Below are 115343 nucleotides of genomic sequence, written 5' to 3' on the forward strand. Positions count from 1 at the left end.
CGGGTTGGAGTTTGGCGGCAAGACCGGCGGCTACGTCATCATCCTGACCATCATTCTTCTGTCGGCCTTCGCCTATGACGCGGTGCGGCGCAGCGCTTGGGGGCTGGCCTTGAAGGCGATGCACGACACCGAAATCGCCACCCGCGTGATCGGCGTGCCCAGCACCCATTTGAAGGCGGCGATGCTGGCGCTGTCGGCCTTCGTCACCGGGGTGGTCGGGGCCTTCAACGCCCATTTCATCAGTTTTCTGGAGCCGGATTACGCCTTTTCCAGCACTTGGACGGTTCTGCCCATCGCGGCGGCGATCTTCGGCGGCTATCGCACGGTGTGGGGGCCGGTGGCCGGGGCGTTGGCGATCTATCTGCTCGACCAATTGGTCTTCAAACCGATCCTGCCGCACGGCCACCAGATGGTGTTGGGCGTGCTGCTCTGCGCCATGATCCTGCTCAGCCCCGGCGGCCTGCTGCCGGTCCTGCTGCGCCGCCGCCATTCGGAAGGAGGCCGCCATGCTCACGCTTGAGGGGGTGCATGTGAATTTCGGCGGGGTGCAGGCGTTGAAAAGCGCCAGCTTCGCCGTCGCCGAGGGGGAAAGCATCGGGTTGGTCGGCCCGAACGGGGCGGGCAAGACCACGCTGTTCAACGTGATTTCCGGCGTCGTCCGCCCGTCCGGCGGGCGGCTGGATTTTCGTGGGCACTCGCTGCTGACGCTGCCGGAATGGAAGCGGGCGCGGTTGGGCATCGGGCGCAGCTTCCAGATTCCGCGCCCGCTGGGCCACTGCACGGTGCGGGAAAACCTGATCGTCGCCCAACGTTTCGGCGCGCGGACCAACGACCCGCAGCGGATCGACGAGATCCTCGACATCCTCAATCTGCGCGACAAGGCCGACAGCGACGCCGCCACCGGACTGGCCCTGACGGAGCACAAGGCGCTGGAGGTCGGCAAGGCGCTGGCCACCAACCCGCGCCTGCTGCTGCTGGACGAGGTTCTGGCCGGGCTGGAAACCACCAGCAAGCGCGCCTTCATGGAACGGCTGGGCGCGGTGCGCGACCGTTACAAGCTGGCGATGGTCATCATCGAACACGACATTCCGACCATCGCCGCGCTCTGCCCGCGCGTGTTGGTGCTGAATTTCGGCCAGATCATCGCCGACGGCGCGCCGGACGCCGTGTTCCGCGACCCGGAGGTGATCCGCAGCTACACCGGCGAAACCACGCTTTGAAGGGCTGCTCCGCATGACCAACGCATTGGACGTCGTGTCGTTGCGCGCCGGGTATGGCGCGATCAACGTGCTGTGGGACGTCTCGCTGACCGCCGAAACTGGCAAGACCACGGTGATCGTCGGCCCGAACGGGGCCGGGAAAACCACCCTCTTGCGCGCCATCATGGGCTTGGTTCCCGTCACCGCCGGGGACATCCGCGTCAACGGGCAAAGCCGCAAGGGGGCCAAGACCTGGGACACGGTCGCCGACGGGGTGGTGATGATCCCGGAAGGGCGGATGATCTTCCCCGACATGACGGTGGAGGACAATCTGATGATGGGCGCCTTCCCGCGCGCTTGCCGGGCCGGGTGGAAGCGCAACAAGGCGATGGTGTTCGACTTCTTCCCCCGTCTGGCCGAACGGCGCGACCAGATCGCCGGAACCCTGTCGGGCGGCGAGGCGCAAATGCTGGCCATCGGGCGCGGCCTGATGGAGCAGCCGCGCGTCTGCCTGATCGACGAGCCGTCGCTTGGCCTCGCCCCGGTCGTGGTGGACGAGATTTTCCGCATCCTCGGCCAATTGCGGGCCGATGGGATGACCATCATTCTGGTGGAGCAGAACACCAGCCGCGCCCTGAAGATCGCCGACCATGTGCATCTGATGCGGTCGGGCAAGGTTGTGCTGTCCGAACGCGGCGACGCGGTGGATCTGGACCGGCTGCACGCGCTTTACTTCGCGCATGACGCCGCCTGAGCGACCGACGGAACAGGATTTTTCGATGAGCGACCTTTTGAACGGCGAACCGCCGTCCGGCTATCAGGATCTTCTGGGCTATCGCCTGAGTCGCTGGGAGGAGGGGGCGGCGGAGCTGACGATGCCGGTGGACGCCCGCCACCTGAACCGGGCCGGCGTGGTGCATGGCGGGGTTCTCACGTCGCTTTTGGACACGGTTTCGGGATTCTCTGTAACATTCTGTCCCCACGAAGGGCGGGTGAGACGCGTTGTGACGCTGTCGCTCTCCACAAGCTTTCTTGGCCAGGCGCGGGGCGGTACGTTGATCGCCATCGGACGTTTCCGGGGCGGCGGACTCAAGATCGTCGGCGTCGCGGCGGAGGTCCGGCACGCCGAAACGGGCGCCCTGCTGGCGACGTCCGAAGGCATGTTCAAATACAGACCGGGCAGCGAGAACCGGGAGGGAACCGAGCGATGACGGGGCAAGTGACGGTCGCGCGCCAGGGGCGCGTGCTGATTTTGACGATGGACGACGCGGCGACCAAGAACGCCTTGGGGCCGGAGATGATGGGGGCGGCGCGCGACGCGCTGAACGCGGCGGCGACCGACCCGGAGATCGGGGCGGTGGTGCTGACCGGGGCGAACGGAACCTTCTGCTCCGGCGGCAATCTCGGGCGTCTGCTGGGCAACGCCAAGGTCGACCCGTCGATCACCCGGTCCAATCTGGACTATTTCCATGGTTGGGCGCGCGCCATGCGGCGTTGTCCCAAGCCGGTGATCGCCGCCGTCGAGGGGGCCGCCGCCGGGGCCGGTTTCTCCATCGCGCTGGGCTGCGACCTGATCGTCGCGGCGGACGACGCCACCTTCACCTTGGCTTACGTCAAGGTCGGGTTGAACCCGGACGGCGGGGCCTCCGCCTTTCTCGCCCGCGCCGCCACGCCGCAGCTCGCCGCCGAGATCATGTTTGAAGGCGGGCGGATCGGCGCGTTGCGGCTGGCGCAGTTGGCCATCGTCAACCGCGTCGTCACGCCGGGTTCGACGCTGACCGAGGCCGTCGCCTGGGCCGCCCGGCTGGCCGAGGGGCCGACCGTCGCCATCGGGCGGGCGAAAAAGCTGATCGAGGCCGGGTTCGGCGAACCCGACGACCAGTTGGACCGCGAGGCCGCCTTCTTCGTCGAGGCGCTGCACCACCCGGAAGCCGCCGAGGGCATCACCGCCTTCTTTGAAAAGCGTCCACCCAACTACCCGCGCGGCTGATCCCATGGCGTTCCGCACCCCCCTGACCGACCTGTTCGGCATCCGTTTGCCCATCATCGCCGGGGGCCTGCATTGGCTGGCCAACGCCGATTATGTGGCGGCGGCGGCCAAGGCCGGGATGATCGGCTTCATCACGGCGGCGAGCTTTCCCGATGCCGACGCCCTGCGCGACGAGATCCGGCGCTGCCGCGATCTGGCCGGGGGCAAGCCGTTCGGCGTCAACGTCTCGATGCTGCCCAAGCTGGTCCAGGGGGAGCGCACCGACGCGGTGTTCGACGCGATCATCGCCGAAGGCGTCCCCTTCGTCGAAACCTCCGGCCGCAACCCGGAGGCCTACATCCCCCGCCTGCACGCGGCGGGGATCAAGGTGATGCACAAGGTCCCCGCCCTCCGCTTCGCCCGCAAGGCCGAGGCGGTCGGGGTGGACGCCGTCACCGTGGTTGGGGCCGAATGCGGCGGCCATCCCGGTTTGGATCTGGTCGGCACCATGGTGCAAACCGTGCTGGCGGCGCGCGGCCTGTCGATTCCGCTGGCGGTCGGCGGCGGCATCGGCAGCGGCGAACAACTGGTCGCCGCGCTGGCGATGGGGGCGGACGGCGTCACCATCGGCACCCGCTTTCTGGTCGCCGAAGAGATTTGGGCGCACCAGGGCTTCAAGGAACGGCTGCTGGCGGCGGACGAAACCGACACGGCGCTGATCCTGTCCTCCCTGCGCAACACCATGCGGGTTCTGCGCAACGAGACGAGCGACCGCGTGGCCGCCATCGAAGCGGCGGGGCAGGGCAGCCTGGACACGCTGTTGCCCCATGTGTCGGGCAAGCTGGGCCGGGTGGCCTATGAGACGGGCGACGCCTCGCACGGGGCCTTGTCGGTTGGGCAATCGGTCGCCATGGCCGACCGCGTCGAACCGCTGGCCGCCATCGTCGCCCGGTTGGAGGAGGAGGCCGAACGGGCGCTGGACCGGCTGTCCGTCGTCACGGGGCGTTCCCTGCGAAATCACGCCGCAGCCTCTTGAATACGACCAGCGCGCGACAAACATGGGCGGTTCACTGCAACCACGCCGATAGGCGTGGACGATGGGAACAGGGAGCGCCGTTGTGAAGCTGCTGTTGGTTGAGGATGATCCGCTGGTCGGTCCGGCGGTGAAAACCGTTCTTGAGCAGGCCGGTTACACCATCGTCGGTCCTCTGCGCGACGCCGTCAAAGCCGCGCGGGTCGCCGCGCGCGAAGCCCCCGATCTGGCCCTGGTCGACGTCAATCTGGCCGGTGGCGAGAATGGCGTGGCGCTGGCCCGCCGCCTGTGGGACGAGCATGGGATCCCCACACTGTTGATGACCGGCTTCGACCATCACGCCGAAGAGGCGCGCGCCTTCGCCGTCGGGCTGCTGCGCAAGCCGGTGATGCCCGACACGTTGATCGACGCGGTCGGCACCGTGGGCGAGATTCTGAGCGGCCTGCGCCCCTCCTCCGTCCCGGCGGCGCTGGAGCTGTTTTCCGGCCCCATCGCGGCGATGACCGCGCCGCCCAAACTGCGGGCCTGAACCGCAAGGCTTGCATGCGAAGAAACAGTGACGGCGTGGCGCCGCCCGGCTTTTATGCTGCGCGCCATGCCGAACACGCCGCCCCCCGCCATCACGCCCTCGCCCGCTTCCGCCGCCCCTGACGGTTTGCCGGTTCCCCAACGCTATTGGGCGGTGGCGACGATGACCGTCGCGCTGGTGATGGCGGTGCTCGACGGCATGGTCGCCAACATCGCCTTGCCCACCATCCAGCGCGAATTCGCGGTGGAGGCGGCGCAAGCCATCTGGGTGGTCAACGCCTATCAGATGGCGGTGACTCTCTCTTTGTTTCCGCTGGCCTCGCTGGGGGATATTTTCGGCTATCGCCGGGTCTATTGGGGCGGGTTGGCGCTGTTCACCCTGGCGTCGCTGGCCTGCGCGTTGTCCGACACGTTGCCGCTGCTGACCGTCGCGCGGGTGGTCCAGGGCGTCGGCGGGGCGGGAATCATGAGCGTCAACATGGCGCTGGTCCGCTATATTTACCCCAGCGCCAGCCTGGGGCGCGGCGTCGGCTACAACGCTATGATCGTCGCGGTGACGACGGTGGCGGGGCCTAGCCTCGCGGCGGCGATTTTGTCGGTCGCCTCCTGGCCCTGGCTGTTCGCCGTCAACGTGCCGTTGGGGCTGGCGGCGTTGGTGGTGGCGGCGAAAACGCTGCCGCGCTCGCCCAAATCCGGCCATCGCTTCGACGCGCTGAGCGCTGGATTGAACGCGCTGATGCTGGGGCTGGTGATCTTGAGCGTGCGGGGGTTGGACGGCGCGGATCCGGTCTTGCTGGTCCTTCTGGAATTTCTGGGCGCGCTGCTGGTTGGCGTCGTGCTGGTCCGGCGCGAGTTGTCGCGCGAGGCGCCGCTGTTTCCGGTCGATCTGCTGCGCCGCCCGATCTTCGCGCTCAGCGTGGCGACGTCGCTCTGCTCCTTCGCGGCGCAGAACATCGCCTTCGTCACCATGCCCTTTTACTTTGAAGACGTCTTGGGGCGGTCGCTGACCGAATCCGGCCTGTTGATGACGCCCTGGCCGGTCGCCGTCGCCATCATCGCGCCGATTTCCGGCTGGCTCGCCGACCGTTACGAACCCAGCCTGTTGAGCGGGCTGGGCATGGCCCTGTTCGCCGCCGGGCTGGGCGCGCTGGTGTTGCTGCCGACCGATCCATCCGCTTTTGACATCGCGTGGCGCATGGGGCTGGCCGGGTTTGGGTTCGGCCTGTTCCAGACGCCCAACAACAAGGTTCTGGTCAGCAGCGCGCCCAAGGAGCGCAGCGGCGGGGCCAGCGGCATCCAGGCGACGGCGCGGTTGCTTGGCCAGACTCTCGGCGCGGCGACCGTGGGGGTGATGTTCACCCTGTTCGGCAAAGCGACCGGGGCGACCACGGTCCTGACGCTGGCCGCCGGGCTGTGCGCGTTCGGCAGCGTCACCGGCAGTCTGCGCCGACGGCTCAGGGACACGGGGATCCGGCCTCGATAATTTGCCCCCGATGATCGTGAAACGTCTATGCCGCGTCGGCGTGGCCCGCGCCCTTCACCGACAGCGACAAGCCGAGCGCCTTGATGACCGCCAAAGCGGTTGCAAAGGACGGGTTGCCGTTGTTGCTGAGAGAGCGGTAAAGGCTTTCCCGCGATAGCCCGGCAGCCCGCGCCACATCGCCCATGCCTTTAGCCCTGGCGATGTCGCCAAGGACGGCGGCGATCACGCGCGGGTCGCCATCCTCAAACGCCGCGTCGAGGTAGTCGGCGATCGCCTCCGGCGTGGTCAGTCGTTCCGACGGATCCCACAGCTTGGTTTCCTTTGCCACGGTCAATACTCCTCGGACAGTTTCTGGGCCGTCTTGATGTCACGGGGCTGCGTTCGTTTGTCGCCACCGCACAACACGATCACGTCGCCGCGCTCCACAAAATACACCCGATAGCCAGGGCCATAGTCGATCCGCAGCTCACCGATTCCATCAAAGAACTTGGCGTCACCAGCGTTGCCCAGTGAAAGGCGGTGCAACCGGACGTCAATTCGGTTCTGAGCGCGCGCGTCGCGAAGGTTGGCGAACCAAGCGTCGTATTCAGGGGTGGTGCGGATCGCCTTCATGATGAGATTGTAGCGCATGGGCTACAAATGGGGAAGTAAGGCTATTCCCGCTCATGCCGCAAAAACGACCGCCATCCAATCCCTGCGCTTGGCGTCAGCCGCGTTTCAGCAGAAACACGCCCTGTTCGCCCATCAGATTGGCGAAACCCGAATGGGTGCGGCTGGTCACGGATCCGGCGCGGTTCAGGATGCGCGTCTGTTCAATCTGGATTCCCATTTCTTCGGTCAGCACGACGAAATCGCGCAGCGTGCAGAAATGGATGTTGGGGGTTTCCCACCATTGGTAGCCCAGTTTTTCCGTCACCGGCATCCGCCCGGTCAGCAGCAGTTGCAGGCGAATCCGCCAATAGCCGAAATTCGGCACCGACACGATGGCCCGCCGCCCGATCCGGCACATCAGATCCAGCACCCCGCGCGGGTCGCGCATGGCCTGCAAGGTCTGGCCGAGGATGACGTAATCGAACGCCTCGGCGGGGTAATCCTTCAGATCGGTTTCGGCGTCGCCCTGGATCACCGACAGCCCATGGGCCACGCATTGGCGGACGCCGTCCATGCTCAGCTCGATGCCGCGCCCATCGACGTTTTTGGCGTGGGCGAGGTAATCGAGCAGCGCGCCGTCGCCGCAACCGACGTCCAGAACGCGGCTGTTCGGCTCCACCATTTCGGCGATCAGCTTGAGGTCGTCGCGAATGTCCATGAGGGGGCGCCTTTGTCGGTCAGCGGGCGCGGCGGCGGACGGTCAGGCCGCGATGCTCGGCGCAGCCCTCCAGAAAGCCGTGAATGACCTGGTGAAACTCGGGTTCGTCGAGCAGGAAGGCGTCATGGCCCTTGTCGGTTTCGATTTCCACGAAGCTGACGTTGGCCGCCACCGCGTTCAGGGCATGGACGATGGCGCGCGATTCGGAGGTCGGGAACAGCCAGTCGCTGGAAAAACTCGCCAAACAGAACCGCACCGGAGTCGTCTTGCCGCCAGGCCGGAAGGCGTTGGCCAACGAGCCGCCCGCGTCCGCCGCCAGATCGAAATAATCCATCGCGCGGGTGATGTAGAGGTAGCTGTTGGCGTCAAACCGCTCGACGAACGCCGCCCCCTGGTAGCGCAGATAGCTTTCCACCTGGAAATCGGCGTCAAAGCCGTAGGTCACGGCCTTGCGGTCCTGCAAATTCCGCCCGAATTTGCGGTGCAGGGCGGTTTCCGACAGGTAGGTGATGTGCGCGGCCATGCGCGCCACCGCCAAACCGCGTTCGGGCCGCGTGCCTTCCAGCAGATAGGCGCCGTTGCGCCAATCGGGGTCGGCCATGATGGCCTGACGCCCGACCTCGTGAAAGGCGATGTTCTGCGCCGAATGGCGGGCCGCCGTGGCGATGGGGATGGCGGCGAACACCGATTCGGGGTAGGCGACCGCCCATTGCAGCACCTGCATCCCGCCCATCGAGCCGCCGATGACGCAAAAGAGTTTCTCAATTCCCAGATGTTCGACCAGAAGTTTCTGGGCGCGCACCATGTCGCCGATGGTGATGACGGGGAAGGACAAGCCATAGGGTTGGCCGGTCTCCGGGTTGACGTCCTTCGGCCCGGAACTGCCCAGACAACCGCCGACGACGTTGGAGCAGATGATGAAATAGCGGTCGGTGTCCACCGGACGGCCCGGCCCGACCAGCATCTCCCACCAGCCGGGTTTCCCGGTGATCGGGTGCTTGTCCGCCACGAAATGATCGCCAGTCAGCGCGTGGCAGATGAAAATCGCGTTGGATTTGTCGGCGTTCAACGTCCCATAGGTCTGATAGGCCACCTCGAACGGCCCAAGCTCCGCCCCGCTGTCCAGACGCATCGGGACGTCGGCGCCCAAGGTCACGCGTTTTCCAGGCAGGGAACCCGCGTCGGCGGGCACGACGACGGAGGGCGGGGTCGCGGACATGGGCGGAATGACGTCAAGCCTCGGGACGGAATGCAGACGTTATAGCTACGAAGCCGGGGTTCGGGGTGTCAACGTTTTCTTTGATTTCGCGGCCCATGCGGACTACTACTTACCGGCTCTGAATCCGATGGTTTCCTGATCCCATGCCACCCGCCCGCACCCCGCTTGACGATTTGCGCCGCGAAATCGACCAGATCGACGACGCGATTCATGACTTGTTGATGCGCCGCGCGGCGGTGGTGGAGCGCATCGGCGCCGCCAAAGGCGCGCCCGGCCAGGCCGTCTATCTGCGCCCGGCGCGGGAGGCGACGATCCTGCGCCGCCTGATGGCGCGCCATTCCGGCGGCTTCCCCGCCCAGGTCGTCGTCCGCATGTGGCGGGAAATGATTACGGCCTTGACCCGCATCCAGGGGCCGTTCGCCGTCGCCGTCTACGCGCCGGAGGAAAAACGCGGCTTCTGGGACGTGGCGCGCGATCATTACGGCAGTTTCGTGCCGATGACCGCCGTGAACACCGCCGCCGCCGCGCTCCGCGCCGTGTCGGACGGCACCGCGACCGTCGGCGTGGTTCCCTATCCGGCTGAGGACGACAACGATCCCTGGTGGCGCTTCCTGGTCTCCGCCGACGCGAATCGTCCGCGCGTGGTCGCCCGGCTGCCCTTCGGTGGACGCGGCAACGCGCGCGGCGAAAACCGCGACGCGCTGGCCATCGCCGTCGCCGCGCATGAGCCGACCGGCGACGACCGCACGCTGTTGAGCATCGAAATCGGCGGCGACCTCAGCCGGGGTCGCCTGAAAGACATGCTGGAGGCCTGCGGCCTGCCGCCCGTCGCCTTCTGCACCTGGCACGCCTACGGCGCTTCGTCGGGCATGTCGGGGCCGTCGATCCATCTGGTGGAGATCGCCGATTTCGTCGATCACGCCGACCCCCGCCTGACCGCGCTGGTCGAGCGGTCCGGGGAAATTCCGGTGCGGGTCAACACGGTGGGCGGCTACGCGGTTCCCCTGAACCTTCCCTGATTTTTCCTCATCACCCCATCTACGCAACAAGGTTTGCACGCCATGACACAGCCGAACGGCCCGGCGCCACGCCCTGGGATTCTCGACATTGCTCCTTATGTCGGCGGCGAGCATCAGGGCCACATCCGGCTCGCGTCGAACGAGGGGGCGCTCGGCCCCAGCCCGCGCGCGGTGGAGGCCTATCAGGCGGCGGCGGCCACGCTGCACCGTTACCCGGACGGCGGGTCGGCGGCTCTGCGCGGCGCCATCGCCAAGCGCTTCAACCTGGACGCCGACCGCATCGTCTGCGGGGCTGGATCGGACGAGCTTATCAGCCTGCTGATTCGTTCCTACGCCGGGCCGGGGGACGAGGTGCTCTATTCGCAGCACGGCTTCCTGATGTACCCGATTGGCGCGAAATCGGTCGGCGCCACCCCGGTGGTCGCCCCGGAAGACGGCTTGACCGCCAGCGTCGATTCGCTGCTGGCCCACGTCACGCCGCGCACCCGGCTGGTGTTCCTGGCCAACCCGAACAACCCGACCGGCACCTATCTGCCCGCGTCGGAGGTGGCCCGCCTGCACGCCGGGTTGCCCGCCAACGCCATTCTGGTCATCGACGCGGCTTACGCCGAATACATGAACCACGAGGATTACACCGCCGGTGAAGAGCTGGTGGAGCGATTCCCGAACGTGGTGATGACCCGGACCTTCTCGAAGATTTTCGCGCTTGGCTCGCTGCGCATCGGCTGGGCCTACGCCCCGGCGGGGATCGCCGACGTGCTGAACCGGGTGCGCGGCCCGTTCAACGTCTCGACCGCCGCCCATGTCGCGGGCGTCGCCGCGCTTGAGGACGCCGAGTTCCTGGAGCGCTCGCGCAGCCACAACGCGACCTGGCGCGAGTGGTTCGCCTCAGAGGTTCGGGCGTTGGGTCTGACCATCCACCCCAGCGTGACCAACTTCATCCTGATCGACTTCAAGGGCCAGACGCCCGGCAAGGACGACGCGGAAGCCGCCCGCCAGTTCCTGAAGACCGCCGGCATCCTGGTCCGCCAGATGCCCGCCTACGGCCTGCCGAGCTGCCTGCGCGTCACCATCGGCACGGAAGCGGAAATGCGCGCCGTGGTGGACACGCTGAAAGCCTTCCTGGCCGCTTGATCGACGCGCTGCTCCCCGGCCTGCTGTTGGCGGGCTGGGGAACGCATCCAAGCCTCACCGAAACGGCGGCGCGTAGAGCAAGCCGCCGCGCGACCAGGGCCGGTTGAGGCCGCGTTCCATGCCATAGGGCTGGCCCAGATTGCGGTCGAAGATCTCGCCGTAATTGCCGACCTGGGCCAACACCTGCAAGGCCCAATCCTCCGACAAGCCCAGCGTCCGACTCACCCCGCCGCCATGGCCGAGCATTCGATCAAGCTCCGGATCGTCGGGCAGACGTCCGGCCTGGACGTCGGCGGCGGTCACGTTCTTGGCGTCGGCCAGAATCATCGCGTGCAGCACCCAGCGGGCGATGTCGTACCATTGCCGGTCGCCGCTCGCGACGTAGGGCGTCAACGGCTCGCGCGAAATCACGTCGGGGTAGATGTAAACGCCCATTCCAGCCTTGCGGTATCCCGCCAGCGACGTCACCAAAACCGTTCGATCGGTGGTCAACAACCCGCATTCATGGGCGAGAAAGGCTTGCAACGCCTCATCGAAGGTCTTGAAGATGCGCATGGTCCAGGGTCGGTCGGCTTGCCGGATGTGGTCTTCCAAGTTGCGCACGGTGGTGGTCGGTGATTTCACGCAGACCGTTTGCGGCCCCAGACGGTCCAAGGGCGGCGGCGTTCCGTCGTTGAGAATGGCGAAGCCCTGGCCGTCATAGAGCAGGGGCAACAGAAATTCGACGTCGAAAGACACGTCCCGCGTGAAGGTCCAGGTGGTGGTGGTCAGCGCGACGTCCACCTCACGCTTTTCGACCGGCTCGAACTCCTGCGGTTTGTCGGGCAGCCGGATGACGCGGATCGCCTGCGCGTTGCCCAGCGTCGCCGCCGCGTAGGCCCGGCAGACATCGACCAGAAAACCATCCAGATGGCCCTGCGGATCGGTGAAGGAAATGCCGCTGACGCCGCTGCGCAGACCGCAAACCATCACGCCCCGGCTGCGGATGCGCTCCAAAGTCTCGCCATCGGCGGCGCGCGCCTGCCCGGCGATCCCGCCGCCAATCACAGCCAACGCCACGGCGGCGATCAGCCGCCGCGCCCAAATCCCTACCGCCATCCCGCCTCTGCGCCCAGTCCGCCCACGCCCACGCCCACGCCGCGCCTCCCGTTGGTGGACAGCCGGTCAGGCCGCCTGTTGGGCGCGCAACGTGCTGAGCAGACTATGCAGCGATCCGGCCTCTTCAGCCAGCGTGTTCGCGGTTTGGGTCAGGGTTCCGGCGATGTCGCCCGCGCGCACGGCCTGGGCGCTGACCCCCTCGATGATCGTGGCGACCTCGCCAGAGGTGGAAGCGATCTCGCCCACTCGGTTCAGAATGTCGGAGGAGGATTCATTCTGCCGCGCCACCGCGTCGCCGATCAAATCCTGCACCGTGCTGATCCGCTCCACCGAGCTGGAGATCCGGGCGAAGGTGCCGACGGTGTTCTGAATGCTGCCGTTGATGGCCCCGACCGAGCTGGCGATCTGCACGGTGGCGTTGGCGGTTTCCTCCGCCAGCTTCTTGACCTCCGCCGCCACCACGGCGAAGCCGCGCCCGGCGCTGCCCGCCGCCGCCGCCTCGATGGTGGCGTTCAGGGCCAACAGCTTGGTTTGATGGGCGATGGTGGTGATGACGTCGACGATCCTGCGGATCTGGTCGGTGTTCTCGCCCAACTGCTCCACCACGCCACGGGCGGCGGTCAACTCGTCGATGGTGGCGCCGACCACGTCGGCGGCCTCATGCGCCAGACCCGACACCGTGCCGATGGTGTCCATCAGGGCGACGGCGCTGCCGTTGCAGGTGGCGGCGCTGCGGTTGCTTTCGGCGACGAAGCTGCCGGCGCTGACCGTGCTGTCGATGGTGCTGGCCGATTGCTGACGCAGAGCGTCGGCGACGGTGCGGAGCTGACTGGATTGGCTGGCGACGCCCGACGCCACCTGATGCACGTCCTCGATCAACTGGCGGGCCAGCGCGGCGGAACGGACCTGTTCGGTCACGTCGGTCCAGGACAGGGTTTTGCCGATGACGTTGCCCTGGTCGTCGCACACCGTGTCAACATGGGCTTCGACCGAAGTGTCGCCGACCCGCAGGGACCGGCGCAGGCTGGGCGGGGCCGCCGGGTCGGTGCATTGCCGGGTGAACTCCCCCCCTTGCGCCAGCAAATCGGGCGAGGCCGTATCGATGCCGTGATCGGCGCAAAAGGTCTGCGCAGCCGGGTTGATGAAACCAACGCTGCCGTCAAGCCGCAGCAGCGCCGTCGGCACCGGGCTGGAGTCAACCATGCGCTTCATCAACAGAACCTGTTCGACGCTGCCGCGCAGACGCCGCAGGGCCGCGCCCATCACCGCCAGTTCGTCACGACCGGTGCGGGGAATTTCGATGGACAGGTCGCCCGCCGCGATTTGTTCCATGGCGCGGGCGAATTTGCGCAGATTGGCGAAGACGGCGATCCGCAGCAGCGCCGCCGCCGCGACCGAGACGGCCAAGGCGAACAGCGCCACCATTTTGATCGCTTCGTTGCGCAGATGCTCGGTGTTGGCGAGAAATTCGCCAATGTCGCGGGAAATTTCGGCGGTCGCCCAAGGCAAGCCGCCATCGCCGCCGATGGCGACGCTGGTGGTCGAGATCTCGCCCTCTTCCGCCGCCTTGCCGCCTTTGGATTCAAACATCACCGCGCCGCTGGCGTCCTTGAAGCGAATGTCGGCGTTCAAGACCGCGCCCAGCGTGCTGAGCGCGGGCAGGGGATCCGTCACCACCTCCATGAAGCCCAAAACGCGGAACCCGCCAATCGGCACAATCATGCTGAACAAGGGTTGCCCTTTGTCGTTCCGCCACAACAGGGCGGCGGGGCGGCGCTTGTCAGCCAACTCCCGCGACTTCAAGGCTTCGTACAAGCTGGGAACGCTGGCGACGCTGTCTTGCGGAGTTCCCCCGGTTTCCGCCACCCGCTTCATGTCGGCGTCGAAGACGCCGACTGAAATCAGCTTGACCTCGCGGTCCACCACCACCGGGCGGGCGGAGATGTTCTTCAACGCCAAGGTCGCCTTCGCGTATTCCTTCTGGTTGACGCTGTCCACCAGGAAGCCGTCGCGGCTCCATTCGTTGGCGTGGCCTTGCAGCCATTCGGTGTAGTTCTTCCGGATGCGGTCGTTGACCAGCACGCTGAGGGTCGCGGCGCTGCTGCTGTTGAAGGTGGCCACCGCGAAATCGCTGTAGCGTTGCGACACCCACGCTTGGCTGCCGAACAGCGCGGCGACCAGAACGCCGACCACCGACACCATCGCCCGCCGCAAGGTCCAGAAGCGGAACCGCGCCCCGGATTCATCCACCTTCGCCAACGCCATCATGTCCGACCCCCTTGCCGCCATCAGACGGGCTGTTGGATTGCAACACGAACATCATCGCTTCAGTCTTTGAACAATTTAGGCGTCAAATGTGAATGGAATGTGACTTTTCATCTATAGATCAGGAAATCGTCATCGCTATTAAATGATTAACCAAGATGCAAGCGCGAAATCCAAGAAGAGTCGCCACTCGACGAAGTGCAAAACTGCCGACAACCAAACAACCCATGGTTCAGTTTTGTCTCTGGATTGTGCAATTGCACAAAAATCCGCACAAAAAATATGCCACGGAGGTCAGTGGGGATGAAGCCCCACGACATCCGTGGCAGTCTGCCGAGCGCGAGGCCGCCGCGAGAAACGCTTGCGACGGGGGAGTTGGCCCGGGGTTCAAAACTCAAAAAAATCAAGCGCTCTGCGTCACGTCCCCCGCGAACAGATAGCCCGTGCCATGCACTGTGATGATGAGGCGCGGATCGGCCGGATTCGGTTCGATCAGGCGGCGCAGGCGACGAACCAGGCTGTCAATGGTGCGGTCGGTCGCGTCGGTCTTGCGCCGCGTCGTCGCCGTCAACAGATAGTCGCGGTTCATCACCCGACCGGCGTTGCAGACGAAGGTGGACAGCAACTCGAACTCGGCCCCGGTCAAGCGCACGGGCTGCTCTTGCGGATCGGTCAGGCGCATGCGGTCGAGGTAGAGCGTCCAACCGGAAAAGCAGCGGCGGCGGTCGTCGCGCGGGCTGCCGGGCGCCTTCAGACGCCGCAGCAGGTTCCGCACGCGGGCCAGAATCTCGCGCGGTTCAAAGGGCTTGGAGATGTAATCGTCGGCCCCCATCTCCAGCCCGATGATGCGGTCCAGCTTTTCCCCCCGGCTGGACACCAGGATGATGCCGATCTCCGACACCGCGCGCAGTTCGCGGGTCAGAGTCAGTCCATCCTGGCGCGGCAACCGAATGTCCAGCAGCACCAGATCGATGGTTTCGCTGGCCAGCAGGAGCTTCAACTCCTCCGCGCTTTTGGCGAGACGGACGGTGAACCCCTCGTCCATCAGATAGGATTTCAGGGTTTCACGCGTCACCGCGTCGTCGTCGGTGATGGCAATGGTCGCCGCCATGGCCGCTCGCTCCTCTCGCCTCGCGCGCCCGCCGTCCTCAATGCTCCAGGATCTGGCCGAGGAACTGGCGGGTCCGCTCGCTTTTCGGGTTTTCAAAGAACTGGGCCGGGGATCCGCTTTCGATGATCGTGCCCTCGGCCATGAAGATGATAGAGTCGGCGACCGAACGGGCGAAACCCATTTCGTGCGTGACGCAGACCATGGTCATGCCCTCGTCCGCCAGCTCGATCATGACGTCCAGCACCTCCTTGACCATTTCCGGGTCAAGGGCGGAGGTCGGCTCGTCGAACAGCATGATTTCCGGGCGCATGCACAGCGCGCGGGCGATGGCGACGCGCTGTTGCTGGCCGCCCGACAATTGGCCGGGGAACTTGTGCGCCTGATCGGGGATGCGGACGCGGCGCAGATACATCATGGCGATCTCTTCGATCTCCGACTTCGCCATGCCGCGCACCCAGATCGGGGCCAGCGTCAGATTCTGCAACACGGTCAGATGCGGGAACAGGTTGAAGTTCTGAAACACCATGCCAACCTGCTTGCGGACCTTTTCGACCGACTTCACATCGTCGGTCAGCTCGGTGCCGTTGACGATGATGTGGCCGGTCTGGTGCGCCTCAAGCCGGTTGACGCAGCGGATCATGGTCGATTTTCCCGACCCGGACGGGCCGCAGACGACGACCTTCTCGCCCTTTTTGATGGTCAGGCTGACGTCGCGCAGGGCGTGGTAGCTGTTGTACCACTTGCCGACCTTGCGGAGTTCGATGACGGCGTTCTCGGACATGTGACAAGTCTCCACAAAGACGGCGGGTCAGCGGCGGTTGTAACGGTTGGCCATGCGCTCCAGCCATTGGCTGTAGCGGGACATGCTGAAGCAGAAGATCCAGAACATCAGCCCGGCGAAGACATAGACCTCGGCGAAGAAGGGGCGCCATTCCGGGTCGGTCGTCGCCACCGTCGCGGCGGTCAGCAGGTCGTACAGGCCGACGATGGTGACGAGCGAGGTGTCCTTGAAGCAGGAGATGAACTGATTGACGATGGGCGGGATCACCATGCGCAGGGCCTGCGGCAGGATGATGAGCACGGTCTTTTGCCAATAGCTCAGGCTCAGCGCGTCGGCGGCCTCATACTGGCCCTTGGGGATCGCTTGCAGGCCGCCGCGCACGGCTTCGGCCAGATAGGCGGCGGTGAACAGGGTCAGACCGGCCAGCGCCCGCAGCAGCTTGTCGATGGTGACGCCTTCCGGGAGGAACAGCGGGAACATGACCGAGGCCATGAACAGCACGCTGACCAGCGGCACGCCGCGCATCAACTCGATGAAGCCAACGCACAGCGACCGGATGGCGGGCAGGGAGGATTGACGGCCCAGCGCCAGCAGGATCGACAGCGGGAAGGCCAGGGTGATCGAGAAGACCGACAGCATCAGCGTGATCGGCAACCCGCCCCATTTGTCGTTGGCGACATGGGTCAGCCCCAGAACGCCACCCCACATCAGAACGCCCATGGCCACCAGAACCAGCGCCCAGGCCCCGGCCAACCAGGGCCGCCAGAAGGCGCGGACGCCGCTGACGCCCAGCATCGCCACGAACAGGGCGCAGGCCAGGAAGGGCCGCCATTGCTCCTCATACGGGTAGGTGCCGAAGAAGATCAGACGGTGCTTGACCGCGATGATCGACCAGCAGGCCCCGGCGGCGGCGCGGCATTCGTCGGAGGTGCCCAGCCAAACGGCGTTCAGCAGCACCCAATTGACCACCGGCGGCACGGCGAACCACAGAATGGCGAAACAAACCAGCGTCAGAACGGTGTTGGCGCGGGTGTTGAACAGGTTGTTCTTGGCCCAGCCGAACGGCTTCAGCGCCGTCATGCCGCCGGGAAGCGTGGCGACCGAGGCCTGGGACGGCTCTTCTTCAAAAGAGGCGGCCAGGGCGGCGGCGCTTTGCGGGATGCTGTCCTTGCTCATCGCGTCACCAGTGCCACTTTGCGGTTGTACCAGTTCATGAAGCCGGCGATGCACAGGCTGATGACCAGATAGACGACCATCATCATCGCGACCGCTTCCACCACCTGACCCGTCTGGTTGGCCGAGGTGTTGGTGACGCTGACCAGATCGGGATAACCGATGGCGACGGCCAGCGAGCTGTTCTTGGTCAGGTTCAGATATTGGCTGGTCAGCGGCGGCACGATCACCCGCAACGCCTGCGGCAGGATGACCAGACGCAGGATGTGGGCGGGGCTAAGCCCCAGCGCCAACCCGGCTTCGGTCTGGCCATGCGGCACGGCGAGAATGCCGGAGCGGACGATTTCGGCGATGAATCCGGCGGTGTAGACCGACAGGCCGATCAACAGCGCGGTGAATTCCGGGGAAACCGACGCCCCGCCCTCGAAATTGAACCCGGCCAGCACCGGAACGTCAAAGGCGAAGGGCGCGCCGCTGGCGACGAACACGGCCACCGGCGGCAGAATCACCGACGCCAAGGCGGCGGGCAGGGTGGGGAAGGGCTTGCCCGTGGCCTCCCGGTGCTTGCGGCCATGGCGAACGACCAGGATCGCGCCAATGATCCCAAGAATCAGCGCCAGAAAGGCCCAGCCATGCCCGGCATGCTCGACGAAGGTCGGGTATTTCAGGCCACGGTTGCTCAGGAAAACGTGCGGCACGACCTCCAACGCCTCGCGCGGGCTGGGCAGCCGGTTCATGATGGTGTACCAGACCACCAATTGCAGCAGCAGCGGCACGTTGCGCACCGTCTCGACGAAGACGGCGGCGAAACGCCCGACCATCCAGTTCGACGACAGCCGCGCCACGCCGATGGCGACGCCGAGGATCGAGGCGAAAATCACGGCGACCGCCGACACGGTCAACGTGTTCAGCAGGCCGACGACCATGGCCTTCAGATAGGTGTCGGACGCGGCGTAGGTCAGCAGGCTTTCGCCGATTTCAAACCCGGCCTCGCGGTTCAGAAAGCCAAAGCCGGTGGCCACGCCGCGTTTGGACAGGTTCGTCAGGGTGTTGGAAACCAGATACCAGCCGACCGCCAGCGTTCCAGACACAAACAGCGCCTGATACAGCCAGCCCCGCACGCGCGCGGAGTTCAGCGCTTGAACAAGTTTTGACATCTCACGCTCCGTACGGGGGAGAGGAAACGGCGGGAGCGGTCTGTTCCAGAGCGTCCACGCCGCGACGCCCCCTCCCTAACCCTCCCCCGCTCTGCGGGAGAGGGGATCGACGCCGACCTTGGCGCGTCCTCCCTCTCCCGCAAAGCGGGGGAGGGCCGGGGAGGGGGAACGCGCCCGTTACTTCAACGGCGGGGCGTACATCAGGCCGCCTTCGGTGTGGAGCGCGTTCTGGCCGCGCGGCATCTTCAGCTTGGAACCGGCGCCGACGTTGCGCTCATAGCTCTGGCCGTAATTGCCGACCTGCTTGACGATGGCGTAGGCCCAATTCTCTTCGACGCCCAGCGCCTTGCCGTTGCCAGCCGTCACGCCCAGCAGACGCTTGACGTCGGGATCGGGGGAGGTCATCGACGCGTCGACGTTCTCCGAGGTGATGCCCTTTTCCTCGGCCTGGACCATGGCGTAGAAGGCCCAGGTCACGAGGTTGGTCCATTCCTCGTCGCCCTGGCGCAGGGCCGGGGACAGCGGCTCTTTCGAGATCAGCTCGGGCAGGATCAGGAAATCGTTGGGGTTCTGCGTCTCGGCGGCGCGGATCGCGGCCAACTGCGAGGCGTCGGAGGTCAAGGCGTCGCAACGACCGGAGAAGAAGGCCTTGTGCAGCTCTTCGTTCTTTTCGATGACGACCGGCTTGAAGTTCATCTTGTTGGCGCGGAAGAAGTCGGCGACGTTCTGTTCGGTCGTGGTGCCGGGCAGAACGCAGACGGTGGCGCCGTTCAACTGCTTTGCGCTCTTCAGCCCCAGCTTGGCCGAGACCATGAAGCCCTGGCCGTCGTAATAGTTGGTCGGGGCGAAGTTCAGGCCGTTGGCGGTGTCGCGCGACAGGGTGCGGGTGGTGTTGCGCGCCAACAGGTCGATTTCACCCGATTGCAGGGCGGGCAGGCGCTGCTGCGCCGACAGCGGGGTGTATTTGACCTTTTCAGAGTCGCCGAACATGGCGGCGGCGACGGCGCGGCAGACATCGACGTCCAGGCCGGTCCACTTGCCCTTGTCATCCGGCGCGGAGAAGCCGTACAGGCCAAGGTTGACGCCGCACTGGACGTAGCCCTTCGCCTTCACGCCGTCAAAGGTGGCGCCCGCCTGCGCGGGGCCGGACAGCGCGAGGGGAAGAGTCACAACAGCCGCGAGAGCCGCCGCCTGGAGTTTGCTTGTCACCGGATGTCTCCTTGCCTGAAACCCGCCCCGCCGGACCGGCGTGGGAGCCGATCCGGGGACGACGCGAACGATCCGACCGCCGAACCGTTCGAGGAAGACATTCGGTTGATCCGTTGAACAAATTAGCCCGCGAATGTGAACAGGATGTGGAGCGTTGTGCACGGGTTGCGGTCAACGCCCCTCACACCCTTGCAACGTCGCGCGACCGCCGCTTCAGCCCCAAACCATCACTGGGCGGGTTGCGGAGCGGGGGGTGGCGCCTGGGTTTGCTGCGAGACCGGGGCAGGTTCGGCGGGCGGGCGGATCGACAGCGGCGTGCCGACCTCGCCCGGATACACCGCCAGCAGACGCACGGTTTTGTCGGTCGCGTTCTGGCCGTAATGCCAGTTCCACGCCTCGATGAAGGCTTCCCCCTGCTTGGCGACGCGGACGGTTCCGTTGTCGATGTGCAGGGTCAAATCGCCTTCCAGCATGTAGACGATCAGCGGAATTTGATGGCGATGCTTGGGAATGATGACGCCGGGCGGCACTTCGGTGATGCGCACGGTGACGAGCGGCGTTCCCTTGGGGTAGACGATCGGAACGCCGTCGCCGTGGGTGGAGGATTCCAGCAGCAGGGTCGAGGTGGCCGTCAGCCCGCCTTGCGCCACCTGCGCGCCCTGGTGTCCATCATGATGATCGTCGTCATGCCCGGTTTCGTGCGCCCGCGCCCCGGCGCCGACCATCAGGAAGGCGACGACGGCGATTCCGCCCAGCAGGCGGGCGACGCCGACAGGCTTCATAATGTTACGAGACTGAACGGTTAAAGTTTTCGCAAAAAGCACAACCGCCTCCACAAAAATCCAGGTGACATACAATCGCATAAGTAGTTGCAAAATGCGACAGCGCGATTCCGCACAGCAGCAAAGTGTTGTGAATCATCCGAATGATCTATAGTGCAGACCGCCAACGATTGGATCGCGACGCCCATGTTCGACAGTTTTCTTCTTGCCTTCACCGCCCTGTTTTCGATCGTCAACCCGATCGCCATGGCGTTGATTTTCAGCCAAGTCACCGTGGGGCGCAGCCCGCGTGAACGCGCACGGCTGGCCAGCCTGGTCAGCCTGTATTCGGCGCTAGTCATGCTGACCGCCTTGTGGGCGGGCGCCTATGTGCTGAATTTCTTTGGCATTTCCCTGGCGGCGCTGCGAATCGCCGGCGGCTTCGTCGTCGCCGAACGGGCCTGGGTCTTGCTGTCCGCCCCCGAAGCGCACGAAGCCAAAAAACAGGAACAGGCCGCCCCGGCGGAAACCGCCGAGGAATCGGCCTTCTTCCCATTGACCATTCCGTTCACGACTGGGCCGGGGACCATTTCCGTCGCCATCGCGTTGGGGTCCACCCGCCCGGCGGACAGCGCGGCGCTTGGGTCGTTCTTTCTCGGCGTGTCAGCGGCGGCGCTGGCGATTTCCGCGCTGATCTGGCTGTCCTACCGCTCCGCCGACCGTCTGGTCGCGCTGCTGGGCCACACGCGGGCGCGGGTGCTGACCCGGCTGTTCGCCTTTTTGCTGTTCTGCGTCGGCGTGCAAATCCTGCTGAACGGCGTCACCGACGCGTTGGCGCCGATGCTGGCTGGGCGGAAATAGGGGGGAGCCGCCAAATGACTGCGCAGGAGCGCGCCGCTTGCCCCCTCCCCGACCCTCCCCCGCTTATGCGGGAGAGGGAGCTTGGAGTTTTGTCGGCATACGGCGGCAGTCCCCTCTCCCGCATAGCGGGGGAGGGTTAGGGAGGGGGCAAAACCTTGCCACACCCCTCAACCTCACGCCTTGGGCCGCAAATCCCGCACCCGTTTGGCCTTGCCGATGGAGCGGGCGACGCCGCCCTGTTCGACCAGTTCCACCGCCGTGCTGATGCCGACCCGCGATTTGATCGAGTGTTGCAGCATCTTGGCGTGGCGGTCCCACTCCGACGGGTGGGTGTCGGGGTTGACCTCCACCCGAACGGCGAGGCTGTCGAGATGGCCGTCGCGGCTGACCACCAGCTCGTAATGCGGGGCGAGCGCGGCGTCCTTGCAGATCAACTCCTCGATCTGGGTCGGGAAGACGTTGACGCCGCGAATGATGAGCATGTCGTCCGACCGCCCGGTGATCTTGTCCATCCGCCGCATCCCCCGCGCGGTGGGCGGCAGCAGGCGGGTCAAGTCGCGGGTGCGATAGCGGATGACCGGCATGCCCTGCTTGGTCAGGGTGGTGAAGACCAATTCGCCATAGGCGCCGTCGGGCAGAACCTCCCCGCTGTCGGGGTCGATGATCTCGGGGTAAAAATGATCCTCCCAGATGACCGGCCCGTCCTTGGTCTCCACGCATTCCGACGCCACGCCCGGCCCCATCACTTCGGACAGGCCATAAATGTCCACGGCGTGGATGTTGAAGGTCTTTTCGATCTCCCCGCGCATCGCCCCGGTCCAAGGCTCGGCCCCGAAAATGCCGACGCGCAGGCTGGTTTCGCGCGGGTTGATGCCCTGGCGGACCATCTCCTCGGCGATGTTCAGAATGTAGGACGGCGTGACCATGATGATGGTCGGCTTAAAGTCCATAATCAGTTGGACCTGCTTTTCCGTCTGCCCGCCCGACATCGGGATGACGGTGCAGCCCAGCCGTTCCGCCCCGTAATGGGCGCCCAGGCCGCCGGTGAACAGGCCATAGCCATAGGCGATGTGCACGCGGTCGCCGCGCGTGCCGCCCGCCGCGCGGATGGAGCGGGCGACCACCTCCGCCCACACGTCGATGTCATGCTTGGTGTAGCCGACGACGGTCGGCCGCCCGGTGGTGCCGCTGGAGGCGTGGACGCGGACGATGTCCTCCATCGGCGCGGCGAACATGCCGAACGGGTAGTTCTGGCGCAGATCGTCCTTCACCGTGAAGGGGAACAGCGCCAGATCCTTCAGTTCCTTGAAATCATCGGGATGGACGCCCTTCGCCTCGCATTTGGCGCGGAAGGCGGCGACGTTGTCGTAGCTGTGGCGCAGCGACCAGGCCAGCCGCTCGGTCTGCATCGCCGCGATCGCGTCGCGGCTGGCGGTCTCGTAATGGTCGAGGGCGGCGGCGCTGGCGCCAGGGCTGGCAGTCTTGGTGCTCATGGTGCGTTTCTCCCGTTTTTCCTGGAGTCCGGCGCTTTTTTGGCCGGTTGGGACGGTGGCGTGGGCGGGGATTAGACCCGCTCAAGGATCATGGCGATGCCCTGGCCGACGCCGATGCACATGGTGCAGAGCGCGCGGGCGGCCTTGCGGTCTTCCAACTCCATCACGGCGGTGGCGACCAGACGGGCGCCGCTGGCCCCCAACGGGTGGCCCAGCGCGATGGCGCCGCCGTTCGGGTTCACATGGTCGGCGTCATCAGGCAGCCCCAATTCGCGCAGCACCGCCAACCCTTGCGCCGCGAACGCCTCGTTCAGTTCGATCACGTCCATGTCGGCGATGGTCAGGCCAAGCCGGGCCAACAGCTTTTGCGAGGCCGGGGCCGGGCCGATGCCCATGATGCGCGGCGGCACCCCCGCCACGCCCGTGCCGACGATGCGGGCGCGCGGCGTCAGGCCATAGCGGCGCACCGCGTCCGCCGACGCCACGATCACCGCCGCCGCGCCGTCGTTGACGCCCGAAGCGTTGCCCGCCGTGACGCTGCCGCCCTCCTTGCGGAAGGGCGTGCCGAGCTTGGCCAGCGCCTCCAGCGTCGTGTCGGGGCGCAGATGCTCGTCTTCCGCCACGATCACCGGCTCGCCCTTGCGGCGGGGGATCGACACCGGAACGATCTCGCGGGCGAAGCGCCCGGCGGCTTGCGCGCGGGCGGCGCGCTGCTGGCTGCGCAGCGCGAAGGAATCCTGGTCGGCGCGGCTGATCCGATACTCGGCGGCGACGTTCTCGGCGGTTTCCGGCATGCTGTCGATGCCGAATTGCGCCTTCATCAACGGGTTGACGAAGCGCCAGCCGATGGTGGTGTCGAAAATGTCGGCGGAGCGGGAAAAGGCGCTGTCGGCCTTGCCCATGACGAAGGGCGCGCGGGTCATGCTTTCCACGCCGCCGGCGATCATCAACTCTGCCTCGCCCGCCTTGATGGCGCGGGCGGCCATGCCGATGCTGTCCATCCCCGACCCGCACAGCCGGTTGACGGTGGTTCCCGGCACGACGTCGGGCAGACCGGCCAACAGAACCGCCATGCGGGCGACGTTGCGGTTGTCCTCCCCCGCCTGGTTGGCGCAGCCGAGGATGACGTCGTCCACCGCCGCCCAATCGACGCCGGGGTTGCGCGCCATCAGCGCCTTCAACGGCACGGCGGCCAGATCGTCGGGGCGCACCGGAGCCAGCCCGCCGCCGTAACGGCCAAAGGGGGTGCGGACGGCGTCGCAAAGAAAGGCTTCGGTCATGACACGCGGCTCCTGAAAGTCAAGCTGGGGGGGCGGGCGGCGTCGGTCAGCCGACGTCCACGACCCGCTGCCCCTTCAAACGGGCGGATTGGCCACGGAACAGGCCGACGATCACACCATTCTGATTGGTGACGACGGTGTCGTACACGCCCGACCGGCCGCCCTGATGGACCACCCGGCATTCCGCCGTCAGCACGTCGCCCAGACGGGCGGGGGCGGGGAAGCTGATGGAGCAGCCCGCCGCCACCGTCGCATGGTTGTCGGCGTTGCAGGCGTAGGCGAAGGCGGTGTCGGCCAGCGTGAAGGTCATGCCGCCATGGCCGATGTCGTGGCCGTTCACCATGTCCTTGCGCACGGTCATCGTCATCCGGGAAAAGCCCGGCGCGATGGCGACAAGCTCGATGCCGTGGGATTGGGCGCAGAAATCGCGCTCGTACATGCCGCGCCCGACCGCTTCGGCGATCTCTTGCGGGGGCATGCCGGACGGAGGCAGGGTCTCAGCCATGGAAACGGGTTCCTTCCCAGATTTTGCGGCGCAACAGGGCCGAGGCGCGGTAACGGTCCTCGCCATAGGTCCGGGCCAGCGCGTCGAGCGCGCCCAGAACGCGGCTCAGACCGATCCGTTCGGCCCAGGCCAGCGGCCCCAGCGGGTAATTCACGCCCTTGGTCATCGCGGTGTCGACGTCGGCGGCGCTGGCGACGCCCTGCGCCACCGCGTCCGCCGCCTCGTTCGCCAGCATGGCGACGGTGCGCAAAACCGCCATGCCGGGCAGATCGTCCAGCACGGTCACGGCCTTGCCCAGCGCGGCGAACAGCCCGGCGGCGGCGGCGAGCGCGTCATCGGGAACGCCGTTGGCCCTGGCGACGGCCACGCGGGTCGCCGTCGCGTAATCCAGCGCCAGATCGAACAGGACCAGCGGTTTCAGACCGTCTTCCGCCGCGCGCTGTCCGGCGCTGCGCCCATCGGTCAACGCCACGGTCACGCCATCGACGATCAGCAGCCCGCCGCCCGGCTCCTCCTCCACGCTTACCCCGGCGGCGCGCAGCAGGGCGGGCAGGGCGGCGGCGGGGCCGAGATCGCCCTGGACCACCACCCGCGACGGGCGCGGCCCGGCGGTCCGGCTGGCGATGGCCGGGCGGTCGGCGCCGGGGCTGTAATCGTAGAAACCGCGCCCGCTCTTGCGGCCCAGACGCCCGGCGTCCACCAGTTCTTGCTGAATCAGCGAGGGCTGGAAACGCGGGTCGCCGAAATAAGCGGCGTGGACGGAGCGGGTGACGGCGAAATTCACGTCATGGCCGATCAGATCCATCAACTCGAACGGCCCCATGCGGAAACCGCCGGATTCGCGCAGGATGGCGTCGATGCTGGCGGGATCGCCCGCCTGTTCCTGCAACAGCCGCAGCCCTTCGGCGTAGAAGGGGCGGGCCACCCGGTTGACGATGAAGCCGGGGGTCGAGCGGCAACGCACCGGGCTTTTGCCCCAGGCCCGCGCCGTGTCGAACAGCGTGGCGGCGATGGCCGGATCGGTCGCGAGACCGCTGACGATCTCCACCAAGGCCATCAGCGGCGCGGGGTTGAAGAAATGCAGCCCGGCCAACCGTTCGGGCCGCTTCACCCCCGCCGCGATGGCGGTGACGGAGAGGGAGGAGGTGTTGGTGGTCAAAATGGCGTCGGGACCGACGACGCCCTCCAGTTCGGCGAACAGGCGGCGCTTGACGTCGAGATCCTCGACGATCGCCTCGATCACCAACCCGGCGGGGGCAAGGTCGGACAGGCCGTCCACGGCGGTCAGCCGGGCAAGCGTCGCGTCGCGCTCCGCCGCCGTCCGTTTGCCCTTGTCGACCAGCCCGTTCAGCGTCTTGGCGATGGCGGCGACGGCGGACGCCGCCGCGCCGGGGCGGGAATCGACCAGCAGCACCGGATGACCGGCCTGCGCCGCGACCTGGGCGATGCCCTGACCCATGGCGCCGCTGCCGACGACGCCGACGATGGTGGAGGGGGGAAGGGGCCGCATCGTCACCGTCCCTGGAACTGCGGCGCGCGTTTGCCGACGAAGGCGGCGACGCCCTCGCGGTAATCCTCCGTGCGCCCGGCCTCGCGCTGGAGATCGCGCTCCAGATCAAGCTGCGCGTCCAGATCGTTGGTGGAAGAGGCGTTGAGCGCCTGCTTGATGAAGCCCAACCCCTTGGTCGGCTGCGTCGCCAGATGGCGGGCCAGCGCCAGCGCCTCCCCGGCCAGCTTGTCGTCGTCCACCGCCTTCCAGATCATGCCCCAGGCTTCGGCCTGCTCCGCCGACAGCTTGTCGCCCAGCATCGCCAAACCCATGGCGCGGGCGTGGCCGACCAGACGCGGCAGGGTCCAGGTGCCGCCGGAATCGGGCAGCAGCCCGATTTTGCAGAAGGCCTGAATGAAACTGGCCGAGCGCGCCGCCAGCACGATGTCGCAGGCCAGCGCCAGATTGGCCCCGGCCCCCGCCGCCACGCCGTTGACGGCGCAGATCACCGGCATCGGCAGGGCGCGCAGGCTGCGGACCAGCGGGTTGTAGTTGGTCTCGATGGACACGCCCAGATCCGGCCCCTGCGTTCCCGGCGCCACCGCCCGGTCGGACAGATCTTGCCCAGCGCAGAAACCGCGCCCGGCCCCGGTCAGCAGGACGCAGCGCACCGTCTTGTCGTCCTGCGCCTCGGCCAGCGCCTCGCGCAATTCGGCGTGCATGGCGGCGGTGAAGCTGTTCAGCCGGTCGGGCCGGTTCAGCGTGATCGTGGCCACGCCGTCGGCGATGGTCAGAAGGATGGTTTTTTCGCTGGTCATGGCAACGTCGCTCATTGGGCGGCCTCCGAAACGGCGGGAGCGGGAACGCGGCTCTGCACGACGCGGAAGCGGTTGGCGACGAAGGCCAGATCGCACAGCGCGGCGTTGGCCGCCGGGTTGGCCCCGGTGCCGTGGAAATCGCTGAAGGCCGCCGATTGGTTGACGAAGACGCCGCCGGTCAGATTGACCGACAGGGCGACGCCCGCCTCGACGAACGCGTCGCTGGCCTGTTCGATCACCGCCGGATCGCTGGAATAGAGACCGGCGGTCAAGGCGCCCTTGGTCCGGGTCAGACGGGCGGCGCGCTCCAGGCTGTCGGCGGTGGAGTCGGTTTTCACGATGATGGCGATGGGGCCGAACAGCTCCTCGCCGTATGTGTCCTCCTCGCTGGCGTCCATGGTCAGGATCAACGGGGTGCGGACCTGCGCGTCGGGGAATTTCGGGTGGGCGATGGCGCGCGACGGCAACACCACCGTGCCCAGCGTCGCCGCGTGGTCGATGCGGGCCAGCGTGGCGGGCGATTGGATGGCCCCCAGCACCTCCACCGCGCGTTCGGGATCGGACAGGAACTTGTCCACGCCGCCAGCCAGCGCGGCGGCCACCTGATCGAAGCTCATCCGCTCGGCCCCGGCCTGGATGCCGTCCTTGGGCACGAAAAAGACCTGTGTGGTCGTGCACATCTGGCCGGAATAGAGGCTGAGGGTGAAGGCGAGGTTGCGCACCATCCCCTTGGGGTCATCGGTGCTGTCGATGGTGACGGTGTTGACGCCCGCCTTTTCGGTGTAGACCTGGGCGTGACGGGCGTTCTGTTCCAGCCAATCGCCGAAGCCGGTGGAACCGGTGTAGTCGATCACCGCCACCTCGGGCCGCAGGGCCAGATCCTTGGCGATGGCGTCGCCGACGGCCAGAGTCACGAGGTTCGGGTCAAGCCCGGCCTCGACCAGAACCTCGCGGGCGATTTTCACGGTGATGGCCAGCGGCAGGATCGCCGTCGGCCCCGGCTTGACGATCACCGCGTTGCCGGTGACGAGGCTGGCGAACAGGCCGGGATAGCCGTTCCAGGTCGGGAAGGTGGCGCAGCCGATCACCAGCCCGACGCCGCGCCCGACCACCTCGAACCGCTTGTCCATCACCAGCGGCGGGTTCTTGCCCTGCGGCTTTTCCCAGCGCGCCGTCGGGGCCTGATCGGTCATCGCCTTCCAGCCATAGGCGACGGCCTCCAGCCCGCGATCCTGCGCGTGCGGGCCGCCCGCCTGGAAGGCCATCATGAAGGCCTGCCCGGTGGTGTGCATGACCGCGTTGGCGATTTCAAAGCTGCGCGCGTTCAACCGCTTCAGGATTTCCAGACACACCCCCGCCCGGCCATCGGGACCGGCCTTGCGCCAACCCGGCATCGCCGCCTTGGCCGCCGCCAGCAGCGCGTCGATGTCCGACACCGGGTAGGTGACGCCCAACGCGAAGCCGAAGGGCGACCGCTCGCCCCCCGCCGTTCCGGTCACGCCCGGCTGATCCAGCGGAAAGGGCTGGTCGCGGTAGGCCGCCAACGCCGCCTCGCCATCCGCCGCCGCCGTTTCGCCATAGGCGCGCGGGCTGGGCATTTCCGGGTAGGCCGACCAATAGGCGCGGCTGCGGCAGGCGTCCACCGCCTTGCGCAGCGTGGCTTCGTGGGTGGCGAACAGGCTCTGCGGGGTCGTGGTCATGCGGGCGTTTCCCATTTTGCTTGGTTGTCGTTGGGCGGGCGGTTGGCGGTCTGGCGGTTGGCGCTTGCGTCTCTCAGGGGGCGTCGAAGTCGATCACCACCCGCTCGGTCAGCGGGCGCGATTGGCAGGTCAGGACGTAACCGGCCTCGACCTCCCACGGTTCCAGGGAATAGTTTTCGGCCATCGACACCTTGCCTTCGCGGATTTTGGCCCGGCAGGTGCAGCAAACGCCGGATTTGCAGGAATAGGGCAGGTCGGCGCCGTGGCGGTGGGCGGCGTCCAGGATGGTGTCGCCGTCATAAGCCAGCGTGAATTCGCGCCGCTTGCCGTCCTGAAGAATGGCGATGGTCGCGCCGTTCGCCGGATCATCCGCCACGCCGTCGGGCGCGGCCTTCGCCGGGGCGGGCTGACGGCGATCAGCGGACGTGCCGAACAGTTCCAGATGGATGCGCTCCGCCGGGGTTCCGGCGGCGGCCAGCGCGTCGCGCACCTCCTCCACCATCGCTTGCGGGCCGCAGAGGAACGCGGCGTCCAGGCTGGCGGCGTCGAGTTGCCCGGCGCACAGGTCGCGCACCAGATCGGCGCCGATGCGGCCCGACAGCAAGCCCGCCTCTTCCGGCTCCCGGCTCAACAGATGATGGATCGCCAGCCGCCCCATGTGGCGGTTCTTCAGATCCTCCAGCTCTTCGCGGAAGATGATCGACGAGACGGAGCGGTTCCCGTAAATCAGCAAAAATTGGCTGAGCGGCTCGCGCGCCAGCACGGTTTTGATGATCGACAGGATCGGCGTGATGCCGCTGCCCGCCGCGAAGGCGACGTAGCGCCGCGCCGCCGCCGGATCCAACGGGGTGGTGAAGCGGCCCATCGGCGTCATCACGTCGATGACCATGCCGGGGGCCAGCGCGTCGTTGGCGTAGTTGGAGAACAGGCCGCCCTCCACCCGCTTGACGGCGACGCGCAACTCCCCCTCGTCCACGCCGGAGCAGATGGAGTAGGAGCGCCGCGCCTCTTCCCCGTTGATGACGGTCTTCAAGGTCAGATGCTGGCCCTGGACGAAGCGGTAACGCTCGGCCAATTCCGGCGGCACGTCGAACAGCAGCGACACGGTGTCGGCGGTTTCCCGGCGGCAATCCCGGATGGTCAGGGGATGAAAGCTGGGGGCGTGAAAGCTGGGGGCGCTCATGGGGCGGGATTCCTTGTCGGGCGCGCGTCTTTCCCCCTCCCCAACCCTCCCCCGCGATGCGGGAGAGGGAGCCTGGACCCTTGTCGGCGCAAGGCGGAGTTCCCTCTCCCGCGCTCGCGCGGGGGAGGGTTAGGGAGGGGGCGAAGGGCGCGGCCGCTCAATGGCATTTGAACACGTCAAACGGTTCGAGGCAGGCGTTGCAGCGGTGCAGGGCCTTGCAGGCGGTGGAGCCGAAGCGGCTGATTTGCGCCGTGTCGGTCGATCCGCAGAGCGGGCAGGCGACGGATTCCTCCGGCGCGGTCAGCGACCGTTTGCCCGACGCGGGCGGCGGCGCGATGCCGACCTCGGCCAGCTTGGCGCGGCCCGTTTCGCTGATCCAATCGGTGGTCCAGGGCGGGGCGATGACCACGCGGACCTCGGCGTCCAGACCGGCCCGCGCCAGCGCGGTTTCCACATCCAACACGATGACGCCGGTTGCCGGACAGCCGGAGTAGGTCGGCGTCACCGTCACGACGACCCGCCCGACAGCGTCGCGCGCCACCGACCGGACGACGCCGAGATCGACGACGCTCAACACCGGAATCTCCGGGTCCATCACCTCGGCCAAGGCGTTCCAGGCGGTCAACACCACACTGTCGGCCCCTGGCTCCGGCCCCCAACAGCCCGCGTCCGGCATGACCATGCCCCCTCTCACCACGTCGCGTCGGGATAGGCGCGGGGCAGGAACTGCATTTCGGCCAGCAGAAAGCCCAAATGCTCGCTGTGCTCGCCGCGCAGCCCGCCCTTTTGCATCCAGCCGTCGGTCGGGCGGGACAGGGTGGCCTCGTCCAGAATCTCCGCGATCCGGGCGTTCCAGGCGGCGCGCAGTTCCACCGGATCGGGGGCGATCCCGGCGGCGGCCAGGGTCGCGGACGCCGCGTCGCTCTCGAACATCTCGCCGGTGTAGGGCCACAACCGATCCAGCGCGTCCTGGACCCTGGCGTGGCTGACGGCGGTGCCGTCGCCCAGCCGGATCAACCAATCGGCGCTGTGGCGGACGTGATAGCGCGTCTCCTTCACCGCCTTGGCGGCGATCCCGGCCAGCGTCGCGTCGGTGGAGGCGGTCAGCCGGTCGTACAGCTCCACGGCCCAGGAATCATGCAGGAACTGGCGGACGATGGTGCAGCCAAAATCGCGGTTGGGCTGTTCGACCAGCAGATGGTTGCGGTAATCGAACACGTCGCGCCGGTAGGCCAGACGGTCTTCGTCGCGGCCCTTGCCCTCGACCTCCCCGGCGTAGGCCAGCCACAGGCGGGCGTGGCCGACCAGATCCAGGGCGACGTTGGTCAGCGCGATGTCTTCTTCCAGTTCCGGCGCGTGGCCGCACCATTCCGAAAGGCGATGGCCCAGCACCAGACTGGTGTCGCCCAGCCGCAGCGCGTAACCGAACAGGGCCTGTTGGGTGTCGTTGCTCATCCGATGTCCTTCCGACCCATCGCGGGTTTGCTCTTTTGCCGAGGCCGTCTTGCCCCCTCCCTAACCCTCTCCCGCGCAAGCGGGGGAGGGCTGGGGAGGGGGCCGACGCTTCAGATGTTCTTCACGTCGGCGGGGATCTCGTAAAAGGTCGGATGACGGTAAATCTTGTCGTCCGCCGGATCGAACAGGCTGGCCTTATCCGATGGGTCGGAGGCGGCGATGCTGGCGGCGGGAACCGCCCAGATGCTGACGCCTTCCCCCCGGCGGGTGTAGACGTCGCGGGCGTTGTCCAGCGCCATGCGGCCATCGGCGGCGTGCAGGCTGCCGACATGCTTGTGGCTCAAGCCGTTCTTCGGGCGGATGAAAATCTCAAACAACGGCCACTCTTTGCGCTGGCTGGATTGGTTCTCTGCGGCTTTGCGGTCCATGGCTCTAACCCCTCCCGGCTGTTTCAGCCGACTTTTTTCATCTGGCGCTGGGCGCGTTTGGCGGCGTGGGCGGTGGCGGCCTCGCGCACCCACGCGCCCTCGTCCCAGGCCTTGCGGCGGGCTTCCAGGCGTTCGCGGTTGCAGGGGCCGTTGCCCTTCAGGATCTCGTTGAACTCGGTCCAGTCGATGGCGCCGAAGTCGTAATGGCCGGTCTCGGCGTTCAGGCGCAGATCGGGATCGGGGATGGTCAGGCCCAGAAACTCCGCCTGCGGCACGGTGGCGTCGACAAAGCGCTGGCGCAGCTCGTCGTTGGAGAAACGCTTGATCTTCCAGGCCATGTTCTGCGCCGAATGGGCCGACTGGTCGTCGGACGGGCCGAACATCATCAGCGACGGCCACCACCAGCGGTTCAGCGCGTCCTGCGCCATCCGCTTTTGCTCCGCCGTGCCGTTGGCCAACGCCAGCATCAGCTCATAGCCCTGGCGCTGGTGGAAGCTCTCCTCCCGGCACACCCGCACCATGGCGCGGGCGTAGGGGCCGTAGGAGCAGCGGCAGAGCGGCACCTGATTCATGATCGCCGCGCCGTCCACCAACCAGCCAATGGCCCCGATGTCGGCCCAGGTCAGGGTCGGGTAATTGAAAATGCTGGAATATTTGGCCTTGCCCGCCAAAAGCTGTTCCACCAGCTCGTCGCGCGACACGCCCAGCGTCTCCGCCGCGCTGTAGAGGTAAAGCCCGTGCCCGCCCTCGTCCTGCACCTTGGCCAGCAGGGCCACCTTGCGGCGCAGGCTGGGCGCGCGGGTGATCCAATTGCCTTCCGGCAGCATGCCGACGATTTCGGAATGGGCGTGCTGGGCGATCTGGCGGACCAGGGTGCGGCGGTAGCCGTCGGGCATCCAGTCGCGCGGCTCAATCTTTTCTTCGGCGTCGATGCGTTCCTGAAACCGGATGTCGTCCTGCGTCACCAGACGGGGTGACGGCTGAGCGCCCTGCTCGGTCTTGCTGTCCAAACCCTGCGTGTACATCGGCGTCCCCGCGATTGCTTGCGCGTCCAGCAAACTGTCTGTGAGGGGAAAATATGATACAAAACTCAGACTGTAAAGTGGATTGATGTGTCATTTCGTCGCCCTGCGCCGCAGCGTTGGGATTCCGGCTTTTCCTGGGCTTTTTCCTTGGAAACAATGGGGATTTTGACCGCTAAAACCCCTGATGCGGATGTGGGAATTTTGCCGACACGACACAAAGATTCTCTATTTTCATTGAATGATGCGCCGCAAAAGCGAGGGCGTGACGGGCTGGGCCGCGCCGCGTTCAGGACCGCGCGGCGGCGGACAGGGTGGGAAGCGCTTCGCTCAACAGGGCGGCGATGTCCTTGGCGGCGACCGGCTTGTGCAAAATCCGATAGCCGCTGGCCTTGGCGTCGGTGATGCGCTCTGGCGCGGTGTCGCCGGTCAGCACGACGCACAGGGGAGAACCCGGATTCTTCAGAATGGTCCGCACCGTCCGCTCCACCGCGCCGATGGCGTCCAACCCGCTTTCCCCGGCTTCCAGCCGCAGATCAGCGATCACCAGATCGGGCGACCGTCGGGCTATGGTCAGCGCCCGCACCGCCGTCGCCGCGCCGTCGCAGGCCAAAACCCGCCACCCGCATTGCTCAATCAGCAACGTCAGCCCTTCGCGCACCAGCGGATCGTCGTCGATCACCAGCGCCAGACCGACGGCCCCGTCGGCTCCGGCCAGCCCACCCGATCCCGGCGACGGCAAAACGGCGACCCGATCCAGCGTTTGTCCGTCGATCCGGATGGTGAAGCAGGAGCCTTTCCCCGGCGTCGAGGCGACCTCCACCCGGTATTTCAGCAGGCGGGCCAGTCGATCGACGATGGCCAACCCCAACCCCAGCCCCTTGCCGCGATCCCGCGCCGGGTTGGCGATCTGGTAGAATTCGTGGAAGATTCGCTCCAGATGCTCCGCTGGAATGCCGATTCCGGTGTCGTGAACCTGAATGCGCACCCCGTTGGCGCGGCGGCGACACCCCAGAACGATCCGCCCCCGCTCGGTGTAGCGCAGGGCGTTTTCCACCAGATTGCGGATGATCCGCTCCAGCAGGGCCGGGTCGGCGGACAGGGTGACGCTGGTCGGCGCGGCGCGGAAACGGATGCCCTTTTCCGCCGCGCGCAGCCGGTATTCATCCTCCAACCGCTGAAAAATCGCCCCCAGCGACACCGTTTGCACGCTGGGCGACACCGCGCCCGCGTCCAGCTTCGACATGTCGAGGATGGCGTCGAGCAGGCGGCAGAGCGCGTTGATCGACGCCTCGATCTTGCCGACCAGGGAGGAGGCCGGATGATCGCCCAGCCGCACCGCCAGCGCGGCGGTCAACAGCACCAGCGATTGCACGGGCTGGCGCAAATCATGGCTGGCGGCGGCCAGGAAATGGGTTTTCGCCGTGTTGGCGCGTTCGGCGACCATCAGGGCCATGATCGCTTCCTGGCGCGCGCGTTCGGCCTCCGTCTTGGCGTCTTCCGCCTCGGCCCGCGCCTGTCCGGCCCGTTCGGCGAAGGTGCGCTGGATGGTGATCTCCTCCGCCGCGCGCAGGTCGCGTTCGCGCTGGATGGTGGCGATGTGGTCAAGCATGGCGTTGAAGGTCGTCGCCAGACCGGCCACCTCGTCGTCGCCGCGCACGCGGGCGCGCTGGCCGATGAAACCATGGCTGACGATGGTTCCGGCCAGCCGCTCCAACTCGCGCAGGGAGCGGGTCATGTGGCCGCCCACCGCCCGACTGCCGAAATAAATTCCAATCAGCGAGGCCAACGCGACCAGCCCATAGGCGGGCAAGACCCAGGACAGAAAGGCGGCGGTCGGCGCCGCCGACGCCTCCAACCGCAGGACCAGCCCCAGCGGGGCCAGCCGGTCGGACACCCGCAAGGGCGTCTCCACCGCCATCCGCCCGGCGGGAACCGGCGGCACGGCGGCCCCGGCCTGGATCAGCGTGGCTTCGGGATGGAGAACCAGCGCGCTCAAGGGGGCCTTGAAGAGCAGCGCGCCTGCGGGGGGCGCGCCGCCCTCCGCCGCCGGAAGGTCGGCGGCGAGCAGGAACAGCCGGGCGCCGTCCTTCACCACCGCCACCGCCGATTGTCGGGCGGCGACGGCGCGCTCCAGCCACGCCAGATCGGCGGGCGTCATCCGCAAATCCGCCCGCTGCCCGTTGTCGGCCAGCGGCTTCCCCTCGGCGTTGGTGAAGACCAGGACCACTGGCACGCTGGCGATCTGGCCGACGCTGCGCAGGAAGGGCAAAAGATGGCTGTCCTTGCCGCTGGAATCGGCCAGCGCGCTTGTCAATTCCCGGTTGTTCGCCAGATCCCGCATGGTGTTGACCAACGTGGTCAGCAGCCCTTCGGTCTGCCGGGCCACCAGCGCGGCGTTGGCCTGGACGTTGGCGTAATGCTGCCGGGCCAGATGGCGGCTGGAGACCATATACAGGCTGGTCCCGATCAGAACGGCCAGCACGACCCCCAGCATCAACGACACCAAGGCGAAGCGCCGGGACAGCCGCCCACGGGTGAACAGGCGCTGAACAGCGCGAACGGGTGAGAAAGGGCGGAGGTTCGGGGTCATGCGGCCAGCGGCGAAAATCCGTACCGCCATCCCCGATGGCGGCGCCGGGAACCGGCGACGCACACTATGGAAGGATCAAAAGCCCTTGGTCAATCAGCCCTTTGGCCAGTTCATCCCGCCGAAACGGCGACGTCGCGCACAAAATCAACCATCGCCTGCAAGACCACCTCCGCTTGGTCACGGTGCGGGGTGTGACCGCAGGAGTCGAGCACGAGGAGCGACACCGGCCCGCCGCTTTGCGCCGCGATGGCGTCGTACTGCGCGGCGGTGGCGTATTCATCATCCACCCCCTGGATCACGAGAAACGGCGCGCGGATGCCGGGCAGGCGGTCTTCAATGTTCCAAAACCGGAACTTTTCGGTCAACCAGGCGTCGTTCCACCCCCAGAACGCGCCATCGACATTCTCGCCATGCAACCGCTTCAACCGCTCGCGCAGCCCGTCCTCATAGGCCGCCCGCGCGGCCCGAATGCCGACGATGGTGACGTCTTCGACAAAGACATGCGGCGCTTCGGCGATGGCGCCGCGCACGCGGGAAGCGACCGGGCCGGAGGCGGCGAGCAGAGCGATGGACGCCCCGTCGCTGTGGCCGACCAGCACGACGTCGGTCAACCCCAACTGGTCGAGCAGCCGGGGCAGAACCCTGTCCGCCTCCTCGTGCAGATAGCCGGTGGAGCGGGGCAGAACCACGGGCGAGGAGCGGCCATAGCCGCGCCGGGAATAGATCAGCGCGCCGCAGCCGGTCGTCGCCGCCAGACGGTCGGGAAAATCCTTCCAGATGGCGACGCAGCCCAGCCCTTCATGCAGGAAAACCAGGGTCGGCAAGCCCGCCCGCGCGGCTGGAACGCGGCGGTATTCCAGGGAAACCCCGTCGATGTCGAGAAAGCCGTTCAGCGTTTCCGGCGTCATGCCGCGTGCCCCATCATCCGCGCGCCGTTACAAGCGGCGGCACTCTAAGCCGAATTGCGCCGCTTCGGCAACGCCTTGCCCCTGTCGTTGCCCAACGTTTCAGCGGCAAGCCCAAAGAATCGGCACAAACCATCCTCAGCAAGTCTTTTTGCCGGTCTTTGCCAAAATGGTCCGTATTTTGCGTTGCAACACACGACCGCATCCCATCCAAAGGACCTAGCTCTTTTGATGGGCACCCGACCGCAAAGGATGATCCGCATGAAACACCCCATCCTGCACAGCGATCTGCACGCCGCCGCGCGCTTCGTTCTGGCGGCGAAGTTCCGGACCCTGCGTGATTTGGAGCAGCTTTCTGCGGTCTGCACCGTCGTTTCCGCCACCGCCGCCCTGATCCATGAACTGCAAAAGGAACGTGGCCTCTGGAACATCCATCTGGGAAGCGGCGGACGCCGTTTTTCTGAGCAAATAGCCCCACAGACGGCGCTTTGCCAAAAATACGAGCAGGAATTGCGCGCCCGCTTCGCTGAGTTGGACCGCATGGTCCATGGCGCGGCGCTGTTTGGCGACATCCGCCGCGCGCTCGCCGATCTCGACGCGTTGCCCGATCTGCGGGAACGGGCGGGGCGCCTGGACTTGGCCCCAAAAGACACCTTCGCCTTTTTCTGCGGCTTGATCGGCGCGTTGCTGAGCGCCGTGTCGGCGGCGGCCGACGTGTCGTCCGATCCGGTCGTGTCGCGCGCCCTGATCGCCGCCTTCAACCTCATGCGGGGCAAGGAACAGGCCGGACAGGAACGGGCGACGGGCGCCGCCGGTTTTTCCGCCGGGCGGTTCGACGCAGGGCTGCATCGGCGCTTCGCCGCCCTCATCACCGCGCAAAATCGCTCGTTCGCGGTCGTCGCGGAAAACGTCGCGCCGGAACAGGCCGAAGCCTTGCGCGTCGCCCTATCGGATCAAGCCGATTTCGAGCGGATGCGCCGCGTCGCCCGCGACGGCGGCCTGAGCGGCGCGCTCGAAGACGTCGAAGGCCCCGCTTGGTTCGCCGCCGCGACCCGGCGGATCGACGCGATCAAGCGGGTGGAAGACCGCTTGATCGCCGATTTGGGCGGCGCCTGCGCCACCGCGCTGGCCAAGGCGCGCCAGGATTTCGCGGCGCCGCTCGCCAACGCCACGCCACGGCTGCGCCTGATTGGCTGGTGGACCCGCCGCCGCTTGACCGCGCAGGCTCGGTGGTCCGAACGGGTGGCTCAGGCCATGCGGGCCGCCGCCCTGCCGTCGAACGCCCCAGAATGGGCGCGCGACGCCCAACGCCTGTTCCAGGAAGGTTTGGGCAACACCGCCAGCCTCGCCGCCCAGCAGCAACAGGAGCGTGACCGGAGCGAAGAGCGTCAGCAGATTTTGGAAGACGCCGTGCATGATTTTGGCAGTTCCAGCGACTCCGCTCTGTCCACCATGGCCGACATGGCCGGGCGGATGCGGGACAGCGCCCAACGCATGGCGGAGATGGCCGGGCAGAACAGCCAACGCTCGCTCAGCATGGCGTCGGCGTCGCGCCAATCGCTCGACGGCGTGCGCACCGTGGCCAAGGCGGCGGAGGAGTTGAGCGCGGCCATCCACGACATCAACCGCCAAACCGAAGAAACCCTGCGCATCACCGCCACCGCCGTGTCGGAGGTTGAACGGACCAACGGCACGGTTGGCGGCCTGCACGACGCCGCCAACCAGATTGGCAAGGTGGTCGGCTTGATCCACGAGATCGCCGGACAAACCAACCTGTTGGCGCTGAACGCCACCATCGAGGCCGCCCGCGCCGGAGAGGCGGGGAAGGGATTCGCCGTGGTCGCTGGCGAGGTCAAGACCCTGGCGACCCAGACGGCGCGGGCGACCGACGACATCGCCCGGCAGGTTCAGGCGATCCAAGACGCCGCGCTGGCGACCGTGGACACCATCGCCTCGATCCGCGACACCGTCGCCAGCATGGACGGCGTCATCACCCGCGTCGCCGCCGCCCTGGCCCAGCAAGAGGCCGCGACCGACCGGATCGCCGCGACCATCCAGGACGTCGCCGACGGCGCGCAAACCGTGTCCGGCGCCGTGGAGGGCGTCGCTGGGGCCGCCGACGACACCGGCGCCATGGCCGGGCGCGTGCTGGACGCCGCCCGTGATCTGGACGGTTTGACGCGAACCTTGCGCGGCGATTTGAAGGGTTTCATCGACACGGTTCGGGTGGCCTGACCCTGGCGGCCTATGATTTGCTGAGACAATAGAAGCGGTGGACGGGGAGGCGGCGACGGTGCGGGTTCTGGTGGTCGATGACGACAGCGAACGGGCCGCTTTGGTGGAAAGCAGCCTGCGCGAAACCGGCGCGGTCATTGCCGCCGTGATCGGCGTCGACGCCGATTTGCGCGCCGCCATCCAGGCCCACCGCCCCGACGTCATCATCGTCGATCTGGTCGCGCCCAACCGCGATTACCTGGAAGATCTGATGTCGATCAACCAGGAGACCCCGCGCCCCGTCGCCCTGCTGATCGGCGAGGAGGACCGCCCGCTGATGGCGCGCGCCGTCCGCGCGGGCGTCAGCCTGTACGCCGTGGACGGGTTGAGCGCCAAGCTGGTCCGCTCGATCATCGACACGGTGGCCGGGCATTTCGACCGCTACCGCGCGGTGAACGAGGAATTGGAAAAATCCCGCGCCGCGTTGAGCGACCGCAAACGGATTGAGCGGGCCAAGGGCCTGCTGATGACCCACCGCGACCTGAGCGAAGACGACGCCTATAAGACCTTGCGCCGAATGGCGATGGACCAAAACAAACGGCTGGTGGACGTCGCCGAGGCCGTGCTGAATTTGGCTGATTTGCTGAAGCGGTGATGGCGCGCGCTGGTCAAGACTTTTGGTGGCGCACGATGATTTCGGTTAGAAATCCCATGATTTGCGGCGGCTCCATGCCGTCAGGCGCAAAGCGGTCACAGCCGCAATGACGGCGATACAGATCAACCATGAATGGTTCGTTTCCCATAAAGAACATTGACCAGTTTTCAAGGATAGGATTGTCAATCCCGGCCTTGATGACCGTCCTCACATTGCGGTGTCGGGTGTCGAGAAGAATTTTGCTGTAAAGCGCCTCCACCACTCGATGCGGGCCTTCGAGAATCTCCAAAAAATGGGCCGTGTTGAAACAGAGCATGCTGCTGATGTTCCGCGCCGGATTCTTGGTTTGAGACGCGGATAGGATGGATTTGATGTGCTCCTTCGTGACGTTCGCCGCGATCTCGCTGCAAAACACGATGCGCAGCAAGCCGTTGGCGCGGGAGGTCCCCCTTTCGCGCAGAAGCGATTCAACACGCTGCCGCAACAGGTTCGGGTTGATTGGTTTGGTCAGGAAAGCGGTGGCGCCAACGTCACGCGCGCGTTTGACGATTTCCGGCGCGGTGTGGGCGGTCAGCACCGCGACGGGAATTCCGGTGTCGAGCGGAACCTTCGGCGCAATGCCTTCGGGCAAGCGGCCTGACCGAAGCAGCGTGATGAAGGCCAGTCCGCCCATCGGCTCCATGTCAAGATCGCAAAGGATCAGGCTGACCGGCGAAATGTTCAAAATGTTGAAGGCGTTCCAGGCCGACGACGCTTCATACACCGTGCCGACGCCAATTTTTCGCAGAATGGTGGCGATCAAGCGGCTTGTGAACTCATTGTCCTCAATCACCAGAACAGACGCCGATTTCAACACAGATTCCTGGCTGCACATGCCTTCTCCCCTGAACAGCCATTTTAAAACCCATATGTTTTGTAAGGTGGGCGATGGCGTCCAGCCAATCAGGGAAAACACCAAATTGATGCTTTACGCAATACACTCTCATTAAATATTTTCTCAACAACTCACACGCCACTAGGATTAACAAAGGAAAAACAATAAAATATCACAATCAATCAGTCGATAAAATCGTCCCGACTCAAGCCATACTTCTTGAGCTTGTCGTAAAAAGTCTTGCGCGGAATGGTCAAGGCTTCGATAGCCGCCTTCACGCTTCCCTTGTGACGGGCAAGCTCGCTTTGGATCAGCCCTTTCTCGAACAGATCCACCTGCTCAGACAGCGACAGGGCCGTGGAACGGGCGGGCGGATCCGGCTCCGCCGTCGCTTCGTCCAGACCCAGGACGAAACGGTCGGCGGCGTTGCGCAGTTCGCGGACGTTGCCGGGCCAATCCTGGCTGACCAGCCGTTGCGTCTGGGCGGGCGACAGGGCGCGCGGTTCGCGGTTGTAGCGGTTGGCGGCCTGAAGCACGAAATGCTGGAACAGCAACGGGATGTCGTCGCGCCGCTCGCGCAGCGGGGGGATGGCGACGACGACGACGTTCAGGCGGTAATAGAGATCCTCGCGGAATTTCCCGGCGGCGGCGGCCTGCTTCAAATCAATTTTGGTCGCGGCGACCACGCGCAGATCAACCGGAATCAGTTCGTTCGACCCCAGCGGCTCGACCACCCGTTCCTGAATGACCCGCAGCAGCTTGACCTGAAGCGACAGCGGCATGCTTTCGATTTCGTCGAGGAACAGGGTGCCGCCGCTGGAATGCTCGATCCGCCCGATCCGCCGTTTGCTCGCCCCGGTGAAGGCCCCGGCCTCATGCCCGAACAATTCGCTTTCAAAGATGGCTTCGGGCATCGCCCCGCAATTCAGCGCCACGAAGGGGTGTTTGCGGCGGACGCTGGCGGCGTGGAGCGAACGGGCGACCATTTCTTTTCCCGTGCCGGTTTCGCCCAACACCAGAACGTCGGCGTCGGTGTCGGCCACCGCCGCGATGGCGGCGCGCAGCCGCTCGATCCCCGCCGTGCGCCCGACGATGCTGTGCGTCGCCTCCCCCCCGCCGGACAGGGCGGCGCGCAGGCGGCGGTTTTCCAGAACCAGACGGCGCTTTTCCACCGCCCGCCGCGCGGTTTCCGTCAACCGATCCGACGGGAAGGGCTTTTCCAGGAAATCATAGGCGCCCTTGCGCATCGCCTCCACCGCCATCGGCACGTCGCCATGGCCGGTGATGAGGATGACCGGCAATTCCGGGTCGATGGCCTGTACCCGCGCCATCAGCGTCAAGCCGTCCATCTGCGGCATCCGCAGATCGGTGACGAGGCAGCCCGGCCAATCGCGCCCGATGTGGCGCAGGGCGCGCTCCGCACTGTCGCAGGCGGTGACGGAGAAATCGGCCAGTTCCAGCGCCTGCTGCCCGGCCAACCGAACCGCCCGTTCGTCATCGACAAAGAGAACGCAGCCGCTTCCCGCGTCGGGCATGGTCATGACGGGTTGTCCATTGTTTTGAGGCGCAGGGTGAAAACGGCCCCGCCGTCGGCGTGCTTGCCGGCGGTCAGGCTGCCGCCCAAATCCTCGACGATGCCATGGCTGATCGACAGACCCAGCCCCAGCCCGTCGCCGGCCTCTTTGGTGGTGAAAAAGGGAACGAACAGGCGGGGCAAATCCGCTTCGGCGATGCCGACGCCGCTGTCGGCGACGCTCAACAGCAATCCATCCTCCAGCGCGCGCGCCGTGATCCGCAGATGGCGGCGGGGGGAGTCGCGCATGGCGTCGGCGGCGTTGCCGATCAAATTCACCAGCACCTGTTGCAGGCGGACATCCTCGCCCACCACCCACACCGGCGAGTCTGGAAGATCCAGATCGACCGTCACGTCCTCGCGCCGCAAGCGCGCCTCGAACAGCGCCAGCGCTTGGGCGACGGCGCCCTGGACCGACACCGGCCCCACGGCGCCCGACGCCCGCCGGGCGAAGCCCTTCAACTGGCGGGTGATCGCCGCCATGCGGTCGGTCAGGTCGGCGATCTCAGCCAGATTGGCCCGCACCGAGTCCGTCCGCCCGCGCTCCAGCAACACCACCGCGTTGTCGGCGAAGCTGCGCAGGGCGGCCAGCGGCTGGTTGATCTCGTGCGCGATCCCCGCCGACATCTGGCCCAGCGCCGCCAGCTTGGCCGCTTGGGTCAATTCATTCTCGGTCGCCCGCAATTCGGCGGTCGCTTCGGCGACCCGGCGCTCCAACTCCACCCGCGCCGCCTCCTGAAGCGCCAACCGTTCGGTCAGCGCGGCGCGGCGCAGAGCCAGCGCGTAAACCGCCACCGCCGCCAAAGCCGCCAAAGCGGCGGCCAGCAGCCCGGCGACCTGTCCGCGAACCGTCACCGGATCCAAGCTGGTCAGGCTGTGCAGCGTCCAGTCGCCGCCGGACATCGCGACGGAGGCCAACAGATAGCGGCGCTCGCCGCCCGCCTCGGCCAGGGCGATGCGGTCCGACGCGCCGCCGAAGGCCCAGGGCAGCACGTCCAGCCCCTCGCTGCTGCCGCTGGGCGTGATCGGCAGGCTGATCGGCAATTGGCGGGGCAGGGCGTGGTAGCGCCAATCGGGGACGTTGGTGATGAACACCAGGCCATCGCGGTCCGTCACCAGCAGCTTTTCCTGCCCCGGCGCCCAGGCCCGCTCCAGCCGCTCGAAACCGACCTTCAGCACCACCGCGCCCACTGTGCGGTTTTCCGCCACCACCCGATGGGCGGTGTAATAGCCGGGAATGAAGGAGGTGGTGCCAAGGGCGAAATGGTGGCCCTCGCCCCGTTCCATCGCCAGACGGAAATAGGGCCGATAGGCGAAATTCTGCCCGACGAAGCTGCCGACGCCGTTCCAATTGCTGGCGGTCAACGTCAAGCCGGTCCCGTCCATGATGTACAGCGCCGACGCGCCCAGCGCCTGGGCGATGCCCGCCAGCTTGGCGTTCATCCGCTCCACGCGGGCGGGGGTCGGGTCGGCCAGCAGGGTTGTGACCTCGGCGTCTTGCGCCAAAGCCAGGGGAACGGCGGCGTGACGCTCCAACTCAGCCCGCAAATTGGCGTCGTAGAGGGCCAATTGCGCCTGGACCCGCTCCCGCACATCCGCCTCGGCCAACCCCGCCGACCAGCTTGCCGCCAAGGCGGCGGCCAACGGAACGCCCAGCAGAAGCAACGCCAGCAACAACCGCCGAGGTTGCGCCAACGCGCCCGCGATCAGGCCGCTGACCGAATATGTCCCGATTCGGTCACGCATTGGACCGAACGCCGTCAAAGCGCATGTTGCACCGCAACAATCCATCCCAAGAGCCACGAATGTGCGGATTTTCGCACATCGCGATGGGGCTTGTCGTGCGGATTTTCGCTCAAGCCTTTTCCTCAAATCCTTGATGTTGCTGGATTCAGCAATTGGCCCAGCGCTTGCTTTCATAGGCAACCAAGTCCGGCGCAGCCCGCCAGAGAGCGGACGCCCCACCAAGGAACGCCACGAGGAGATGACCATGAGCGCAGACGCGACCGCCGCCCACGGGCCGGTGAAGAAGCCCTTCTACACCAACCTGACCGTTCAGGTTCTGACCGCGATCACCTTCGGCATCCTGCTGGGCCATTTCTACCCGTCCATCGCGGTGGAGATGAAGCCGCTGGGCGATCTGTTCATCAAGATGGTCAAGATGGTGATCGGCCCCATCGTGTTCCTGACCGTCGTCACCGGCATCTCCTCCATCGGCAATCTGAAGAAGGTCGGCAAGGTCGGCGGCAAGGCCCTGCTGTATTTCGAGGTCGTGACCACCTTCGCGCTGGGCATCGGGTTGCTGGTCGTCAACCTCGTCCGTCCGGGCGGCGGGATGAACATCGTGCCCGGCCAGTTGAAGGCCGATTCCGTGCAGAAATACGCCACGACGGCGAAAGAGCACGGCTTCATGGACTTCATCGTCGGCATCGTTCCCGACAACATCGTCGGCGCCTTCGTCCAGGGCGACATGCTGCAAATCCTGTTCTTCGCCGTGGTCTTCGGCGTGGCGCTGGCCGCCATGGGCCAGAAGGGCAAGCTGGTCGAGGACATCTTCGACAAGGTCGGCCACGCGCTGTTCGGCGTCATCGGCATCCTGATGCGCGTCGCCCCGGTCGGCGCCTTCGGCGCCATGTCCTTCACCATCGGCAAATACGGCGTCTCGTCGCTGACCTCGCTGGGCCAGTTGATGGCGTCGGTTTACATCACCATGGCGATCTTCATCTTCGTCGTGTTGGGAACCATCACCAAGCTCTACGGCTTCAGCATCTGGAGCTTCGTCCGCTACATCCGCCAGGAACTGCTGATCGTTCTGGGCACCTCCTCCTCGGAATCCGTCCTGCCGCGCATGATGGAGAAGATGCAGAAGTTCGGCTGCTCCAAGCATGTCGTCGGTCTGGTCATCCCGACGGGCTATTCCTTCAACCTCGACGGCACGTCCATCTATCTGTCGATGGCCGCCATCTTCATCGCCCAGGCCTTCAACGTCGATCTGACGATCTGGCAGCAGCTCTACATCCTCGTCATCCTGATGCTGACGTCCAAGGGCGCGGCGGCGGTGACGGGCGGCGGCTTCGTGACGCTGGCCGCCACCCTGTCGGCCACCGGCGTGCTGCCGATCGAGGGGCTGGCCCTGCTGCTGGGCGTGGACCGCTTCATGTCGGAGGCCCGCGCCCTGACCAACCTGATCGGCAACGGCGTCGCCACCGTCGTCATCGCCAAGATGGAAGGCGAGTTCGACGAGAGCAAGGCGGTCGCCGAGTATCAGCATCACTTCAAGGAACCGGCGCTGGCCCGGATCTGAAAATTCCAAAGATGACCCGCGCTGACCTCGTCAGGGTCATGTAAAGTGGCAGGGACGGTTCGGCAGGGTTCGAATCGTCCCTTTCTCTTTTGAACGGGACGTTCTCCTGCGCTATAACCGGCGAACAGGATAACGCAGCCTCAAGAAATTAACCTAAATCACGTTAATCGGAGGAAGAGACCCCATGTCCGGCGATTTTGACGCAATGGCGCTTGAGTATCACCGCAACCCCCGCCCCGGAAAGCTGGCGGTGGTCGCGACCAAGCCCATGGCCAACCAGCGCGATCTCGCGCTTGCCTATTCGCCGGGCGTGGCGGTCGCCAGCATGGCCATCGCCAACGATCCGGCCCAGGCCGCCGAACTGACGGCGCGCGCCAATCTGGTCGCCGTCGTCACCAACGGCACCGCCGTTCTGGGGTTGGGCAACATCGGCCCGTTGGCCGCCAAGCCGGTGATGGAGGGCAAGGCCGTCCTCTTCAAGAAATTCGCCGGCATCGACTGCTTCGATCTGGAACTGAACGAGCTGGACGTTGACGGGCTGGTCGAGACCATCGTTCGGCTGGAGCCGACTTTCGGCGCGATCAATCTGGAAGACATCGCCGCCCCGGCCTGCTTCGAGGTCGAGCGCCGCTGCCGCGAGCGGATGAAGATCCCGGTGTTCCACGATGACCAGCACGGCACCGCCATCGTCGTCGGCGCCGCCGTGCTGAACGGTCTGGCGTTGGTCGGCAAGGACATCGGCTCGGTCAAGGTGGTCTCCACCGGCGGCGGCGCGGCGGGCATCGCCTGCCTGGACCTGATGGTCAGCCTGGGCGTCAAACGCGAGAATGTCTGGCTGGTGGACCGCGTCGGTCTGGTCCACAAGGGCCGGAACGAGGAGATGAACGAGTATAAGGACGCCTACGCGCAGGACACCGACGCGCGCGTCCTGTCGGACGTGATCGACGGGGCCGACATCTTCCTCGGCCTGTCCGGCCCGAACGTGCTGAAGCCGGAGTTGCTGGGCCGTATGGCCGACAAGCCGCTGATCCTGGCGCTGGCCAACCCGACCCCGGAAATCATGCCCGATCTGGCGCGCGAGGCCCGCGCCGACGCGATCATCGCCACCGGGCGGTCGGATTTCCCCAACCAGGTCAACAACGTCCTGTGCTTCCCCTTCATCTTCCGGGGTGCGCTCGACGTCGGGGCGACCACCGTCAACGAAGAGATGAAGATCGCCGCGACCCACGCGGTCGCCAGCCTCGCCCGCGCCGAGCCGTCGGACGTGGTGGCGGCGGCCTATGTCGGCGAGACGCTGCGCTTTGGTCCGGAATACATCCTGCCCAAGCCCTTCGACCCGCGCCTGATCGTCGAAGTGTCGTCGGCGGTGGCAAAGGCGGCGATGGAATCCGGCGTCGCCACCCGTCCAATCGCCGATTTCCGCGCCTACCGCGAGCAGTTGAACCAATACGTCATCCGCTCCGGCCTGTTCATGAAGCCGGTCATCACCAAGGCCAAGAGCGCGCCCAAGCGCGTCGTCTACGCCGAAGGCGAGGATCCGCGCGTCATCCGCTGCGCCCAGGTGGTGGTTGACGACGGCATCGCCCAACCGATTCTGATCGGCCGCCGCGAGGTGGTGGAGCGCATCATCGGCGAAATGGGCCTGCGCCTGAAGATCGGTCGCGACGTCGAGGTGATCGAGATCATCCGCGACCTGCGCTATCACAGCTACGCCGAGGCCTACCGCAAGCTGATGGGCCGTCGCGGCGTCGCCCCGTCCCACGCCGCCAACGTCGTGCGCACCCAGCCGACCGTCTTCGGCGCGCTGATGGTCCGCCGGGGCGAGGCCGACGCGATGGTCTGCGGCACGTCGGGCCGCTTCAACGAGCATTTCGGCCACATCGCCGGGTTGATCGGGCTGCGCAAGGGCGTGAAGGTCGCGGCCACGATGAACGCGCTGATTTCGCAGAAGGGCGTTCACTTCATCACCGACACCTACGTCAACGCCGACCCCAGCGCCGAAGAGGTGGCGGAAATCGCCCGTCTGGCGGCGGACGAGGTTCAGCGCTTCGGCATCGAGCCGAAGGTCGCCTTGCTCTCCCACTCCAACTTCGGCAGCGCCGACACCCCATCGGCCCGCAAGATGCGCAAGGCGTTCGAGCTGGCGTCTGAAACCATGCCCGATTTGCAGATCGACGGCGAAATGCACGCCGACGCCGCGCTGGCCGAAGCCATCCGCAAGGAGGTTCTGCCCGACAGCCGTCTGAAGGGCGAAGCCAACCTGCTGGTCATGCCGACGCTGGACGCCGCCAACATCGCCTTCAACATGATGAAAATCCTGGGCGAAGCGCAGAATGTCGGCCCGATCCTGCTGGGCGTCGAACGTCCGGTCCACATCGTCACCCCATCGGTGACGACGCGCGGTCTGGTCAACATGACCGCCGTCGCGGTGGTGGACGCCCAACTCTCCACCCCCGTCAACGCCGCCCCCCGCCCGCCGGTCTTGTCCGACGACGAGTAACCCACTCCCAAAAAGCCCTCTCCCCAACGGGGAGAGGGCTGGGTGAGGGGGCGTGCTGCCTGGAACCACACACAGCGGAACCACCGCAACCACCAAGATCACATCCCCAGCGGTGGTGTAGGATCTGTGGGGAACCGGGATGACCGCTGGTATTTGCCGACTGGTATGGCGGAGGCCCATGCCACCGAAGCTCTTGATCCTGGCAGATCAGGATTAAAAGCCGTCGCCATCAGATCACGCCGAGACGGGCATGGGAGTGTGACGTATCGCCGACCGTCGTCGGCTTGATGCGGAACCATGCCGCATAGAGAGCGGGAAGGAAGAGCAGGATCAGCACCGTGCCGACCGCCGTGCCGCCGATCAGCGTGTAGGCCATCGATCCCCAGAAGACCGAGTGGGTGAGGGGAATGAAGGCCAGCACGGCGGCAAGGGCGGTCAAGATCACCGGTCGCGTCCGCTGCACCGTGGCCTCGATGACGGCGTGATAGTCATCATAGCCTGCCGCCTGGTTCTCCTTGATCTGTTCGGTCAGGATCAGCGTGTTGCGCATCAGGATGCCGGCCAGACCGATCAGGCCAAGGATGGCGTTGAAACCGAAGGGCTGGTTGAAGGCGAGCAGCATGGGCACGACGCCGACGACGCCGAGCGGCGCCGTCAGCAAGACCATGGCCATCGTCGAGAAGGAGCGCACTTGCAGCATGATGAAAACCAGCATGGCCGCGATCATGACGGGGAAGACCTTGCCGAGCGCCGTGTTGGCCTTGGCCGCTTCCTCGATCGATCCGCCCGTTTCGATGCGATAGCCGGGCGGAAGCGAGGCGATCAGCGGCTGAAGGGCGGTCATGATCTGTTTGGAAACCTCCGGCGGCTGGGTCGCCTCGTTGAAGTCCGAGCGGATCGTGATGACCGACGTCCGGTCCCGGCGTTTCATGATCGGTTCTTCCAGCCGTATGTCCGCATGGCCGATCTGGTCAAGCGGGATTGACTGGCCGGTCCGGCTCGTCAGCGAGAAATCGGCCAGACGCGCCGGATCCAGGCGTTCGCCCCCGGCGCTGCGCGCCACGATGGGGACATTGCGGATGTCCTCGCGGACCTGGGTGACGGCGATCCCGGTGAGAAGGAACTGGAGCTGCTGGCCGACTTCAGCCGGTGAGAGACCGATGAGGTTCAGGCGATCCTGGTCGGGCGTGAAGCGGAGCACGGGCGTGCGGTTGCCCCAATCCCGGTTGGCCTGCCGGACGTCCGGCACGCTCCGCATGATGGCCAGCGCCTTTTCGGAAAGGACGTAGAGCTGCGCCGGATCCGGCCCCATCACCCGAAATTCGACCGGGAACGGCGTGTAGGGTCCGAAGACGAGCTGGGTGACGCGCACATAGGCCTCGGGCGCCAAGCCCTGCGCCACACTCTGCCGCATCCGGCGCTTCAGGGTCTCGCGCGCCTCGGCGTCCGGCGTGAGCACGACGATCTTGGCGAAGGCGGGATCAGGCAGTTCCGGCGACAAAGCGATGAAGAAGCGGGGAGCGCCCTGACCGATGTAGCTCGTGACGATCTTCGCCTCCGGTTGATCGGCCAGCCAGCGTTCGATCTTCTCGACCGAGGCCGTCGTGGTCTCGATGCTGGTCCCTTCCGGCAGGCGGACTTCCACCAGCACCTCGGGACGGTCGGAGGTCGGGAAGAACTGCTGCTTGACGCCGCCCATGCCGACGATGGCGCAGGCAAAAGCGATGGCGACGACGACGCAGGTCACGAATTTGTGGCGCACGGCGAAGGCGATGAGCCGCCGCAGGCGCTGGTAGTTCGGGGTGCCGTAGATCGCCGCGTGACCACCGGCGACCGGCTTGATCGTCGGCAGCATCTTGACGCCCAGATAGGGGGTGAAGACCACCGCGACGAGCCAGGAGACGATGAGGGAGAAGCCGACGACCCAGAAGATGTTTCCGGCATATTCGCCAGCGGTCGAGCGCGCGAATCCCACCGGCAGAAAACCGGCGATCGTCACCAGCGTTCCCGACAACATCGGCGCCGCCGTGTGGCTCCAGGCGTAGGCCGCCGCCTTGATGCGGTCGACGCCCTCTTCCATCTTCACCACCATCACCTCGATGGCGATGATGGCGTCGTCCACGAGCAGACCGAGCGACAGGATGAGCGCGCCGAGCGTGATGCGGTCGAAGAAGCGACCGCTTTCCAGCATGATGAGGAAGACGACGGCGAGCGTCAGCGGCACGGCGGCGGCCACGACGATGCCGACGCGCCAGCCGAGGCTGAGCAGGCTGACCAGCAGCACCACGCCCAGCGCCATCGCGAACTTCACCATGAACTCGTCGACCGCCGAAGTGATGTTGACGGCTTGGTCCGTCACCTTGTCGAGCGTCATTCCAAGCGGCAGCGACCGCGCGATGGCCGTCGCCCGCTCCTCCAACGCCTTGCCAAGCGCCAGACCGTCCCAGCCCTCTTGCATGACCGTCGCCAGCATGACCGTGGGTTCGCCCCGATGACGGATGATGTAGGTCGGCGGATCCTCGTAGCCGCGCCGGACCTCCGCGATGTCGGACAGCTTCAACGTCCGACCGGCGGCGGCGAGCGGCGTGTCGGCGATCGCCTGCACTCCGTCATAGGCGCCGTCGATCCGTATGAAGACCTGCGGTCCCTGGGTGTCGATCGAGCCGGACGGCGTGACGGTGTTTTGACGCTGCAAGGCGGCGATGATGTCCTGGGCCGACACGCCGAGCGTCGCCAGCTTGGCGTAGGAGAACGCGACGAAGATCCGTTCCGGGCGCTCGCCCAGGATGTTGACCTTCTTGACGCCGGGCACATGCAGCAGGTCCTGGCGGATTATCTCCGCTTGCCGGGCCAGCTCGCGCATCGGCAGGCCCTTGGCCTTGAGCGCGTAGAGGGCGAAGCTCACGTCGGAATATTCGTCGTTGACGAAGGGGCCGAGCACGCCGGGCGGCAGGTTGCGCGTCTCATCGCCCATCTTCTTGCGGGCCTGGTAGAATTCCTCCTGCACCCTGACCGGCGGCGTGCTGTCCTTCAGCGTCAGGGTCATATAGGCGTAGCCAGGCCGCGTCGTCGTCTCCACCCGGTCGTACCAGGTCAACTCCTGAAGGCGCTTCTCCAACGGTTCGGCGACAAGGTCCTGCATCTCGCGCGCCGTGGCGCCCGGCCATACGCTCGTGACCGTCAGGGTCTTGATGGTGAAGGAGGGGTCTTCCGCCCGACCGAGCATGACGAAGGCGAAGGCGCCCGCCGCCGCCAACAGAAGGATGAAGAACAGGGTGACGGCCCGTTCACGAACGGCGATGGCGGAAAGATTGAGGCTCATCACTGGACCCCGCTCTCGGCGGCGGCGGTCCTGACGCGGCCCCCCTCATGCAGAAGATGGGCGCCAAGCGACACCACCGGATCGCCAAGGTCAAGCCCGGAGATCACGGCGGTTTCGCCGCTCACCCGGACCAGCCGGACCGGCTGGAAGCGCACCGTCGAACTGGCGCGATCCAAGGTCCAGACGCCGGTTCTCCGGCCGTCGTCCAGCACGGCTCCCAGCGGGACCTGCATGTCCGCCTGATCCGTCCGGCCCGCCAGCCGGATCGTCACCGTCGCCCCGAGAGGCGCCGCTGCGGCGTCGCCGTCGAGCACGTAGCGCGCCTCGTAGGTGCGGGTCTGGGCGTCGGCGGCGTCCGACAGTTGGCGCAGACGCGCGGCGTAACGCTGCCCGTCGGTCCCATACAGGCTGGCCTCCGCCACAGAGCCGATCAGCGGTCGGATGGTTTCCGGCAGCGCCACCACCGCCTCGCGCGGACCGGCCTGCGCGATCCGGACGACGGCCTGACCAGCGGCGACCACCTGTCCCGGCTCGCCGAGCGTTTCGACCACCGTTCCATCGCTGTCAGCCACCAGGACGGAGTAGGTCGCCTCGTTTTCGGAAACCCGGGCGTCCGCTTCGGCGCTGGCGAGCTGCGCCTTGGCGGTGTCCAGCGCGGCCTTCGCCTGTTCATGACGCTGGCGGGAGGCCCAACCGTCGTTGACGAGGCTTGCGTAGCGCCGCTCGTCCGCCTGGGTTTGAACCACCACCGCACGCGCGGCGGCGACCGCGTTGCGCTTGGCCGTGAGCGCGAGGCGCAGGTCGGTTTCGTCGATGCGCATCAGCGGCTGACCGGCCTTGACCGGCTGGCCGACCGTCGCCAGCCGCTCCACGATCTTGCCGGGGACGCGGAAACCGAGATTGCTCTGCACCCTCGCACCGACGACGCCGGTGAAGCCGCGTTCGGATCCGGCCACCCGAACCGCTGCGGCAAGCCGGACGATCGGCGCCTCCTGCCGGGGATCGCTCACCGCCGACGCCTCCTGTGCGCGCATGGACAGCGTCACGAATGCGGCTGCGCCCAGCGCCGCCGTCAGAACGCCGCCCACCACGATCATGGGTCTCTTTTTCATGCCCGCCGCCTCAGTCAATTTAGATTGCGTTCAGCATCTATATCGGATATAGAGGTTGAACGCAATCTAAATGCGGGGGTCAGACTGACATTGAAGGCGCGCCCCCAAAACACCGTGGACGCTGGCTTGCGACCGCGCCGAAGAACGGACGCGGCCTTCAAGGCCGAACCCGGCACAAAGAAGAAAGTGAACGCAATGGATAAGACCAATCGTGGCGTTGCTCTGGTGACGGGCGCATCGTCCGGCATCGGATACGCGGCGGCCAAGGCTCTGCGGGCGGCAGGATTTGACGTGTTCGGGACCAGCCGCCACGCGACCGCCGAAGGCCCCGACGGCGTGACCATGCTGACCTGCGACGTCACCGACGACGCGTCCGTGGCGACCCTCGTCAATGAGGTGCTGGACGCCGTCGGGCGCATCGATCTTCTGGTCAACAACGCCGGTGTCGGCCTTTTCGGTGGCGCGGAGGAGTCCTCGCTTGCCCAGGCGAAGGCGCTGTTCGATGTGAACATGTTCGGCGTCATCCGCATGACCAACGCCGTGCTGCCGATCATGCGGCGCCAGAAAAGCGGCAGGATCATCAATCTGAGTTCAGCGCATGGATTCATTCCGGCGCCCTATTTCGCGCTCTACGCGGCGACGAAACACGCCGTAGAAGGCTACTCCCAATCGCTTGACCACGAACTGCGCACGCTCGGCGTTCGGGTCACGCTGGTTGAACCCGCCTATACCCGAACGTCGTTCGACGGGAACCTCATCAAGTCGGATCGGTCGCTCGACGCCTATGCGTCCGCACGCGCCGGGATGACCGTGGCTGTGGAAGAAGCGATCCGAAACGGCGACACGCCTGAGATCGTGGCCGAAACCATCGTGAAGGCGGCGACGGACTCCGAACCGAAGCTGCGCTATCCGGCGGGGAAACTGGCGCGGAAGGTCAGCGTCCTGCGTCGTTTCGTTCCGACCGCCGCCTTCGACAAGAGCCTGCGCAAGATGCTGCGGCTGCCGGTCTGAGCCAAGTCGGGACCACGCATGCCATAGCCCGTCCGGTCCAATGAAGGAAAACCCATGACCGCCCTGTCCCGCCAGGAGGGTCCAGCGGCCCCGGCCCCCGCGTACAAAACGCCGCCCGGCGTTCTTGACGGGCCGGTGACGCCGACGTTGCTCCGCTTGGCGGCGCCGACGACCCTGGTGCTGGTCGTCCAGACGCTGGTCGGGGTGGCCGAGACCTATTTCGTCGGCTTTCTTGGGACCGAGGCGCTCGCCGGGGTCGCCCTGGTCTTCCCCGTGCTCATGCTCATGCAGATGATGGCCAATGGCGGGATCGGCGGCGGGGTCTCCTCGGCCGTCGCGCGGGCCTTGGGGGCGAAATGCCGCGCGGACGCCGAAGCGCTGATCTGGCATGCGGTCGTCCTGGCCGTCGCATTCGGCATCCTTTTCACGGCGGCGGCCTTCCTTGCCGGACCGATCCTCTATCAGGCGATGGGGGGAACGGGACCGACGCTGGCGGCGGCGCTCGCCTATTCCGGGATTGTGTTCGTCGCTTCCATCCCGATCTGGATCACCGCTTTGCTGTCGTCGGCCCTTCGCGGCGCTGGGAACGTGACTGTTCCGGCGCTGGTGATCGTGTCCGGCGCCGTTCTCCTCATCATCCTGTCACCGGCCCTGATCTTCGGCTGGGGACCCTTTCCCCGTCTCGGCGTCGCGGGCGGCGGGGCGGCGGTGGTCATCTACTATGTGTTCGCCGCGCTTGCCCTGATGCTGCATTTGCGGTCTCCGATGAGCCTGCTGAAACTCAGGATCGTTCCTCTGCGCGCGCGCCTGTTCAAGGACATCATGGGGGTCGGTCTCTTGTCAGCGATTGGCACGGTCCAGGTCAATCTCACCGTCACCCTCGTCACCGCCGCCGTCGGTCGGTTCGGCGCCGACGCCATCGCCGGGTACGGCATCGCCTCGCGCCTCGATTACATCCAGATTCCCCTGATCTTCGGGCTGGGCGCCGCCATGGTCACGATGGTCGGCCACAACATCGGAGCCGGGCAGGTGGCGCGGGCGCGTCGCATCGCCTGGATCGGGGCCGCTCTCGCCTTCGGAATGACCGAGGCCATCGGCCTTGCCGCCGCGATCTTCCCGCAAGTCTGGATTGGCCTGTTCAGCGATGATCCTCAAGTTCTGGCGATGGGCGCCCTTTATCTGCGGATCGTGGCGCCGGTTTACGGCGCGGTCGGGCTGGGATTGGCGCTCTATTTCGCCAGCCAGGGAGCCAACCGCGTCCTGTTTCCCGTTCTGGCCGGCGCCGTCCGCATGATCGTCGCAGCCTTCATCGGTTGGTCGGCGGTCATCTGGTTCGGCGCCGGACTTTCCACCCTGTTCCAGATCACCGCCCTGGCGGCGGTCTCATACGGGCTTCTGACGGCGGTCGCCATGATCGGCGGCGCTTGGGGGCGGCGTCACGCTCCCCATCCGCTATCCCGAAAAAATCCTGAGGAATAGATGGAGAATTGTGTCCGTCATCCATATCTCCTATAGATGTCAATCAAAATCTAAGAAGGGGCGCACCATGCGTGTGAGTCGCGTTCAGGCTGAGGAAAACCGGCAAACTGTGATCGACGTGGCGAGCCGTCTTTTTCGGGAGCATGGCTTCGACGGCATCGGCCTCAAGGATTTGATGGCGGCGGCGGGCCTGACCCAGGGGGCCTTCTACAAACAGTTCGCATCGAAGGAGGATCTGACGGTCCAGGCGTCAACACGGGCGCTGGAGAGCGCCTTCTGTCGATGGACGGCGGCGGCGGCGGCAAAGCCCGAAGATCCGCTTGGTCCGGTGATCGGCTTCTATCTCAGCGCCGGGCATCGCGAGGAAAAGACGGACGGTTGCCCGATCGTGGCGCTCGGCTCCGATGCCGCCAGACACGGCGCCGCAGTGAAAGCGTCATTTGAAGCCGGGGTCAGGGCACATCTCGGCGTCCTCGAACGCCTGATTTCGGAAACGCAGGGTGAAGAGTTCAAAAGCAAGGCGATGGCGATTCTGTCACTGATGGTGGGCGCGCTGACGCTCTCGCGTGTCGTCAACGACCCCGGACTTGCTCAGGCCTTTTTGGATACGGCCGCCGCGCAGGTCCGGAATATTGCCGCCGCGTGACTGGGCATGACCACGCTGGGAACAAATCGGTCGGAGGGGGTTTGACAATGCCAGTCGGCACATGCGCCCGGCGGGCCGCAATCCTGACGATTGCCGGTCGGATCTTTCTTCAGCACGGCTACGCCGATGCCTCAATGGATGGCATCGCCGCCGAGGTGGGCGGATCCAAGAGCACGCTCTATCGATATTTCCCGTCCAAAGCGGCGCTGTTCGCAGCCTATGTCGAGGAGGTCGGGACTTTGGCCTGGGCCGCTCTCCCCACTGTGGATGTTGAAGGAAAAGAGCCGGAGGCTGTTCTGGAGGACACCGCGCGCGCCTATCTGGATCTGACGCTGACTTCGTCATCGCTTGCCGTAACCCGCCTTGTCATGGCTGAAGTCGGTCGCTTCCCAGAGATTGGCCGCATCTTCTACGAGCGTGGGATACGGCGCGCCGAACGGCAGATCGCGGCCATCCTACAGTGCTTGGCGGAGCGGAGGGCCACGCCGGGCTGGGATTGTTTGGCGCTGCCCGGCGCCGCCGCTCATTTCCGCGCTCTGTGTGAAGCCGGGCCACATGAGGGATGCGTCTGGGGACTGCGCGAGACGGTTTCCCAGGAGGAGATCGCAAGGGTGGCCCGACTGGCGGTCGCCCGCTTCCTGCGCGGCTGGGCGGGGCAAGCATAAGGCGCTCGCCCGTTCCATGTGGCGCGTCCACCCGCTGGGCCGCGACGGCTTCAGAACGGCGCGCCACACTGTTCGCATGTCCAGGCGCCCGCACAGGTCCGCAATCCGATTCTCGGAAAGGTTCAGGAGAACCCCGTTTGCGGACGTCCAGCGAGCGGCATGGCCTCGCCGGTGTCCTTGCGGAACAGATGCATCTTGTCGGTGTTGATCGGCACGCGGATGGTGTCGTCGGGTTCAATGCGCGCGTGCGCCGGAACCTGGGCGGTGAAAGGCGCGCCGCCCACCGTTCCGATGACCAGCGTGTGCGGCCCCAGCGGTTCGACGTCCTTCACCGTCAAGGCGACGGTCGGCAGGTCGCGGCCCTCGGCGACCGTGTGTTCGGGACGGATGCCGAGCACGACGGCCAGTCCGTCGGCCATCTCCGACCGCAAGGGCGTCGGGATGGCGACGCCGTCGGCGGTTCGGAACAGCGGCCCGTCCGGGCTGGTCGTCACATGACCATCCAGGAAATTCATGCTGGGAGAGCCGATGAAGGCGGCGACGAACAGATTGCGCGGCGCCTCATAGAGGGTGATCGGGTCGGCGGCCTGTTCGATCCGGCCCGCGTTCATCACCACCACGCGGTCGGCCATCGTCATCGCTTCGACCTGATCGTGGGTGACGTAGACCACGGTGGTTTCCAACCGACGGTGCAGCGATTTGATTTCGGTGCGCATCTCGATGCGCAGCTTGGCGTCCAGATTGGACAGCGGTTCGTCAAACAGGAAGACGTCGGGTTTGCGCACGATGGCCCGGCCAATGGCCACGCGCTGGCGCTGACCGCCCGACAATTCACGCGGTTTGCGGTGCAGATAGGGGCCGAGATTCAGGATGCGCCCGGCTTCCGCCACGGCGGCGGCGATCTCCTCCTTGGGAAGACCGCGCACCTTCATGCCATAGCCGATGTTCTCCGCCACGGTCATGTGCGGGTAGAGCGCGTAATTCTGGAACACCATCGAACAGTTGCGCAAGCCGGGGCGCTGGTCGGTCACGTCGCGGTCGCCAATCAGGATGGTTCCCGACGTCGCCGTCTCCAAACCCGCGATCATGCGCAGCGTCGTCGTCTTGCCGCAGCCCGACGGGCCGACCAGAACGACGAACTCGCGATCGGAAATCTCAAGATCGAGCGGCGGGATCACGCTGTGGTCGCCGAATGACTTGGTGATCGACTTCAGACTGACTCGGGACATGACGGGTTTCTTCTCTGTTCGCGGCCTCCGCCCCGACCAGGCCGGTCGGGGCGGAAGCTTGCGGGCCTTGGTTTGCGTGAACGGACATCCCCGCTCTGGTTATTTCGCCGCCAACCCCATGGCGGCGCGGTAGGCGCTGCGCTGCTTGTCACGCCCGAATTCGTCGGTCAGGCGGTTCCATTCCGCCGCCACCGTGTCCAACGCCTGTTTGGGCGTGACCTGTCCGGCGAGCGCCTTCGACAACTCGATCTCCAACACTTCGGTGTAGGAGAAATAGCCGGGAAGCCGCATGTCGAGCGCCACGTTCTTGGCCGCGATCGACGCCGCTTGCGCGCCAAGATACTCCTTGGCCTCCCGGTCGGTGAACAGCTTCGACCACAGCGCCAGATTGCTGGTGTGCGAGGCGCGGTAGGGATTCACGCCGGTGCCGCCGGTGATGGCGGCCAGACCGGACACCGCCGGGCTGGTCACGAACTGAATGTAGTTCCAAGCCGCGTCCTTTTTCGTCGAGGTCGCCGGAACCGCCGTTTGCCAGCCGCCGAAGGCCATGAAGGGCGAATAGACCACCTCGGCGAATTTGTCCCACTGCTTGGTCTTGTAATTGTACAGCTCGTTCGAGCCGGGCAGGATCGCCGAGCCGACCTTGCCCGCGATCTTCGATTGCTTGGGATCGGCGGCGATCACGCCGGTGTCGCCCCAACCGATGGATTCCGCCACCTGCCCGCCAGCCACGGCGGCGTTGACCTCGCCGAAGGAGAAATTCAGCGCGTTGGGCGGGGCCAGCTTCGAGATGCGGATGTATTCCTCCAGGCCGCGCACCCAGGCGGGGTTGTTGACCTGCGCCGCCATCGTGTCGGGATCGAAGAACATCGAGCCGGGGTTGCTCGGATGGTTGGCGTAGGCGGCGACATGGCTGAACAGGAACCAGAATTGTTGCCCGCCCCGGCGGAACGCCTCGGCGGTTCCCCACAGGTTTTTGTCCGGGCGGGTGAAGAATTCCGCGATGTCGGCGTATTCTTTCCAGGTCTTGGGAATGGCCAGCTCATAGCCGTATTTGGCTTTGAAAGCCTCCTTTTCCTTGGGATCCTCGAACAGGTCGATGCGGTAGGTGTAGGTGTGGACGTCGCCGTCCATGCTTTGCGACAGGGTCTTGCCGTTCCAGACCATCAAGCGTTCGCGATACACCGGCGCGACGTCGTCCCAATCGGCCCCCTGGCGCATCGCGGCGGGCATTTCCGACAGGCTGTCGGCGAAATCCGGCGTCCAGGCCGGGGCGAAGGACACCACGTCAAAGGCGTCCTCCCCCGAGGTCAGCGAGGTGACGATCTTGGGATACAGCTCCGACCAGGGGAATTCGACGACGTTGACCTTGCCGCAGGTCTTCTTGGTCCATTCGTCGCCCGCCATCTTCAGGGCCGAGGCGATGTAGGGGCCGGTCTGGGCGGCGACGGTCAGCGTGACTTTGGAGTAATCAGGGCTGCACGCGGCCATGGCCGCGCCGGAACCGGCGATGGACAGCGTGACGGCGGTGGTCGTCGCGAGAAGCCAGGATTTCATTGTTTCACTCCCATGGATGATTTTTTGGAACGGAACGGTCATTTGATCGCGCCAAGCAACAGGCCGGACCGCATCAACCTGCTGAGAAGTGCCGCCATGACCATCATCGGGATGATCGCGATCAGGGCCGCCGCAGAAATCGCCCACCATTCATCCCCGCGCTGGCTGTTCTGACCGGCGATGAGAATGGGCAGCGTCTGCCATTTGGAGGTCGTCAGGAACAAGGCGAACAGGAACTCGTTCCAGACAAAGGCCAGGGTAATCATGAAGGTGGCGATCAAGCCCGGCATCGTCATCGGAACGACGATGTCGGTGAAGATCCGCCAGGAGGGGACATTGTCGACCATGGCCGCCTCCTCGACCTCGATCGGCAAGGCGGCGAAGAAATCGCGCATCAGCCAAACGACGATGGGCAGCGAAAAGGCGACATAGGCCAGCGTCAGCCCAAGATAGGTGTCCACCATCTTGAACCCCATGCGCCCGAACTCGGTGTACATCAGGAACAGGGCGAAGGCGGCGACGATGGGCGGGAACATGCGCTGGCTGACGAACCAGAACACGATGTCGTCGTTGCCCAGCACCGGCCCCGGCAAGGGCAGCCGGTTGGCCAGCACCGACAGAAGCAGGGCCGCCGCGAAGGCGTCGAGCATCGCCGGAGCGCGCGGCAGGCCGAACCAGAGGGTGCCCGCCAGATACCCGCCCAAGGCGACCACGAAAAAGAGGATCGCCGACCCCAGCCGCACCCGGAACGGGAAGCGGACCAGCGCGTAGGCCGCCATCGCGCCGATGGCCGTGGCGATCACCGCCGCCGTCACCCCAATCAGCGAGGAGGCCAGAAAAGTCGAGGAGAATTGACCGCGATTCCCGGAAAACAGATCCCGCCACGCGTTCAGGGTCGGCTCGAAATCGATGAAGGGCAGATAGGTCGGCCCATCGACCACCGACACCGGCGTTTTGAAGGACGTGATGATAATCCAGTAGAGCGGAAACATGGTCAGGACGAACCAGATCAGGCAACCGGCGAAGGCGAGCAGCCGCCCACCGCCCTTGAGACCCCGGGCGCTCATCGGTATTTCTCCAGATAGGGTTTCAAGATGGCCAGATAGACGACGCCGATCACGGTGATGACGATCAGGAACAGGAAGCTCAGGGCCGACGTGTAGCCCAGGTTGAACTTCTTGAAGCCCTCCTGATAGGCGAACAGAGTCAGGGTTTCGGTGGTCACGCCCGGCCCGCCGCCGGTCATGACGAACACGGTGTCGATGATCTTGTAGCTTTCGATGATGCGGACGAAGACCACGGCGACCGACACCGGCAGCATCATGGGAAAGGTGATGCCCCAGAATTGTTGCCATGGCGTGGCGTTTTCGATGTCCGCCGCCTCATACACGTCATGGGGCAGGGTTTGCAGACCGGCCAGCAGCATCAGCAAGACGAACGGCGTCCATTGCCAAACCTCGACGGCGATGATCGCGCCCAACGCCCACGGGGTTTCGGTCAGATAAGGCAGATTGGGAAAGCCCAAATGCGTCATCAGATGGTTGAGCGGCCCCATGGTCGGGTTGAAGATTTGGCGGGCGATCAGCGCGACGGCGACGGGGGCGATCAACATCGGCAGCAGAAAGCCGACCCGGAACAGCTTTTCGCCGGGAACCCGCGCGTTGAGGGCCAGCGCCATGGCGAAACCGATGACATACTGCAAGGCGACCGACAGGAAGGCGATCAAACTGGTCGTGCCAATCGCGTTCCAGAAACGCGGGTTCTGCAAAAGGCTGGCGTAATTGTCGATGCCGACGAAGCGCGACGGCGTCGGCGGCACCAGACGGAAGCTCATGAAGCTTGTCGTCAGCGAGTAGATCAGCGGGAAGATCGACACGCCCAGCACCACCAGCAGGGCGGGCCAGATAAAGAAATATTTGATCGGGTCGTTGCGCATCGCCGCGTCACGCCTTCGCCAACAGGGCGTCAACCTCGGCGCGGGTCGGCATCGCCGGGGCGGTGCCGCGCCGTGTGACCGCGATTCCGGCGACCGCGCCGCCAAAGCGCGCCGCCGCGACCGGATCCTCGCCCCGCGCCAGGGCGGCGGCGAATCCGCCGACGAAGGCGTCGCCCGCCCCGGTCGTGTCGATCACCGTTCCGGCGGACAGCGCGGGCAGATGGATCGACCGATCCCGGTTGTGAAACAGAGCGCCGCGCCCGCCCAGCGTAATCAACGCCGTTCCCACGCCGCGCGCCAGCAGCGCGTCGCCCACCCGTCGCGCGTCGTCGAGCGTATCGACCGGCAAGCCGGCGAGCGCCGCCGCTTCGGTCTCGTTCGGCACGATGTAGTCGCACAGGCCATAGATCGCCTCGGGGACCGGCTCCGCCGGGGCCGGGTTGAAAATGGTGGCGACGCCCGCCCGCCGGGCGATCTCCAACCCACGTTGCGCGGCGGCGACCGGCTGCTCAAGCTGGGTGACGAACACCCGCGCGGCCTCGATCACGGCGGCGGCCTCGTCCACATCGGCGGGCGACAGGGTGGCCGCCGCGCCGGGATAGACGATGACCGCGTTCTCGCCGGTCTGGTCGTTGACATAGATGAAGGCGGCGCCGGTGGGATCGGCGTCCGATTGCGGCGCCCGCGCCGTGACGCCCTCCCGCGCCCAGGCGGCCAAGGCCATGTCGCCGAAGGTGTCGCGTCCGATTTTGGAGATGAACGTCACCGCCCCACCGGCGCGGGCCGCCGCGACCGCCTGGTTCGACCCCTTGCCGCCCGGCCCCATGGCGAAGCCCGACCCGGCGATGGTCTCGCCGATTTTGGGCAGCCGGGGGGCCAGAAAGGCGACGTCGGCGACGAAAATCCCCAAAATGGCGATGCGCGCGCTGTTGTCCGTGCTTGTCATGTCCGTCACTCGGCGGTGGGCGGGATGACGCCCTTGGTGAACAGAAAGCAGCCGTAGAAGCGCGTCTCGCCGGTCGCGATCACGCAATAGGCGCGCTTGGCCTGCTCGTAAAAGGCCATGCGCTCGACCGAGACCAGCGGCCAGGAGCGGCCTTCGGCGTGGTCGATTTCGCGTTGCACCTCCTGCTGGACCGGGGGCAGCTCGTCGGGGCTGCCGACGATTTCCATCCGGGCGGCGGCGTCATCGACGAAGCTGTCGAGCGGCATCACCGACAGGATGGCGCGGGCGGCGCGGGCCGCCGACACGCCGTCGATGCGCAGCAACCGGCCAAGCGCGGTCTGCCGGGCGATGGAGTCCGCCGGGAAATTGGTGTCGCACAACACCAGCCGGTCGCCATGCCCCATCGCCTTCAAGGCGTAGAGCACATCGGCGTTCAGGAGCGGGTCGAGGGTCTTGAGCAAGGCGTGTCCTCCTGTGTCTTGGCGTGGAACGGTTGCGCTTCGGCGGCTCACTCGCCGTAGGGAATCCAGACATTCTTCACCTGAACGGCGTGGGGCAGGAAAATCCGGCCTTCCGCCGCCGCCGGGTCGTGCCAATCGGTCAGCAGCCCGTTGTCAACCAGCGTCCGTTTCAGATTGCCGACCGACAGGCGTTCGGCCATCGCCGAAACCTCCGCGCTGTTGAAGACCCACAGCGCGTCCACGTCGTCATGCTCGGCCAGCGTCTTCGCCAGATCGGCGGACGCGCCGGTGACGATGTTCACCACGCCGGCGGGCAGATCGGAGGTTTCCATCACCTGATAAAAGTCGGTGGCGGCCAGCGGGTGGCGTTCGCTTGGCGTCACCACCACGCGGTTGCCCATGGCGATGGCGGGGGCGACCAAACTGATGAAGGCGAGCAACGGCGCCTCGTCGGGGCAGACGATTCCGACGACGCCAATCGGCTCGTTCAGGGCCAGGGCGACGCCGCGCAGGGGCGGCGTGTGAACGGCCCCCTCATACTTGTCGGCCCACGCGCCATAGCTGAACAGGCGGGCGACCGCCGCCTCCACCTCGGCCAGCGCCTTGGCGGGCGGGGCGTCCGTCATGGCGGCGACGCGGGCGGCGAACTCGTCGGCGCGGGCCGACAGGTTTTCCGCCAGATAATAGAGAATCTGGGCGCGGTTGTGCGCCGTCGCCCGCGACCAGCCCTCCGCCGCGCGCGCCGCCGCCACGGCGTTGCGGATGTCCTTGCGGTTGCCTTCCCCAACCTCGCCCAGCGGCACGCCCTTGGGCGACAGCACGGACCGGGAGTGATTGCCGTCCGGTCGGGCTTGCTTGCCGCCGATGAACAGCTTGGCCGTCCGGTCGAGCGCTGGCATGGCGAAGCGTTGCTCCACGCGCCGCGCCGTTGGCGGCGCGGCGACCACGCGCGCCTTGCGTCCGGTCCAGGCCTTGGGCTTGAGATATTCCAGAACGCCCTCGCGCCCGCCTTCCCGACCAAAGCCGGATTCCCGGCAGCCGCCGAACCCGACGGCGGCGTCAAACAGATTGGTGGCGTTGATCCACACCACGCCGACCTGAAGCTTTGGCGCGACGTCCAGCGCAAGGCCGATGGTCTCGCTCCACACGCTGGCCGCCAGCCCATAGCGGCTGTTGTTGGCCAGCGCGACGGCCTCGTCGGGCGTGCGGAAGGTCATCGACACGACCACCGGGCCAAAGATTTCCTCGCAGGCGACGGTGGCGCTGGGCTGCACCCCGCTCAACAAGGTCGGCGGGTAAAAGCATCCGGTTTGCGGCAACTCCACATCGGCTTGGTGCAAGGCGGCGCCTTCGGCCACCCCGATGGCCACCAGCCGCTGAATCCGCTCCAACTGAACCGGGGCGACGATGGCGCCGAGATCCATGGTTTTGTCGAGCGGATGGCCCACCCGCAGCGTCGCCATCCGCCGCTTCAGCTTGTCGAGGAAGACCGGGGCGACGCTCTCTTGCACCAGCAGCCGCGACCCGGCGCAACAGACTTGCCCCTGGTTGAACCAAATGGCGTCCACCACCCCCTCGACCGCGCCGTCGAGATCGGCGTCGTCGAACACGATGAAGGGCGATTTGCCGCCAAGCTCCAACGTCAGCGACTTGCCCGATCCGGCGGTGGCGGCGCGGATCATCCGCCCGACCTCGGTCGAGCCGGTGAAGGCGATCTTATCGACATCGGGATGGGCGACCAGCGCCGCGCCGGTCGCGCCGTCGCCCGTCACAATGTTCAGAACTCCCGGCGGCAAACCGGCGTCGGCGGCGATTTCCGCGAAGAGAAGCGCCGTCAAAGACGTGAACTCCGCCGGTTTCAGCACCACCGTGTTGCCGAGCGCCAAGGCGGGGGCGATCTTCCAGGCCAGCATCAGCAGCGGAAAATTCCACGGAATGATCTGGCCGATCACGCCGACCGGGCCATGGTCGGGAAACTCGCGCTCCTGAAGCTGCGCCCAACCGGCGTGGTGGTAGAAATGGCGGGCGACCAGCGGCACGTCGATGTCGCGCGTCTCGCGGATTGGTTTGCCATTGTCCAGCGCCTCCACCACGGCCAACAGCCGGGCGTGACGCTGAACCGCGCGGGCCAGCGCGTAGAGATGGCGGGCGCGGCCATGGCCGCCCAGCTTGAACCAGGGCGCTTGCGCCTTGCGCGCGGCGGCGACGGCGGCGGCGACGGTCGCGGCGTCGCCCTGGGCGATCCTCGCCAAAACCTCGCCGGTGGCGGGGGCGACGCTGTCGAAACGGGCGCCGTCGGTCGGCGGAACCAGCGCGCCGCCAATGACGTGATGAAAGCCCTCGGCGTGGCGTTTCAGCCAGGCGCGCGCCTCGCTGTCGGATTCGGGGGCGGGGGCGTAGGACATTTCGTCGAAATACCGTGCGACGTTCATGGTCTCAGCTCATCGGGTGACGGTTGAAGGCCGAATAGCGGCCTGTCACATGGTGTTCGAGTTGCCGTTCAATGTCGGCGAGCAGACTCGACGCGCCGATGCGGAACAGGGTCGGCTCCAACCACGGGCGGCCCAACTCCTCCTTCATCAAAATCTGATAATCGAGGATGTCCTTGGCCGTCGAAATGCCGCCGGCGGGCTTGTAGCCGACGATGGCGCCGGTGCGGCCGTGATAGTCGCGGATGGCCCGGATCATCGCCAGCGTCACCAAGCGGGTGGCGTTGACGCCCTCCTTGCCGGTCGAGGTCTTGATGAAGTCGGCCCCGGCCATCATGCAAACCAGCGAGGCGCGAACGACGTTGCGCAGCGTCTTGAGATCGCCCGTCGCCAGAATCGCTTTGACGTGGGCGTCGCCGCAGGCGGCGCGGAAGTCGCGCATCTCCTGATACAGCGCGGTCCAATTGCCGGTCAGCGCGTGTTCGCGGGTGATGACGATGTCGATTTCGGCGGCGCCGTCGCGCACCGACGCTTCAATCTCCCGCAGCTTGACGTCGTGCGGGGCCAGTCCGGCGGGAAAGCCGGTGGACACGGCGGCGACGGGAACGCCGCTTCCAGCCAGCGCGTCCACCGCCGTGGCGACGAAGCGGTGATAGACGCAAACCGCGCCGGTGGTGACGCCACGCTCAGCCATGCCAAGGGCGGCGAGCAGATCAGGACGAACCGGCGAACGGGCCTTGGCGCAGAGCCGCTTGACCCGCTCCGCCGTGTCGTCGCCGTTCAGCGTCGTCAGATCCATGCAGGTGACGGCCTTCAACAGCCACGCCGCTTGCGCGTCCTTCTTGACGGAGCGGCGTCCGGGCAGGCTGGCCACGCGGCGTTCCGCCGCCGAAAGGTTGATCCGAACATCCTGAACCCAGGACAAATCAAGCGGGATTCCGCCGTTGCGCGCGGGATGGGCGTCACCGGACCGAACGTCCGAAGCGAGCGCAAGATGGGTCATGAGACGCCTCCTGACGTCGAAACGAGAGATGCCGAACATCGGGCGGAAGGCAGGGCGCTCAAGGCCGCGCGGCGCGGACCTCGCTCCAACCGCGCGCTTGGCCCTGGTCGGGTCTTTGGGTGTTTCGTCTGTTCAACGAACAGATCGAAGACTGAAGGACAATGTTAGGATCGTCAAGGAATTTTGCGCTCACGCGCTTTTTTTGTTATTATTATAACATTGCTGGGCAGCGGCGCGTGGCTCCGACAACGCGGCGCGTCTTGGCAAACGGCGCCAAGCCGCGCACCTGCGGATTCCGTCTGGACATGATGGAAAGGCCACAGAGGGCAATCACCGCGTGGCGCGCACGCCCTCTTCGGTGACGATGGCGTGGAAATCGGTGAGTTGAGCAAAAAAGGCGGGACGAAGACGCCCGATTTTGCTGGTGTCCACGACAAGATAGCTGGCCAACGCGCTGGCGATGGCCTTTTGCTTGATCGCCACTTCGTGAAAATTGGAACAGCTCACGCCGCGCGCGACGTCAACGCCGCCCGCCGACAGGAACGCCTTGTTGATGCCGAGGCGACCAAGCGTCTCTTCCGCCTCTCCGCCGGAAAAGGAGGCCGACACCGGGTGATAGAGGCCGCCCAGCAAAATCAGGCGGACGCTGGGCTTGCGGATCAGGCGTTCCGCCGCATTCATCGAATAGCAGATCGCCGTGACGGAAAAATCATCGGGGATCTGGTCGATGAGATGAACCAACGTCGTGCCGCAATCGATGAAAATCGTGTCGTCCGGTTCGATCAAACGCCCGGCGTTGAGGCAGGCGCGAAGCTTGGCCTCGGCATGGCTGCCCGCCTCTTGATCGATTTCATAATTCTGGCTGCCGCCAATGTCGCCAGCCTTGACGATGTGACCACCCAGATACGCAAAACGATCCGGGTCGGACGCGATGTCGCGCCGGACGGTCATTTCCGACACCTTCAGCATCTCCGCCGCCTCGCGAAGATGCAGCACGCCGCGTTTGGCCAGAACTTCGGCCAAAAGAATGGCGCGCTCCGCTCGGCGGTTCGACATGATCGCGACGCGTCTCCCAGCGTTTCCCGCCATGGAATCAACGATCCGCGCTTCGCAGACCATCCATGCGCGCGTTCAGAGTGGCTTTTGGCGCTGGGCGGTGTCAACAAAAACTGTTTATTTTATAACATTCAATGTGAAGAAAACCTGCCAAAAGACAAAGCGCGCCCTTTGACGTCACCGACCACCACAACGCCACCTGCTGCGCGTCCGTATGCCAGGCGTTGAATGTCCCGATGCTGCCCAAGCTCCAGTCTGGAGAGTTGGAGCTGGGAGAGTGCCCCGGAAACAGCCACGCTGACGGCGCCAGCAAAGGCATCTTGTGATTCCATCACCCTTCGCTGGCGAAGACGCTTTTGAGATCGACGGTCGGCTCCGGTCGCGCGTCGAGATCCAACTGGCGCTCCACCGCGTCGAGATGCTCCATCATCAGGGCGGCAGCCGTGTCGTTCTGCGGGTCGGCCAGCGCGTCGATCAGGCGGCGGTGATCCTCCGCCGAACAGGTGTGGGCGTTGCGCCGCTCGAAGGCGGCGATGGCCAAGCCGGAACGGTCGATCAGACTGGCGAGGATGCCGGTCAGCGTGCCGTTCCCGACGAACTCCGCCAGCAGCAAGTGAAACTGGCCGGACAGGCGGATCATCGCCTTGCGGTCGCCCGCCCGTTCCGCCGCCTCTTCCTGGGCGCGGTGCTCGTGCAAACGGGCCAGCGTCGCGGGCGGCAGCGGGCGCGGCAGGGCGGCCAGCTTGTCCATGATCGCCCGTTCGATGACCCGCCGGGCCTCGAACACCTCGCGGGCCTCGCGCTCCGTTGGTTTGGCGACGAAGGCGCCGCGATTGGGAATCAGCGTCACCACTTGCCGCTGGGCCAGCAGCAGCAGAACCTTGCGCACCCGCTCCCGGCTGACGCTGAACACCTGGGCGAGGCTTTCCTCCGCCAGCTTGGTGCCGGGGGGAAGGCGGCGGTCGGCGATGGCCTCGCCGATGCTGCGGACGATTCGGGCCTCCGCCCCGCCGCGTCCACGGGGCGAGCGGCGGGGGGCGGCGGTGGTCAAGGCGATCTTCATGGCCCGTTTTGGGTGGTGGCGTTTCTGTCCGTCGCAATTGTGCACAAAACTGCCGCGCAAGGAAAGCCTGACGCGCGCCGGGGCGCGATTGGCGGCGATTGGTCGCGCAGCGGGCAATTCTGCGTAAAATTCAGGCAACCCGCGCTGAAATCAATCACCACCCGGTTTCCGCGCGCTGACGGAATGGCGGCGTTCCGCCAACCAGCCCGCTGGCACGCAGTGTGCACAATCGTCCTTGTGCTGAATTGGCATCAAGATTGTGCACAAAATAGGATCGGCCGGCATGACCACAGGATCGGGCGCGGGAACGACCGCTGGATCGACTGTCGAACTGGTGAAGCTGACAAAGGCCTATGGCGCCACGGTCGCCGTGGACGCCATCGACCTGCGCGTCGCCGCCGGGGCGTATTGCTGTCTGCTGGGGCCGAGCGGCTGCGGCAAGACCTCCACCTTGCGGATGATCGCCGGGCATGAGGATGTGAGCGACGGCGATTTGCTGATCGGCGACCAGGTGGTGAACGGCGAGCCGCCCGCCCGGCGCGGCACGGCGATGATGTTCCAAAGCTACGCCCTGTTCCCGCATCTGGACTGCACCGACAACGTCGCTTTCAGCCTGAAGATGAAGGGCGTCGCGGTGGAGGAGCGCCGCCGCCGGGCGCGCGAGATGCTGGATCTGGTCGACATGGGCAAATACGCCGCCCGGCTGCCCGCCCAACTGTCCGGCGGGCAGCAACAGCGCGTGGCGCTGGCCCGCGCGCTCATCACCCGCCCCGGCGTGCTGCTGCTGGACGAACCGCTGTCGGCGCTCGATCCCTTCCTGCGCGACAAGATGCGGGAGGAGTTGAAGCGCCTGCACCGCGAGCTGGGCATCACCTTCATCCACGTCACCCACAGCCAGACGGAGGCGATGGCGCTGGCCGATCTGGTGGTGGTGATGAGCCAGGGCCGCATCGAACAGGCCGGGCCGCCGCGCGAGCTGTTCAACCGCCCGCGCACCGCCTTCGTCGCCCGCTTCATCGGCGGCCACAACGTGATCCAAAGCGCCGACGGTCTGTGCGCCGTGCGGGCCGACCGCGTGCAATTGGGCGGCGGCGACCTGCGGACCGACGGGACCGTGCGCGCGCTGGAGTATCACGGCGCCTCGGTCCACCTCAGCCTGGACGTGGCGGGGACCGAGGATTTCGCCGTCATCCTGGACGAAACCCGTTTTTACGACGCGCCGCTGTCCATCGGCGCGTCGGTTCAGATCGGCTGGAACCGGGCCGACGCCCATCCGCTGGCGTCCTGACCCGCCGATCCCGTTTTTCAAGCTCCCCCATCGACCCGACACGACCACACTGGAGGCTCAGCATGTCCGACACGCGTTCCGGTTCCCCCGCCACCACCGGCGTCAGCCGCCGCACACTGCTCAAGGGAACCGCCGCCGCCGCTGGCGTGGCGGTCGGATCCGGGGCGATCACCGGCTTTCCGACCATCTGGGCGCAGAACATCAAGAACATCACCCTGCGCCAGATCGGCACCGGCGTGTCCAACCTGAACGCCGTCGCCGACAAGGTGAAGGCGGATTTGGGCTTCACCCTGCAAATGACGGCGCTGGATTCCGACGCCGTGACCCAGCGCGCGGCGACTCAGCCCAAATCCTACGACATCGCCGACATTGAATATTGGATCGCCAAGAAGATCTTCCCGGCGGGCGTCATCCAGCCGATGGACGTCGGCAAGCTGAAGAATTTTGACAAGATCGTGCCGATCTTCGTCAACGGCAAGCTGACGCCGTCCAGCGCCATCGCGCAGGGCACCGCCCCGCACACGGTCGGTTTCGTCGAAGGCAAGGATTCCACGAAATTCGCCAAGTCGCCCACCCAGTGGATGACGCTGATTCCGACCATCTACAACGCCGACACGCTGGGCATCCGCCCCGATCTGGTCGGCCGCCCGATTTCAAGCTGGAAGGATCTGCTGGATCCCGCCTTCAAGGGCAAGGCGTCGCTGTTGAACATCCCGTCCATCGGCATCATGGACGCCGCCATGGTCTGCGAAGCCATGGGCGCCGTGACCTATGGCGACAAGGGCAACATGACCAAGGAGGAGATCGACAAGACCCTGGCGATCATGACCGAAGCCAAGAAGGCGGGCCAGTTCCGCGCCTTCTGGAAGAGCTTCGACGAGAGCGTCAATCTGATGTCGTCGGGCGAGGTCATCATCCAATCCATGTGGTCGCCCGCCGTCGCCGCCGTGCGCGCCAAGGGCATTCCCTGCGTCTATCAACCGCTGAAGGAAGGCTACCGCGCCTGGGGCGGCGGACTGGGGCTGGCCAAGCATCTGACCGGGCTGGAGTTGGACGCCGCCTATGAATACATCAACTGGTATTTGTCGGGCTGGGTCGGCGCCTATCTGAACCGCCAGGGCTATTACTCCGCCGTGCTCGACACCGCCAAAGAACACATGTCGGCGGACGAATGGGCCTTCTGGATGGAAGGCAAGCCCGCCAAGACCGACATCCTCAACCCCGAAGGCAAGGTGATGGAAAAAGCGGGCGCGGTGCGCGACGGCGGATCCTTTGAAGAGCGGATGGGCCGCGTCGCCTGCTGGAACGCCGTGATGGACGAGGATCGTTACATGGTCCGCAAGTGGAATGAGTTCATCGCCGCCTGATCCGCCGCCAAACCGCGACGAACGCCCGCCCTCGTTCGGGCGGCGCGTTCGTCGCGGCCCACAGGGAGTGTTCCCCATGACCGTGACCGCCGCCCAAGCCACGCCGGGCCACGTCCCATCAGGCCAGACACAGCCGGGCGGCGGCGCGGTTCACGCCCGCCGCTGGCGCCGCGTCGCGCCCTATCTGCAAGCGGCCCCGCTGGCGGTGACGCTGATCCTGTTCCTGCTGATCCCGATCCTGACCATCCTGGTTGTGAGCTTTTGGGATTACGACAGCGTGCGCGTGATCCCCGATTTCGTGCTGACCAATTACGCCGAGCTGCTGACCTCGCCCGTCACCTGGAAAACCTATCTGAACACGGTGAAGTTCGCCGCGCTCACCTGGGCCATCACGTTGGCGATCGGCTTCGCCGTGGCCTATTTCCTGGCCTTCCACATCCGGTCCGCCAGTTGGCAGATGGTGCTGTTCCTGGTCTGCACGATTCCGTTCTGGACCTCCAACATCATCCGCATGATCTCCTGGATACCGTTTCTGGGACGGAATGGTCTTTTGAACTCAACGCTCATCGCCGCCGGGGTGATCGACCAGCCGTTGGAATTCCTGCTGTTTTCCGATTTCTCGGTGGTGCTGGCCTATGTCCATCTGAACGCGCTGTTCATGGTGGTGCCGATCTTCAATTCGATGATGCGGATCGACCGGGCGTTGGTGGAAGCGGCGCGCGACGCCGGGGCGGCGGGTTGGCAAGTGGTGTGGAACGTCATCCTGCCGCTGTCCAAGCCGGGCATCGCCATCGGCTCCATCTTCGTCGTCACGCTGGTGATGGGCGATTTCATCACCGTGCGGCTGATGAGCGGCGGGCAAAGCGCCTCCATCGGTCTGATGATCGCCAACGAAATCTCCCTGCTGCAATACCCGGCGGCGGCGGCCAACGCGGTCATTCTGCTGGCCGTGGTCCTGCTGATGGTCGCGGCGATGCTGCGCGTCGTCGACATCCGAAAGGAGCTGTGAGCCATGTCCGACGCCAAACGGGGCCTGTCCTTTTACCTGCTGGCCGGTTTCTTCGGCCTGTTCGTCCTGTTCCTGTACGGCCCGACCATCACCATCATGGTTCTGTCCTTCCAGGGGCCGGAGGGCGGCTTGACCTTTCCGATGAACGGAGTCTCCACCCACTGGTTCCGCAATCTGTTCGAGCAGCAGGCGGTTGGCGATTTCGGCGGCTCCTTCCGCCGCTCCATCGCCTTGGCGCTGGTGGCGATGGTGGCGACCGTGCTGTTTTCGTTGCTGGCGGGCTTCGCCTTCCGGCGGCGCTTTCGCGGAAGCGACGCGCTGTTCTATCTGGCGGTGGCCAGCCTGATCGTGCCGTCCATCCTGGTCAGCCTGGGCATCGGCCTTCTGTTCAACATCCTGGGTCTGGAGCCGACCTGGTACGGTTCGGCCCTGGGCGCGCATCTGACCTGGACGCTGCCCTTCGGCCTGCTGATCGTCTTCGCCATCTTCAACCGCTTCAACCCGGCCTATGAGGAGGCGGCGCGCGATCTGGGGGCCAGCCCGTGGCAGACGGTGCGCCACGTCGTGTTGCCGATCCTGCTGCCCAGCCTGATCGGTGTGGGGATGTCCGGCTTCACCCTGTCCTACGACGAGTTCGCCCGCACGCTGATGACCGCCGGGTCCTTCAACACGCTGCCGCTGGAGATTTACGGCATGACCACCAACGTCACGACGCCGGTGCTTTACGCGCTGGGATCGCTGACCACCCTGTTCTCCTTCACCATGATCGGGCTGTGCCTGCTGGCGGTGGTCGGGCTGCGCCGCCGCCGCTTGCGCCAAAGCCTGAGGGCCGCGTGATGGAGATCCTGGTCGTCAACCCCAACACCACCGCGTCGATGACCGCGCGCATCGGGGCCGCCGCCCGCGCCGCCGCCGCGCCGACCACCCGAATCCTTGCCGTCAACCCAACGATGGGTCCGGCCAGCATCGAGGGCTATTACGACGAGGCGCTGGCCGTTCCCGGCCTGCTGGAGGAGATCGCCCGGCGCGAGCGCGAGGCCGCGCGCGCCGGAACGCCGCTGGCCGGAACGGTGATCGCCTGTTTCGACGATGTCGGGCTGGACGCCGCCCGCTGCGTGGCGAGCGGGCCGGTGGTCGGCATCTGCGAAGCGGCGATGCAGACGGCCAGCCTGCTCGGCGGCTCCTTCGGCGTGGTGACGACGCTGCGACGCTCGGTTCCGGCGCTGGAGCGGTTGGCCCAGCGCTACGGCATGGCCGGGCGCTGCCGGATCCGCGCCGCCGAGGTGCCGGTTCTGGCGTTGGAAGACCCCGCCTCCGGCGCGTTGGACCGTTTGCGGGCGGAAATCACCCGTTCGCTGGACGAAGACGGGGCGGAGAGCATCGTTCTGGGTTGCGCCGGAATGGCCGATCTGGCCCGCGCGCTGGGGGACGAGTTCGGCGTGCCGGTGGTGGACGGCGTGTCCGCCGCCGTGAAGCTGGTGGAAGGGCTGGCGGCGCTGGGCCTGCGCACCAGCAAGCGCGGCGGCTACGCCCACCCCTTGCCCAAAGCCTACGCCGGGATGCTGGCGGGTTTCGCGCCTGTTTAGAGGGGAACAACCTCAACCACGCCGGGATTCGCGCCCCCCGATCTTGCGGTTTCGGAATCTTGAAACGGTTTGCGGTGATTGCGGCGATGGCGCTGGACACGCTGCGCCTGTCGGGTTTTGCTGTGTCCGATCCTGCCGACGAGACGATCATCGAACGCAGGGCCGTCGCCAACCGACGCCGCCGCCAACCGATCCGAGAGCGAAGGGGACCTCAACCATGGCCACGTTGAACAGACGCCAGCTTTTGGCCGCCGGGGCCGCGTTGGGCGTCGCCGGAACCGGCTTTTCCCTGCCGGTCCTCGCCCAATCGGGCCGCAAGAGCGTCACGTTGGCCCTGCCGCGCGACGTCCAGCCGCCGTTCGACCCGCTCAACCGCCTGAGCTTCCCGGAAGGCAATCTTTTGCGTGTGGCGCTTCAGGGCTTGATCGCTTTCAAACCCGGCAGCTTTGAGTGGGAGCTGTCCGCCGCCAAGCGGATCGAGCAGGTCTCCGACACCGTCATCGCGTTTGAACTGAAGCCCGGCCTGCAATTCCATGGCGGCTTTGGCGCGTTGACCGCCGACGACGTGAAATTCTCCTTCGAGCGGGCGATCAAGCCCGGCCCCGACGGCAAACCCGTGCTGTACAGCGCGGATTTCGCCGCCCTGGAGGAGGTTGAGGTCACGGGGACGCACAGCGGCCGCATCCGGCTGAAAACCCCGGCCCCGGCGCTGTGGCAGGTGGCGTTGGCCGACATTTCCGGCCTCATCATCTCGCGCAAGGCCTATGAGGCGGGGGCGTACCGCGCCGACCAGCCGACCAAGGTGATCGGCACGGGCCCCTATCTGTTGGCGGAATGGCGTCCGAACGAGCGCGTCGTCCTACAGGCCAACCCGGAGTTTCAAGGGCCAAAACCCGGATTCGAGGAAATCATTCTGCGCCCGGTGCGCGACTCCAAGACGGCGGAGCTGGCCTTTCGCGCCGACGAGCTGCAATTCACCGCCATCGAACCGGCCAACGCCGCCGACATCGCCAAAATCCCCGGCGCCAAGATCCTCAAGCAGGATTCGATCAATTTCGTCTGGATCGGGATCAACGTCGAAAAACCGCCCTTCAACGATCCCCGCGTGCGCCGGGCGATCCGCTTGGCCATCGACGTCGATCAGGTGATCGAGGGCGCTTACAACGGCGCGGTCGGGCGGGCGTACGCCCCGGTCGCGCCGGGGCTGCTGGGCAACTGGAAGGACGCGCCGCGCCACAAACGCGATGTCGCCGCCGCGAAAAAACTGCTGGCCGAGGCTGGGGTTCCGGCCCTGCGCGCCAAACTGACGCTGCTGAACAAACCCGCCTATCAGAACGCCGGGATCATCGTTCAGGCGCAGTTGGCCGAGGCTGGGATCACCCTGGATCTCGACGTGCAGGAGGGCGGCAGCTTCTGGTCGGCGGGCAACGGCGAGGCGGGCAAAAATCTGGAATTGTCGTTGCAGCGCTTCGGCGGCAAAGCCGATCCGTCTTTCCAACTGCAATGGTTCACCGCCTCGCAAATCGGAAGCTGGAACTGGCAGCGCTGGAACAGCCCGGAGTATGACGCGCTGTTCGCCAAGGCGGGGGGCGTCACCGACCCCGCCGAACGCGCCCGGCTCTACATCGAGGCGCAAAAGCTGATCGACGAGTCCGCCGCCTTCATCTGGCTGACCCACGAGGTCAACGTCTACGCGCTGAAGGATTGGTTGAGTCCGGGCATCCTGCCCAACGGCGACGACCAGCTTTACAATCGGTTCAGCCCGGCGTGAGGCTTCTTCGTCGGATCGGCGACCGCCTCGCCACCACCGCGCTGGTGTTGGTCGGGGCGGTCGCCCTGGTGTTCGCCCTGACCCTGGTCATCCCCGGCAACCCGGCGCAGACGCTGCTTGGCCCGCGCGCCACGCCGGAGGCGGTCCAGGCCTTTTCCCAAGCGATGGGGCTGGACCGCCCGGTGGCCGAGCGTTTCGCCCTGTTCCTGTGGAACCTGTTGCGCGGCGATCTTGGCAATGACGTCGTGTCCGGTCGCCCCATCGTCGCCATGGTGGCGGAGGTTCTGCCCTACACCGTCAGCCTGACCCTGTCGGCCATCGGCCTCGCCATTCTGTTTGGCGTGCCGCTGGGCTGCTACGCGGCGACCCATCCGGGCGGAGCCATCGACCGGGCGGCGGCGGTGGTCAGCATTGGTTTCATCGCCATCCCGAATTTCGTGGCAGCGATCCTGCTGCTGATGGTCTTTTCGGTCTGGCTCGACTGGTTTCCCGTGTTGGGCGTCAGCCGAAGCGGGACGCTGGGCGATCAGTTGGCCCGGCTGGCGCTGCCCGCCTTGTCGTTGGCTTTGGGGTGGATCGGCTACATCGCCCGGCTGCTGCGCGCCTCCCTGCTCGACGTGTTGGGGGAGGCGCACATCCGCACCCTGCGTGCCTATGGCGTGGCGGAACGGGTGATCGTCTACAAATACGCCCTGAAACCGGCGGCGATTCCGACCGTGGCGGTTCTGGGGCTGGGCGTCGGGCGGCTGCTGGGCGGGGCGATTTTCGCCGAAATCGTGTTCGCCCGGCCCGGAATCGGCACGCTGGTGTTTGACGCCATCGCGTCGCGCAATTACCCGGTGGTGCAGGCCTGCGTGCTGGTGGTGGTCGGCCTGTTCACCCTGACCAATCTTCTGGTCGATCTCAGCTACGCTTGGCTTGATCCGCGCATCGCCAAGGCGGAGGAGCGCTGATGCGCGCGGTGTTGGGGCGGGTGTGGCGTCAGCCCGCCGGGCGATTCGGGCTGTTGCTGGTCGTGGCGGTGCTGCTGCTCGGCCTCATCGGCCCGCCGTTGGCCCCTTATGATCCGAACAAACTCAACATTGTGGCCCGCTTCGGCGCGCCGTCGGCGGCGCATTGGCTGGGCACCGACCATCTCGGGCGCGACCTGTTCAGCCGGATGGCCGATGGCGGACGGGTGGCGCTGCTGGTGGCGCTGTCCACCATCGCCATCGCGCTGGTGGTTGGAACGCTGCTGGGCATCGCGGCGGCCTACGCCTCACCCTGGGGGGAGCGGGCGATTCTGGTCGTCTTCGACATTGTCAGCGCCTTTCCCACGTTGGTTTTCGCTCTGGCGGTGGTGGCGCTGCTGGGGCCGGGGTTGGACAAGGTCATCCTGATCGTCGCCATCACGCTGATCCCACATTTTGGCCGGGTGGCGCGGGCGCAAACGCTGAGCCTGCGCAACAGCCCGTTTCTGGAGGCCGAGCGCGTGTTGGGGGCGCAACCTTGGCGGATTACCCTGCATCATCTGGCGCCGAACATCCTCGGTCCGCTGGTGGTGCTGGCCAGCATGGACATTCCCGTGGTCATCACCATTGAGGCGGGCTTGAGTTTCCTGGGCGTCGGCGTGCCGCCGCCGCGCGCCAGTTGGGGGACGCTGCTGCACGATGGTTACACGACCCTGTCGCAATCGCCCTGGCCGGTGATCGTCGCGGCGGGGATGCTGACGCTGGCGACATTGGGCTTCACCCTGTTCGGCGAAGCGCTGCGCGACGCCATCGACCCCAAGCTGAGGCTGGAGCCATGACCCTGCCGACGCAGGACGCCGACCCGCTGATCGCCATCCGCGACCTGTCGGTGTCCTTCGCGACCAGCGTCGGCCACGCCGAGGCGCTGCGCAACGTCACGCTTGATCTTGGGCGCGGGCGCATCGTTGGGCTGGTCGGGGAATCGGGATCGGGCAAATCGACTCTGGCCTCGGCGATCACGCGCTTGCTGCCCGCCAATCGGTCCCGGCTGGAGGGCGCTGTCCTGTATGAGGGCCGCAATTTGCTGGCCGAGCCGGAGGCCGCCGTCGCCGCGCTGCGCGGCTCCCGCTTCGCCATGATCTTTCAGGATCCGATGGGGGCGCTGAATCCGGTGTTCCGCGTCGGAACCCAACTGGTCGATCTGCAACGGGCCAAAGCGCCCAAAGCGTCGCGGCGCGACCGGATGGCGCGGGCGGCGGCGATGCTGGCGCGGGCAGGCATTCCCGACGCGGCGCGGCGGATCCGCGACTACCCGCACCAGTTCAGCGGCGGCATGCGGCAACGGATCATGATCGCCGCCGCCCTGCTGTGCGAACCCGATCTGCTGATCGCCGACGAACCGACCACCGCGCTCGATCCGACCATCGAGGGGCAAATTGTCGCCCTGATCGACGAACTTCGCCACGGCTTCCAGGGAACCATCCTGTTGATTTCCCACAGTCTGGGGCTGGTGTCGCGCCTGTGCGACGATGTGGCGGTGCTCTACGCTGGTTCCCTGGTGGAGCGCGGCCCCGCCGCCGCCGTGCTGGGCAGCCCGCGCCACCCCTACACCCGGGCGCTGCTGGCCTGCGAGATCGGCGCGAACGTCGCCCGCCGCGCCACCCTGGCGACGATTCCCGGCGACGCGCCGGATCCGACGCGGCTGCCGCCGGGGTGCGTCTTCGCCCCGCGCTGTTCCCAAGCGGTGGAGTCCTGCCGCGCCGCCGTGCCGGAGTTGCGCCCGGTGGACGGGGATGGCGGCCACGCCGCCGCCTGCCTGCTGGTGTGAGGATGCCGCCGTGACCCAACCCTTGCTGTCTGTGGACCGCCTGTCGCTGCGTTATGGCCCCGTTCCGGCGGTGCGGTCGGCGTCCTTCGATCTGGCGCCCGGCGAGACGCTGGGCGTCGTCGGTGAAAGCGGGTCGGGCAAGACCTCGCTGATTCGCGCCGCGTTGGGGCTGATTCCGCCCACGGCGGGAGGCGTGCGCTTCGACGGGGCCGACGTCACGGCTTTGCGCGGACGCGACCTCAAGGCGTTCCGCCGCGCCGCCCAGATGATTTTCCAGGATCCCGCCGCCGCTCTGTCGCCACGCATGAAAATCCGCGATCTCTTGGCCGAGCCGCTGCGCATCCATGGCCTGCCGGTGGCCGAGGCGTGGCCCGGCGTGCTTGACCTGCTGCGGCGAGTCGGCCTGCCGGACGGCGTGCTCGACAAGCATCCGCATCAGGTCAGCGGCGGGCAGGCCCGTCGGGTGGGCATCGCCCGCGCCCTGGTTCTGCGGCCCCGCTTGCTGGTGGCCGACGAGCCGACCGCCGGGCTGGATCTGTCCGTGCAGGGCGACATCGTCAATCTGCTGGTGGATCTCCAGCGCGGCTTTGGCCTGACCTGTCTGGTGGTGTCGCACAATCTGGACGTGGTCCGGGCGATGGCCGACCGCGTGCTGGTGCTCTATCTTGGACGGGTGGTGGAGATCGGAGCCGCCGACCGCGTGCTGGGCGCGCCCGCCCACCCCTACACGCGGGCGCTGTTGGCCGCCGTTCCGCGTTTCGACCCGGTGAACCGCCCGTCGCGCGTCCCGCCTTTGCGCGGCGAGGTTCCCAGCCCGCGCACCCCGCCAAGCGGCTGCGTCTTCCACCCCCGTTGTCCGCTGGCCACCGACCTTTGCGGCGCCGTCGAGCCAGTGGAGCAGATTCTGGCCGACGGACGTCGCGTCGCTTGTCACACGCCGCTTCTCACCCCTTGAGTAGATTTCCCACAAACGCAGGGCCGGGCGTTCAGGCCGGTTGGATCGCCTGCGGGAAATTGAACAGCATGGTGGGATCGGCGGCCTTTTTCACCTGGGACAGCCGATCAAGATTTTCGCCGTAATAAGCCTTGCGCCAGTCGGCCAGCGACGGGTCGGGGAAATTCTGGAACGCGCCAGCCGCCTTGGTCCGCCGGTTGACGTCCTCGTAGAAGCGTTGCTGCCAATCCAGATTGGCCTCGACCAGCGGCAGCGGGTCGGTGGGCCGCCACCAATTGGCTTCCACGCTGAACAGCCAATCGAAGCCGCGATGGACATAGGCGGTCTCGGTCGGTCCCATCCGGTTGATCGCGCCGCCAACCTGGAAGAATTTGAAGGCCGAGGGCATCGACGTTCCGGGCATCTTCGCCGCCCAATCGAACATGGCGGCGATGGCCTCCTCGCTGATGTCCGCCGCCTTCATGTAGCTGGATTTTTCCTGATAGAAATAGGGGTAGGTGGTTTCGGTCAGGAAATCCTGGCCCGCCCAATAGGCGACGTCCTCCTTCACCGTTCGGGTGTCGGCCAGTTCCCAGGTCGATTTGAAAATCTCCTTCAGCGTCGTTTTCGACGGGTGGAGCTGGCCCAGGATCGACAGGGTCGTCCCCACCTTGTCGCAACGCTCCGACAGGCTGGGGATGGTGACGCTGATCTTGCTGCCGAAATCGTCCGGCGCGCTGGCCAGCTCGGTCAACAGCAGGCGCAGCACGCGCGGCAAATCCTTGGTCCAGGTGAGGTTGAACACCGTCACCGTGCTGACCGGCTGGGTTTGCAGGGTGAAGGCGGTGTTGACGCCGAAATTGCCGCCGCCGCCGCCCCGGCAGGCCCAGAACAGGCTGGAATCCTGATCGGCGGCGGCGTTGACCAGACTGCCGTCCGCCATCACCAGATCGGTGGCGCGCAGCAGGTCGGACCCCACGCCCCATTTGCGCATGTTGAAGCCGATGCCGCCGCCCAACAGGAAGCCCGCCGCGCCGACGGAATCGCACCGCCCGTGGGTGATGGTCCGCCCCAACCGTTCAAGCTGCTTGTAAACCAGCGAGTTGATCGTGCCGCCCAGAACTCGGACCAGCCCGTCGGACCCCGGAACCAACGCCGCCCCCGCCATCTTCGACATGTCGATCAACAGGCCGGGGGTGGTGGAATAACCCGCGTAATTGTGTCCGCCCGACCGCACGGCGAAGGGCATGCCCTGTTGCTTGACCCAGGTGAGGCAGGCCTGGACGTCCTGCGCCGTCACGCAGCGCGCGACGCCCGCCGGAAGGGTGGCGACGTAGCGCAGATTGTTGGGGCGGCAGACGTCGCCGAAGAACGGATCGTCAGGGCGCAGCACGCCGCCGCTGACCTTTCGCGCCAAATCGGTCCAGGCCGAGGGCGGCGGGCAGAGGGCTTTGAGCGACTCGTCGGCCAGCGCGACCGAGGGCAAGAAGCGCGCCGCCTCCGCCGCTGCCGCGAAGCGACCAAGACCAACGAGAAATGTGCGGCGTGATGACGGCATGATGGGCGGCATGGCGGGTTCCGCTGTTGGTTGGAGATGTTATTATCCCTGATAATAATTATTTTTAAGTGTATCGGCGGAAACGCCCGCCGGTTGGCGCGCGTCGCCGAAGATCCTGACGCGGGCGCAGCAAAGCCATGGCGAAACTTCAAGCGGTTGGGCATACTCCCGCCGGTTTTCGCAAAGGTCTGCGCCGCCGCCAGGGCTTTCCGCCTTTGCCGCGCGGGCGGACTCATCTGGGAATTGGGGCCTGTCTCGTATGCTGCGTGCGCTCGCGCGTGTCTCCGCCGTCCTTCTCGCGTCGTCCCTTCCCGTTCTTGCCGCCGATCCTCCGGCGGAGCCGGTTCCCTTCGGCGTCGCCGGGGTGGAGGTGGCGGCGGAACGCGACGTTCCCCAAGCCTGTTTCGCCTTCACGGACCGTCTGGAACGATCCCGTGTGGTGAATTTCCGCGATTTTGTGGATGTTCAGCCCGCTGTGGAGGGCGTCGCCGTGGCGCGCGACCGCAGCTTGTGCGTCGAGGGGCTGCAACACGGCCAGAAATACAAGATCACCCTGCGCGAAGGACTGCCCGGCGTGGACGGCAAGCGTTTGCCCGCCCCCGACAGCCGCGAGGTGGAGGTTCCCAACCGCAAGCCGTCCCTGGCCTTTCGAGGCGCGGGCTACATTCTGCCACGAGTCGGCGGCGATGGTCTGCCCTTGCGCTCGATCAATTTGGACCGGGCGAAGCTCCAGGTTCTGCGCATCGCCGACCGCAGTCTGGTTGAGAAAATCTATTTTGGGCGCATCGCCCAGCAAATGACCGATTTCGACATCGGCGAGATCATCGACCGCGCTGGACAAGAGGTTTGGCGCGGCGACATGAGCATCGGCAACGTCCCCAACAAGGCCGTCACCACCGCCTTTCCCATCGAAGGGGTGTTGGGCAAGCTGGAGCCGGGCGTCTATGTGGCCGTCGCGGGCGCGGACGAGATCAAGCCCGGTGGTTGGGAGCAAAAGGCGACCCAATGGTTCGTCGTCTCCGACCTTGGGTTGAACACGATTCTGGGCGAGGATTCGTTGGTCGTCTTCGCCCGTTCGGCGCAGACGGCGGCGCCCGCCGCCGGGGTCGAACTGCGTCTGGTCGCCCGCAACGGCGCCGAACTGGGCAAGGCGCTGACCGGCGACGACGGATTGGGCCGCTTTGACCTCGCCGCCTTGCGGGCGGCCTCGACCGAACCGATTCAGGCCGTGTTCGCGGTGCGTGGTGCTGGTGATTTCGGCGTGCTCGACCTGACCGGCGGCGGCGCGGCGGCGGAGCAGGCTGGGCAACCGGCGCCGACGGCGGCGCGTCAGACTCCGGTCGTGGCCTCGCCCCCGGCCCCAACGTCGACCGGGGTGGACGCTTTTCTTTACACCGAGCGCGGCATCTATCGGCCCGGCGAGTCGGTTCAACTCACCGGGCTGTTGCGCGACGCCGATCTCAATCCATTGCCCGGCGGCAAGCCGCTGGTCTTGCGGATTTTGCGCCCCGATGGGTTTGAGGTGGAGCGTCGAACGCTGACGGACGCCGGGGCGGGAGCCTATTCCACCCGCGTCGATCTGCCGATGAACGCCTATCCGGGCGGTTGGAGCCTGACGGCGCATGTCGACACGGATGGCGCGGCCCTTGGCCCGGTTTTGGGTCGGGCTGAGTTTCTGGTGGAGGATTTCGTGCCTCCCCGTATCGACGTCGCCCTGTCGGCCTCGACCAAGGAGATCGCCGTCGACGGCGCGGCGACCGTGACGGTGGACGGGCATTTCCTCTACGGCTCGCCCGCCGCTGGTTTGCCGGGCGAACTCGCCGTCACCCTGCGGGCCGCCGCAAACCCGTATCCCGACCTGCCGGGCTACCGCTTTGGTTTGGCCCAGGAAGAGGTGAAGCCGAAGCGGATCGACCTGCCGGGCTTCACCACCGACAACGCCGGGACGGCCAAGCTGGCGGTTCGTCTGCCTCAGGCCCCGGAAAGCACGCGCCCCTTGGAAGCGGTGGTGCGGGCCACTCTGATCGACATTGGCGGGCGGCCGGTTGGCCGGGATCTGGTGTTGCCGGTGCGGCATCAGCCCTTCGCCATCGGCGTCAAGCCACGGTTCGAGGGCGAGGGCGTGCCGGAAGGCGCGACCGCCGGTTTCGACGTGGTCGCCGTTGGCCCGGACGGCAAGCCGCTGGAGAGCGCCGATCTCTCTTACGAGCTGTTCGAGGAGGACTACGATTACGCGTGGTTCGAGGCGAACGGGCATTGGGATTACAAGGTCACGGTGCGTGACCAGCGCGTGACCGGCGGGGCGTTGACCGTCACCGCCGCCGCCCCTGGCGCGGTTGAGGCGCCGGTGACGGCGGGACGTTATCGGCTGGAGGTGTTCGACGCGAAAAGCGGGGTGTCCACCAGCGTGCGCTTCGCCGCTGGTTGGTGGATGACCCCGACCGCTGGCGAGCGCCCGGATGAGGTTGACGTCACCGTCATGCAGCCTTCCTACAAGGGCGGCGACACGGCTTGGGTCTATGTCAAGCCGCCCTACCGCAGTCAGGTGCTGGTCGCGGTCGCGGATCGCGCGGTGACGCACGCGGTCAGCCGGGCCATCGGGCCGGAGGGGGCGTTCCTGGAAATTCCGGTCGGCGCAAACTGGACCAACGGCGCCTATGTGCTGGCCACCGCCTTTTCCATTCCCGATCCGCAGACCAAGGGGCCGCCGCGCCGCGCGGTCGGCCTGTCCTGGCTGGCCGTCGATCCGGCGGCCCGGTCCTTGGGCGTTCGTGTCAGCGCGCCGCTGGAAAGCGAACCTCGGCGTTCCTTGACCGCCGAGGTGACGGTCGATGGCGCGCCGGAAGGCCAACCGGCCTTTGTGACCTTGGCGGCGGTTGACGAGTCGGTGTTGCAACTGACCGGGCAGGCGACGCCCGACCCGGTCGATCATTATCTTGGCAAACGGCGGCTTGGCGTCGAGTTGCGCGATTCCTACGGTCGGTTGATCGACCCGGCCGGGTTGGACGCGACGCGTCCACGCGGGGCGACGCCGCCGCGCGTGCGCCAAGTCTCCGGTCTGGTGCCGCCGAAGTCAGAACGGGTGGTTTCGCTCTTCTCCGGCGTGTTGCCGGTTGGGGCGGACGGCAAGCTGTCGGTTCCCTTCGACCTGCCCGACTTCCAGGGGCGTTTGCGGTTGATGGCGGTGGCGTGGAGCGGCGGCAGGCTTGGCCATGCCGACACGCATGTGTTGGTCCGCGATCCGGTGGTGGCGGATCTGGCGCTGCCGCGTTTTCTGACGCCGGGCGACATGGCCCAGGCTCTGCTGACGCTTGACAATTTGAACGGCCCGTCGGGCGAGTATCTGGCGACGTTGAAGACGGAAGGATCGGTGTCCTTTGTCACCCCTGACGCTGGTCCGTTGACCATCGCCAATCTGGGGCGCGGCAAGCGGGCGACCGCTGGCCGGGTGTTGACCGCGTCGGGCGTCGGTTCCGGCGCGGTGACGTTGGACGTCACCGGCCCGAACGGGCTGCGCGTCACCCGTCGCTGGGACGTCACGGTGCGTCCGGCGTCTGGGGTGACGGCGCGGCGAAGCGTCGCCGCGCTGCCGACCGACAAGACGCTGACGGCGCCGAGCGACGTCGGGTTTGGCCTGCGCCCGGAAACGGTGGCGGTGGCGGCGGAGGTCGCGCCTTTGCCGGACATTGACGTTGCGGGCCTGCTGTTTGCGTTGGACCGCGCGGGCGTTGGCGGGGCGGAGCAAACCGCCAGCCGCATCTTGCCGCTGTTGTCGATGAGCGACGTCGCCGCCGGATTGGGCGTGGCGTCGGAAGATCGCCTCAAAGCGCGGCTTCAGCGCGGCGTGGACCGGCTGTTGACCTTCCAACGCCCGGACGGCGCGTTTTCCGCCTGGTCGCCCAAGGGGGACGTCGATCCTTGGTTGACCGCCTACGCGGTGGACGTGCTGGGCCGGGCCAAGGCGGCGGGTTATCGCGTTCCCGAGCAACCTTATCGGAAGGGGTTGGACTGGCTGAAGCAGGCGATTGACAACGCTTGGGTTGAAACCGCCGACCTTCCGGGCCGCGCCTATGCCCTGTATGTGCTGGCGCGGGCCAAGATGACGGACGCGGGCGCGGTGCGCTATTTCCAGGAAACTTACTGGGATCGTTTGCAGACCGATTTCGGACGCGCCCAGATCGCCGCCGCCACCGCCCTGTTGGGCGACGCCCCTCGGGCGACGGAGGCCTTCGCCAAGCTGTCCGGCGCCCGGATGGTGTCGGCGTCGTTGCGCGATCATGGGTCATCCCTGCGCGACGAGGCCGGGGTGGTCGCGCTGATGGCGGAAAGCGGCGTGGTCGAGCGTGAGCGGCTGTTCCAGGCGGGCGAGCGTGTCGCCAAGACCTTCGCCGCCGTGCGCGCCACCAACCCGCAGGAGCAGGCGTGGTTGCTGCAAGCGGCCAAGGCGCTGATGGATCGCGCCGCTCCAATGAAGTTGATGGTCGGCGACCAGACGGTGGAGAACGCCAAGCCGCTCTTTCTGAGACTCGATGGTCCCTCTCCGCCGGTCGTCAAAAACCTGGGGGCGGAGGCGCGGCAGACCGTGACGGTCATCGGCGTTCCCGATCAACCCGCCCCGGCGGAAGAGCAGGGGATGACGCTGTCGCGGCGGGTGTATGACATGGCGGGCCGCCCGGTCGATCTGGCTGGCGCGCGCCACAACGACCTGTTGGTCGTGGTGCTGGAAGGGGAGGCGACCGATCCGTTGGAGCACGCGGTTCTGGTGTCCGACCCGCTGCCCGCTGGCTTTGAGATCGAGAATGTCCGGTTGGGGACCGGTGGCCCGACCAGCGCCCTGTCTTGGCTGGGCGATGTCTCGACCACCCGTCATCTGGAGTTCCGTGACGACCGCTTCGTCGCGGCGGTTGATCTGAGCAAGCAAAATCCCCGATTCCGTTTGGCCTATCTGGTCCGGGCCGTGACCGTTGGCGAGTTTGCGGCGCCCGGCGCCACGGTTGAGGATTTGCAGCGTCCGCATGTCTCCGCGCGCTTGGCGGGCAGCCGTCTGCGCGTTTTGGCGGAATAGGGGCGCCACCCTGTTCCGTTCACCCGACTCCGGGTGTTTTACAGATAGCCGTGGTCCCGCCGACCTTTGGGTCGGCGGGTCACGAACGCCAGAACACCGATGAACACCGCGAAAAACGCGGTCATGGCGACGTAAAACAGCAACGCCGCGCCCACCATCATGGTGCTGATGAGCACGGTGGCGAGAATCCAGACGCCCAACGATACGATCACGCGGGATGACATGGGTTGTCTCCGTTCCCCTGTCGCGACTCTGCCGTTCATGGGCTGCCCGTTTCCCTAAGAATTTGGGTTTTCAATCGGATTTCAGCCCCTGAACGGCGAAGCCTGCCACAGTGGGTGGTTGTGACCGCATGTGGCGTGCTGTCACTGCGCGGGCGCGCCGCACCCGTGTCGCCGCCCATACCTGTTTGGCAAGGGAGTGGTCCGTGTCCTCAACAAGATTGTTGACAGCGCGGGCGAGCGCCCTTACCTTTACGTAAACGTCAACCAAGGGCGTTGGCGGCGGAACGGGGAGAGCGCGGTGCAGGCGGAGATCGGAGCCGGGGCGACGGGACGGGAGGCGGAGGACCGCAACCGATCCATCGGCGAACTGGCCGAAGAGTTTGGCCTGACCCACCGCACCATCCGTCATTACGAGGATGAGGGGCTGCTGTCGCCCAAGCGCGACGGGCAGACCCGCGTCTACAATCATCGCGACCGCGCCCGGCTGGTTCTGATCTGCCGTGGCAAACGGCTTGGCTTCAGCCTCGCCGAGATCAAAGATTTCTTGAATCTCTACGACACGGACGACGCCCAGACCGAGCAGATGCGTTACGCGCAATCGCTCGCCCGCCGCCGAATCCAAGCCCTCGAACGGCAGCTCCAGGACGTCCAGCAGACGTTGCGGGAGTTGCGCCACTTCGACACTCAGATCTCCGAGCATTTGCGCCGAAACGGCGCCACGGAGACGCAGCCCATGGAGGAGAAGCTCTCATGAAGTCGGTCGTCATCGCAGGCTACGCCCGTTCGCCCTTCGCCTTCGCCCACAAGGGCGAACTGACCAAGGTCCGTCCCGACGACCTTCTGGCCCGCGTCATCGCGGCGCTGGTCGAGCGCACCGGCGCGAACCCGCAGGATGTTGAAGACGTCATCGTCGGCTGCTCCTTCCCCGAAGGCGAGCAGGGCATGAACGTCGCCCGCACCATCTCCTTCCTGGCCAAGCTGCCGCTGACCGCCGCCGCCACCACGGTGAACCGCTATTGCGGCTCGTCGATGCAGGCGATTCATCAGGCGGCGGGCGCCATCCAGATGGGCGCTGGCGAGCTGTTCGTCTGCGGCGGCGTCGAATCGATGACCCGCGTGCCGATCATGGGCTTCAACCCGATGCCGAACGCCGCGCTGAAGGACCTCTACCCGGAGGCCTATTGCTCGATGGGCGTCACCGCCGAGAACGTCGCCAAGAAATACGGCATCGCGCGCGCCGACCAAGAGGCGCTCGCCGCCGCCTCGCACGCCAAGGCCGCCGAGGCGCAGGCCGCTGGCCGTCTCAGCGCTGAAATCGTCGGCATCCAGTCCCCCGCCGGTCTGGTGGACCGCGACGGCTGCATCCGTCCCGGCACCACGGTCGAGGGCTTGAGCGGTCTGAAGCCCGCCTTCACCGCCGACGGTTCGGTCACGGCCGGCACCTCCTCGCCGCTGACCGACGGCGCGTCCGCCGTTCTGGTGACGACGGAAGAATACGCCAAGGCGAACGGCCTGCCGATCCTGGCCAAAATCCGCTCGATCGCGGTGGCCGGTTGCGCGCCGGAGCTGATGGGCCTTGGTCCCGTCCCCTCGACGCAAAAGGCGCTGGCCCGCGCCGGTCTGTCGATCAAGGACATCGACGTCATCGAAATCAACGAGGCCTTCTCGTCGCAGGCCATCGCCTGCATGCGCGACCTCGACATCGATCTGGCGAAGGTCAATCTGGACGGCGGCGCGCTGGCGCTCGGCCACCCCCTCGGCGCCACCGGCGCCCGCATCACCGGCAAGGCGGCCTCGCTGCTGAAGCGTGAAGGCAAGCAATTCGCGCTGGCCACCCAGTGCATCGGCGGCGGTCAGGGCATCGCCACCATCCTGGAAGCGGTCTGACGGCGGCACGGGCATCAGGGAGGAAGAATCCATGAAGATCGAACGCGCCGCCGTGATCGGCGCCGGTGTGATGGGGGCGGGCATCGCCGCCCATTTCGCCAACGCGGGCATCCCGGTCGTCCTGCTGGACATTCCGGCGAAGGACGGCGACCGCAGCGCCATCGCCAAGGGCGCCGTGGCCAAAATGCTGAAGACGGACCCCGCGCCCTTCATGCATCGCAACAACGCCAAGCTCGTCACCACCGGCAATCTTGAGGACGACCTCAATTTGCTGGCCGACGTCGATTGGATCGTCGAGGCGATCATCGAAAACCCGGCGATCAAGGCCGACCTCTACAAGCGCATCGACCCGGTGCGCAAGGCCGGGTCGGTGGTGTCGTCCAACACCTCGACCATCCCGTTGAACGTTCTGACCGAGGGGCAAAGCGAGCAGTTCAAGGCCGATTTCCTCGTCACGCACTTCTTCAACCCGCCGCGCTACATGCGGTTGCTGGAGATCGTCGGCGGCCCGACCACCCGGCCTGACGCGATGGCGGCCATCGCCGACGTTTGCGACCGCCGACTGGGCAAGGGCGTGGTCCATTGCAAGGACACGCCGGGCTTCATCGCCAACCGCATCGGCGTCTTCTGGATCCAGGCGGCGGTCAACGCCGCCGTCGATCTGGGGCTGACGGTGGAAGAGGCCGACGCGGTCGGCGGTCGTCCGATGGGCGTCCCCAAGACCGGCGTCTTCGGCCTGATGGATCTGGTCGGCCTCGATCTGATGCCGCACATCGCCAAGAGCCTGCTGGCGACGCTGCCCGCTGGCGACGCCTACCGCGACACGGTGCGCGAACACGCGGTCATCACCAAGATGATCGCCGACGGCTACATCGGTCGCAAGGGCAAGGGCGGCTTCTACCGGATCAACAAGGCCGGTGGCGGCAAGGTCAAGGAATCGATCAACCTGCGCACCGGCGAATTCGCCCCGTCGGAAAAATCCCGGCTGGAGAGCGTGACGGCGGCGGGCCGCGACCTGCGCAAGCTGTGCGAGCACCCGGACAAGGGCGGCAAATTCGCCCGCCGCGTGTTGGCGCAAACCTTGGCCTACGCCGCCAGTCTGGTGCCGGAAATCGCCGACAGCATCGTCGCGGTGGACGAGGGCATGCGGCTTGGCTACGCCTGGAAGCAGGGGCCGTTCGAGCTGATCGACCGTCTCGGCACCGCGTGGTTCGCCGAGCTTTGCAAATCGGAAGGCATTCCGGTTCCGGCCCTGGTCGAGGCGGCGGCGGGCCGTCCCTTCTACCGGGTGGAAGACGGCAAGCTCCAGCATCTGACCACGGCGGGCGTCTATGACACCGTTGTGCGTCCGGACGGCGTGCTGTTGCTGTCCGACGTCAAGCGGGCGGCGGGCAAGCCGGTGTGGAAAAACGCCTCGGCCAGCCTGTGGGATATTGGCGACGGCGTGCTGTGCGTCGAGTTCACCAGCAAGATGAACGCGGTGGACGGCGACATCATGGCCGCCTACGGCAAGGCCATCAGCCTGATCGGCAAGGGGACCGGCGCCTGGAAGGCCCTGGTCATCCACAACGAGGCGGATAATTTCTCGGTCGGCGCCAATCTGGGCCTCGCCCTCTTCGCGCTGAACATCGGCCTGTGGCCGCAGATCGAGGAGATGGTGGAGGGCGGTCAGCGCACTTACCGCGCCCTGCGTTACGCCCCCTTCCCGGTGGTGGCGGCTCCCAGCGGCATGGCTTTGGGCGGCGGCTGCGAAATCCTGCTGCATTCCGACCATGTTCAGGCGCACGCCGAAACCTATGTCGGTCTGGTCGAGGTCGGCGTCGGCCTGATCCCCGCCTGGGGCGGCTGCACCGAGATGTTGGCCCGTCACGCCAAGAACCCCAAGGCCCCGCGCGGCCCGATGCCCGCCGTCGCCAAGGCGTTCGAGATCATCAGCACCGCGACGGTCGCCAAATCGGCGGCGGAAGCCAAGGAGCTGCTGTATTTCCGGGCGACCGACGGAATCACCATGAACCGCGACCGCCTGCTGGCCGACGCCAAGGCCAAGGCGTTGGAACTGGCGGCCAACTACACGCCCCCGGAAAAGGACAGCTTCACGCTGCCCGGCCCGACCGCGCGCGCCGCGCTGGATTTGGCCGTGGAAGGCTTCGCCCTTCAAGGCAAGGTCACGCCGCACGACAAGGTGGTCTGCGCCGCGTTGGCCGAGATCCTGAGCGGCGGCGACGCCGACGCGACCAAGCCGGTTGGCGAGGATCATGTTCTGGGTCTGGAGCACAAGGCGTTCATGGAGCTGGTGCGCACCACCGGAACCATCGACCGGATCGAGCACATGCTGCTCACCGGCAAGCCGCTGCGGAATTAAGGGGGGATTGAACGATGCCGATCTACAAGGCTCCGCTTGAGGACGTGCGTTTCGTCCTCGACGAAATCGTCGGTTTGGACAAGCTGTCGGCCCTGCCGGGCTATGAGGACGCCACCCCGGAACTGGTCGGGCAGGTGTTGGAAGAGGGCGCCAAGCTGTGCGAGGAGGTTCTGTTCCCCCTCAACCAGTCGGGCGACGGCGAGGGCTGCCATTTTGAAAATGGCGTCGTCCGCACCCCGCAGGGCTTCAAAGAGGCCTACGCCACCTACATCGAGGCGGGTTGGCAGGGTTTGGCCTGCGACCCGGCCTATGGCGGGCAGGGGCTGCCGAAGCTGGTCAACATCATGATGGAGGAGTTCATTTGCTCCGCCAACTTGAGCTTCGGCATGTATCCCGGCCTGTCGCTGGGCGCCTACAACGCGCTGGCGACCTACGGCTCGGACGAATTGAAGGCGCGCTTCCTGCCGCGTTTGGTCGATGGGACGTGGTCGGGCACCATGTGCCTGACCGAACCGCACAGCGGCACCGATTTGGGCATCATCCGCACCAAGGCGGTTCCGGCGGAGGACGGCTCTTACAAGATCACCGGCACCAAGATTTTCATCTCGGCGGGCGAGCATGATCTGACGGACAACATCCTGCATCTGGTGCTGGCCCGTCTGCCCGACGCGCCCGCCGGAACGCGCGGCATCAGCCTGTTCCTGGTGCCGAAGTTCCTGCCCAACGAGGATGGGACGCCGGGTCCGCGCAACGGCGTGGCCTGCGGCTCCATCGAGCACAAGATGGGCATCAAGGCGTCCTCGACCTGCGTCATGAATTTCGAGGACGCGACCGGCTGGCTGGTCGGCGAGGCGCACAAGGGCATGCGCGCCATGTTCGTCATGATGAACGCGGCCCGTCTGGCCGTGGGCATCCAGGGGCTGGGTCTGGCCGAGGTCAGCTATCAGAACGCCGTGAACTATGCGCGGGAACGGCTTCAGGGCCGCTCCCTGTCGGGGGTGAAGGCGCCGGACAAGCCCGCCGATCCGATCATCGTCCACCCGGACGTGCGCCGGAATCTGCTGACCGCGCGGGCCTACACCGAAGGCGGTCGCGCGCTGGGCGCCCTGGTGGCCTATCACCTGGACGTCGCCGAAAAGCACCCCGACGCCCGCGCCCGCCGCGACGCCGACGAGTTCGTGCAGTTGATGACGCCGATCGCCAAGGCGCTGTTCACCGACATCGGTTTCGAGGCTAGCAACATCGCCGTGCAGGTGCATGGCGGTCACGGCTTCATCTGGGAAACCGGCGTCGAGCAGTATGTCCGCGACGCCCGCATCTGCCAGATCTACGAAGGCACCAACGGCATCCAGGCGTTGGATCTGGTCGGGCGCAAGCTGCCGCAGGACATGGGCCGTCTGCTGCGCCATTTCTTCCACCCGGTTGGCCGCGACATCGAAGCCGACATGGAAAACGAGGATCTGGCCGAATTCGTCCTGCCGCTGGCCAAGGCCTTCGCCAAGCTCCAGCAGGCCACGGCCCTGATCGCCCAGAAGGGCATGAAGGATCCCGAGGAGGCGGGCGCGGCGGCCACCGACTATCTGCGTCTGTTCGGTCTGGTCGCGCTCGGCTGGATGTGGCTGCGCATGGTCAAGGCGGCGCAAGCCAAGCTGGCCGCTGGCGAGGGCAACGCGGCTTTCTATGAGACCAAGATCAAAACCGCGCGTTTCTACATGGCTAAGTTGTTGCCGCAAATCAACAGCCTGTTCATCACCATCACCGCCGGGGCGAAGACCCTGATGGAGATGGACGAAGCCGCTTTCTAACAACCCGCGTCGTCTTCCTCCGCGACGTTGGGCGCTGAATGGGCTGGGCGCGATGCTGGACAGCGTCGCCTCAGCCCTTTTTCTATCTTTTCACAAGAAGAGGATGACGGATCATTCCTGCATTGCAACAATTGGAATGTCAGGTGAGCGTTGGATCAACGCTTGGCACGTTGTTGCGGCGCGGCGAGCGGCCTGGGTGATAAAAGTTAATTTCTGGTTGTCGAAAATTGCTCACGCGTGCTACATCTTATTTTGCATTACGTTTGGCTGGGGCCTGCTATATCCTTTGGATTTTATGGATATGCGGCCCAAACGAGACCATCGTCTTCTTCGGTCGCGGGCCTGGTTTTGCAGTGCGTCTGGCGGGTGCGGGAGTTTGATCGATGAAGATCCTGATCGGTGACGATCACGTGCTTTTCCGGGAAGGACTGCGCCGCTTGCTGGAGCAGCTCAAGGATGGGGCGACCTTCGGGGAGGCCAACAACTTTGACGAGCTTCTGGCCATGGCGGGGGCCGGGGAACCCTATGACCTCGTTCTAACCGATCTGCGCATGCCGGGCTGGCCGGGCTTCAGCGGCATCGGCGCGTTGCAGGCCAAGCAGCCCAACGCCAAGATCGTCGTGGTGTCCGCGTCGGAGGCGCACGCCGACGTGCGCGACGCGCTGGAAAATGGCGCGGCGGGCTACATTCCCAAATCCTCCAGCGTCAAGATCATGCTGAGCGCGCTGGATCTGATCTTTTCCGGCGGCGTCTATGTTCCGGCGACCGTTTTGCGGGATTCGGGCGACGCTGAGCCACGCGGAGCGGTCCTGCCCGCCGATCCTCAGCTTGAGCAGTTGTTGACCCACCGCCAGCGCGAAGTGCTGGACCGGCTGCGCGAGGGCAAGTCCAACAAACAGATCGCCCATGAGCTTGGTCTGTCCGAAGGGACGGTCAAGATTCACATGACGGCGATCTTCAAATCGCTGGGCGTCCGCAACCGCACCCAGGCGGCGATGGCTTTTCCGCAGTCGCAGAACAACACCTAACCGTTGATGACGCCGTCCGTTAGCTGAGGCTGGACACGAATCCCCGCAAGGATTCGACCTCCAGCTCCGCGTCGTCGATGCGCGCCTTAACCACGTCGCCGATGCTGATGACGCCGACAAGTCGATTCTGATCCAGGATCGGAACATGGCGGATGCGGCGTTCGGTCATCACCGCCATCATCGTCGCCACCGTGTCGGTGGGCGCGCCCGTGACCAGATCGCGGGTCATGACGTCGGCGGCGGAGCGGGTCAACGCGGCGGCCCCGTCTTGCGCGACGGCGCGCACGATGTCCCGTTCGGACAGAATGCCCGCAAGAACGCCGGAATCATCAATGACCAGAGTGGCGCCGATTCGGTGCTCGGCGAGATGCTTGGCGACGTCGCCCAAGCTGTCCGTTGGGGCGACCGAGCGGATTTGATGACCCTTGCGAGTCAATATGGCGGCGACGTGCATGATGTGCGGCCTCCTTCCAAGTTCCTTCACGGAAAATTGGTTGGCGGCGCAAACAATTCAAGCGCTTTGGCCAAAAGGAAAAGCCGACCACCCCATACAGGGTGGTCGGCTCAATCCGTCCGTTCGCAACCGATCCCGTATGGGATGGCTTAGAAGCGGTAGCCGACGCCAACGCCGACCAACCACGGGTCCAGCGTGACCTTCGACGTGACCGGCAGCGCGCCGTTGACCGAGGCGGTGACGTCGGTCTTCAGGAAGATCTTCTTGACGTCGAGGTTCAGCGACCACGCGCCCGTCAGGGCGACGTCAACACCGGCCTGGAGAGCGAAACCGAAACGGTTCTTGTAATCGGTCTTGGTGACGCGCAGACCCGCCGGGTTGACGGTGTTGGCGGCGTCTTCGTTGTAGAACAGGGTGTAGTTCACACCAGCGCCGACGTAGGGGCTGATGCGCTCCTTCGGCAGGAAGTGGTACTGCACCGTCAGGGTCGGCGGCAGCAGCGAGACCTTGCCGATTTCGATGCTGTTGCCCAGGCCGTTCAGGTTGCCCTTGACGGTGTGGCGGCTGGTGCCGGCGATCAGCTCAGCGGCGATGTTGTCGGTGAAGAAGTACGAGAAATCGACTTCCGGGATGAAATCATTGCCAACCTTGGCGGTGCCGATGTTGCCCAGGCTGGTGTTGTTCAGCGTGCCCTTTTCCTGCGGCAGAACGCCGACGCCACGCGCGCGGACGACGATGTCGCCAGCCGACTTCACCTTGAAATCCTGAGCGAGCGACGGGGAGGAAATGGCGACAAGGGCCGAGGTCGCCAGCAGGGCGGCGGCGGCGCGCGACAGGATGCTCATGGGGTCTGCTCCAGGCAAAATGCGTTGTTTCTGATTTGTGGCATCAGCCAGGGCAGGTATTACCAGACTCCCACTAGGGCTACTAGGGGGGTGCAACCGATCGAGGTCATGTTGCAGCAGCTCTGCAACAGTGACGAGTTGTCGCATAGACACGAAAAACAAAGGGTTATTTTGAGGTGCGCGGGCGTATGACCGTTCGTGAGCGTCTGAAACCGGGGTTTTGCGGCGCGGGGGATGGGCGGTAAAACGAAAAAATCACCCGTCCGAACCGCCAGAAAACCCCATGTCTTCAGCGCAGACGGGCCGGGGACAGGTCCGCCACGCCGACTCCCAACGCCTGGACGTCGGCGGGCAGATCGCCGCCGGTGGCCAGAGCCGCCGCCGTGCGGCCCATGGCGGGCGCGGTCTGGATGCCGTAACCGCCCTGACCGGCCAGCCAGAAGAAACCTTCGGCCTGATCGTCGAAGCCGACCACCGGCACCCGGTCGGCGACGAAGCTGCGCAGCCCGGCCCAACTGTGCGCCAACCGCCGAACGGTGAAACGGCAGGCTGTTTCCAACCGATCCACCGTTTCGGCGATGTCGAGTTCTTCGGGCTGCACGTCGCAGGGGGGGACCGGGGTTTCGTCGGCGGGGGAGGCCAACAGCCGTCCAGCGTCGGGCTTGACGTAAAAGCTGTCGGCGACGTCGATCACCATCGGCCAGGAATCCAGCCCCTGCTTGTCGGCGGGATCGGGGAAGACGGGATCAAAGGTGATCGCGGTGCGCCGTTTGGGAACCAGCCCGATGGGACGAACGCCCGCTAGCTCGGCCAGCGCGTCGGCCCAGGCGCCCGCCGCGTTGACGACGACCGGCGCGACGAAGCGCCCCGCCGGGCTTTCCGCCACCCACACCCCATCGTGGCGACTCAAGGCCGTCACCTCGGCGTCGGTGACGACGCGCCCGCCGCGCGCCTTCAGGCCGCGCAAATAACCGTGATGCAGGGCGTGAACGTCGATGTCGCAGGCCTCTGGCTCCCACACCGCGCCCAGCGGGTAATCGGGACGCAGGAAGGGCGCGCGGGCCAAGGTCTGCTCGCGGTCCAGCCGTTCGACCGAGGGAGTCAGGCGGCGACCGTCGGTGAATTCCTGTTCCAGCAGGTCGCTTTGATCGGGGCGGGCGACCAGCAGCACGCCGCGCGGCGTCAACAGCGGGTGGTCGGTGAAACCGGCGGGCGGTTCGGTGTAAAAGCCCCAGCTCGCCACGGTCATGGCGCGCACGGTGGCGTGGCCGTAGGTCTGGGTGTAGAGCGCGGCGGAACGTCCGGTCGAATGATAACCCGGCTGCGATTCACGTTCCAACAGCAGCACGCGGCCATGGGCCGCCAGCTCATAAGCCGCCGAGGCGCCCGCCATGCCCGCGCCGATCACCAGAAAATCAACCCGCTCCAACGCCGCTCACTCCCACTGGGTTGAAATCCGCCGTGCCGCCGCGATCCGATGCTCGACCAGATGGTCCGGCGCGCCCACCATTTCAAGAATAAGTTTCTGCCGCAAGGCTTCGATGAAACTGCCGCGATCCATCGCCGATGTCACGAAGGCCCCAGGTCCGCCGATCACGTTTTCCGCGAAATACTCCTCCAACCAGGAAAATTCATCGAGGATGGCCAGACCGTTGACGGTGACGCCGCGCGCGGCGGCGCGGTCGCGCGCCACTTGCGGATCCAGGCCGCTGTTGGAAAAGCCGTTGGACACAAGGTCGATCACCTTGCGCGGCGGCGCGGCGCTTTTGACCGGCTTTTGCTCGAACAAGGCCAGCGCGTCGTTGATCGCCCCGCCGATAGCGGTGGAATCGCCCTGGAAGCCGCGCGGCGTGGCGTCGATGCGGGCGGCGAAGCGGGCGGCGTCCTCCGCGCTCGTCACCAGCGTCCAGGGGATCAGGGTTTTCAGGGTGCGCGGGCCGGAATAGACGGTCAGCGCCACCAGCGCGCCGCCCGCCGACAGCGCGTCGGCGACCGACGGGTCACGGAAGGCGGCGGCGTGGCCCTGCAACTGGAATTCCAGATCGCCTTGCGTGATCGACGCCGATCCGTCGAGCGCCAACAGCAACGCGACCGCCGCCGCCGGACTGGATGGTTTGGCCGTGGACGCGGCGTTGGCGCCCAGACCGATCAGCAGACACAGCGCAAAGACGATGCGCGCAACGCCCATGACAGCACCCCGAACGGAACCGATTAAGGACCGGATCAGGCGTGGGCGAGCGCGTGGCGCGCGACCTTCACCATCACCGACGGCAGGGCCTGGTCGCTCAAACGGTCGATGGGAACCCACAGCCCCTCGGCCTCGCGCCAGCCATCACCGGCCAACGCGGTGACGACGGCAAGTTCCAGGTGAAAATGGCTGAAAGTATGGCGGACCACGCCGGGCAAGGCGCGCCAGGACAGGGCGAGCGGCTGATGGATCGCCAGCGCCGCGCCGTCCGGGGCCTCCGCCTCCCAAGCGGTCGATGGAATTTCGGTCATGCCGCCCAACAGCCCGCTTTCGATCCGCCGCCGCAACAGGACAGCGCCGTCGGGGTTGAGCAGCCAATAGGCCGTCCCGCGCCGCGTCGGCTTTTCCGTTTTGGCGACCTTGCGCGGCAGGGTCTCGGCGATTCCGGCGGCGCGCGCCTCGCAGAATTCGGTCCAGGGGCAGAGCATGCATTTCGGCTTGCGCGGCGTGCAGACGGTCGCGCCCAAATCCATCATCGCCTGCGCGTAATCGCCGGGCCGCGCGTCCGGCGTCAGCGTCGCCGCCAGCTTGCGCAGGGTCGGTTTGACGTTGGGCAGCGGGTCGGCGACGGCGAAGATGCGGGCGATCACCCGCTCGACATTGCCGTCCACCACGGTCGCCTTGCGGGCGAAGGCGATGGCGGTGATGGCGGCGGCGGTGTAGGCCCCGATGCCGGGAAGCTCCAGCAACGCCGCCTCGTCGCCCGGAAAGCGCCCGTCATGCCGACTGACCACCGCTTGCGCGCATTTGTGAAGGTTGCGGGCGCGGGCGTAATAGCCAAGCCCGGCCCAGGCGACCAACAGATCGTCCAGCGGCGCGTCGGCCAACGCGCGCACCGTCGGCCAGCGTTCGGTGAAGTTGCGGAAATAGGGCGCGGCGGCGGGAACCGTCGTCTGTTGCAGCATGATTTCCGACAGCCACACCCGATAGGGATCAACCGGCTCCCCCGGCTTGGCCCGCCAAGGCAGGTCGCGGCGGTTGCGGTCGTACCAGGACAGGAGCCGCGCGGCGGCTTTTGCGGAATCGTCGATCATGGAGGGATGAAATAGAGGCTTTCCGGCGTCAGGAGAAGGGGGCGCCGCCTGCGTCAGCCGACGCTGGGCAGCGTCGATCCCTTGCGCTACGGTGCGGCGGCGCCACATGAGACGCGGCGCGATTGGGCATGAGGAGTTTGGGCGCAGCATGAACGGACCACGACGCATCGGCCAAACCGTGCCGGAGGTGGCGGGCAAGGTGCTTGGCAAGCGCGGTCTGGCCTTTGGCGCGCTCATCACCGATTGGCCCGCCATCGTCGGCCAACAATTGTCACAGCGCACCGCCCCCGACAAACTCAGCTTCCCGCGCGGCAAGCGCGAGGAGGCGACGCTCCACATCCGCGCCATGGGCGCCATCGCCTTGGAGCTTCAGCATCTGGAACCGCAGATCATCGAGCGGATCAACAGCTTCTTCGGCTATCACGCGGTGGCGCGGATCAAACTCATTCACGCGGGCCTGCCCGCCGCGCCCTCGCCGATGCTGCGCCCGCGCGCGCTGACGACGGACGAGGAAGCCTCCGTCGCCACCACCATCGCGGCGGTGGAGGATGAGGAGCTGCGCGCGACGCTCGAACGCTTTGGCCGGTCGCTGCTGGCGCGGCCCAAGCGGGCCGGGCGCTGAGGCTGGACGGGGCTGACTTTCTTTGGCTATACCATCAACATCTGGTAGGGATGAGGGCATCGTGAACCGCAAAATTTTGGGAATCGCCGGGCTGCTCGCTGTCGGCCTGACCGCTGGAATGACCGTCGCCGTCGCGACCCCGGCCCCCGCCGCCGCGCAAACGGCGACGCCGCTGCCCGCCGTTTCGGACCTGCTGGCCGAACGGGTGCTGGGCGATCCGAAGGCGCCGGTGACGATCTATGATTATTCGTCGATGACCTGCCCGCACTGCGCCGATTTCCACGCCAACGTGCTGCCGAAGATCAAGGAAGCCTACATCGACACCGGCAAGGTCAAGCTGGTGTTCCGCGACTTCCCCTTCGACCAGGCGGCCCTGCGCGCCAGCATGCTGGCCCATTGCGCGCCGGTGGAGCGCTATTTCCCGCTGACCGACGTCCTGTTCAAAAGCCAGGCCCAATGGGCGCGCGCCAGCGATCCGGCCAAGGCGCTGGCCCAATATGGCAAGCTGGCCGGGATGAGCCAGGAGATCATCGACGCCTGCTTCGCCAGCCAACCGCTGGCTGACGGCATCCTGAACAGCCGCATGGTCGGTCAGAACCAATACAAGGTCGAAGCCACCCCCACCTTCATCCTGAACGACGGCAAGGATCGGGTCGAGGGCGCGCAGCCGTTCGAGGTCTTCGCCAAGGCCATCGACAAGCTGCTGAAGTAAAGAAAAGGTCGTTTTCCGGTGCAGTTCACGCGTCTCCGCCTCTCCGGCTTCAAGTCCTTCGTTGATTCGACCGAATTGGTCATCGAACCGGGAATGACCGGCATCGTCGGTCCCAACGGGTGCGGCAAGTCGAATTTGGTGGAGGCGCTGCGCTGGGTCATGGGGGAAACCTCGGCCAAGCGGATGCGCGGCGACGACATGGACGACGTCATTTTCGGCGGCACGTCCAACCGGGCGGCGCGCAATCTGGGCGAGGTGGCCTTGGCCATCGACAACCGGACGCGCACCGCCCCCGCCGGTTTCAACGAGCATGACGAGCTGGAGGTCACGCGGCGGATCGAGCGCGGCTCCGGCTCCGACTACCGCATCAACGGCAAGCTGGTGCGGGCGCGCGACGTTCAATTGCTGTTCGCCGACAACGCCTCGGGGGCGAACTCCCCGGCGCTGGTCAGCCAGGGCAAGGTCGCGCAGATTATTTCCGCCAAGCCGCAGGACCGCCGCATGCTGCTGGAGGAGGCCGCCGGAATCACCGGCCTGCACTCCCGTCGGCACGAGGCGGAATTGCGCTTGCGGGCGGCGGAAACCAATTTGACCCGCCTCGACGACGTCATCGGGGCGATGGACACGCAACTGCAAAGTCTGAAAAAGCAGGCGCGGCAAGCCGCCCGTTACCGCGCGCTGTCCGAACACATCCGCAAGGCCGAAGCGGTGCTGTGGCACCTGCGTTGGCTGGCCTGCCAAGCCGAACTGGAGCGCGCCCACGCCGCCTTCGCCACGTCGGAAGAGGCGGTGCGGGCGCTGATGCTGACAGTGACGCAGGCCACCAGCCGCCGGACCGACGCGGCGGCGGGCCTGCCGGAGAAGCGGCAGGCGGAGGCGCAGGCCGCCGCCGCCCTGCAACGGCTGGTCATCGCCCGCGAACAGCTCGACGCCGACGAACAGCGGGTGGCCGAACAGCAGCGCGCCTTGCAGGCGCGGTTGCGGCAGATCGCCGGGGATCTGGGCCGGGAAGAGGCGCTGGCGGCGGACGCGGGCGAGGCTCTAGCCCGGTTGGAGGCCGAACGCGACCGGCTGATCGACGCCCAGGCCGATGAAGAGATTCTGGAAGAGGCGGCGCGCGACGCCGTGGTCGAGGCGCGCGAGGCGGTCGAGGATCTCGACCGGGCGCTGACCCGGCTGACCGAAGCGGTCGCCGCCGACGAGGCGCGGCGCACCGCCACCCAACGGCAGGCGGGCGAGTTGGAAAGCCGTGCCGCCGGTCTGGCCAAACGACTGGCCGACCAACAGGCGCAGCGGACGACGCTGGAGGCCGACATCGCCGCCCGCGCCGATCTGGCCGACGCCGAAATGGCCGTGGAACTGGCCGAACAGCGGTTGGATGAGGCGCGCGAGGCGGCGGAACGGGCGGAACGGGCAAAGTCCGACGCCGAACCGGCCCAATCCCGCGCGCGCGAGGCGCTGTCCGTCGCCGAATCCGCCCGCGCCACGCTGCGCGCCGAAGAACGCGCCCTGAACGAGCTGCTGACCGCCGGGGGCAGCGAAGAGTTTCCGCCGCTGGTGGACGCGGTGACGGTGGCCCCCGGCTATGAAGGCGCGTTGGCCGCCGCGCTGGGCGACGCGCTGACCGCGCCACTGGACGAAGCCTCCCCCGTGCATTGGCGGCGCTTTCCACCTTTTCAGGCGTTGCAGCCCTTCCCGGTGGGGGTTGAGCCGTTGACCGGCTGGGTCTCAGGCCCGCCCGCCGCCGGGCGAGCGCTGGCCCACATCGGCGTGGTGGAGGACGCGGCGACCGGCGCGGCCTTGGCCCCGGCGCTGGCGCCCGGTCAAATCCTGGTCAGCCGCAACGGCGGGGCCTGGCGTTGGGACGGCTTCACCGTGCAGGCAGGCGCGCCGACCGCCGCAGCCGTGCGCCTGAAGCAACGCAATCGGCTGGCCGAACTGCGCGACGGGCTGGAACTGGCTGAGGAACGGGTGGAGGCGGCGCGCGAGGCGCTGGACGCCGCCAAACGCGCGGTGGAAGACGCGGCGCAGGCCGACCGCCGCGCCCGCGACGCCGTGCGGGAGGGCTTCGCCGCCCTGAACGGCGCGCGCGACCGTCACGCCAAACTGGCGCGCGAGGCCGACGCGGCGGCCTCCCGTCTGGCCTCCCTGGTCGAGGTCATCGAACGGCTGGCGGTGGACGAGCGTGAGGCCGCCGCCCGGCGGGACGAGGCTCTGGCCCTGTTGGACGCGCTGCCCGACCCGCGCGAAGGGCGCGAACGGGTCAACGAACAGCGCGCCGCGCTGGCCGAACGCCGCGCGCTGCTGAACGAAAAGCAGAGCGGGTTGGACCGTCTGACGCGCGAAGCCCAGACCCGCCGCCAAAGGCTGGCCGCCATCCAGGCGGAAACCGCGTCTTGGGACACCCGCTCCACCGGGGCCGATGGCCGGGTGGCGGAGTTGCGCGCGCGGGCCGACGCGGCGGAGGCCGACATCGCTCAACTGGCCGACCGTCCCGCCGCCATCGCGCTGGAACGGCAAGAGTTGCAAGACCGTATCTTCGAGGCCGACAAAGCCCGCAAACGCGCCGCCGAGGCATTGGCCGAGGCCGAAGGGCGCTTGACCGAGATTGAAACCGCGCTCCGTCAGGCCGAATCCGCTCTGGCCGACGCCCGCGAGACCCGCGCGCGCGCCGAAGCGGCGGTGGCGGGGGCGATGCAGCAGCGGCAAACCCTGACGGAGCGGATCGCCGAACGGCTGGATTGCGCGCCGGAGGACACCCGCGCGGCGACGGAGCTTGGCCCCGACGACGCGCTGCCCGACGCCGGGGCCATCGAGGCGCGGCTCGACAAGCTGACGCGCGAACGCGACGGCATGGGGCCGGTCAATCTGCGCGCCGAGATCGAGGCGGCGGAGCTTGAGGCGCAGATCACCGGCCTGCACACCGAACGCGCCGATCTGACCGCCGCCATCGCCCGGCTGCGCCAGGGCATCGCCAGCCTGAATCGCGAGGCGCGCGAACGGCTGGTCGCCAGCTTCGACACGGTGAACCGCAATTTCCAGGACCTGTTCATCCGTCTGTTCGGCGGCGGCAAGGCGCATCTGGAACTGGTCAACGCCGAGGATCCGTTGAGCGCCGGTCTGGAAATCTACGCCAGCCCGCCGGGCAAAAAGCTGCAAGTCCTGTCGCTGCTGTCAGGCGGCGAGCAGGCCTTGACCGCGCTGTCCCTGCTGTTCGCCGTCTTCCGCTCCAACCCCGCGCCGATCTGCGTGCTGGACGAGGTGGACGCGCCGCTCGACGAATCGAACGTTGGGCGCTTTTGCGATCTGGTCGAGGACATCGCCCGTCAGGGCGACACCCGTTTCCTCATCATCACCCACCACCGCCTGACCATGGCGCGGGTGGATCGGCTGTTCGGCGTGACCATGGCTGAACGCGGCGTGTCGCAACTGGTCAGCGTCGATTTGCGCGCGGCGGAGGAGTTGCGCGGGGTGGCGTGAATCTCAGCCGCCCCGCTTTCACATCTTAGCTTCCGCGTTTCCACATCTTACCCCCCGCGTTTCCACACGGTGGTTTCGATGAAGCGGCTGGCCAGAAAGCGGTAGGTCGCCTTTTGCAGATGCTCCAACCGGGGAGAGCGCTCCATCATCACCGAATCCCAGCCCTTCAGCAGGTCTTCCCATTCCAACAGCTTGGTGCGCAGATCGTCGCGGATCTTGCGGATGAACTGAATGGTGGCGTGAATGTCCTTCAACGCCCCGACGATTTCGCCGGTCTGCGCGTCGGCTTGATCGAAGATCATGTCATATTCACGCAGGGGCTTCTTGATAAGGCCCTGCATCCGGTTGATCTCACTGCAAAAAACGCGGTCCGTGCGGTAAACGGTGATGAGCGTGGCGAAGTTGGTTTCCATCTTGCGAATGTGTTTGAAGCGGTCGCGCAGCGCCTCGATGTAGGACAGCTCTTGAGCGAGGTCGTCCAAGCGGTCGGTCAAATACTGCTCGGAGTTGGCCATGTTCAGCTTCAGCTTTTCGGCGAGCTTTTGCAGGGCCAACTTCAGGCGCGCCTGAGTTCCCGGATCCTCCACCAACTGGTCGAGCTGGTAGGCGTCCGACACGATCATTTCGGAGCCGGTCATCGACGACACCACTTGCATCGTCAGGCGGCCCTTGGCGATGCGGCGGTGGCGGTCTTCAACCGACCAGGACGCCCGACCATCCAGCAGTTCGCCAGGGATCTGTTCGCCTGGACGGATCTGTTTGACGTAGGCCAACCCCTGCTCGACGATTTCCAACAACCGCTCGTCGTGGCTTCCCTGTTCGATCTGAAAGGATTCCAGAAGGGTGGGGAAGGCCAAGGCCGCCTTCAGATCGCCCAGCAGGATGTTGAGGACGGGATCCTTGCTGGTCGGATCGGCGCAGAAAAAGGCGCCGGGCAGACTGAACACCTTGTGCTGGAAATCGAAATGGGTGTCCCGCATCGGCTCCGTTTGGGAATCTCCCGCAGAGCCGTTGTCAGAAGAAGTGGACGCCGTTCCTTTGTCGGTGGACGAATCGGCGGCGGATTTCGCATCAGTGTTCGAGGTGTCGGTCATCGTCCCTTGGGGGCGCTGGGGTGAAATTTCATCAAATTTAGCACAATCAGCGGCGTGGGGTTGCAACGTTGTTGTCCCCAGCGATGACCAGACGGCACTTTACAGCAGGTCGCGCAGACGAAACCAGAGCATAGCGAGCACCAACGCCGGCGTGCGCAGCCGTCGCCCGCCGGGAAAGGCGTGATGGGGGATTCGGGTGAAGACGTCAAAGCGTTCGGCAGTTCCCCGGATCGTTTCGGCCATCACCCGTCCGGCCATGCCCGCCAGCGCGACGCCATGGCCGGAATAGCCGTGCGCGAACAAGGTGGTCGGCGACAGCCGTCCCAACTGCGGCATCCGATTCATGGTGATGGCGACATGGCCGCCCCAGAAATGTTCGACGGCGACGCCGCTCAATTGCGGGAAGACGGCCAGCATTTTCGCCCGCATGGCCAGCTTCAATCCCGGCAAATCAATGCCGGAATAGCTGACGCCGCCGCCGAACAGCAGCCGATGATCGGACGAGCGGCGGAAGTAATTCAGCGAGAAATTCAGATCCGACACGGCGATGTTGGTGGGCAACAACTGCGTGGCGCGCGCCTCGCCCACCGACTCGGTGGCGATCATGTAGGTGGCGACCGGCATGATGGTCGGGGCCAATCCGGGAACCAGCCCGCCCAGATAGGCGTTGCCCGCGATCACCATATGCTTGGCCCGCACCCGGCCATGCTCGGTCTGCGCCCAGGGTTCGGCCCCGGCGTCCAACGCGGTGACGCGGCTGTGTTCAAAGATGCGGACGCCAGCGGCGGCGGCGGCGCGGGCCAAGCCCAACGCGAAGTTCAGCGGATGCAGATGCCCGCTGCCCTCGTCCAACAGACCACCGATGTAGGAGTCGCTGCCGATGCACGCCCGGACGCCGTCCCGGTCCAGGCGGCGCGCCTTGTCATAGCCGTAGCCGTCGCGCAACTCGCGCTCCATCTCGGCCACGTCCTTCATGTGGCGGGGCTTCAAGGCGGCGTAGGCGAAGCCCCAGGTCAGATCGCAGGCGATGGCGTGGCGCTCCACCCGTTCGGCAAGCTGGGTCTTGGCCTCCTCGCCGAAATCCCACAGGCGGCGGGCGTCCTCCCGCCCGACCCAACGCTCGATCACGCTCATCGGCTTGTTGTAGCCGGTGATGATCTGCCCGCCGTTGCGGCCCGACGCGCCCCATCCGCAAGCCTGCGCCTCCAGCAGCACCACGTCATAGCCGCGTTCGGCCAGCTCCAGCGCGGTGGTCAGGCCGGTGTAGCCGCCGCCAATCACGCAGACGTCGCAGCGCAGTTCACCCGCCAAAGCGGGATTGGCGGGATGGGCGGCGGCGCTCGCCGCGTACCAACTGTTCAGATAAGAGGCTTTCGGCATCCGGTCAGTTAGGCGGTCCACCGGGAACGGGTCAACGAAAAGCCGACGATTTCACAAAAGCGTCATCGGAACCCTCTGGCGCGGTCCCCTGAAAGGGCGTCATAGTGTCGCTGTCGATCACAGCACGGAGGGGGCTGCCCATTGCCCGGTGCGGTCCGCCAATCTCATGGGTTTTATGGAAGACTTCATCAAGAAAAACCGTATTACTGAAGTCGAATGTCTTGTGCCCGACATCTCGGGCATCGCGCGGGGCAAGATCGTGCCCGCCGACAAATTTCTCCGCATCCTGCGCGACCGTGGCCTGCGTCTTCCCGAAGCGATTTTCGTTCAGACCGTGACCGGGGAGTTCGCCGAGGATGAAGACATCACCTCGGACGAAAATTCCGACATCTACATGATCCCGGACGAACGGACGATCCGCTTCGTTCCCTGGTATGAAGAGCCGACGGCTCAGGTCATCGTCGATTGCGTCTACGCCGACAGCCGTCCGGTGGACATGTCGCCCCGCCATGTTCTCAAGCGCGTGCTGTCGCTGTATGAGGAGCGCGGCTGGAAACCTCTGGTGGCGCCGGAGCTTGAGTTCTTCCTGGTCCAGGTCAACAAGGATCCCGATTACCCGCTGGCGCCGCCGATTGGCCGCAACGGGCGGATGGAAAGCGGTCGGCAGGCCTTCGGCATCGACGCCGTCAACGAGTTCGACCCGATCTTTGAAGCCGTCTATGATTACTGCGAAAAGCAGGACATCGACATCGACACCCTGACCCACGAGGCCGGGGCGGCGCAGATCGAGATCAACTTCAACCATGGCGACGCGCTGGAACTGGCCGATCAGGCGTTCCTGTTCAAGCGCACGGCGCGGGAAGCGGCGATCCGCCATCAAATCTACGCCACCTTCATGGCCAAGCCGATGCAGGGCGAGCCGGGCAGCGCCATGCACATCCACCAGTCGGTGGTGGACGCCGACACCGGGCGCAACCTGTTCTCCAACCCCGATGGGACGGACAGCGCGCTGTTCATGGCCCACATCGCCGGGCTGCAAAAATATTTGCCCTACGCGATGCCGCTGCTGGCCCCGAACGTGAATTCCTACCGCCGTTTGGTGCCGAACTCCGACGCGCCGATCAACGTGCATTGGGGGCGCGACAACCGCACCACGGGCCTTCGCGTGCCGGTGTCGCAACCCGACGCCCGCCGGGTCGAAAACCGGGTGGCCGGGGCCGACGCCAACCCTTATCTGGCCATCGCCGCGTCTCTGGCTTGCGGTTACATCGGCATGACCCAGAATATGGAGCCGAATGACCCGATCAAGGGATCGGCCTATCGTCTGGCCTTCACCCTGCCGCGTCACCAGAGCGAGGCGCTGACCAAGTTCAACGCCTGCAAGCCGCTGAAGGAAATACTGGGCGAACGCTTCATCGACGCCGTCACCTGCGTGAAGGAAGCGGAATACAAGGCGTACAACCGGGTCATCAGCTCATGGGAACGTGAAAATCTTTTGCTGAACGTGTGATTCTGTAAAAGAGGGGCGCTTCGGTTGGACGCGCCCCTCGTTTCACGGACATGACGCGCCGTCTCTCATTGCAAAATCGCCGCCGCACGATTGGTGTTGGCAAGCGTCGCTGTGGTGGGGACCGCACGCATGGTTGGCGTCGCCGGGTTGGGAGTAGTCGGGTTGGGCGTGGCTGCTTGAAGAAGATTGGGTTTGCCTTCCGTCTGAGCCCGCCACGCGCGCAGGGCGAGCAGGGTCGAATTTTGATCGGGCCGGTGATAGGCGGAAAAGCGTCGGTTGTGGATCTTGGCCTGCGCGTCGGCCCACACCTTGGTCCAGTCGATCGCGCCATCGGTCAAAAGCCGATCTTCGATGATCCGCAACAGGGCTTGGTTGACGATGGCTGTGCCGATGTTTTGGGTCGCCAACACCAGCGCGTTTGGGGCCTGCTCCAAGGTGGCGCGCAGCCGCAATTGCCCGCCGCAGGATCCCCAGAACACGAAGGCGGTGTTGGCGGTGATCTCCGGCATGGTTTCGTCTTCGTGGTAGCTGTGGCCACGATGAATGACGACGCTCGGCGTCAGCTTGGCGTAGCGCAGCCAATCCTGCACGGCCAGCCGACCGGCTTCGCCGCCATCGGGGGTGTCGGCGACGATGATGATCCGTCGGTCGAACCGTTCCGGGCTGTAAACCACGACAAAGCCAAGATACTCCTCAATCGCCCACCCCATCGCGCGCTGAGCCTTGATGAAGCCGTTGAACGATGTCTTGCCGTCAAGGTCGTTGTAGAAGGTCATCCGCTGAACGTTGACGCCATTCTGGAACAATCGACTCTCGGTCAGGACCGGAGCCGGTTGGGTGGGGTAACGTTCGGCGAAGCGTTCCGACGCGAAGGCCATCGTGGTCGGATGTCCGGCGACGCGCGCGGCGTGGATGCCCCCGGCAAGCCCAGCCGTCGCCTTGACCAATGGGCTGCGCGTGGTCCGGTGATGTTCGGCCAACTCATCCTCAAGCGCGGCGCGGATTTCCTCGGACTTGCTGTCCATGGCGTCGGCCAGGGCGCCCGCCACGATGGGCGGGTCAATCTTTTGACCCTGCGCCAGCAACGCCCGGACGCTGCCTCGCGCCAATTCGGGCGCGTTGCCCGCCATTGAGCCGAACAGCGTGTCGGCCCGCCCGCCGCTCACGACGGCGACGAAGAAATCCCCCCACAGGGGGCTCGCCGCCGGGTCGCGGGCCAGATCGAAGAAGGTGCGCCGCTCCTGCTTCAGCTTGATGGTCAGGATGTCGAGAATGCCGTCAAAGGATGAGGTGTAGAGTTGAGGGCCGATTCGGGCGATCAGCTCGAACAGGATTTCAATCGGAAGCGCGTTGATGATTCGGAAACGGTCCTGCGGGGACTCCTCGGCCATCTCGTCAATCAGGGCGCCGATCTTGGCGGACAGCGCGAAAGGCTCTTTGGAGAAGCTCGTCGCCAAGGCCCTGCGCGCCTGGATTTCCAAGGCGAGCAGATTTTCCGGCGGCATCAGCTTCCGCAATTCATGCCGGGTTTCATAAAAGGACATTCCGGTGTGGAGCGAACGCGCCAGCAGGTTGGGGGTCAAGGCCCGCCCGATGAGCGCCATCCCGCCGGGCCGCCTGGACAATTGATCCACCGCGCCAATCGCGTCGTACGGCGCGGCCAGAACGGCGTCGCGCAGGATGGCGGTGGCGGCCTCGCTGGGAAACAGGCTGGAGCAGCGGAACGCTTCGTCCGGCTGCTCACGCGCCAAAAGCTGAAACCCGGCGTCGCCGCCGGACAAGGCGCTCAGAACCGCCGCTCCAGCCGGATCGCCATCCCAGCAGGTTGGATTGGACTCGTCGAAAACAAAAAGTTTGGGGGTCGGACGGTGGTGAAGGGGCGCGGGGCGGGCTGTGCTGGGCGTGATCTGAGCGTTGGCCGCGCCGGACCAGCCAACAATCACCATCGCCGTGCAGGCCGCCACGGTCAGAAGGCGCTGGCGAATGGATGGCCGTGGCGAACGGGCGGCGGTGCTCAACATGCGTCCCAACTCTGCAAAAGCGGATCTGGAACAGTTATGGACCGGGCAACGGACAGCATTCAACGATGGAAATGAGGACAGGTCGTTTCACGACGCTTAAATCCTGTGCGCCTGCGCCGTTTTTTCTGAAAAAGCGCCAAAGCATCGAAAAGCATCGATCACACCGGCGAGTGTCGCGCAGGTTTCTTCGCTTCTGAAACTTGATCGCGAGATGTTGTGTGAAAATTTCCTAAAATGGTCGTTTTCGGGCGACGGTCGGATTCTGTCGGTTGCCGAACCTCAAAAAAACCGGGCGGGGCGTCCGCTCCATGGACTCAACGCTCCCACCCGGCCCGTCCTCGATCCGATCAATCCTCTTCGAGCGAGACCAGCGAGGTGTTGCCGCCCGCCGCCGTCGTGTTGATCGTCAACGTGCGTTCCGCCGCGAAGCGCGCGAGGTAACGCGGACCGCCCGCCTTCGGGCCGGTGCCGGACAGCCCCTCGCCGCCGAAGGGCTGCACCCCGACCACCGCGCCGATCATGTTGCGGTTGATGTAGATGTTCCCGACCGGCATCCGCTCGGCGATCTTGCGGGCGGTGCGGTCGATGCGGGTGTGCACGCCCAACGTCAGGCCATAGCCGGTGGCCTCGATGGCGTCGAGCATGGCGTCCAGCTTGTCGCCCTTGAAGCGGATGACGTGCAGGACCGGGCCGAACACCTCGCGTGGCAACTGGTCGAGGCTGGTGATTTCAAAGGCGTGCGGGGCGAGGAAGCTGCCGTTGGCGCAGCCATAGGGCAGCGTGCCTTCAAACAAGGTGACGGCCTCCCGTTTCATCCGCTCGACATGCTGTTGCAGGATGGACAGCGCCTCGCCGTCGATCACCGGGCCGACGTCGGTGGACAGCAGGGCCGGATCGCCCAGCCGCAGTTCCGCCGCCGCGCCCTTCAGCATCTCGATCACCTTCGGGGCGATGCCGTCCTGGACGAACAGCACGCGCAGGGCCGAACAACGCTGACCGGCGGAGCGGAAGGCGCTGGTCACGACGTCGTCCACCACCTGCTCGGGCAGGGCGGAATTGTCCACCAGCATGGCGTTCTGTCCGCCGGTTTCGGCGATGAAGGGGACGATGGCCCCGCCGCGCGTCGCCAGAGTGAAGTTGATGAGGTGGGCCGTCTCGGTCGAGCCGGTGAAGGCGACGCCCGCCACCCGACGATCGCCGACCAGTTTGCCGCCGACGGTCGCGCCGTCGCCCGGCAGCAGATGCAGAACGTCCAGCGGCACGCCGGCTTCCAGCAACAGCCTGACCGTGGCCGCCGCGATCAGCGGGGTCTGTTCGGCGGGTTTGGCGATCACCGTGTTGCCCGCGACCAGAGCAGCGGCGACCTGTCCGGCGAAGATCGCCAGTGGGAAGTTCCACGGGCTGATGCAGACGAACACCCCGCGCCCGGTCAGGCGCAGCTCGTTGCGCTCGCCGGTCGGGCCGGGCATCGCCATCGGCTGGAAATCGGCGCAGGCGCGGGTGGCGTAATAGCGGCAGAAATCCACCGCTTCGCGCAGTTCGGCGATGGCGTCGGGCAGCACCTTGCCAGCCTCGCGGGTCAGCAGGGCCAGCAGCTTGTGGCGGTCGCGCTCCATCAGGTCGGCGGCGCGGGTCAGGCAGTCGGCGCGCTCCGTCACCGGGCGGGCCGACCAGGCGTGATGGGCGGCGGTCGCCAGAGACAGGGCGCGCTCGACGTCCTCGGCGGTCGCCTCGACGACATGGCCGACGACCCGCGCGTTGTTCGACGGATCGACGATGGGGCGACCATTGCCCGCCGGGGTCATCCCCCCGACGATGGGGCCGCCGGTCCACGGCTTGCTCCAGGCCGCCGCCATGCCGGTCAGCAGTGGGCCGACGATGGTCGGGTCGCTGAGGTCGGCGCCCTGGCTGTTCAGCCGCTCCGCCCCATAGAGATCCTTGGGCAGCGGGATGCGCGGGTGCGGCTTCACCGCCAGACCGGCGATGCGGGCGACCGGATCGGCGACGATGTCGGCGATGGGAACCTGCTCGTCCTGGATGCGGTTGACGAAGGAGGAGTTGGCGCCGTTTTCCAGCAACCGGCGGACCAGATAGGCCAACAGATCCTCATGGCTGCCGACGGGGGCGTAGACGCGCACCGGCATGTCGGGGCCGACGATCTGGTGATAGAGCGGCTCGCCCATGCCGTGCAGGCGCTGGAACTCGAAGCCGACGCGGTCGCCCGCCATTTCCAGGACCGAGGCGACGGTGTGGGCGTTGTGGGTGGCGAACATCGGGTGGAAGACGTCGCGACGGCTGAGCAGCTTGCGGGCGCAGGCCAGATAGGAGACGTCGGTGGACGCCTTGCGGGTGAAGACCGGGTAATTGTCCAGGCCGCGTTCCTGGCCGCGCTTGATCTCGCTGTCCCAATAGGCGCCCTTGACCAGCCGGATCATCAGCTTGCGCCCGACCCGCGCGGCCAGATTGCCCAACCACTCGATCACCGGCAGGGCGCGCTTCTGATAGGCCTGCACCGCCAGCCCGAACCCTTCCCAGCCATTGAGCGCCGGGTCGCTGAACACCGCCTCAATCAAATCCAGCGACAGGTCGAGCCGGTCGGATTCTTCGGCGTCCACGGTCAGATGAATGCCCGCCGCCTTGGCCTTCAGGGCCAGATCGAGCAGGCGCGGGCGCAACTCCGCCATCACGCGGGCCTGTTGGGCGATCTCGTAACGCGGGTGGATGGCCGACAGCTTCACCGAAATGCCGGGGCTGGTCAGCACGTTGCGGGCGCCGCGCGCCTTGCCGATGGACTCGATGGCGCGCGCGTAGGTCTCTTGATAGCGGTCGGCGTCCGCCTGGGTGCGGGCGGCTTCGCCCAGCATGTCGTAGGAATAGCGGTAGCCCAGCTTTTCGCTGTCGCGGGCGCGGTCCAGCGCCTCTTCAATGTTGCGGCCCATGACGAACTGGCGACCGAGGATGCGCATCGCCTGCATCATCGCCTGCCGGATCACCGGCTCGCCCGCGCGGCTGACCAGACGGTCGAGCAGACCGGCGGGCTGGCGCTGGTCCTCGTCGTCCAACCGCACGACCTTGCCGGTCAGCATCAAGGCCCAAGTTGAGGCGTTGACGAACAGGCTGTCGGCCTTGCCGAGATGGCGCGTCCAATCGGCGCCGCCGATCTTGTCCCGGATCAACAGATCGGCGGTTTCAGCGTCGGGAATGCGCAGCAGCGCTTCCGCCAGGCACATCAGCGCCACGCCCTCCTTGGTGGACAAGCCAAATTCTTGCAGGAAGGCGTCGAGCGCGCCGAAGCGGGGACGGGTTTCCCGCAGCTTGGCGACGAAACCACCGGCGGCGTCCTGCACCCGGCGGCGGGCGTCAGCGGGCAGGGCGGCGATCTGGATCAGCCCATCCAGCACCCGCACCTCATCGGCGCGGTAGGCGGCGACGATCGCGGCGCGGTCCGGACGCACGGCGGGAAACTCGGCGGATGCAAGCATGGGATGGTCCATCGCTCTGTGGTGTGAAGATAATTCAGTATAATAAGATTTAAGCCGATGATGGTCCGTTTGATTGTTGATAAAACAAAATTTTTTATGGCATAATTGATTGTTGTCAATAGAAAATTTGGAATGAAGGATGGAGCGCTCCCTCGACCCCACCGACGTCAAGATCCTGCGCGAATTGCAGGAGGATGGACGGCTCAGCAACGTTGAACTGGCGCGCCGGATCAACCTCAGTCCAGCGGCGTGTTTGGAACGGGTGAAACGTTTGCAGAATGACGGCATCATTCAGCGTTACGTGGCTCTGCTCGATCCCCACCGGTTGGACTCTGGCATGCTGGTGTTCGTGGAGGTCGTGTTGGACCGCACCACCCCGGACAATTTCGACGACTTCAAGGGCACCGTGCTGCGCATGCCCCAGATCATGGAATGCCATATGGTCGCGGGCGGCTTCGATTACCTCGTCAAAGCGCGGGTGCGCGACATGAATGAATACAGATTGTTCCTGGGCGAGCTTTTGTCCACCGCGCGCGGCGTGCGGGAAACCCACACCTACGCGGTGATGGAGGAGGTCAAGAGCGTCACCGCCATCCCGCTGGATGGGTTGCTGGGGTGATGGCTGATCGCCTCAGTCCAATTCCCATCTTGCAAGCATGTTTCGATTCAAGACGCAGAATGCGAACGGAGCGGGGCTTTAAAGCCTTTTCTGGACGCTAAATACTTTTTCGACAAGCAATTTCAAGGCTCGAACACAGCGGCATGGTCTTTGCTTATTCCCCGCGCCGGTTGGCACACGACGATCTATTGTTTCTAGACGGCTTTGCGTTTTGGACGGATTGTTGGATGCTGGCTTTCGTTGCAACGATTGAGATGGAACAGCGTCATGCGCGTCAACACACCGATCACAAAGACTGAAGCGCATCTGACGGAAGGTGTTCCACTCGTTTCGCGCACGGACACGGGTGGCCGGATCACCTTCGTCAACAAGGCCTTTGTCGAAATCAGCGGCTTTGCCGAACATGAGCTGATCGGGTCGCCTCACAATCTTGTCCGCCATCCCGACATGCCGAAGGAGGCGTTCGCCGATCTGTGGGCGACGATCAAGCTTGGGCGGTCTTGGGAAGGGTTGGTCAAGAACCGGACCAAGTCGGGTGATTTCTATTGGGTGCGCGCCAACGTCACGCCGGTGATGGCCGATGGGGAGGTCAAGGAATACATCTCCATCCGCTCCAAGCCGTCGCGCGAGGATGTCGCGGCGGCGGAGGCCCTGTACGCGGCGATGCGGAACGGAACCGCCACGGTGGTTCTGGCGCAGGGGGAGTTGTTGAAACGCAGCCGTGCGGCCCGTGTCGTCGCGTCGGTGAGCAACAGCATCGCCCGGCAATTGATCGCGGTGTTCGGGGTGCTGATTCTCGCGTTGCTGCTGGCGGGGTGGTTGGGGTTGGACGGCATGTCCGATTCAAACGAGTCGCTGCGCACGGTTTATGAGGATCGGACGGTTCCGGCCTTTCAGATCGGCGAAATTCTGAATCACACGCGGGAAAACCAGCAAATCATCACCGATTTGGTGATCGGCTTGCGCGACGGCATGCCAGACAAAGAGGTCAAGGAGCATCTTAAAGAAATTGAGGACAACGGCGCCTATATGGCGAAATTGCTGAAAGAGTATTTGGACACTTATCTGACGCCGGAAGAAAAAATCCTGGCCAAAGAATATCAGGAATTGAGCGAGCGTTTCAACCGCGAGGCTATCGCGCCAGCGATCACGCACATCAAGGACAGCAATTCTCTGGCATTGGAAATCCACGTTCGCAAGGTTTTGAAACCGCTGTTCCTTGAACTCCACGACGTCAACGACAAGCTGCTGGAATTGCAAATCCGCGTGGCGCGGGAAGAGTATGAAAAGGCCGCCGCTGACTTCAAAACCCGCTTCGCGCAACTCTTCGTCGCGCTGATGGCAAGCTGCGCGCTCGCCACGCTGTTTGGCCTGCTGATTTTGCGGACGGTTCGTCGCCCGCTGGCGGCGATGGAGAAGACTTATGGCCGCGTCGCCGTCGGCGATTACATGAGTCCGGCCGAGCCGATCGCCATCGCCGAGTTCAAACGGATCGCTTCCGAGTTGAACGCGATGAAGGCGAAGATCGGCTACAGCCTGTACGAGGGGCAGGAAATGGAGATCCGCCAAAAGGATTTGACCCGCCAGACTCTGCTGGAAACCTGCAAGGCCATCGAAAGCGACCTCGACGCAACATGGATCGGGGTGGAGCAGGCTGGACGCCGGGCGGGCGATGGCATCACCAATCTGATGGACTCGCTGGGGGTTGTGCGGGAAAACACCGTGGTGGTGTCGGCGGCCTCCGAACAGGCCAGTTCCAACGCCTCCTCCGTGGCGGCGGCGACCGAAGAGTTGAACGCGGCCGGGCACGAGATCGCCCGGCAGGCGGCGCGCTCCAGCGAAGTCGCGCGGAAGGCTGTGGACAGCGCGCGGGATTCGGCCTCGGCGATCAGCCGGATGGAAATCGCGACGGAGGAAATCGGCAAGGTCGCCAGCCTCATCAACGACATCGCCGGGCAAACCAACCTGCTGGCGCTGAACGCCACCATCGAGGCGGCGCGCGCGGGCGAAGCGGGCAAGGGCTTCGCCGTGGTGGCGGGCGAGGTGAAAAGCTTGGCCGGGCAAACCGCGCGGGCGACCGGCGACATCGCGCGTCAGATTGAACAATTGAAGGCGGCGGTGACGGGCAGCGTCTCGGCCATTCAAACCGTCATCGCCGTCATCCAGGAAATCGACGAAGCCGCGTCCGCCACAGCGGCGGCGGTTGAGGAGCAATCGGCGGCCAACGGCGAAATTGGCCGCAGCGCCACCAACTCCGCTGGCGGCGCCTCGCAGGTGTCGAGCAGCGTGCTCCACATTCGTGACCAGACCGACGAGATCACCGACATCGCCCGCGACGTCAGCCGCCGTATGAGCGACACCCAATCCGCCGTGTCCGATCTGAAACGGCGCTTGGTCATCGCGCTCCGCCAATCCGTGGCGGGGGACCGTCGCACCTCCGACCGCATTCCGTGCGAAGATCCAATCACCGTGGTGATTGGCGCGAACCGCGTGTCGGCGACGATGCTGGACCTGTCCATCGACGGCCTGTTGGTCGATCCGAAGGGGCTGCCGACCCTGGTCGAACACAGCGTGGTCAATGTGGTGCTGCGCGACGCCGGCGAATTGCCCGCCATCGTCGCCGGAAGCAGCGATCTGGGCCTGCATCTGGCCTTTGGCGAGCTGTCCGACGCGCAAAGCGCCAAACTGGAAGAAGCCTATCGCCGCCTGATCGAAACCGACCGTCCCTTCATCAAGACCATCCAGGACGGCGCGGCGTCTCTGGCTAGGTTGTTGGAAGACAGTCTGCGCGATGGCAAGATCACGGAAGAAGCGCTGTTCTCCACCCAACTGACCAGCGTTCCGGGCACGGCGCCGGAACAGTTCATGGCGCCGTTCACCGATTTGACCGACCGGCTGTTTCCAACCTTGCAGGAACAGATTTTGGCGTCCAACCCGCGATTCCAGTTCTGCGTCGCGGTCAACAGCGTCGGCTATCTGCCGACCCACAACGCCCGTTATTCCGAACCGCAGCGTCCCGGCGAGGTGGACTGGAACACCGCGCACAGCCGCAACCGGCGGCTGTTCACCGACCGGGCCGGTTTGGCGGCGGCGCGCAACACGCGGGCCTTCCTGTTGCAAGCCTACCGCCGCGACATGGGCGGCGGGCAGATGGTCCGCCTGAAGGAGGTTGACGCCCCGATCATCGTCCGTGGGCGTCATTGGGGGTCGTTGCGCCTGGGTTATCGGGCCTGAGCGCGTTGCGCGGCGGTCAAGGCGTCTGCTTGTCCGGCACCAGCACGGTCCCGCAGATCGCCTTGATCGCCTCGGCCTGGTCGGCTCCGGCGGATCGGGCCAACAGCCCTTGGCCAAAGGCGAAGGCGTAGAACAGATAGGCGCGGGCGAAAGCCTGATCGGGCGGCAGGCCCAGCGCGACGAACAGGTCGGCGACGCAGCGCAGACGCTCCCCGTCCACCTCGGCGATCACCCCCTCCGCCTCCGGCGCGCGGCGCGCCCAATCACGGACGGCCAACTCGATGGCCATGCCGCGCGGGTTGTTGCCGCTGTAAAGCGCCAGCAGATCATGCAGTTGCTTGGCCGGTTCGCGGCCGTCCAGCCGGGTTTGCTCCTTGATCGCGGCGATGCGGCCCTGTTTCCAGCCGTCCAGCAGGGCGTTCATCAGGTCGGTGCGGTCGCGGAAGTGCCAGTAGAAGCTGCCCTTCGTGACCTTCAGCTTTTTCGCCAGCAACTCGACGCGGACCTGTTCGACGCCGCCTTCGGCCAGGGCGGAGAAGGCGGCGGTCAGCCACGAGTCGCGATTTTTTGTTTTTGCTTCCATAACCCCGATCCGCCCCAATCCCTCCGGTCGCCCCATTTCCAGAAACGCGTTGGGGCGGACGATCTATAGCCGAACAGTCGGTGGATTGGCAGCTTTAAGGCGACGCGGGACAGCTTGGCTTCGCCTTGCTACAGTCATCGTTCAGGGA

93 protein-coding genes (1 of these 93 only partly in view) are annotated in these 115343 nt (G+C 66.0%); 41 read left to right on the plus strand and 52 right to left on the minus strand.

Annotated elements, in window-relative coordinates:
- The 8 genes from ACODS4_RS02540 to ACODS4_RS02575 form a co-directional block, all read left to right on the plus strand.
- On the plus strand, positions 1-520 hold the 3' portion of the coding sequence (locus ACODS4_RS02540) for a branched-chain amino acid ABC transporter permease (RefSeq protein WP_488860407.1). It extends 440 nt beyond the left edge of the window; only the last 520 of its 960 coding nucleotides appear in the window; its start codon lies beyond the left edge, outside the window; it ends in the stop codon at positions 518-520.
- Positions 507-1220, plus strand: coding sequence for an ABC transporter ATP-binding protein (locus tag ACODS4_RS02545; protein WP_488860409.1), 714 nt, complete (start codon positions 507-509; stop codon positions 1218-1220). The genes ACODS4_RS02540 and ACODS4_RS02545 overlap by 14 nt, the downstream gene beginning before the upstream one ends.
- A 13-nt stretch (positions 1221-1233) precedes the next feature.
- Complete coding sequence (locus ACODS4_RS02550) at positions 1234-1953, plus strand: ABC transporter ATP-binding protein (RefSeq protein WP_488860411.1); 720 nt, start codon at positions 1234-1236, stop codon at positions 1951-1953.
- Positions 1954-1978: 25 nt separating this feature from the next.
- Positions 1979-2410 carry a PaaI family thioesterase gene (locus ACODS4_RS02555; protein ID WP_488860413.1) on the plus strand — a complete coding sequence of 144 codons (432 nt, stop codon included), beginning with the start codon at positions 1979-1981 and terminating at the stop codon, positions 2408-2410.
- Positions 2407-3189: an oxepin-CoA hydrolase, alternative type gene (locus ACODS4_RS02560; RefSeq protein WP_488860415.1), complete on the plus strand. Its 783-nt coding sequence runs from the start codon at positions 2407-2409 to the stop codon at positions 3187-3189. Before ACODS4_RS02555 ends, ACODS4_RS02560 begins: the two co-directional genes overlap by 4 nt.
- A gap of 4 nt (positions 3190-3193) precedes the next feature.
- Positions 3194-4204 carry an NAD(P)H-dependent flavin oxidoreductase gene (locus tag ACODS4_RS02565; protein WP_488860417.1) on the plus strand — a complete coding sequence of 337 codons (1011 nt, stop codon included), beginning with the start codon at positions 3194-3196 and terminating at the stop codon, positions 4202-4204.
- An 82-nt stretch (positions 4205-4286) separates the two neighbouring features.
- Positions 4287-4730, plus strand: coding sequence for a response regulator (locus tag ACODS4_RS02570; RefSeq protein ID WP_488860419.1), 444 nt, complete (start codon positions 4287-4289; stop codon positions 4728-4730).
- Positions 4731-4796: 66 nt separating this feature from the next.
- Positions 4797-6212, plus strand: a complete 1416-nt coding sequence (locus ACODS4_RS02575; RefSeq protein ID WP_488860421.1) for an MFS transporter — start codon at positions 4797-4799, stop codon at positions 6210-6212.
- A 25-nt stretch (positions 6213-6237) separates the two neighbouring features.
- On the opposite strand, the gene ACODS4_RS02580 is transcribed toward ACODS4_RS02575, so the two are convergent.
- The 4 genes from ACODS4_RS02580 to metX all read right to left on the minus strand — a co-directional run bounded on the left by ACODS4_RS02580 (position 6238) and on the right by metX (position 8740).
- The gene (locus ACODS4_RS02580) at positions 6238-6540 is read right to left on the minus strand and encodes an addiction module antidote protein (protein WP_488860422.1); all 303 of its coding nucleotides are present in this window, start codon (positions 6538-6540) and stop codon (positions 6238-6240) included.
- Positions 6541-6542: 2 nt separating this feature from the next.
- Positions 6543-6842, minus strand: a complete 300-nt coding sequence (locus ACODS4_RS02585) for a type II toxin-antitoxin system RelE/ParE family toxin (RefSeq protein WP_488860424.1) — start codon at positions 6840-6842, stop codon at positions 6543-6545.
- A gap of 76 nt (positions 6843-6918) precedes the next feature.
- Complete coding sequence (metW, locus tag ACODS4_RS02590; protein WP_488860425.1) at positions 6919-7521, minus strand: methionine biosynthesis protein MetW; 603 nt, start codon at positions 7519-7521, stop codon at positions 6919-6921.
- 19 nt (positions 7522-7540) lie between these two features.
- Positions 7541-8740: a homoserine O-acetyltransferase MetX gene (gene metX / locus ACODS4_RS02595; RefSeq protein ID WP_488860426.1), complete on the minus strand. Its 1200-nt coding sequence runs from the start codon at positions 8738-8740 to the stop codon at positions 7541-7543.
- A 143-nt stretch (positions 8741-8883) separates the two neighbouring features.
- Between metX and ACODS4_RS02600 the strand changes: the two genes are divergently transcribed.
- Together ACODS4_RS02600 and hisC are read left to right on the plus strand one after the other, a co-directional pair.
- Positions 8884-9759 carry a chorismate mutase gene (locus tag ACODS4_RS02600; protein ID WP_488860427.1) on the plus strand — a complete coding sequence of 292 codons (876 nt, stop codon included), beginning with the start codon at positions 8884-8886 and terminating at the stop codon, positions 9757-9759.
- A 42-nt stretch (positions 9760-9801) separates the two neighbouring features.
- On the plus strand, positions 9802-10893 hold the full coding sequence (gene hisC / locus ACODS4_RS02605) for a histidinol-phosphate transaminase (protein WP_488860429.1): 1092 nt from the start codon (positions 9802-9804) through the stop codon (positions 10891-10893).
- A 54-nt stretch (positions 10894-10947) separates the two neighbouring features.
- Here the strand turns inward: hisC and ACODS4_RS02610 are convergent, their stop codons facing one another.
- From ACODS4_RS02610 to ACODS4_RS02645, 8 genes are all read right to left on the minus strand, one after another.
- Positions 10948-11991 carry a type 2 periplasmic-binding domain-containing protein gene (locus ACODS4_RS02610; RefSeq protein ID WP_488860431.1) on the minus strand — a complete coding sequence of 348 codons (1044 nt, stop codon included), beginning with the start codon at positions 11989-11991 and terminating at the stop codon, positions 10948-10950.
- A 66-nt stretch (positions 11992-12057) separates the two neighbouring features.
- On the minus strand, positions 12058-14259 hold the full coding sequence (locus ACODS4_RS02615) for a methyl-accepting chemotaxis protein (protein WP_488860433.1): 2202 nt from the start codon (positions 14257-14259) through the stop codon (positions 12058-12060).
- Between the two features lie 400 nt (positions 14260-14659).
- A complete protein-coding gene (locus tag ACODS4_RS02620) occupies positions 14660-15367 on the minus strand; it encodes a response regulator (RefSeq protein WP_488860435.1) in 708 nt (235 codons plus the stop codon).
- A gap of 37 nt (positions 15368-15404) precedes the next feature.
- The gene (locus ACODS4_RS02625; protein ID WP_488860437.1) at positions 15405-16148 is read right to left on the minus strand and encodes an amino acid ABC transporter ATP-binding protein; all 744 of its coding nucleotides are present in this window, start codon (positions 16146-16148) and stop codon (positions 15405-15407) included.
- A 27-nt stretch (positions 16149-16175) separates the two neighbouring features.
- Positions 16176-17324 (minus strand): amino acid ABC transporter permease, encoded by a 1149-nt coding sequence (locus ACODS4_RS02630; RefSeq protein WP_488860439.1) that lies wholly within the window; start codon positions 17322-17324, stop codon positions 16176-16178.
- On the minus strand, positions 17321-18478 hold the full coding sequence (locus tag ACODS4_RS02635) for an amino acid ABC transporter permease (RefSeq protein WP_488860441.1): 1158 nt from the start codon (positions 18476-18478) through the stop codon (positions 17321-17323). Before ACODS4_RS02635 ends, ACODS4_RS02630 begins: the two co-directional genes overlap by 4 nt.
- Positions 18479-18655: 177 nt before the next feature.
- Positions 18656-19687, minus strand: a complete 1032-nt coding sequence (locus ACODS4_RS02640) for an amino acid ABC transporter substrate-binding protein (RefSeq protein WP_488860443.1) — start codon at positions 19685-19687, stop codon at positions 18656-18658.
- Positions 19688-19914: 227 nt separating this feature from the next.
- Positions 19915-20469, minus strand: a complete 555-nt coding sequence (locus ACODS4_RS02645; protein WP_488860445.1) for a cupin domain-containing protein — start codon at positions 20467-20469, stop codon at positions 19915-19917.
- Between the two features lie 186 nt (positions 20470-20655).
- Here ACODS4_RS02645 and ACODS4_RS02650 point away from each other — a divergent pair, with 186 nt between their 5' ends.
- Positions 20656-21309 carry a MarC family protein gene (locus ACODS4_RS02650; RefSeq protein WP_488860447.1) on the plus strand — a complete coding sequence of 218 codons (654 nt, stop codon included), beginning with the start codon at positions 20656-20658 and terminating at the stop codon, positions 21307-21309.
- A gap of 173 nt (positions 21310-21482) precedes the next feature.
- Here the strand turns inward: ACODS4_RS02650 and paaK are convergent, their stop codons facing one another.
- The 13 genes from paaK to ACODS4_RS02715 form a co-directional block, all read right to left on the minus strand.
- Complete coding sequence (gene paaK / locus ACODS4_RS02655) at positions 21483-22802, minus strand: phenylacetate--CoA ligase PaaK (RefSeq protein ID WP_488860449.1); 1320 nt, start codon at positions 22800-22802, stop codon at positions 21483-21485.
- Between the two features lie 71 nt (positions 22803-22873).
- Positions 22874-24082 carry a 3-oxoadipyl-CoA thiolase gene (gene pcaF, locus ACODS4_RS02660; protein ID WP_488860451.1) on the minus strand — a complete coding sequence of 403 codons (1209 nt, stop codon included), beginning with the start codon at positions 24080-24082 and terminating at the stop codon, positions 22874-22876.
- Positions 24083-24128: 46 nt separating this feature from the next.
- Entirely contained in the window at positions 24129-24587 is a 459-nt protein-coding gene (gene paaI, locus ACODS4_RS02665) for a hydroxyphenylacetyl-CoA thioesterase PaaI (protein WP_488860453.1), read from the minus strand.
- The gene (gene paaH / locus ACODS4_RS02670; protein ID WP_488860455.1) at positions 24580-26097 is read right to left on the minus strand and encodes a 3-hydroxyacyl-CoA dehydrogenase PaaH; all 1518 of its coding nucleotides are present in this window, start codon (positions 26095-26097) and stop codon (positions 24580-24582) included. The genes paaI and paaH overlap by 8 nt, the downstream gene beginning before the upstream one ends.
- A gap of 2 nt (positions 26098-26099) precedes the next feature.
- A complete protein-coding gene (gene paaG, locus ACODS4_RS02675) occupies positions 26100-26894 on the minus strand; it encodes a 2-(1,2-epoxy-1,2-dihydrophenyl)acetyl-CoA isomerase PaaG (protein WP_488860986.1) in 795 nt (264 codons plus the stop codon).
- Between the two features lie 11 nt (positions 26895-26905).
- On the minus strand, positions 26906-28594 hold the full coding sequence (gene paaN / locus ACODS4_RS02680; protein WP_488860457.1) for a phenylacetic acid degradation protein PaaN: 1689 nt from the start codon (positions 28592-28594) through the stop codon (positions 26906-26908).
- A gap of 73 nt (positions 28595-28667) precedes the next feature.
- Positions 28668-29777, minus strand: a complete 1110-nt coding sequence (paaE, locus tag ACODS4_RS02685) for a 1,2-phenylacetyl-CoA epoxidase subunit PaaE (RefSeq protein ID WP_488860459.1) — start codon at positions 29775-29777, stop codon at positions 28668-28670.
- A 157-nt stretch (positions 29778-29934) separates the two neighbouring features.
- On the minus strand, positions 29935-30459 hold the full coding sequence (paaD, locus tag ACODS4_RS02690) for a 1,2-phenylacetyl-CoA epoxidase subunit PaaD (protein ID WP_488860461.1): 525 nt from the start codon (positions 30457-30459) through the stop codon (positions 29935-29937).
- 8 nt (positions 30460-30467) lie between these two features.
- The gene (gene paaC / locus ACODS4_RS02695; RefSeq protein ID WP_488860462.1) at positions 30468-31232 is read right to left on the minus strand and encodes a 1,2-phenylacetyl-CoA epoxidase subunit PaaC; all 765 of its coding nucleotides are present in this window, start codon (positions 31230-31232) and stop codon (positions 30468-30470) included.
- 110 nt (positions 31233-31342) lie between these two features.
- Positions 31343-31660 (minus strand): 1,2-phenylacetyl-CoA epoxidase subunit PaaB, encoded by a 318-nt coding sequence (gene paaB / locus ACODS4_RS02700; RefSeq protein ID WP_488860464.1) that lies wholly within the window; start codon positions 31658-31660, stop codon positions 31343-31345.
- Between the two features lie 23 nt (positions 31661-31683).
- Positions 31684-32685, minus strand: coding sequence for a 1,2-phenylacetyl-CoA epoxidase subunit PaaA (gene paaA, locus ACODS4_RS02705; RefSeq protein ID WP_488860466.1), 1002 nt, complete (start codon positions 32683-32685; stop codon positions 31684-31686).
- Between the two features lie 286 nt (positions 32686-32971).
- A complete protein-coding gene (locus ACODS4_RS02710) occupies positions 32972-35275 on the minus strand; it encodes an ATP-binding response regulator (protein ID WP_488860468.1) in 2304 nt (767 codons plus the stop codon).
- Between the two features lie 110 nt (positions 35276-35385).
- On the minus strand, positions 35386-36183 hold the full coding sequence (locus ACODS4_RS02715) for an alpha/beta fold hydrolase (protein ID WP_488860470.1): 798 nt from the start codon (positions 36181-36183) through the stop codon (positions 35386-35388).
- 258 nt (positions 36184-36441) lie between these two features.
- Between ACODS4_RS02715 and ACODS4_RS02720 the strand changes: the two genes are divergently transcribed.
- Positions 36442-38415, plus strand: coding sequence for a methyl-accepting chemotaxis protein (locus ACODS4_RS02720; RefSeq protein ID WP_488860472.1), 1974 nt, complete (start codon positions 36442-36444; stop codon positions 38413-38415).
- A 58-nt stretch (positions 38416-38473) separates the two neighbouring features.
- Entirely contained in the window at positions 38474-39049 is a 576-nt protein-coding gene (locus ACODS4_RS02725; protein WP_488860474.1) for an ANTAR domain-containing response regulator, read from the plus strand.
- Between the two features lie 13 nt (positions 39050-39062).
- On the opposite strand, the gene ACODS4_RS02730 is transcribed toward ACODS4_RS02725, so the two are convergent.
- The 3 genes from ACODS4_RS02730 to ACODS4_RS02740 all read right to left on the minus strand — a co-directional run bounded on the left by ACODS4_RS02730 (position 39063) and on the right by ACODS4_RS02740 (position 43242).
- Positions 39063-40004 carry a BLUF domain-containing protein gene (locus tag ACODS4_RS02730; protein ID WP_488860476.1) on the minus strand — a complete coding sequence of 314 codons (942 nt, stop codon included), beginning with the start codon at positions 40002-40004 and terminating at the stop codon, positions 39063-39065.
- Between the two features lie 101 nt (positions 40005-40105).
- Entirely contained in the window at positions 40106-41458 is a 1353-nt protein-coding gene (locus ACODS4_RS02735; RefSeq protein WP_488860988.1) for a sigma-54-dependent transcriptional regulator, read from the minus strand.
- A 2-nt stretch (positions 41459-41460) separates the two neighbouring features.
- Entirely contained in the window at positions 41461-43242 is a 1782-nt protein-coding gene (locus ACODS4_RS02740; RefSeq protein ID WP_488860478.1) for a sensor histidine kinase, read from the minus strand.
- A gap of 244 nt (positions 43243-43486) precedes the next feature.
- Here ACODS4_RS02740 and ACODS4_RS02745 point away from each other — a divergent pair, with 244 nt between their 5' ends.
- Together ACODS4_RS02745 and ACODS4_RS02750 are read left to right on the plus strand one after the other, a co-directional pair.
- Entirely contained in the window at positions 43487-44800 is a 1314-nt protein-coding gene (locus ACODS4_RS02745; protein ID WP_488860479.1) for a dicarboxylate/amino acid:cation symporter, read from the plus strand.
- 184 nt (positions 44801-44984) lie between these two features.
- Entirely contained in the window at positions 44985-47300 is a 2316-nt protein-coding gene (locus ACODS4_RS02750) for an NADP-dependent malic enzyme (RefSeq protein ID WP_488860481.1), read from the plus strand.
- Positions 47301-47529: 229 nt separating this feature from the next.
- On the opposite strand, the gene ACODS4_RS02755 is transcribed toward ACODS4_RS02750, so the two are convergent.
- Positions 47530-50622, minus strand: coding sequence for an efflux RND transporter permease subunit (locus tag ACODS4_RS02755; RefSeq protein ID WP_488860483.1), 3093 nt, complete (start codon positions 50620-50622; stop codon positions 47530-47532).
- A complete protein-coding gene (locus ACODS4_RS02760) occupies positions 50622-51734 on the minus strand; it encodes an efflux RND transporter periplasmic adaptor subunit (protein WP_488860485.1) in 1113 nt (370 codons plus the stop codon). Before ACODS4_RS02760 ends, ACODS4_RS02755 begins: the two co-directional genes overlap by 1 nt.
- Before the next feature lie 126 nt (positions 51735-51860).
- Between ACODS4_RS02760 and ACODS4_RS02765 the strand changes: the two genes are divergently transcribed.
- The 4 genes from ACODS4_RS02765 to ACODS4_RS02780 all read left to right on the plus strand — a co-directional run bounded on the left by ACODS4_RS02765 (position 51861) and on the right by ACODS4_RS02780 (position 55535).
- Positions 51861-52745: an oxidoreductase gene (locus tag ACODS4_RS02765; RefSeq protein WP_488860487.1), complete on the plus strand. Its 885-nt coding sequence runs from the start codon at positions 51861-51863 to the stop codon at positions 52743-52745.
- A gap of 54 nt (positions 52746-52799) precedes the next feature.
- On the plus strand, positions 52800-54224 hold the full coding sequence (locus tag ACODS4_RS02770; RefSeq protein ID WP_488860489.1) for an MATE family efflux transporter: 1425 nt from the start codon (positions 52800-52802) through the stop codon (positions 54222-54224).
- A gap of 67 nt (positions 54225-54291) precedes the next feature.
- Positions 54292-54870 (plus strand): TetR/AcrR family transcriptional regulator, encoded by a 579-nt coding sequence (locus ACODS4_RS02775; RefSeq protein ID WP_488860491.1) that lies wholly within the window; start codon positions 54292-54294, stop codon positions 54868-54870.
- 47 nt (positions 54871-54917) lie between these two features.
- Positions 54918-55535, plus strand: coding sequence for a TetR/AcrR family transcriptional regulator (locus tag ACODS4_RS02780; RefSeq protein WP_488860493.1), 618 nt, complete (start codon positions 54918-54920; stop codon positions 55533-55535).
- A gap of 122 nt (positions 55536-55657) precedes the next feature.
- Here ACODS4_RS02780 and ACODS4_RS02785 read toward each other — a convergent pair whose 3' ends face one another.
- The 10 genes from ACODS4_RS02785 to ACODS4_RS02830 all read right to left on the minus strand — a co-directional run bounded on the left by ACODS4_RS02785 (position 55658) and on the right by ACODS4_RS02830 (position 67215).
- Positions 55658-56764 carry an ABC transporter ATP-binding protein gene (locus ACODS4_RS02785; RefSeq protein ID WP_488860495.1) on the minus strand — a complete coding sequence of 369 codons (1107 nt, stop codon included), beginning with the start codon at positions 56762-56764 and terminating at the stop codon, positions 55658-55660.
- Positions 56765-56863: 99 nt separating this feature from the next.
- Positions 56864-58321, minus strand: coding sequence for an ABC transporter substrate-binding protein (locus ACODS4_RS02790; RefSeq protein WP_488860497.1), 1458 nt, complete (start codon positions 58319-58321; stop codon positions 56864-56866).
- 38 nt (positions 58322-58359) lie between these two features.
- Positions 58360-59388, minus strand: a complete 1029-nt coding sequence (locus ACODS4_RS02795) for a carbohydrate ABC transporter permease (protein ID WP_488860499.1) — start codon at positions 59386-59388, stop codon at positions 58360-58362.
- Positions 59385-60257 (minus strand): carbohydrate ABC transporter permease, encoded by an 873-nt coding sequence (locus ACODS4_RS02800; protein WP_488860501.1) that lies wholly within the window; start codon positions 60255-60257, stop codon positions 59385-59387. Before ACODS4_RS02800 ends, ACODS4_RS02795 begins: the two co-directional genes overlap by 4 nt.
- A gap of 7 nt (positions 60258-60264) precedes the next feature.
- Positions 60265-61203 (minus strand): ribokinase, encoded by a 939-nt coding sequence (gene rbsK, locus ACODS4_RS02805; protein ID WP_488860503.1) that lies wholly within the window; start codon positions 61201-61203, stop codon positions 60265-60267.
- Positions 61204-61208: 5 nt separating this feature from the next.
- Entirely contained in the window at positions 61209-61664 is a 456-nt protein-coding gene (locus ACODS4_RS02810) for an RbsD/FucU family protein (protein ID WP_298373077.1), read from the minus strand.
- A gap of 47 nt (positions 61665-61711) precedes the next feature.
- Complete coding sequence (locus ACODS4_RS02815; RefSeq protein ID WP_488860505.1) at positions 61712-64096, minus strand: aldehyde dehydrogenase family protein; 2385 nt, start codon at positions 64094-64096, stop codon at positions 61712-61714.
- Positions 64097-64100: 4 nt separating this feature from the next.
- Complete coding sequence (deoC, locus tag ACODS4_RS02820) at positions 64101-65096, minus strand: deoxyribose-phosphate aldolase (protein ID WP_488860507.1); 996 nt, start codon at positions 65094-65096, stop codon at positions 64101-64103.
- A gap of 330 nt (positions 65097-65426) precedes the next feature.
- Entirely contained in the window at positions 65427-66152 is a 726-nt protein-coding gene (locus ACODS4_RS02825; RefSeq protein WP_488860509.1) for a DeoR family transcriptional regulator, read from the minus strand.
- A gap of 331 nt (positions 66153-66483) precedes the next feature.
- Positions 66484-67215 (minus strand): GntR family transcriptional regulator, encoded by a 732-nt coding sequence (locus tag ACODS4_RS02830; protein WP_488860510.1) that lies wholly within the window; start codon positions 67213-67215, stop codon positions 66484-66486.
- Between the two features lie 283 nt (positions 67216-67498).
- Here ACODS4_RS02830 and ACODS4_RS02835 point away from each other — a divergent pair, with 283 nt between their 5' ends.
- The 10 genes from ACODS4_RS02835 to ACODS4_RS02880 all read left to right on the plus strand — a co-directional run bounded on the left by ACODS4_RS02835 (position 67499) and on the right by ACODS4_RS02880 (position 77969).
- Positions 67499-68503 (plus strand): ABC transporter ATP-binding protein, encoded by a 1005-nt coding sequence (locus tag ACODS4_RS02835; protein ID WP_488860512.1) that lies wholly within the window; start codon positions 67499-67501, stop codon positions 68501-68503.
- A gap of 62 nt (positions 68504-68565) precedes the next feature.
- Positions 68566-69870 carry an ABC transporter substrate-binding protein gene (locus tag ACODS4_RS02840; RefSeq protein ID WP_488860514.1) on the plus strand — a complete coding sequence of 435 codons (1305 nt, stop codon included), beginning with the start codon at positions 68566-68568 and terminating at the stop codon, positions 69868-69870.
- A 76-nt stretch (positions 69871-69946) separates the two neighbouring features.
- Positions 69947-70879 (plus strand): ABC transporter permease, encoded by a 933-nt coding sequence (locus ACODS4_RS02845; protein WP_488860516.1) that lies wholly within the window; start codon positions 69947-69949, stop codon positions 70877-70879.
- A 3-nt stretch (positions 70880-70882) separates the two neighbouring features.
- Complete coding sequence (locus ACODS4_RS02850) at positions 70883-71716, plus strand: ABC transporter permease (protein WP_488860518.1); 834 nt, start codon at positions 70883-70885, stop codon at positions 71714-71716.
- A complete protein-coding gene (locus ACODS4_RS02855; RefSeq protein WP_488860520.1) occupies positions 71716-72465 on the plus strand; it encodes an aspartate/glutamate racemase family protein in 750 nt (249 codons plus the stop codon). Before ACODS4_RS02850 ends, ACODS4_RS02855 begins: the two co-directional genes overlap by 1 nt.
- A 217-nt stretch (positions 72466-72682) precedes the next feature.
- Positions 72683-74236, plus strand: coding sequence for an ABC transporter substrate-binding protein (locus tag ACODS4_RS02860; RefSeq protein ID WP_488860522.1), 1554 nt, complete (start codon positions 72683-72685; stop codon positions 74234-74236).
- A complete protein-coding gene (locus ACODS4_RS02865; protein ID WP_488860524.1) occupies positions 74233-75189 on the plus strand; it encodes an ABC transporter permease in 957 nt (318 codons plus the stop codon). The genes ACODS4_RS02860 and ACODS4_RS02865 overlap by 4 nt, the downstream gene beginning before the upstream one ends.
- Positions 75189-76025 (plus strand): ABC transporter permease, encoded by an 837-nt coding sequence (locus ACODS4_RS02870; RefSeq protein WP_488860526.1) that lies wholly within the window; start codon positions 75189-75191, stop codon positions 76023-76025. The genes ACODS4_RS02865 and ACODS4_RS02870 overlap by 1 nt, the downstream gene beginning before the upstream one ends.
- A complete protein-coding gene (locus ACODS4_RS02875) occupies positions 76022-77014 on the plus strand; it encodes an ABC transporter ATP-binding protein (RefSeq protein ID WP_488860528.1) in 993 nt (330 codons plus the stop codon). Before ACODS4_RS02870 ends, ACODS4_RS02875 begins: the two co-directional genes overlap by 4 nt.
- A 10-nt stretch (positions 77015-77024) precedes the next feature.
- On the plus strand, positions 77025-77969 hold the full coding sequence (locus tag ACODS4_RS02880; protein ID WP_488860530.1) for an oligopeptide/dipeptide ABC transporter ATP-binding protein: 945 nt from the start codon (positions 77025-77027) through the stop codon (positions 77967-77969).
- A 31-nt stretch (positions 77970-78000) separates the two neighbouring features.
- On the opposite strand, the gene ACODS4_RS02885 is transcribed toward ACODS4_RS02880, so the two are convergent.
- A complete protein-coding gene (locus ACODS4_RS02885) occupies positions 78001-79518 on the minus strand; it encodes an FAD-binding oxidoreductase (protein WP_488860532.1) in 1518 nt (505 codons plus the stop codon).
- 247 nt (positions 79519-79765) lie between these two features.
- Here ACODS4_RS02885 and ACODS4_RS02890 point away from each other — a divergent pair, with 247 nt between their 5' ends.
- Positions 79766-84571, plus strand: a complete 4806-nt coding sequence (locus tag ACODS4_RS02890; protein WP_488860534.1) for an alpha-2-macroglobulin family protein — start codon at positions 79766-79768, stop codon at positions 84569-84571.
- A gap of 38 nt (positions 84572-84609) precedes the next feature.
- Here ACODS4_RS02890 and ACODS4_RS02895 read toward each other — a convergent pair whose 3' ends face one another.
- Entirely contained in the window at positions 84610-84795 is a 186-nt protein-coding gene (locus ACODS4_RS02895; protein ID WP_488860536.1) for a hypothetical protein, read from the minus strand.
- A gap of 298 nt (positions 84796-85093) precedes the next feature.
- Here ACODS4_RS02895 and ACODS4_RS02900 point away from each other — a divergent pair, with 298 nt between their 5' ends.
- The 5 genes from ACODS4_RS02900 to ACODS4_RS02920 all read left to right on the plus strand — a co-directional run bounded on the left by ACODS4_RS02900 (position 85094) and on the right by ACODS4_RS02920 (position 91877).
- Complete coding sequence (locus ACODS4_RS02900) at positions 85094-85549, plus strand: MerR family transcriptional regulator (protein WP_488860537.1); 456 nt, start codon at positions 85094-85096, stop codon at positions 85547-85549.
- A complete protein-coding gene (locus ACODS4_RS02905; protein ID WP_488860540.1) occupies positions 85546-86682 on the plus strand; it encodes a thiolase family protein in 1137 nt (378 codons plus the stop codon). The genes ACODS4_RS02900 and ACODS4_RS02905 overlap by 4 nt, the downstream gene beginning before the upstream one ends.
- A gap of 31 nt (positions 86683-86713) precedes the next feature.
- A complete protein-coding gene (locus tag ACODS4_RS02910) occupies positions 86714-89044 on the plus strand; it encodes a 3-hydroxyacyl-CoA dehydrogenase/enoyl-CoA hydratase family protein (RefSeq protein WP_488860542.1) in 2331 nt (776 codons plus the stop codon).
- A gap of 14 nt (positions 89045-89058) precedes the next feature.
- Positions 89059-90849: an acyl-CoA dehydrogenase C-terminal domain-containing protein gene (locus ACODS4_RS02915; RefSeq protein WP_488860544.1), complete on the plus strand. Its 1791-nt coding sequence runs from the start codon at positions 89059-89061 to the stop codon at positions 90847-90849.
- A 383-nt stretch (positions 90850-91232) separates the two neighbouring features.
- Complete coding sequence (locus ACODS4_RS02920; protein WP_488860546.1) at positions 91233-91877, plus strand: response regulator; 645 nt, start codon at positions 91233-91235, stop codon at positions 91875-91877.
- A 19-nt stretch (positions 91878-91896) separates the two neighbouring features.
- On the opposite strand, the gene ACODS4_RS02925 is transcribed toward ACODS4_RS02920, so the two are convergent.
- The 5 genes from ACODS4_RS02925 to mutY form a co-directional block, all read right to left on the minus strand.
- Positions 91897-92331, minus strand: coding sequence for a CBS domain-containing protein (locus ACODS4_RS02925; RefSeq protein WP_488860548.1), 435 nt, complete (start codon positions 92329-92331; stop codon positions 91897-91899).
- Positions 92332-92480: 149 nt separating this feature from the next.
- Complete coding sequence (locus tag ACODS4_RS02930) at positions 92481-93176, minus strand: OmpW/AlkL family protein (protein WP_488860550.1); 696 nt, start codon at positions 93174-93176, stop codon at positions 92481-92483.
- 289 nt (positions 93177-93465) lie between these two features.
- Complete coding sequence (locus ACODS4_RS02935) at positions 93466-94605, minus strand: NAD(P)/FAD-dependent oxidoreductase (protein ID WP_488860552.1); 1140 nt, start codon at positions 94603-94605, stop codon at positions 93466-93468.
- A gap of 6 nt (positions 94606-94611) precedes the next feature.
- Entirely contained in the window at positions 94612-95364 is a 753-nt protein-coding gene (locus tag ACODS4_RS02940) for a DUF1194 domain-containing protein (protein WP_488860553.1), read from the minus strand.
- Positions 95365-95399: 35 nt separating this feature from the next.
- A complete protein-coding gene (mutY, locus tag ACODS4_RS02945) occupies positions 95400-96458 on the minus strand; it encodes an A/G-specific adenine glycosylase (RefSeq protein ID WP_488860555.1) in 1059 nt (352 codons plus the stop codon).
- 148 nt (positions 96459-96606) lie between these two features.
- Between mutY and ACODS4_RS02950 the strand changes: the two genes are divergently transcribed.
- From ACODS4_RS02950 to ACODS4_RS02960, 3 genes are all read left to right on the plus strand, one after another.
- Entirely contained in the window at positions 96607-97080 is a 474-nt protein-coding gene (locus ACODS4_RS02950) for a DUF721 domain-containing protein (RefSeq protein WP_119833760.1), read from the plus strand.
- A 61-nt stretch (positions 97081-97141) separates the two neighbouring features.
- Positions 97142-97792, plus strand: coding sequence for a DsbA family protein (locus ACODS4_RS02955; protein ID WP_488860557.1), 651 nt, complete (start codon positions 97142-97144; stop codon positions 97790-97792).
- A gap of 18 nt (positions 97793-97810) precedes the next feature.
- Entirely contained in the window at positions 97811-101272 is a 3462-nt protein-coding gene (locus ACODS4_RS02960) for a chromosome segregation SMC family protein (protein WP_488860559.1), read from the plus strand.
- 47 nt (positions 101273-101319) lie between these two features.
- Here the strand turns inward: ACODS4_RS02960 and ACODS4_RS02965 are convergent, their stop codons facing one another.
- Positions 101320-102252 carry a hypothetical protein gene (locus ACODS4_RS02965; protein ID WP_488860561.1) on the minus strand — a complete coding sequence of 311 codons (933 nt, stop codon included), beginning with the start codon at positions 102250-102252 and terminating at the stop codon, positions 101320-101322.
- A gap of 213 nt (positions 102253-102465) precedes the next feature.
- Positions 102466-103746 (minus strand): NAD(P)/FAD-dependent oxidoreductase, encoded by a 1281-nt coding sequence (locus ACODS4_RS02970; RefSeq protein WP_488860563.1) that lies wholly within the window; start codon positions 103744-103746, stop codon positions 102466-102468.
- 166 nt (positions 103747-103912) lie between these two features.
- Here ACODS4_RS02970 and ACODS4_RS02975 point away from each other — a divergent pair, with 166 nt between their 5' ends.
- Complete coding sequence (locus ACODS4_RS02975; RefSeq protein ID WP_488860565.1) at positions 103913-105256, plus strand: glutamine synthetase family protein; 1344 nt, start codon at positions 103913-103915, stop codon at positions 105254-105256.
- A 65-nt stretch (positions 105257-105321) separates the two neighbouring features.
- Here the strand turns inward: ACODS4_RS02975 and ACODS4_RS02980 are convergent, their stop codons facing one another.
- Both ACODS4_RS02980 and putA read right to left on the minus strand, forming a co-directional pair.
- Positions 105322-107277 carry a hypothetical protein gene (locus ACODS4_RS02980; RefSeq protein WP_488860567.1) on the minus strand — a complete coding sequence of 652 codons (1956 nt, stop codon included), beginning with the start codon at positions 107275-107277 and terminating at the stop codon, positions 105322-105324.
- 347 nt (positions 107278-107624) lie between these two features.
- The gene (putA, locus tag ACODS4_RS02985; protein ID WP_488860569.1) at positions 107625-110759 is read right to left on the minus strand and encodes a bifunctional proline dehydrogenase/L-glutamate gamma-semialdehyde dehydrogenase PutA; all 3135 of its coding nucleotides are present in this window, start codon (positions 110757-110759) and stop codon (positions 107625-107627) included.
- A 139-nt stretch (positions 110760-110898) separates the two neighbouring features.
- Between putA and ACODS4_RS02990 the strand changes: the two genes are divergently transcribed.
- Both ACODS4_RS02990 and ACODS4_RS02995 read left to right on the plus strand, forming a co-directional pair.
- Entirely contained in the window at positions 110899-111378 is a 480-nt protein-coding gene (locus ACODS4_RS02990; RefSeq protein ID WP_488860571.1) for an Lrp/AsnC ligand binding domain-containing protein, read from the plus strand.
- 267 nt (positions 111379-111645) lie between these two features.
- Positions 111646-114612: a methyl-accepting chemotaxis protein gene (locus tag ACODS4_RS02995; protein WP_488860573.1), complete on the plus strand. Its 2967-nt coding sequence runs from the start codon at positions 111646-111648 to the stop codon at positions 114610-114612.
- 16 nt (positions 114613-114628) lie between these two features.
- Here ACODS4_RS02995 and ACODS4_RS03000 read toward each other — a convergent pair whose 3' ends face one another.
- Entirely contained in the window at positions 114629-115195 is a 567-nt protein-coding gene (locus ACODS4_RS03000; protein WP_298375426.1) for a TetR/AcrR family transcriptional regulator, read from the minus strand.
- Positions 115196-115343 lie beyond the last annotated feature (148 nt).

It is taken from the genome of Azospirillum sp. FG154 (assembly GCF_057809575.1).

Bases quoted from the DNA above. Each gene is read 5' to 3' on its own strand.
- ACODS4_RS02545 (WP_488860409.1), top strand. From the start codon at position 507: ATGCTCACGCTTGAGGGGGTGCATGTGAATTTCGGCGGGGTGCAGGCG.
- ACODS4_RS02550 (WP_488860411.1), top strand. From the start codon at position 1,234: ATGACCAACGCATTGGACGTCGTGTCGTTGCGCGCCGGGTATGGCGCG.
- ACODS4_RS02555 (WP_488860413.1), top strand. From the start codon at position 1,979: ATGAGCGACCTTTTGAACGGCGAACCGCCGTCCGGCTATCAGGATCTT.
- ACODS4_RS02560 (WP_488860415.1), top strand. From the start codon at position 2,407: ATGACGGGGCAAGTGACGGTCGCGCGCCAGGGGCGCGTGCTGATTTTG.
- ACODS4_RS02565 (WP_488860417.1), top strand. From the start codon at position 3,194: ATGGCGTTCCGCACCCCCCTGACCGACCTGTTCGGCATCCGTTTGCCC.
- ACODS4_RS02575 (WP_488860421.1), top strand. From the start codon at position 4,797: ATGCCGAACACGCCGCCCCCCGCCATCACGCCCTCGCCCGCTTCCGCC.
- ACODS4_RS02585 (WP_488860424.1), bottom strand. From the start codon at position 6,842: ATGCGCTACAATCTCATCATGAAGGCGATCCGCACCACCCCTGAATAC.
- metW (WP_488860425.1), bottom strand. From the start codon at position 7,521: ATGGACATTCGCGACGACCTCAAGCTGATCGCCGAAATGGTGGAGCCG.
- metX (WP_488860426.1), bottom strand. From the start codon at position 8,740: ATGTCCGCGACCCCGCCCTCCGTCGTCGTGCCCGCCGACGCGGGTTCC.
- ACODS4_RS02600 (WP_488860427.1), top strand. From the start codon at position 8,884: ATGCCACCCGCCCGCACCCCGCTTGACGATTTGCGCCGCGAAATCGAC.
- hisC (WP_488860429.1), top strand. From the start codon at position 9,802: ATGACACAGCCGAACGGCCCGGCGCCACGCCCTGGGATTCTCGACATT.
- ACODS4_RS02610 (WP_488860431.1), bottom strand. From the start codon at position 11,991: ATGGCGGTAGGGATTTGGGCGCGGCGGCTGATCGCCGCCGTGGCGTTG.
- ACODS4_RS02615 (WP_488860433.1), bottom strand. From the start codon at position 14,259: ATGATGGCGTTGGCGAAGGTGGATGAATCCGGGGCGCGGTTCCGCTTC.
- ACODS4_RS02620 (WP_488860435.1), bottom strand. From the start codon at position 15,367: ATGGCGGCGACCATTGCCATCACCGACGACGACGCGGTGACGCGTGAA.
- ACODS4_RS02625 (WP_488860437.1), bottom strand. From the start codon at position 16,148: ATGTCCGAGAACGCCGTCATCGAACTCCGCAAGGTCGGCAAGTGGTAC.
- ACODS4_RS02630 (WP_488860439.1), bottom strand. From the start codon at position 17,324: ATGAGCAAGGACAGCATCCCGCAAAGCGCCGCCGCCCTGGCCGCCTCT.
- ACODS4_RS02635 (WP_488860441.1), bottom strand. From the start codon at position 18,478: ATGTCAAAACTTGTTCAAGCGCTGAACTCCGCGCGCGTGCGGGGCTGG.
- ACODS4_RS02645 (WP_488860445.1), bottom strand. From the start codon at position 20,469: ATGAAGCCTGTCGGCGTCGCCCGCCTGCTGGGCGGAATCGCCGTCGTC.
- ACODS4_RS02650 (WP_488860447.1), top strand. From the start codon at position 20,656: ATGTTCGACAGTTTTCTTCTTGCCTTCACCGCCCTGTTTTCGATCGTC.
- paaK (WP_488860449.1), bottom strand. From the start codon at position 22,802: ATGAGCACCAAGACTGCCAGCCCTGGCGCCAGCGCCGCCGCCCTCGAC.
- pcaF (WP_488860451.1), bottom strand. From the start codon at position 24,082: ATGACCGAAGCCTTTCTTTGCGACGCCGTCCGCACCCCCTTTGGCCGT.
- paaI (WP_488860453.1), bottom strand. From the start codon at position 24,587: ATGGCTGAGACCCTGCCTCCGTCCGGCATGCCCCCGCAAGAGATCGCC.
- paaH (WP_488860455.1), bottom strand. From the start codon at position 26,097: ATGCGGCCCCTTCCCCCCTCCACCATCGTCGGCGTCGTCGGCAGCGGC.
- paaG (WP_488860986.1), bottom strand. From the start codon at position 26,894: ATGACCAGCGAAAAAACCATCCTTCTGACCATCGCCGACGGCGTGGCC.
- paaN (WP_488860457.1), bottom strand. From the start codon at position 28,594: ATGACCACGACCCCGCAGAGCCTGTTCGCCACCCACGAAGCCACGCTG.
- paaE (WP_488860459.1), bottom strand. From the start codon at position 29,777: ATGAGCGCCCCCAGCTTTCACGCCCCCAGCTTTCATCCCCTGACCATC.
- paaD (WP_488860461.1), bottom strand. From the start codon at position 30,459: ATGGTCATGCCGGACGCGGGCTGTTGGGGGCCGGAGCCAGGGGCCGAC.
- paaC (WP_488860462.1), bottom strand. From the start codon at position 31,232: ATGAGCAACGACACCCAACAGGCCCTGTTCGGTTACGCGCTGCGGCTG.
- paaB (WP_488860464.1), bottom strand. From the start codon at position 31,660: ATGGACCGCAAAGCCGCAGAGAACCAATCCAGCCAGCGCAAAGAGTGG.
- paaA (WP_488860466.1), bottom strand. From the start codon at position 32,685: ATGTACACGCAGGGTTTGGACAGCAAGACCGAGCAGGGCGCTCAGCCG.
- ACODS4_RS02710 (WP_488860468.1), bottom strand. From the start codon at position 35,275: ATGACCCCGAACCTCCGCCCTTTCTCACCCGTTCGCGCTGTTCAGCGC.
- ACODS4_RS02715 (WP_488860470.1), bottom strand. From the start codon at position 36,183: ATGACGCCGGAAACGCTGAACGGCTTTCTCGACATCGACGGGGTTTCC.
- ACODS4_RS02720 (WP_488860472.1), top strand. From the start codon at position 36,442: ATGAAACACCCCATCCTGCACAGCGATCTGCACGCCGCCGCGCGCTTC.
- ACODS4_RS02735 (WP_488860988.1), bottom strand. From the start codon at position 41,458: ATGCCCGACGCGGGAAGCGGCTGCGTTCTCTTTGTCGATGACGAACGG.
- ACODS4_RS02740 (WP_488860478.1), bottom strand. From the start codon at position 43,242: ATGCGTGACCGAATCGGGACATATTCGGTCAGCGGCCTGATCGCGGGC.
- ACODS4_RS02745 (WP_488860479.1), top strand. From the start codon at position 43,487: ATGAGCGCAGACGCGACCGCCGCCCACGGGCCGGTGAAGAAGCCCTTC.
- ACODS4_RS02750 (WP_488860481.1), top strand. From the start codon at position 44,985: ATGTCCGGCGATTTTGACGCAATGGCGCTTGAGTATCACCGCAACCCC.
- ACODS4_RS02755 (WP_488860483.1), bottom strand. From the start codon at position 50,622: ATGAGCCTCAATCTTTCCGCCATCGCCGTTCGTGAACGGGCCGTCACC.
- ACODS4_RS02760 (WP_488860485.1), bottom strand. From the start codon at position 51,734: ATGAAAAAGAGACCCATGATCGTGGTGGGCGGCGTTCTGACGGCGGCG.
- ACODS4_RS02770 (WP_488860489.1), top strand. From the start codon at position 52,800: ATGACCGCCCTGTCCCGCCAGGAGGGTCCAGCGGCCCCGGCCCCCGCG.
- ACODS4_RS02775 (WP_488860491.1), top strand. From the start codon at position 54,292: ATGCGTGTGAGTCGCGTTCAGGCTGAGGAAAACCGGCAAACTGTGATC.
- ACODS4_RS02780 (WP_488860493.1), top strand. From the start codon at position 54,918: ATGCCAGTCGGCACATGCGCCCGGCGGGCCGCAATCCTGACGATTGCC.
- ACODS4_RS02785 (WP_488860495.1), bottom strand. From the start codon at position 56,764: ATGTCCCGAGTCAGTCTGAAGTCGATCACCAAGTCATTCGGCGACCAC.
- ACODS4_RS02790 (WP_488860497.1), bottom strand. From the start codon at position 58,321: ATGAAATCCTGGCTTCTCGCGACGACCACCGCCGTCACGCTGTCCATC.
- ACODS4_RS02795 (WP_488860499.1), bottom strand. From the start codon at position 59,388: ATGAGCGCCCGGGGTCTCAAGGGCGGTGGGCGGCTGCTCGCCTTCGCC.
- ACODS4_RS02800 (WP_488860501.1), bottom strand. From the start codon at position 60,257: ATGCGCAACGACCCGATCAAATATTTCTTTATCTGGCCCGCCCTGCTG.
- rbsK (WP_488860503.1), bottom strand. From the start codon at position 61,203: ATGACAAGCACGGACAACAGCGCGCGCATCGCCATTTTGGGGATTTTC.
- ACODS4_RS02815 (WP_488860505.1), bottom strand. From the start codon at position 64,096: ATGAACGTCGCACGGTATTTCGACGAAATGTCCTACGCCCCCGCCCCC.
- deoC (WP_488860507.1), bottom strand. From the start codon at position 65,096: ATGACCCATCTTGCGCTCGCTTCGGACGTTCGGTCCGGTGACGCCCAT.
- ACODS4_RS02825 (WP_488860509.1), bottom strand. From the start codon at position 66,152: ATGTCGAACCGCCGAGCGGAGCGCGCCATTCTTTTGGCCGAAGTTCTG.
- ACODS4_RS02830 (WP_488860510.1), bottom strand. From the start codon at position 67,215: ATGAAGATCGCCTTGACCACCGCCGCCCCCCGCCGCTCGCCCCGTGGA.
- ACODS4_RS02835 (WP_488860512.1), top strand. From the start codon at position 67,499: ATGACCACAGGATCGGGCGCGGGAACGACCGCTGGATCGACTGTCGAA.
- ACODS4_RS02840 (WP_488860514.1), top strand. From the start codon at position 68,566: ATGTCCGACACGCGTTCCGGTTCCCCCGCCACCACCGGCGTCAGCCGC.
- ACODS4_RS02845 (WP_488860516.1), top strand. From the start codon at position 69,947: ATGACCGTGACCGCCGCCCAAGCCACGCCGGGCCACGTCCCATCAGGC.
- ACODS4_RS02850 (WP_488860518.1), top strand. From the start codon at position 70,883: ATGTCCGACGCCAAACGGGGCCTGTCCTTTTACCTGCTGGCCGGTTTC.
- ACODS4_RS02855 (WP_488860520.1), top strand. From the start codon at position 71,716: ATGGAGATCCTGGTCGTCAACCCCAACACCACCGCGTCGATGACCGCG.
- ACODS4_RS02860 (WP_488860522.1), top strand. From the start codon at position 72,683: ATGGCCACGTTGAACAGACGCCAGCTTTTGGCCGCCGGGGCCGCGTTG.
- ACODS4_RS02870 (WP_488860526.1), top strand. From the start codon at position 75,189: ATGCGCGCGGTGTTGGGGCGGGTGTGGCGTCAGCCCGCCGGGCGATTC.
- ACODS4_RS02875 (WP_488860528.1), top strand. From the start codon at position 76,022: ATGACCCTGCCGACGCAGGACGCCGACCCGCTGATCGCCATCCGCGAC.
- ACODS4_RS02885 (WP_488860532.1), bottom strand. From the start codon at position 79,518: ATGCCGCCCATCATGCCGTCATCACGCCGCACATTTCTCGTTGGTCTT.
- ACODS4_RS02890 (WP_488860534.1), top strand. From the start codon at position 79,766: ATGCTGCGTGCGCTCGCGCGTGTCTCCGCCGTCCTTCTCGCGTCGTCC.
- ACODS4_RS02895 (WP_488860536.1), bottom strand. From the start codon at position 84,795: ATGTCATCCCGCGTGATCGTATCGTTGGGCGTCTGGATTCTCGCCACC.
- ACODS4_RS02905 (WP_488860540.1), top strand. From the start codon at position 85,546: ATGAAGTCGGTCGTCATCGCAGGCTACGCCCGTTCGCCCTTCGCCTTC.
- ACODS4_RS02910 (WP_488860542.1), top strand. From the start codon at position 86,714: ATGAAGATCGAACGCGCCGCCGTGATCGGCGCCGGTGTGATGGGGGCG.
- ACODS4_RS02915 (WP_488860544.1), top strand. From the start codon at position 89,059: ATGCCGATCTACAAGGCTCCGCTTGAGGACGTGCGTTTCGTCCTCGAC.
- ACODS4_RS02920 (WP_488860546.1), top strand. From the start codon at position 91,233: ATGAAGATCCTGATCGGTGACGATCACGTGCTTTTCCGGGAAGGACTG.
- ACODS4_RS02925 (WP_488860548.1), bottom strand. From the start codon at position 92,331: ATGCACGTCGCCGCCATATTGACTCGCAAGGGTCATCAAATCCGCTCG.
- ACODS4_RS02930 (WP_488860550.1), bottom strand. From the start codon at position 93,176: ATGAGCATCCTGTCGCGCGCCGCCGCCGCCCTGCTGGCGACCTCGGCC.
- ACODS4_RS02940 (WP_488860553.1), bottom strand. From the start codon at position 95,364: ATGGGCGTTGCGCGCATCGTCTTTGCGCTGTGTCTGCTGATCGGTCTG.
- mutY (WP_488860555.1), bottom strand. From the start codon at position 96,458: ATGATCGACGATTCCGCAAAAGCCGCCGCGCGGCTCCTGTCCTGGTAC.
- ACODS4_RS02950 (WP_119833760.1), top strand. From the start codon at position 96,607: ATGAACGGACCACGACGCATCGGCCAAACCGTGCCGGAGGTGGCGGGC.
- ACODS4_RS02965 (WP_488860561.1), bottom strand. From the start codon at position 102,252: ATGCGGGACACCCATTTCGATTTCCAGCACAAGGTGTTCAGTCTGCCC.
- ACODS4_RS02970 (WP_488860563.1), bottom strand. From the start codon at position 103,746: ATGCCGAAAGCCTCTTATCTGAACAGTTGGTACGCGGCGAGCGCCGCC.
- ACODS4_RS02975 (WP_488860565.1), top strand. From the start codon at position 103,913: ATGGGTTTTATGGAAGACTTCATCAAGAAAAACCGTATTACTGAAGTC.
- ACODS4_RS02980 (WP_488860567.1), bottom strand. From the start codon at position 107,277: ATGTTGAGCACCGCCGCCCGTTCGCCACGGCCATCCATTCGCCAGCGC.
- putA (WP_488860569.1), bottom strand. From the start codon at position 110,759: ATGCTTGCATCCGCCGAGTTTCCCGCCGTGCGTCCGGACCGCGCCGCG.
- ACODS4_RS02990 (WP_488860571.1), top strand. From the start codon at position 110,899: ATGGAGCGCTCCCTCGACCCCACCGACGTCAAGATCCTGCGCGAATTG.
- ACODS4_RS02995 (WP_488860573.1), top strand. From the start codon at position 111,646: ATGCGCGTCAACACACCGATCACAAAGACTGAAGCGCATCTGACGGAA.
- ACODS4_RS03000 (WP_298375426.1), bottom strand. From the start codon at position 115,195: ATGGAAGCAAAAACAAAAAATCGCGACTCGTGGCTGACCGCCGCCTTC.